The sequence below is a fragment of the Novosphingobium sp. FW305-C-30-35 genome (assembly GCF_058783135.1).
In genome coordinates this window covers 113,566-228,908 of sequence record NZ_JBYSYJ010000002.1, presented here as the reverse complement: position 1 = coordinate 228,908, position 115,343 = coordinate 113,566, and the positions used below count along the sequence as shown (strand labels likewise).

The window sequence follows — 115,343 nt, the reverse complement described above, 5'->3', positions numbered from 1 at the left end:
TTGCCGGAACGTGGGACCCGGCAACGAAGCGGGGTTTTGCGCTGCTCCTGACCGAAGGCGGGCAGGTTGCTCTCAGGCTTGGCGATGAAGCCGGAACGGCCGAGATCGTCTGCCCCAAGCCGGTTGCAGCGCACGCCTGGCATTTCGTCGCCGGTGGCTGGGACGAGACAGGCAAGCTGGTGATCTGGCAGAAGGGCCTGATCTCGCGCTGGAACAGCCTCGTCGGACCGGCACCCGGCTATGATCTCGATGCTGCTGCCACGGAACAGCTGGAGCGGCCAGTGCTGCCATGTGGCGGGCAGTTCACGCTGGCTGCGGCGCTGACTGGCGATGACTGCGCCGTGGCGCACTACAATGGCAAGATCGACCGCCACGGCATCCTCAACGCGATGGCCGGGCGTGATGAACTTGCGAGCCTTGCCGCAGGCGAACTGCCCGCCGCCGAGCGATTGCTGGCGTACTGGGACACGACCGCGGGATACACAGACAAAGGCATCGGCGACGTGATCCGGGACGTCGGACCCCATGGCCTCCATGCCCACGGCATCAACCGACCGATCCGGGCCATGACCGGCTGGAACTGGGACGGCCGCAACGACAGCTTCCGGCTCGCGCCGCATCAGTACGGCGGGATCGCATTCCACGACGATGCGCTTGTCGATTGCGGCTGGCAGGCAAGTGTTTCGATCGAAATCCCGCCCGATCTGCCGAGCGGCATCTATGCCCTGCGCGTATCCAAGGACGGCAGCGAAGACCACGTGCCGTTCTTCGTGAGGCCGGACAAGGCGCGCGCGGACATGGCCGTGCTTATGCCGACCTTCACGTATCTGGCCTACGCCAACGAACATCTCAGTTTCGAGGCGCCGATTGCCCAGGCCATCTGCGCCAATACGCCGGTGGTGAGTGAAGCGGATCTCACCTGGAAGCAGCAGGAAGCCTTCGGTCTGTCCACTTACGATGTCCATTCGGACTACGCGGGCGTGTGCTACTCCTCGTGGCGCAGGCCGATACAGAACATGCGCCCGAAGTACCGGATGCCGGCAATCGGTGCGCCGTGGGCTTTCCCGGCAGACCTTTCGCTGATCTGGTGGCTGGACGCGGCGGGCTATGAAGTCGACGTGGTGACCGACCATGATCTCGCCGCCGAGGGCCTGGCGCTGATCGCACCCTACCGCGCGATGCTGACCGGGACTCACCCCGAGTACTACTCGCTGGGCATGCTCGATGCGCTCGAGGACTACGTGGCCGGTGGCGGTCGCGTCGGATACCTCGGCGGCAACGGCTTGTACTGGGTCACCGAAGTGCGTGACGAGGAGCCGTGGTGCATCGAGGTCCGCAAGCTCGATACCGGCTCCCGTGCGTGGCAGGCCGCGCCGGGCGAAGGCTATCTCGCGACGACGGGGGACCGGTCGGGTCTGTGGCGGGCGCGGGGAAGGCCGCCGCAGAAGCTCGTCGCGCTGGGCTTTACCACCGAAGGTATGGACGAAAGCCAGCCGTTCGAGCGCATGCCCGACTCCTTCGAACCCGAGGCGGCATGGCTGTTCGAAGGTGTGGGCCACGATGAACTGATCGGCAACTTCGGGCTGGGTCTCGGCGGCGCCTCCGGGCTCGAGATGGACCGCTACGACCTCACGCTGGGAACGCCACCGCACACCCTGTTGGTCGCGTCCTCGTTCAATCACTCGGACAACTACCCGCTGGTGTCCGAAGACATCACCTATGCCTTCCCCGGCAGGGGCGGCACGCAGGACCCGCAAGTGCGTGGCGATATTGCATTTTATGCCAACGCCAAGGGCGGCGCAGTGTTTGCCGCCGGGTCGATCGCGTGGAGCCAGGCATTGCCATGCAACGGCGGCCGGAACAACGTCGCGCGCATCATGACGAACGTGCTCGATGCGTTCCGCTCGTCGGACCCGCCATTTCTGCCGCGCACATGACGCGAAGGTCCGGCCCTCCCTTACACGTCGCCCAGTTGACCCTGCCCGACAGGATGGGCGGCTACGCCAAGGGAGACCGGACGCGCCGCGTAATCCTGCAGGCGGCGCATGATCTTTTGCTTGAGCATGGCTACGCCGCCCTTACGCTGCGCGGCGTAGCCACGGCCTGCAACTTGCGCATGGGTAACCTGACCTATCACTTCCCCTCGCGCGAAAGCCTCGTCTCTGCCTTGTTCGACGCGATCATCCGTGGATACGAGGACGCCTTCGCCGAGATCATGGCCGACCAGAAGCTCCCTCCTGTTGCGCGCCTGATGGACGTGTGCCGGCTCATCATGGACGATATCGGCACGCGGCGCACCACGCGGCTGTTTCCGGAGCTCTGGGCGCTGTCCAACCACGATCCGTTCGTGGCAGACCGCATGTACGAGATGTACGACAGGGCCCGCGCCGCCATCGTATCCGCCGTCCGCTGCGCTTACCCTGCCGCCCACGAACGAAGCGTGGACCTGACCAGCATCTTCATCACTTCGGCGATGGAAGGCATGAGCATCTTTGCCGGGTATGGGAAACCCTATCAGGACGATCGCGCCGAGATTGCCGAGATCGCGCTCGATGCCTTCCTGCACGCAAGCCAGGCCCATGCAGACGAATCGCCGGCCGGCTGACGCCGAAGGGGGCGACCGTGCATCCTATTTGGAATGTTTCCCCGGGGAAACATTCCAAAATGGCGCGCCGTCGATGAGCGGTGAATTGGCAACTGTGGGCGGATAAAAGGCCGCTGAGATAGCCCGACCGCGCCCATCCGTGCGGTAGACAGTGGAACGACCGGGCAAGGGCCACCGTTCTCCCAGCCAGGAGAACATATGAAACTCGATCTTCTTTCGCGATATACCTCTGCAATCGACAGCGTGCCGACCATTCTCGACTGGCGCATCAGTGGCGAGACCGACCTGCTTACCGACGTCGTCCTGTGCCCGCCGGACTATCTGGCGCCGGTACCTTGCTGCACCGTTACACGCGACAATCTCGAGCAGGGCTTTGCGGTCGATGTGCCGGCGGCCAAGCGGCAGCATGAGGCACTGTGTGCAGCCCTGCGCCGCAACGGCGTAACCTGCCACTTAGTGACGCCAGAACCGGACCTTCCGGATATGTGCTTCACCCGGGACATCGCCGTAGCGACCCCTTTCGGACCGATGCTGACGGCCCCCGCCATGCCGCATCGTCGTGGCGAAACCGAGGCTTTGGCGCGCCACGTCAGAGCCTGGGGGCTTAACTGGCCGCGCGTCACCACGGGCACGATCGAGGGTGGAGACATCTGCATTGCCCGTGAGGGCCTCCTCCTGATCGGGAGTTCGGGCGAGCGGACTTCGCGCGAAGGGCTTGAGGAGTTCGCCGCGCCGTTCCACGATGCCGGCTGGGAAGTGCTGGTCTGCCCGTTCCATGCAGACCACCTCCATCTCGACACCCTGTTCTGCATGGTCAGCCCGGACGAAGCCTTGGCCTGTGTCGAACTGCTCGATGCAAGCTTTGTTGCGCGGCTTCGCGAGCTTGGCATTGCGCTTATCGACATGCCAGCCGCCAGCGTGCCGCAGCTCGGCTGCAACATCCTTGCACTGGGTGGCAAGAAGATCATCGCCAGTGAGGACGACGAGGCCGTTTCACGACTCCGCGCCCGCGACTATCACGTTGAAACAGTTGACGTTTCGCAGTTCACCCGCTGCGGCGGCGGCATACACTGCCTGACTCTTCCAGTCCGGCGCGTGCCAGGCGCGCGAGGAGGATAGACAGGGTCAGCAGGTGCGTGGTTGGAGCTACCTTCATCCCATTTGCAGTTTTGCCATCGCCGTTGACAGATCTCGACGTCAAACGGCTTGGCAAGGACTTACCTTGGGCTGCACCGATGACCCAGAGGAGCCAGTCCCTGCATTGGTCCCTGGCGTCACTCGGATGATGGTCGAAGCAACGGGTAGGGAGTGCCCCTTTCAATGACGCTCTCGTGCAGCGCCTCGCTTGCCAACGCGCCTCAAACGGCTGCTGGAGCGAGCCGCGGGCTGAGTATATGCACGACAGCCAGGGCAAGCAGGTAGCTGCTGGCGCAGATGGCGAAAAGAACCTCGTACGAGCCGCCGGTCTTGTCGAGGATGTACCCGGTGAACAGGGCCATGCCCATCCCGCCGAGAGCCCCGACCGTGCCGCCAATGCCGACCACAGAGCCTACCGCCCCACGGGGGAACACGTCTGAAGGCAGCGTGTAGAGGTTCGCCGAGAAGGCCTGATGCGCCGCAGTGGCAAGCCCGATGATGAATACGGCAGCCCACACGCTGTCGAGGCTCTGCGCGAACCAGATCGGCAGTACCGCCACGGCGCACAGAAACATCGTGGCCTTGCGCGCGAAGTTCGGAGTGCGGCCAGCCTTGATCAGGCGGGAGGACATCCATCCGCCGAAGATCGAACCACCATCGGAAATCAGGTAGATCGCCGCGAGCGGCAGACCGAATGTCTTGAGGTCCATGTCATAGCGCTCGAACAGGTAGCCGGGCAGCCAGAACAGGAAGAACCACCAGACCGGGTCGATCAGGAACTTGCCAAGCGCATAGGCCCAGGTCTCGCGCACGGTCAGAAGCTTTGCCCAGCCGATCTGCTCCACCGGGTCTGCCGGGTCCTGCTGTATCCAGGCAAGTTCAGCCGGCGAGACGCGCGGGTGTTCGGCAGGATGGCGATAGATCAGCCACCATGCGACGAGCCATGCCACACCGAAGATGCCGGTGATGAAGAATGCGGCGCGCCAATCGAACCACAGCACAAGCGCCGGGACCAGCAGTGGCGTGATGATCGCGCCCACATTGGCACCGGCGTTGAACAGGCCGATCGCATAGGCGCGCTCGCGCTGGGGGAACCAGTCGGTGACGGCGCGAATGCCAGCCGGGAAGTTCCCGCTTTCCCCGACGCCGAGACCGAAGCGCGCGGCGGCAAAGCTGACAAGACCGGTTGCGAAGCCGTGCGCCACGTGCCCGGCAGTCCAGATCACGATTGCGATGGTATAGCCAAGCTTCGCGCCGACCACATCAACGATGCGGCCAAAGCCAATGTAGCCGATGGCATATGCGACCTGGAACCAGAACACGATCTGGGCGAAATCGGTCTCGCTCCAGCCGAACTCGGCCACTAGCGTCGGCTTGAGCACGCCGATCATCTGGCGGTCGATGTAGTTGACTGCCGTGGCCGCAAACAGCAGGGCAACGATGACCCAGCGGTAGCGCCCGGCCTTGGCAGAGGCGGCTGCAGCCGGGTTGAAGTTCTGGTCCATTGCTTCTCTCCCGAAGCGGCCAACCCGTTACGGGCTGTGCCGCCAAGTGCAATTCAGCGGGGGCCCGCCGCGATGATCGAGCAGGTCAATTCGCCGTGGCCCTCGAAGATCGCACGAAATTCCTGGCCGACGGCGATCTCGTGCACGCCGGTCACGGCACCGGTGGAGACCCATAGGCCCTGCGACACATCGAAGCCTCGAGCCAGCAGATTGCCAAGCAAGAAGCGCACCGCACCGTAGGGCCCGTCGAGCATCGCGGCAGCGGTTGCCGACCCGACTTCGACGCCGTCAATCTCGCTCCTGACCCTGATTGAGCAGAGGTCGGTCGACTGCCAGTTGGGCAGAGCGGCGCCACGCACCAGGCCAGTGTTGTTACCGAAGTCGGACACGGTAACCGCCGGACCATCGGCATTGATGCCCGGGTAGGGCGAACTTGCAATCTCGATCCCGATGCGGACATCATCAACTATCGCGATCGTGCCGGCGTCGTCAGCAGGAACCGGACCCTTGAAGCCCGGCGCGACGTGGACAAGGAACTCGGCCTCGCCGGCGGCGAAGCCTCCTGCATAGACCGGCATCGTTGGAGTATCGCCGACATTGGCGTCGACGACGCTGTCCGCAAAGATCGGGCCCGCAAGGCGGTTGGCGCCAAGCGACGCGTCGAGAGGGGGATTGATGCGCCCGACTTTCCAGCCGACGACCTCACGCCCGTCGATCGAAATGGCGCGACCCTGTATGCCATAGGCATCGTCGAGACCCTGCGGCGCGGTGCCGGGGTAGGTTTCGAGGACGCGGGCCTCGCGGCGGGCGCTGACGAAGGCCGCTGCAACCTGATCCGCATTCTCGTTCAATTCGGTCCCCATCCCTTGGTCCTTCATTCGTCCGGCTGCCTATAGGAAACCGGTGTCAATCACAAGTCTCAGCCATCCGGTCGCGTTATACAATTAGAGCGTTACGCCCTTCTTCCAGATTGCCATTTCGCGCTGGTCGCTGCGTTCTGCGGCCGTTCGGCGACCGCTGGCGATAGCGACCAGCGTCTCGAGAAAAGCCGCATCTGCCGCCTGCTCGCCTTCATCGAGCACGCGCGAGGCGTCGAAATCGATCCAGTGGGGCTTGGCCAGCGCCAGGGCCCGGTTCGAGGCGACCTTGACCGTAGGCACCGGAAATCCTAACGGCGTGCCGCGCCCGGTGGTGAACAGCAAGAGCGTTGCACCTGCTGCGGCAAGGGCCGTGGAAGAAACCGCATCGTTTCCGGGCGCTTCGAGCAAGGCGAGGCCGGGTTCGACCGCCTGACCCCCGTAATCCAGCACCGAAGCGAGCGGCGCGGTCCCGGCCTTCTGCACGGCGCCGGCAGACTTTTCCTCGAGCGTGGTAATCCCGCCGGCGATGTTGCCGGGCGACGGATTTTCCGACACCGGCAGGCCCTGATCGAGGTAGTAACGCTTGAAGCGGTTCACCAGCGCAGCGGCAGACGCGAACGTCCGAGCATCGACGGCGCGATCCAGCAGCGCCTGCTCCGCGCCGAAGATTTCCGGAATCTCGGTGAGGATCGGCGTGCCCCCGGATGCGGCCAGGCGTTCGCTGAAGCGGCCGAGCATCGGATTGGCGGTAAGACCTGACAAGCCATCGGACCCACCGCACTTCAGCCCCACGATCAGCGCGGAGAGCGGCAGGTCCTCGCGCTGCGCGGAGACTGCGAGTTCGACCAGTTCGTCTACCAGCGTTGCCGCTTCCACCAATTCGTCGCCAGCGGATTGCGAGGACAGCGTCCGTACCTTGGACCGCTCCGTTTGCGGCAGCGCGGCCAGCAAAGCGCTCAACTGGTTGGATTCACACCCCAGACCGAGCAGCAAGACGCCAGCCGCATTGGGATTGGCGGCCAGCCCAGCCAGCAACGCGCGGGTCGCGTCGAGATCGTCTCCCAATTGCGAACAACCGTGAGGATGATTGAACGCGTGAACACCGTCGATTCGGCCCTCCGCAATCAAGGCGGCATGGCGTGCTTGTGCAGCACGGGCGACCTGCTCCGCAGTGCGACCGACGCAGCCCACTGTTGGCAGGATCCAGATTTCATTGCGCGTCGCGGCACGACCATCGGGGCGTCGGTAGCCCTGCCAGGTCCGTGAAGCGCTGGTCGCCGTGGCCAATCCGCCGCGTGCGACTTCGGCAGAGTAGACCTGTTCGCCGTCAAGCGCGGTCTTCACGTTGTGGACGTGGACGTGTTCGCCAACCTGGATGTCCTGGGTGGCAACGCCGATCGGCAATCCGTACTTCACGACCCGATCACCGACGGCGTGGGCGCGCGTGGCGAACTTGTGCCCCTGCGGAATGTCTTCCATGATCGCAAGGGCGACGCCGCCGACTGTGACCGCCGCCTCGCGGGAAAGCGGACGCAGCGCCACCGCAACGCTGTCCATCGCGTGAACGCGCAGCACGTCCGGCATGGCAACGGCGACCGACAATCCGCGACTCTCCCAAAAAACGCCCGGCAGGGCACCGTCTTTGGATAGCTTCTAGGTAACCGGTGTCAATGGCCAAGACACGCGGCCCATTGCAAAGTCTGACAAGAACCGGCTAGGAACGCTGCAACGCCTTGACACCGGTGTAAGTCACCGTGAACTAGGCTCGGATCGACGGGACGACGTGTGAAGAAGTCGAAGGACGGCAAGCCGACAATCAACGACGTGGCGCGCCTTTCGGGCGTCTCGAAGAAAACCGTCAGCCGGGTAATCAACCGCTCGCCGCTGCTCAACGATGCAACGCGCGAGAAGGTCGAGGCGGTGATCGCGGAGCTGGGCTATGTCCCCAACCCTCAAGCCCGGGCCCTTGCCCTGCGCCGCAATTTCCTCATCGGCCTGATCCACGATAACCCCAACGCGCAAATGGTGCTGGGCGTGCAGGAAGGGATCCTTTCCGCAATCCGCGATACCGAGTTTGCGCTTGTCGTTCGTCCTGTCAATCGCCGCTCGCCTGACATGCTCGACGACGTGCGGGCCTTTCTCGAACAGCAAAGGCTGTTCGGCGTCATGCTTCTGCCGCCAATTTCCGAGAATGATGCGCTTGCCGAACTGTGCGACGAACTTGGCGTCACCTACGTGCGCATGGGATCGGTCAAGCTTGACGAAGTCGAGCACATGGTGGCGTCAAACGACCGCGAGGCGGTTTCGCAAGCGATAGACTACCTGATCCGGCGGGGCCACCGCCGCATCGGCTTCGTCGCCGGTCCCGAAGGTTTCCGCTCCGCTGCCGAGCGGTCGCTGGGCTATCGCGATGCGCTGGAGATGGCGGGGATCCCCTTGGACGATGCCATCATGGCCGAGGGCAACTACACGTTCGAGACGGGAATTGCCGCAGGCAGGAAGCTGCTCGCCGCAACGCCCCGCCCCGGCGCAATCTTTGCGAGCAACGACGAGATGGCCGCAGGCGTTCTGCACGCGGCGCGGACGCTCGGCCTTTCAGTACCGGAGGACCTTTCGATCGTCGGCTTTGACGACACTGCGATCGCCGCTCATATCTGGCCCCCTCTCACCACCGTGCGCTGGCCGATCCAGGCCATGGCCAGAGCCGCGGCGCTCAAGCTGATTGACCCGGCAGAGGCGCGCAAGCAGCCCTCGCACTTCCTTTCCGACCTGATCGAGCGGGCGTCGGTCGCCACCTGCTGATACCTGCAAAAATGGCGCACGAATGGGCTTGCTTCGACCAATGACACCGGTTACCTAAGGGTCAAATTCGCGTCAAACTGCTCGGTCAAGCAAGCCGAAGCGAGAGGAATTCCCATGAAAATCGCATTGATCATCGAGAACAGCCAGGCCGCAAAGGCCAGCCTCGTCCGCGAATCGCTGGCCGCCGTGGCAGAGCCGCTTGGCCACGAGGTTCATCATTACGGCATGTACACGCCCGAGGACAAAGCCTCGCTGACCTACGTGATGAACGGCCTGCTTACCGGCATCCTGCTCAACTCCGGCGCTGCCGACTTCGTGGTTACTGGCTGTGGCACCGGGATGGGTTCGATGCTTGCCGCAAACAGCATGCCGAGCGTGTTCTGCGGACTGGTGATCGACCCGACAGACGCGTTCCTGTTCGGCCAGATCAACGATGGCAACGCGATCTCGATGCCCTACTCCAAGGGCTTCGGCTGGGCAGCCGAACTGAACCTGCAGGACGTGTACCGCAAACTGTTCGATGGCGAACGCGGCCTTGGCTATCCCAAGGAACGCGCGGCGATCATGAAGACCAATCGTGGCATCCTCAAGAGCCTCAAGGAAGCTTCCTGCCGTGATATGCTGACCGTCCTCAAGACCGTTGACCAGGACCTGCTCAAGGCCGCCATCGCTGGCGAGAAGTTTGCCGACCTGTTCTATGCCAACTGCAAGGACGAAGCTATCTCCGACTACCTGCGCGGCCTTTCGGCCTGACCCCTGATCCAGGGGAGAGGATAACGATGAACCTGTTCGACCTATCGGGCCGCGTTGCGGTCGTCACTGGTGCCAACACCGGTATTGGCCAAGGCATTGCCGTGGCGCTGGCACAGGCGGGGGCAGACATTGCCGCAGTCGGCCGCACGCCTGCCGAGGAAACCGCAGCCAAAGTTCGCGCACTGGGGCGCAATTGCGAAGTGGTTGGTGCCGATCTTTCGACGATCGAACCGGTGCAGTCTGTGGTCGAACAGGTGATCTCTTCGCTCGGCGGGCTCGACGTGCTGGTCAACAACGCGGGCATCATCCGCCGGGCCGATGCGGTGGACTTCACAGAGGAGGACTGGGACGCGGTGGTCGATACCAACCTCAAGTCCGTGTTCTTCCTCTCGCAGGCGGCGGGCCGCCACATGATCGCCAACCGCGAGGCCACCGGGCGGCGCGGCAAGATCATCAACATTGCGTCGATGCTGAGCTTCCAGGGCGGCATCCGGGTGCCGAGCTACACCGCAAGCAAGAGCGGCGTCGCCGGCCTCACCAAACTGCTTGCCTGCGAGTGGGCGGCCAAGGGTGTGAACGTCAACGCGATTGCACCGGGCTATATCGCCACGAACAATACCGCCGCTTTGCAAGCGGACGAGACGCGCAATCGCCAGATCATGGAGCGTATACCGGAAGGACGCTGGGGTGATCCGGCGGACATCGGCGGTGCAGCGGTGTTCCTTGCCAGCGGCGCGGCAGATTACGTGCAGGGACACGTGCTGGCCGTCGACGGCGGCTGGCTGGCCCGGTGACCCCTGGCGCCCTGATGGCCGGTCACCTCGTATGCTTTGGCGAATTGCTCTTGCGGCTCTCGCCACCCGGCGCGCGTCTGATGGTCCAGGCGCAGAGCCTCGAGATGGTTGTCGGCGGGGCGGAAGCCAATGTGGCCGTCGCGCTCGCCTCGCTGGGCCACGCCACCCGCATGGTGACGCTGCTGCCCGACAATCCCCTTGGCGACAAGGCGCGGGCCGAACTCGGCGCGGGCGGAGTCGATACCCGCTTCGTCGCCCGTGGTGCCGGGCGCATGGGGCTCTATTTCATGGAGCCCGGCGCTGGGCTCAGGCCCTCATCGATCACATACGATCGCGCCGGGTCCGCATTTGCGCATGCTGACGCTTCGGCGTTCGACTTTGCAGGAGCGCTTGAAGGGGCGAGCCTGCTGCACTTGTCGGGCATAACCCCTGCGCTCGGGCCCAATGGCGTCGCGCTTGCCCGAGCCGCCGTGGCTGCAGCGCAGAGCGCGGGCGTACCTATCTGCCTCGACGGAAACTACCGGGCTCAGCTCTGGGAAAGCTGGAACAGCGATCCGCGCGCCGTGCTGACCGAACTGGTGGGTGCAGCGACCGTGCTCATCGGCAACCACCGCGACATATCACTGCTGCTCGGCAAGACGTTCTCGGGCGATGGCGCCGAACGGCGGCGCGAGGCGGTGGAAGCGGCCTTCGCCGCGTTCCCCAACCTGCAACTGATCGCCTCGACTGCACGCCAGGTGGTCAGCAGCGACCACCATCGCATCGCGGCGCGCGTCGACGCGCGCGAGTCAAAGCATCAGACATCCGAGATCGACGTTACCGGCATCATCGATCGGATCGGGACCGGGGACGCCTTCGCGGCCGGAGTGCTGCACCGTTACCTGCAAGGCGGCGATGCACAGGCCATGGCCGAATGCGGCCTTGCGCTTGCTGCGCTCAAACACTCTGTCCCCGGCGACTTCTGTTTAATAAGGCAGAGCGAACTCGCTGCGTTCAGCGCCGAAGGCGGCGATGTCAGGCGGTGAACTGACCCGGCGCGCGTTGCTTGGCGCCAGTGCGGCACTCGCGGCATCGCCGGTTCTGGGCAGAGCCGGAGACCCGCAAGCGGGACGCTTTACCGGACTGCGCGAGGATGGCGTGCTGGCCTTCAAGGGCATTCGCTATGGCCGTGCAGAGCGGTTCGCACGGGCCGTGCCGGAGCCGTGGCAAGGCCCGCCGCGAAGGGCGCAGAGCTTCGCCCCGATCGCTCCTCAACGCGGCAATCCCGACTTGGCGCAGAGCGAGGACTGCCTGTTCCTCAACGTATGGACGCCGGATGCCAATCCGCGAGCGCGGCGTGCGGTCATGGTCTATTTCCATGGCGGGGCCTATTCCAACGGCACGGTCACCGATCCGCTGACGCGCGGCGGGACGCTGGCGGCGCAGGGCGACGTCGTCGTCGTCACAGTCAACCACCGGCTGAATGCACTCGGCTATGCTTGGCTCAAGCCTTTCGGGCCGCAGTTTGCGGACAGCGGTAATCTTGGGCAGCTGGACCTGATCCTTGCCCTTCAATGGGTGCGCGACCACATAGCCGCGTTCGGTGGAGATCCGGCGCGGGTCATGGTCTTCGGCCAATCGGGAGGCGGCGCCAAGATTGCGACACTGATGGCGATGCCGGCGGCTGACGGCCTGTTCCATGCGGCGGCAACGATGAGCGGCCAGCAAGTCGTGGCGAGCGGACCCGGGAACGCATGGAAGCGGACGCTTGCCCTGCTAGCAGCGCTGAAGCTGCGCCCCGATGACGTGGAAACACTTCAGACGATGCCTGTGCAGCGACTCGTCGAAGGCCTTGCCGCACCCGACCCGATCATGGGTGGCAACCTTTACATGGGCCCGGTGCTGGACATGACCAATCTGCCCCGCCACCCGTTCTGGCCGGATGCGGCGCCCCAGTCACTGGGAATACCGATGATCCTGGGCAATGTGCGCGAAGAGACCCGGGCCTTCATCGATCCGCGTGGGCCAAAGCTACAGGGGCTGGCCTGGGACAACCTCGCGGCCCGCATAGCGCCAGAGATCAAGATCGATCTCGACGTCGATTGGGTCGTCGCGCAGTACCGCGCGCAATACCCGCAATGGACGCCAGATCAGGTGTTTTACTCCGCGACCACGGCGGGCCGCTCGTGGCCCGGGCAAGTGATCGAGGCAGACGAGCGGGCGAAGGCTGGTGCCAAAGCCACCTGGGTCTATCAGCTGGACCGCGCTTCTCCCAGCGATCCCTTGCGCGGTGCCGCACATACCGATGACATCCCTTACGTCTTCGGGACGCTGGATGCGCCCGGCAGCATGAGCGGGACGGATGCAGGCGCTCGGACCACCAGCAGCCTGCTGATGCAAGCATTCGCCGGCCTTGCCAAGACCGGCCAGCCCGGGCTGGCGGAATGGATGCCGTACACCCTTCCAGACCGGGAGACGCTGGTGGTTTCGGACGGCCGGGTCCAGACCGTCAACGATCCACGCCGGTGGGAGCGCGAACTCTGGGCTACGGCACCTTACATTCAACCGGGTAGCTGATGATCAGTGCCAGAGGCGCGTCCCCGCGCTGCGTGATGCCGACGACCGCGCCTTCGTAGAGGTAGGCGGTCATGCCCTTCCTCAGCACGGCACGCTGCCCGTCAGACACGACTTCGCCTTCGCCTTCGAGCACGTAGTAGACCTCATCGTGCGCGATGGGATGTTCGCCGATTGCCGCGCCGACATCCAGAGTGCGGCGGCGGAACTCCATGCGGCGCGGCTGAGGCACCGCGTCACTGATCCGCCATGCAGTGCTCATGCCGATGCCGCCATGCGGCGGGGGTTCACGCCGCATGGTGTCCACCTCATCGATGACCGCCATGGGCGGCGCTGCGGCAAGCAACAGGGCGAAGACCGCGTTCATGGCTGGCGCATCGTCACGTCGCGGGAGGAGAGTTTCTCCTGCGGTCCCGCCTTCTGGCCCGGATACCGGCCCGACTTCGGCGTCATCGTATCGAGGTTCCAGTCGGCCTCGACGAAGGGAGCGAATGTGGCCACGGTGTGCGGATAGCCGCCGACTTCTTTCTCGTCGTCGATGATGTCGCCACGTCCTTCGGCGACGAAGAACAGCACCCGGATATCATCGGGCGCACGATCCCACGGACGCGCGCCGACTGTCTGCAGCACGGACGTCTCTACCTCACCCGAAGGCAGGGTGTTGTAGCGAGAGATGTCGGTCAGGGGCGCTTTCGCGGTGATCAACCTGGCCCGCGTCTCGCCATAGCGGCCGAACTGCGGAAGGGGGTTGCCGTGGCGGTCGACCGCGCGGTTGTCCTTGCCGAAGTACTTGAGATCGCCATCGCCGCCCAGCATCAGGAACGGCAGGCCCGGATCGGTATCGTTGCCGCCACGCATGACGTTGCCAACTGCAGTGATCTCGCCAGTCACATAGTCGTGGCCGCCCCATTCGAGGTTCATCAGGTTGTAATGCACCGCGCGGTGGCCGGGATTGTAGATCACATTGTTGATCATGGTGACCTGCGCGCCGCCCTTCACCAGTGGCGAACGCTCGACATTATGCGCCCAGACGTTGCGGTAGAAGGTGATGTTCGTCGCATTGTCATGGATGAGCGAACCCTTGGAATGCTCACCCTTGGGGTGGCTGGCATTGGCAAGTCCTTCCGCAGCGATGTTCTCGCGGAAGACGATGTCGTGGCTGGTACCAGCGCGCCATTCGGCCACGGAATTGCCGGTGAAGCGCGGTCCCGACGCGGACATGTTCTCATCGAGCGCCCACAGGAAGCTACAATGTTCGACCACGACATTGCGCGCCGCCACAGTCGAGAAGGCGTCAGCCTCCCAGCCTGAAAGCTTGGCCTGACCATCAGCACCGGTCATCACGCGCAAGTGGGAAAGGATGACGTCGTGCGTCTTCAGATCGATGCCACCCTTGACGATCGTGATTCCCGGCGACGGCGCAGTCTGTCCCGCTACCGTAACGAACGGCTCGGTGATCTCCAGCGTGTCGCGGCCCATGTCGATCGTGCCGCCGACCTCGAACACGACGGTGCGCGGACCCTTTGCGGCAAGCGCCTCGGCAAGTGATCCAGGGCCAGCTTTTGCCAGCGTGGTAACGCGGATGATTCGCCCGTTGGCCCCGCCCTTGGTCGGATCGGCGGGGTGCGGCCCGGCCCAGGCGGTCGTTGCCAGCAGAATGGCGAAAATGGCGGAAATCGTGAACTTTTGCAGTCTCTGATGCATCGCAGACTCTCCCATTGGCATGGTTATTGACAGAGGCGCGATGCAAGGGCAATAAATAATGACACCGGTTACCTAAATGACATGCCAAGCCTTTGCGGGCATGATCGCTGCGGGATCGGATCGATAGCCGGTACCATGTTGGTAGCAGGGCCGGCTTGCGGGAGCAGTGGTGCACAGAAAGGTTGTCGCTTCGCGTCATCCCTCTTTGACACCGGTATCAATGGCCTCGACAAGGGCAATGAGGGGATTCATCATGCTTACTTCAGTTTCGCGCATATCGCTGTTCAGGATGGCGTTGCTGGCGGGCGGCGGGCTCGCGGCAAGCGGTCTTGCCCAGGCGCAGGAAGCGGTCGCAGCTCCCGAAGCACAAGTCGGCGCAGACGATGCGGCTATTGATGATGCGATCGTCGTGACCGGATTCCGCCAGTCACTCCAAGCGGCCATCAACGTCAAGAAGAACGCCGTCGGCGCAGTGGATGCCATCGTCGCCGAGGACATCGCCAAGTTCCCAGACCAGAACCTTGCCGAATCGCTGCAGCGCATCCCCGGCATCTCGATCTCCCGCGATGCCGGTGAAGGCCGCGCCATTACCGTGCGCGGTCTGTCGAGCCAGTTCACCCGCGTCCGCGTCAACGGTCTTGAAACCGTGGCGACGTCGACCGACGGCGCATCGGCGAACCGCGACCGCGCATTCGACTTCAACGTCTTCGCTTCCGAGCTCTTCAGTTCGATCGTCGTCCACAAGACCGCAGAAGCAAGCCTCGATGAAGGTTCGCTGGGCGCCGTGGTCGATCTCAACACCGGCAACCCTCTGGCCGGCAAGGCCGGCTTCACCGGCGTCGCCTCGGTCGTCGGCACCTACAACGACCTGTCGGATTATGTCGGCCCGCGTCTCGCCGGCCTGCTCAGCTGGCGCAACGATTCCGGCACCTTCGGTGTGTCTCTTTCTGCCGCGTACCAGAAAACCAAGGTCCTTGAGCTTGGCAACAATACGGTGCGCTGGTCACAGGCCCGCTTTGACTCCGTCAATGGCGCGCCATGCTTCACGCAGAGCGCCACCGACCTGACCGGCCGCCAGAACTCCGGCGGGACCTACACCGTCGGTCGCAACGCCGCGTGCGACAAGGCCGCGCTTGCCTTCCACCCCCGCATTCCGCGCTACGGCGAGGTCAAGCATGACCGCGAACGCCTGGGCCTGACCGGCTCGGTCCAGTTCGCGCCGACCGATGCCACCAAGTTCTCGATCGATGGGCTCTTTTCCCGCTTCAACGCCGATCGCGAAGAGCAGTGGGGCGAAGTCCTGCTGCGCAGCAACGAGCGTTCGATCGACGTCGTGAACCCGGTCTACGACAGCAACAACAACATGATCTCGGCGACGCTCAACGATGCATGGGTCCGCACGGAGCATTACCTTCGCAAGAGCAAGACCGAGTTCTATCAGGTCGGCGGCACCTGGGACCAGGACCTGTCGGATACCTTGCGCTTTACGGTGCTCGGCGGTTTCTCGAAATCGGATGCCGACATCCCGGTCGAAACCACGATGATCTTCGATGATCGTGACGCGCAGGGGTACAGCTTCGACTACACCGACATGAAGAGCCCGAAGCTGACCTTCGGCACCAGCGTGACCGACCCGGCCAACTTCCAGCTCGCCGAAATCCGCGACCGCCCATCGACCGTGGTGAACAAGTTCAAGACCGTGCAGTTCCGCACGGAATGGGACGTTGCGGAGGGCTTCACCGTGAAGGCCGGTGCGATGTGGCGCCGCTTCAATTTCGACACCGAATCCTACACCCGCGACACCGCTGTGTGCGGCAATGGTGGGCTTGACCGCGTGCTTGGCACGATCACGTGTTCGGCCTCTTCAGTCTTTGGCCCGACGGCCGTTTACGGCATCCCGGTGACGGCGCAATTGGCGCAGATGTTCAACCTCGGCAATGCCGGGCAGCCAGCAGGCAACACCAACGCCTGGCTGGTTCCGAATCTCGAAACCACCACGGCGCTGACGAAGCTCTACGACCGCGCGCTCGTTCCCGATGCTGGCAACATTCGCGGTGTCCAGGAAACCACCAAGGGCGGTTACCTGCAGTTCGACGGCAAGGGCGAACTACTGGGCCTGCGCTATGCGCTCAACGCAGGCATCCGCTATGTGAAGACCGAACAGTCCTCCTATGGTCTTGTCAGTGGGACCCAGGCCACGGTCGAACGGTCGTACGACGATTGGCTGCCAGCAGCCAATCTAGCACTATATCCTTCCGAAAACGTGATCATTCGTGGGGCGATAGCGGAAGTCATTACGCGCCCTTCGCTTGGCTCGCTCACGCCGGGCGGCTCGGCTGATGGCTTCAACTTCCGCGTGAACAGTGGCAACCCGTTTCTGAAGCCGTTCCGTGCCACGAATTATGACCTTGCCGTGGAGTGGTATTTTGCTCCCCAAGCTCTGCTCTCGGTGGCAGGCTTCATCAAGGACATCGCCACCTTTACGCAATCGTCGGTTATCCCCGAAGCGACCTTCGCGCAGACCGGGCTTCCCGTGTCAGTACTGAATCCGTCTTCCCCCGCAGCCCTCAATCCGGACTTGCTGAACCAGCGGATCTGGCAACTGACAACCATCGTCAACGGCGAAGGGGCTACGTTGAAGGGCGTGGAAGTGGCGGCGCAGATTCCGTTCAAGATCTTCACTGAAGGTTTTGTCGGCAATTTCGGCATACTGGCCAACGCGACGTATATCGACAGCAGCGCCACCTTCAGCCTTGCAGGCCCGGCAACGACACCAGGGGGCGCTTTGGTTGCGCCGATTTTGGTGAACAGCGCGCTCGCCAACGTCTCGAAGTGGGCCTTCAACGGCACGCTGTATTATGACGACGGCCGCTTCTCGGCCCGCGTGATGGGCACCTATCGCGGCCGCTATCACGAGGGTGCCAGCGGCACCGGCAATCTGCTCGAAGGCTATGGGTCGATGTTCAACCTCGACGCCTCGATGCGGTTCAAGCTGACCGATTGGGTCGAACTCTCGGTCGAGGGCAACAACCTGCTCGATACCTACCGCTATCGCTACACCGACATCGACGCGAACCGGAACTACGAGAACAATCATTATGGGCGCAACATCCTGGTGGGCGCCCGCTTCAAGTACTGACGACCAACCCTGCCGGGCGCATCCCTCCCGCGCCCGGTACCTCAGAAGGAGCTGCCATGACTGTCGTAGGATCACTGGATCGTCGATTTTTCATGGCAGCTTCTCTTTTTTCACTCGGCCTCGGTGCAGCAGCGAGTGGCCAGACGACGCCGCCCGCCGTGTCCGGAGGCCCCCTGCCCCCTGGCCTGCCACAGCCATCCGAAACGATCGATCTTTGGCCAAGCGGCGCGCCCGGCCAACCGGCCAAAGCACTTGTCGAAACCGTGCAGGAGCGCTCGACTGACCGCCTCGTCACCGATCGTGCCGTCTTCGGGATATCCCGCCCGCGCCTTGCCGTCTTCCGGCCAGACCGCCCGAACGGCGCTGCGGTCCTGATCACGCCGGGCGGCGGCTATCGCTGGGTTGTGGTCGACAAGGAAGGGTACGAGATGGGCCGCTGGCTCGCTGCCCGTGGCTTCACCGCCTTCGTCCTGTTCTATCGCCTGCCCGGGGAGGGCTGGGCAGCGGGTCCGGATGTCGCACTATCCGATGCGCAGCGCGCCATGCGCCTCATTCGCCAGCGCGCCAGGGATTTCGCAATTGATCCGGAACGCGTGTCTGCAATGGGTTTCTCCGCCGGCGGTCATCTCTGCGCCGATCTTGCCACGCGCTTTGCGGTGAAGACTTATGCCCCGGTCGATGCGGCAGACGCGCTGTCGGCCAAACCGCACAGCGCCGCGCCGATCTATCCGGTGGTCTCGATGTCCGCACCCGATGCCCATCCCGGTTCGCGCGAACTCCTGGTCGGCAAGGCCGCTGCGCCGGAGATGGAAGCTGCGCATTCCCCTCACCGCAACATGCCGCGCGATGCCCCGCCACTGTTCCTGCTTCATGCCGAGGACGATGACGCGGTACCGGTGAACAATACACTGCTGCTTCGTGCCGCCGCCAAGGCACTAGGCGTGCGCGTCGAGACCCACCTGTTCGAGTTCGGCGGCCATGGCTTTGGCCTGCGCAAGGCAATCGGCAAGCCGGCCGAGGTCTGGCCGGATCTTTGGCGCGCGTGGGCGCGAACCACGGGACTGGCGCTATGACTGTGAATCGCCGTGATGCGCTGAAATCTGCCGCCCTCGTCTCTTTCGGTCTTGCCGCGCCTCTCGGAGCAAACGCAGCACCTGCGCCGCGCGAGGTCCCCTCGCGGCACCGGGGCTTCGACAACCAGCGCGTTGCCGATCTGGGCAACGGCATGTTTCTAAACCCGATCCTTTCGGGCGACCGTCCGGATCCGGCGATCCTCAAGGACGGCAAGGACTATTACCTCACCTTCTCCAGCTTCGAGAGCTATCCCGGGCTGCTGATCTGGCACTCACGCGATCTGGTGAACTGGCAGCCGCGCAAGCCTGCGCTACACAGGAACATCGGATCGGTCTGGGCAGTCAGCCTTGAGAAACACGCCGGACGCTACTTCCTTTACATCCCGGTGAAGGCTCTCCCACGCAACGAGATCTACGTGATCCATGCCGATCATATCGACGGGCCGTGGAGCGATCCGGTCCCACTTGGACTGCACGACCATATCGATCCGTGCCATGCGGTCGGCGAAGATGGTTCGCGTTGGCTGTTCCTGTCGGGCGGCGATCGCGTACGTCTTTCGGACGATGGCCTGAAGATCGCAGGCCCGGTCGAACATGTCTACGACCCATGGCGATATCCCGATGAATGGGACGTCGAAGGCTTCTCGCCCGAAGGTCCCAAGATCCATCGCATCGGCAAATGGTTCTACATGCTCACCGCCGTCGGTGGCACTGCCGGCCCGCCCACAGGCCACATGGTCATTGCCGCACGGTCGAAGTCGATCCACGGACCCTGGGAGCAGCATCCCGGCAATCCACTCGTCCGAACCAAGGACGTGCGCGAGGCATGGTGGTCACGTGGCCACGCCAGCTTGGTCGAAGCTCCTGACGGATCGTGGTGGAGCCTTTATCATGGTTTCGAGAACAGCTTCTGGACGCTTGGACGCCAGTGCTTGCTTGATCCAGTCGCCTCGACTGCAGATGGCTGGTTTCACATGCAAGGCGGCGATCTCTCCAAGCCCCTGGCCAAACCGAGAGGGGGCGAGGCGCTTCCCCACGGAATGCCGCTAAGCGACAATTTCAGCACGCTGCAACTCGGAACAAAATGGTCGTTCTTCCGCCCGGCACCCGATGAAGCGGACCGCGTGCGCGTTTCCGACAGGACCCTGTTCTTCAAGGGCAAGGGTCTGGCACCATCGTCCGGTTCGCCCTTGCTGCAGATCGCGGGAGATACGTCCTATCAGTTCGAGTGCGACATCGAGCTGGCCGAGGGCGCCACTGCTGGACTTGTGCTGTTCTACGACGACAAGCTTTATGCCGGTCTAGGCTTCGACAGGGAGCGTTTCGTCACGCATCAGTACGGGATGGAGCGCGGCCGGCCAGCGAACCCGCACGGTTTGGCCATGCGGATCCGCGTGACCAATCGTCGCCACATCGTCAGCTATCACACCTCGGGTGATGGCGGACGCACCTGGCGCAAGTTCGACCGCGGAATGGAAGTCTCAGGCTATCACCACAACGTCCGTGGCGGTTTCCTGATGCTGCGTCCCGGCCTTTATGCCGCAGGACCGGGCGAAACGAAATTCCGCAACTTCATTTTCACCGCACTGGACGACTGATGCCCCGCATACTTGAGCTTCATCCGGACCGGCTTTTGCCGGCCGATCCATCGGTGCGCGCGATTGCGCGCGAGCTTCATGCAAGCGTTGCGGGTTTGCCGATCGTCAGCCCGCATGGTCATACCGATCCGCGCTGGTTTGCGGGCAACGAGACCTTCGGCAATGCCACCGACCTGTTGCTGGTGCCCGACCACTACGTCTTCCGCATGCTCTATTCGCAAGGGGTGGCGCTGGAAGACCTCGGCGTGCGCAACAAGGCGGTCGATCCGCGCGCGGCATGGCGGCTGTTCGCCGAACGCTACTGGCTGTTTCGCGGCACGCCTTCGCGGATGTGGCTCGACTGGGTCTTCGCCGAGGCCTTCGGCATGGGCGTGCAGCTGGGCGCGGAGACTGCCGACCTCTATTTCGACACGATCACCGAGATGCTGGCCAGCGACAGCTTCCGCCCGCGCGCGCTGTTCGATCGCTACAACATCGAGGTCATCGCCACGACCGAGAGCCCGCTCGACACTCTGGAGCACCACGCCGCGATCCGCGCCGAGAACGCGCGCGCCGGCGGATGGCAGGGCCGCGTCATCACCGCCTATCGTCCCGATCCGGTGATCGACCCGGAGTTCGAGGGTTTTTCAGCGAACCTCGACCTGTTCTCGGGGCTGACCGGCGAGGACTGCCGCACGTGGGCCGGCTACCTTGCCGCCCACCGCCAGCGCCGCGCCTTCTTCAAGGACATGGGCGCGACCAGCACCGACCATGGCCATCCCACGGCAGCAACCGCCAACCTTTCCGCATCCGAAGCGGCTGCGCTGTTCGAGCGGGTGGTTTCGGGCGAGTTCCATTCCTCGGACGCCGAGCTGTTCCGCGCCCAGATGCTGACCGAGATGGCGGCGATGAGCCTGGACGATGGCCTTGTCATGCAGATCCACCCCGGGTCCTTCCGCAACCACAATGCCGCGCTGTTCGAACGCTTCGGGCGCGACAAGGGCGCCGACATCCCGACCCGCACCGACTTCGTCCATGCCCTGAAGCCCCTCCTCGACCGGTTCGGCAACGAGAAGGACCTCTCGATCATCCTCTTCACGCTGGACGAGAGCGCCTATGCCCGCGAACTCGCGCCGCTGGCCGGGCACTACCCCTGCCTCAAGCTCGGCCCGGCCTGGTGGTTCCACGACAGCCCGGAAGGCATGAAGCGCTTCCGCCAGATGACGACCGAGACGGCGGGCTTCTACAACACCGTCGGCTTCAACGACGATACCCGCGCCTTCCTTTCGATCCCGGCACGGCACGACGTTGCCCGGCGCATCGATTGCGGCTTCCTGGCGCAGCTGGTGGCCGAGCACCGCATCGAGGACTGGGAAGCGGCAGAGCTTGCGCAGGACCTGTCGTACAATCTGGCGAAGAAGGCCTATAACCTGTGAAGCGCCTGTCCCCGGACACGCTGGCAGCCCTGCCCGCAGAGGTTGCTCGCCCGCTCTACGATCGCGAAAGCCAAGAGGTTGGCATCGTCCACTTCGGCATCGGCGCATTCCACCGCGCGCATCAGGCCTGGTACACCGATGCGGCGATGAATGCTGGTGACCGTGACTGGATGATCACCGGTGTCTCGCTGCGCTCGGCAGGCGTTGCGCGGCAGATGAACCCGCAAGGCGGGCTCTATACGGTGGCCGAGCAATCGGACGACGGGATGCGCGCGAGGATCGTGGGATCGGTCCGCAACGTGCTGGTGGCGAGCGAGGAACCCGATGCGGTGATTGCCGCCGTGGCTGCGCCTGCCACCCGCATCGTCAGCCTGACGGTGACCGAGAAGGGCTACTGCCGCAATCCTGTTGGCAGCCTCGACTTCGACCTCGCGCATTCCTTGAGCTTCTACTACTTCGTCACGCAAGGCCTGCTGGCGCGGGCCAAGGCGGGACTGCCCGGCGTGACGCTGCTGTCGTGCGACAACCTGGCCGAGAACGGCGCGATACTCGAGCGCCTGATGCGCCAGTACCTTGCCCGGCACGAGCCTGATCTGGTGGACTGGTTCGATCGGAACTGCACCTGCCCCGCGACGATGATCGACCGCATCGTGCCCGCCACGACCGACGAGGACCGCGCGGCGGTGGCAGCAGCGCTGGGCGGTCCTGAAGACGAGGCCTGCCAGGATGAAGCCTGCCAGGATGAAGCTTGTGTCGTCACCGAACCGTTCAGCCAGTGGGTGATCGAGGACCGCTTTGCGTCCCCGCGTCCGCGCTGGGAAGCTGTCGGCGCGCAGATCGTCTCCGAGGTTGCCCCTTACGAGACGGCCAAGCTGCGCATGCTCAACGGCGCGCACTCGCTGCTGGCATACTGCGGGCTCAGGGCGGGCCATGAATATGTCCACGAAGCCATTGCCGATCCTGCCTTGCGCAGCCTTGCCGAGCAGTTGATGCGCAACGAAGCCGCACCGACGATCGCGACCGCACCGGGGCAGGACCTTGCCGCCTATGCCGATGCGCTGATCGCCCGCTTCGCCAATCCCAGCCTCAACCACCGCCTGATCCAGATCGCCATGGACGGCTCGCAGAAGATCCCGCAGCGCTGGCTCGAGACGCTGGCGCACAACGAGAAACACGGCCGCACCTGCCCCGCCATACGCGAAGGCCTGACCGCCTGGATCCACCACCTGCAAGGCCACAACGGACCCGTCGACGACCCCCTCGCCGACAAACTCTCCCGCACCGCCAAAAGCGCCGATCCCATGACCGCGCTGTTCGGTGAAGGCGGGCTGCTTACCAGCAGTTGGCGGCCGCAATAGCCTGATTGGCCCCATCCTGTAGCCGTCGGCTCGCAAGTTTGGGGCAGGTCTGGTGAGATCCGCTACCGGCCGAGCGGGATACTGGCGAATTCCTGCCTGATCTCCTGCAGGGAACGTGCGTCGCGCCAAGTCATCCCGATTGGCTTCGATGCCGCGCCGGGGCCGGTCGATCCCCTTTCGGCAAAGCGCGCGTCTTGCGGGTGGAAGACGGTACCCATGGTGCCGTCCCTCGACGTTCCATTCATGGGCGCCCAATGGTCGGGATGGATATGCGCGTCCATGTGGCATTCGATGAAAAGCGCATGTCCGACAGCTTCAGGATCGGCGTAGCGGCCATCGGCAAAGCGCTTTGTCGGATGCCATGGTCGGGCGAGCGCGACCGAAGCGTCCGGCACGCCCGGCTCGCGCGTCAGGCGGCTGCGATAGATCACGAGGCCTGTAGACTGGGATAGAGGGGTGGAGGGCGCCGCAATGAAGGAATGAAACTCGCCCGGTGCGATTTCCGCGGCCCTCTTCCTCGTCCGGATTTCGCTGTCTTCGATCAGCAGCTGTCCGTTACCGAAGATGAAGTCGATATTGCCGGAAATCAGCGAGCGCGCGATCCAGGCCCGGCCGCCATTCGTGAAAAGGGTATCCTGATAGCCGAGTATCGCTGCATCGCTGATCGCCACGCTGTCGCTGGCCACATCGAGGAGAAGCGCAACGGCTTGCGGGTTGGCAATCTTGCCTTCATCGCTGCCTGCGAGCGCATCGTTGGCCAGATAGTCAAAGGTGTTCTCGATCGTGATGTCCGAAATGCGCACCTCGGCTGCATTGATCGTGAGCGTGGCGGATCCCGGCGTTCCCCAGTTGGCGCGGTGATAACGGCCCGATGTCTGTGCCACGGCGCCGAAGTGGAGGCGGCTGACGTTCCGCCCCGCCCCAACGATCTTGATGCGGTTGCGCCGGATCACGGGCTTCTCTTCGTAATCGCCCGGCATGACGCGGATCTCGATCCATCGTTCCGACTGATCCCGCTCGGCCGCATTCAAGGCGAGCTGCACCGAGGTGTAGCAAGGCAAGGCAGACCGAGTGCAGTCCCGTGCAACAGCGTATGTATCGGCGGCAGGACTGGCCACAGCGGACGCTCCGCCGAGCAGTGCTGCGGCGAGGACTCCCAAGCAGAACTTCATCGCCCATCCCCAGTCTGGCTGGAACTCAGAAGGGCACGCAGAAACCGGTCGATCCTGCGCGCGGTAGGTGTCAGCCACGGCTCAAAAAGCCAGAAATCGTGTGGGGCATCGACCAGATCATATACTTCCGTCCGCGTTCCATGGCTTTTCAGCGCCGCCAGCACAGCCACTCTCCCTGCGGTAAAACGCGGGATGCCGCTCCCGAGGATCAGGGTTGGCGGAGACCTCGGCGAAACATGATGCGCGGCACTTGCGTCGATCCAGGTCTGCGGGGCGCTTTCGAAAGATCCACCGACCCATTGCGCAAACGGCGACTTGTCGCCCGCCGCATTCTCGAACTGCAACGCCACCGGATCGGTCATGTCGAGCACCCCGTCGAGATCGATCAGGGCTGCGACTGGTACCATGCGGCCCGCCTCATCGGTGCGTAACCTTGCGTCATATGCGAGCAAAGCCGCCATCTGCCCGCCGGATGACGCTCCGCCTACAGCTATCCAACCGGGCTTGATGCCAAAGTGAGCCGCATTGTCGTGCACCCAGCGCAGGGCGTCTGCCGCATCGGTCATTCCCGAAGGATACCCGGCTTCGGGCGCCAGACGATACTCGGGAAGAATTACGGTATGGCCCAGTCCGGCGAGGCGGCTGGCCAGTGCGTAAAAGTGGCTCTTATCGCCCGATCGCCAGGCACCTCCGTGAACCAGCACCAGTGCAGTGCCCAGCCGTCGTTTCTGCGACGGCAGGAATACATCAAGGCCAAGGCTGCGATCAGACAGGCGCTTGTAGGAACGGTCGAACAGGATCTCCTGTCCCTCGGCAAGGGTCACTGCCGGCCAGGTGATCCCGCTGTACTGATCTTTGTACCGCTCGAAGCGCTGGGCGACGGTATAGCTGTCGTCCACCTCTCTTGCGGTTGCCGGCAACGAACCGGTCAGCCCGCAGGCAGCTGCAGCCGCAAGTGCCATCCTCAACAGCGTCATCAACCGGCCGCTTTCATGCAAGGGGGCCGCCCGCGAGGGGATTTGCGGACGGCCCAGTCATCGTCAGAACTGGTAGCGCGCTCCGACGAACCACTGCGCCCCCGTCCGCGAGAACTCGCGGCCCAGATACTGGCTGCCGTCGCCGGTGCCGTATATCCGCTCCTTCTCGTTCGTGATGTTGATGCCCTGTACCGTCAGGGTCAACTTTGGCGTGATGTTGTAATAAGCCGACAGGTCGACATGGGTCGGACCGTACTTGCGCTCCTGAACGTGGCCGTTTCCGCCCGGTTCACTCAACAGATAGTCATCGCGCTTGTTCACCGAAACGCGAATGCCCATGCTACCGGTGTCAAAATAGCCGGTGAAATTGTACGAATTGGGCGAAAGGCCCGTTGAGTCACGCGCCGATACATGGGTGTAGTTCGATGCCACGCCAAAGTAGGACAGGACGCCCGGCAGGAACGTGAACGGCGCGTTGAGCGTGACTTCGACACCCTTCACGCTGTTGCCGCCAGGGGTATTGACCGCCTGGAAGAAGGTGTAGGGCACCTTGGCCGGATCGGCATTGTAGGATGCGTCATAGCGGGGATCGGCGTAGATCGCCTGCCAGTATTCCTGCGGCACCGGCTTGGTCACCACAGCAGTGCTGAGCGAGCTGATGATATCCTTCTTGAACAGACCGACAGCGATCAGTCCGCCCTTGCTGAAGTACCACTCCAGCCCGACGTCGTAATCGTTGGAAAGGTACGGCTTGAGGTCCGGATTGCCGAGATTGCCGACGGTCCTTGTGGTGTATTCGAAGGTCGGGGCGGCGATGTTGAGCGAGCCCAGCCCCGGCCGCGTCATCGATCGGGCATATGCGGCTCGCGCCACGATGTCGGGAGTGATGTTCAGCGCCAGATTGAGCGAAGGCAGGAAATTGTCATAGCTGCGCTTCACCGAAACCGCAGAACCGGCAATGGTTGCCCGAGAATCGATGTTGGTCTTCACGTAGCGGACGCCACCGTTGGCGCGCAGAACCATCCCGCCGAGGTCGAACTCCCCGGTAACTTCGCCGTAGCCGCCCAGTGTCTTCTCGATCACTTCCCAGCCCGCAGCCGTATTGGGCGTGTAAGTATCGGAGATCAGGTTGGACGCGCCAACCTTGTCGAAATCGAAGACGGCGAATGTCGGCAGGCCACCCGAGACGACGCCCTTGCCGAAGTTGGAGATGGGGAACGGTTGCAGGTAAGTCTGCGGCGCAAAGCTGGGCAAGTTGCCCTGCGCTTCGGAATAGGCCACCGACCTGCGGCTGTAGGCCACGCCGGTGCGAGCGGTTATGTTGCCAGCCTCGAGAACCAGGTTGCCCTTGGTGGTAAAGTTGTCCTTGATCACCTTGTTCAGGCGGTTGGCCGCTGTCAGCGCATTGATGAAGTTTGCAGCGTTGTTCGGATCGTAGTTGCCATAGTTCAGGACCGGCACGTCCTGGTTCTTGGTGAAGTCATACGAGTAGAAGTGCGGGACTGATCGTGCATAGAAGCGCAGCTCCTCGCGGTCGGCCGCGTCGCGCGCCTTGCCAGCCATGACATCAAGCTTGAGGTTGTCCGACGCCTGCCACTTGGCCGAAGCCACATACTGCTGGAACTTCGAAACCGAAGTCTGGTGACGACTTTCGTACCACGAAGTGACATCGTCAAACGACGCGGCAATCAATTGCTTGCCGTCTGGCGCGATCGTGAACGAACGGGGCGTCTGTCCGACGAAATTGCCGGCCGGACCATGTGTCAGCAGCCACTCCATCGAGTTGTAGCTGAGACGGTCGTTTTCTAGGCGCGAGAAGAGCCCGTCGAAGCTGACTTCCAAGGTGTCCGTCGGACGGAACTGCAGCGAGCCGGTCAGGCCGAGACGCTTCTGATTGTTGCCGAAGAAATCGGCGCGAGGCAGTCGCGGCGCCCACAGGCAGCCCAGATTGTCGGCAGCCGGGCAGTCCACCGGCGTCCCGGACACGACGGGATTGGTGTCAGCCCAGCTGTCGCCATTGACGAACGGCGATGTCCAGCGGACCGAGCCAAAGCCTTCCTGATAAACGGTGCGTTCCGAGTAGGCGGCAGACACCAGCACGCCGACCCTGCCATCGGCAAACTGATCGGAAAGCATGGCGGTGACGCGGGGATCGACCTTGCGGGTAATCGAATTGTACCCGCCCTGCGCCGAGATCACGGCTTGCGGCTTGTTGAAATCGAACGGCTTTGCCGAATAGAGATCGACTGTACCGGCGATGCCGCCCTCTTCGATCGATGCTCGCTGCGTCTTCTGGACATCGACCCGGTTGAACAGCTCCGATGCAAAGATATGGAAGTCGAACGCACGGCCGGCATTGATGGTGAAACCGCCCGAGTCCAGACCGTCGCTGCTGGCAGGAACCTCCATTCCGTTGAGTGTCGTGCGCGTGAAATCCGGGGCAAAGCCACGCAGGGTGATGTTGCGACCTTCGCCACCTTCGCGGGAGATCGCGACGCCCGGCAGGCGCTGAATGGACTCCGAAAGGTTGAGGTCCGGCATCTTGGCCATGTCTTCGGCCAGAATGCTCTCGGTCAGGTTGATTGACTTGCGCTTGATGTCCTGCGCGCGAACCAGGCTGCCGCGAAAGCCGCTCACGACGATTTCCGGCTGCTGCGCAGGAGCGTCCTGCATGGCTTCCTGGGGCGCAGCAGCAGGAGCGGTGGCGGCCGCCACCGGTGTCATTTCGCTAACTGGGGTCAACGCGGACGCGCGTGTCAGGGCCACTGGCCGAGACGTCACCGTGGTCGACGGACTTCTCGTGACGATGGCATAAGATCCGTTGCCGAGCTGGCGCGCGGCAAGACCCGTCCCTGAAAGCAGTCGGTCAAGCGCCTCGCCAACGCTCATTTCGCCCCGAACGGCGTTGGTGCGGATCGAACGCGTTACCTTTCTGGCGGCAATGACCTGAACATCGCCCTGTCGGCCAAGGATGCTGATCGCCGTTTCGGCGGGTTGCGCATCGATGGAGAACTGCCGGGTCTGCGCAGCGGCTTCGGCTTGTGAGGAGACCGCACAAACAATAGCTGACGAAGCTAGCAGTATATTTCTCGAAACCGACATCAATCCCTCCCATATTCAGGCTTGCCAGGCTTTTGATTGTGCCTGTGCAAACAAGAGCTCCTAGAAACAAAAATCCTTCCAAAAAAGATTTGCTTCCGATCTGTTTTCAGGTCGCCTACTCTATTCTGATAATTCCCGGCTCGGCAGTATTTATGCGGACCCCAAGGCTTGCTTTGACCGCTTCTGCGAAACCATCCGGATCGTTTACACGAAACAGACCGTCGAATTGTTCGGCTGCGATCGCCGGATCGGCGATGACGATCTGGCGCCGGTTATAGCGGTTGAACTCCTCGGCAGCGCTGGAGAGAGGCGTGCCGTTCAGATCGATCATTCCGCTGCGCCACGCCAGCGCGCGGTCGACGTTGGTAGACTGACCGGTTTCGAAATCGACCAGCGCACTGGCGCCGACGATCGCCCGGTCCCCGCCCTTCAAGGTCAGCTTCAGGTTGCTGTCGTGCCTTGCGGAAGTCTCGACCACGCCTTCTGTCACGAGCACTTCCACCGCCGTTCCCCGGGTCCTGACCGAGAACGCCGTGCCGACCGCGCGAACCTGGACGTCGCCGACCTGGACAATGAACGGCCGCTTGGCATCCTTGGCGACCTCAAACCAAGCCTCGCCCTGCAGCAGGGCGATCTGGCGAACGTCCTGTGCAAGGTTCACCTTGATCTGGCTGGCAGAGTTCATCGTCATCACCGAACCGTCGGCCAGTGGTAACCGCCGGATCTCGCCCACCCGCGTCTCGAAATCAGTGGCACCGTCTCCCAGCCAGAAAGCAAGGTAACCACCAACCACCGAAGCGGCAGCAGCGCCCATCAACCCACGGCGAGTCCAGCGACCGGCGGATGAAATCGCAAGCGGTGCTGATGGCTCTTCATTCTTGGAGTCTGTCGCGGCCGAAGCTGGGTCGAGTGCAACCCATTCGGCTTCCATGCGCAGCAACAGGCCACGACGGGCGGGGACCTCATCGAGCCAGGTCTGCAGCGTTGCCTCGTCCGTTGCCGTCCAGGCGCCGGAGTCCATTCGCGCTATCTGCCCCGCGATGAAGTCCTCGTCCGAGGATCGGGTGCTGTTGACGGGCGAAGTCATGTCCGACCTCCACGCCGTGCGGTGGGCCGTGCCGTTCCGCTTATCAGCGCATCGACTTCCGCCTCGGTCTGCTGCCATGCCTGACGGACTGCCCGAACCCCAGTCCAGATCTGTTTCTCTACGGCTTTTTCCGTTATGCCGAGATGCGCGGCGATTTCCTTCTGCGACCAGCCCTGCAGCTTGCGCAGTTCGACCACTTGCCGGCAACGTTCAGGGAGGCCCGCGATAATGGCGAGGACGCGTTGGTAATCTAGGCGGCTCTCGGTCTGACGTTCCGGAGACTGCAGGGAATCGTCGCTGACGCATTCGATGTCTGCGACGACGTCCAGCGCGACGATCTGCTGTCGCTTGATGCGGCGCAGCACCAGGTTTCTGGCTACGGAGTAAAGGTACGCTACCGGATGCTCGATGTGATCGACCGCCGGGAGCATTGCAATTCTGCAGTAGGCTTCTTGCATGACCTCGTCGATCTCCTCGCCGGGCAAGCGGGACCGCGCAAGCCACCCCCGAACCTGCCGCTCATGCGGCAGCAGGTGTTGCGCAACCCACGTTGCCCTCTGGCGACGTTTCGCCAGCTCCGTGTTCGCCTCGCCTCTCGTAGCATCCTCCTGTGCGGCCGATTTTCGACCTTGCACCATATAAGAGTCACCGGATCGCCTAATCCTTCCGCCAAGAAAAATTTTTTAGCAGCAGAAAGAGTCGACGTAACGATTACGGGTGCGGCGGACCCGAAAGCCGTACTCTTGGGTCATAGAAGGGGAGATCATCGAAGCACTGACCGACGAACAGGTCTTCTGCACATGCACTGGTACCCTGCACGACTGGAGCATCCTATCGTTACAAGCCAGCAATGCGCTCGGAGCAATTGTGGGAAAGGTACAAAGCTGAGCGCAGCCTACCGCGAATGTGGTGAGATTCCGCCTGCACCCAGAACAGACAGATCGATCTTATCAATGCTCGACGCGCCGGTAATTGCCATAATCTCGGCGAGTTCGGCCTGCAGCAACTTCAGCACACGCTCCACCCCCTGAGAGCCCCCCTTGGTCAAGCCCCAAAGCACAGGCCGGCCGACAAGAACGGCACGTGCGCCAAGTGCCAAAGCCCGCAGAACGTCGGCGCCTGTACGAATGCCGCTGTCTGCATAGACTTCAATGTCCCGCCCAACGGCGTCAACGATTGCCGGTAGCGCGTGGGCCACCGGTTGTGAATGGCGCAGGCCCTGGCCAGCGTGATTGGAAACGATCAGCGCGCTTGCACCATGATCACGAGCGCGCAAGGCATCGTCGGGCCGGATCACGCCCTTGAGGACCAGCGGCAGGTCTGAAAGTCCGCGCATCCATTCCACATCTGCCCACGTTGCAGCAGCATCGGGAAAAGTTGCCCCCATCGGCCGATCTGCGTAGTCGCGAACGGCGTACATCTTGTGCTCCGGTTCCTGCCATCGCTGGAACAGCGCTTGCGCGGCAAGGCGCATGGGCCTGGGGAATGCCGGCATCACCGGAAGATCTACCGTGAAGCACAAAGCCGAAGCCCCTGCGGCTACGGCCCGATCAATCACGTCCTTTACCACGCCGCGATCGCGCATGAAGTAAACCTGCTGCCAGTATCGCCCGCTTGCTACCGCCCCCACGGCCTCTGGTGGACGCGTGCCCATCATGCTGAGCGTGGTGATCGTACCGGCCGCCACTGCCCCCCGCGCGGTTGCCACCTCCCCTTCAGGATCCACGAGCGTCGAGCCGACGAACGGCGCGGTCATGATCGGCATCGCGATCTTCTGTCCCAGCACCGTGGCAGTGGTATCGATGTGCGAGACGTCGACCAGCGCCCGCGGCCGCAGGTGCAGCGCCTGCCATGCTGCCATGTCGTCGTGCAGCGTGCGCTCCATGCCGACGTTATTGACGAAGTCGCGGTAGGCCTCGGGCATCAGCGGCTCTGCCGCCGCGCGAAACTCGGCAACGTCGAGAAGGTCCTCCTGCTGCGTCACCTGCTCGAAGACAGTCTTTGCCATGATGCCCGCTCCTTTTCTGTCAGCCCGGCTTGCGCTCGGCGATGGTCGGCAGGCGGCGGATCGGCTCGATCGTGATCGCGCGGAAGTACGTCTCTGCCCCCTCCGACTGCAGCTGGATCTTGCCTGCCGTCAGCGGGATCGTCCGGCCCTTGGCGTCCTTGGTGGTAAGGTTGGTCGCCGCCATCACCGGTACGCCGTTGACGACGTGGATCGACCTGTCACCGAAGACATAGAGGTCGAGCGAGTTCCACTCGCCGAGCGGCTTTTCGGCATCCACTCCGGCATCGACGTTCCACGTCGGGAACACCAGCTGCGCGGGCAGGCCACCATGGAAGTAGCGGCGGCTCGGATAGGGGATCGACGGATCATTGGCGACTTGCACCGTCGCCCCCACGCGCCAGTCCACTGTCTCGAACGAGGGCTTGCCCTTCGAATCGCCGACCGTCAGCAGCATGCCGACCGAGTGCGGCACCACCTCGAACTCGATCGCGCTCATCCAAGTGCCGAAGAACGCGCCATAGGCCCCATGCGAGTGATAGAGCACGCCGTTATTGCGCGGCATCGGCATCCAGGTGTTCGCGCCCCACTTGTATTCGACGTGGAGGTGGTAGTTGCGGTGGGCCTCCTTTGTGATCAGCCCGCCGAACAGTTTGCCGCTGGAATAGATCGCCGCCGCACCGTCTTCCTGGACGACCTTGAACACGCCGTAGGTATCGTGATTGAGCCCGATCGGCGCGCTGCTGGGCGTCCCGTAAGTCGTGGCTGGCACGGTGTAACCAAGCCAGCTATCCCACCCGGTCAGATCGCGACCATTGAAAAGCATTCTCGGCGCGGCCCTGTTGCGCGGCAGGTTCGTGAGGATGAGATCCTGCTTGCGGTAGGCCGGATCCTTGGCGATTGCCGCCTTCTGTTCGGGCGTCGAACCATCAGGCGGGCCATCGGCAGCAATCGCGCCGGCAGGAGCAATCAGGGCAAGGCTGCAGGCAAATTTGGCAGCCAGAATGCGGTGAGGTGCGGACATTTGGGGAAGCTCCATCAAAAGCGAGAAATCAGTGGGCCCAGGCACTCGCGGCCAGATCGAAAGGCGATGCCGTCAGCGCAATCAGCGCGGCATCGGATTGGAGGTCGATGGTCGCGGGACGCTCGCAGGTGGATTCAAGGTCAATCACCGAATTCGTCGTGGCTGACCTGACGATGGCCTCCATCACTTCAACCGAGTGGACGATGAACTCGGCCCCGGTGCGGTGTCTGCTGCCGGTGCGGATCGCGAGTGCGAGATCGACGAGCCCTGCGCCGCGATAATCGGCCACCGCTCGCCCTGTGTGGTCATGCCGGTTGGGCGTAGCAAAGCCCTGATCGGCGGTAACGAGGCCCATGCGCGGCTCAGGCGGCGCAATCACCGCAGGCTCTCCCCCGAAGAACATCGGGTCGGCCATGGCCAAAATGCCGTCTGACCCGAATAGTTCGCCTGGCCGCAGCGTAGGCACCACAACGTCGAGCGAGATGATGAAGCTGACCGAGGCTTCGGCAAATTCAAGCACAGTGTTGAACGTTGTGTCGACAGTCACCGGAAAAGGCGTGCCCTGACGAGGGCCACGCAGGATGGTACGCTCTGACTTGCCTGCGCCCGAAACGGAGAAAACGCGCTTCACGGGGCCGAGCAGGTTGATCCACATCGTGGTGTAATAGGGGCCGGCATCATACGGCGGCTCACCCCCCGGACGGTAGAATGCCTCCGGGCTCGGGTGGAACAACTCAAGGCCTGGCAGCCCGAGGAACGAGGTGCCGAACACCGGCTTCCCAATCGCGCACGCATCGAGCGCCTTGCGCGCTGCCTGATGTGCGCTGCCATAGAAGGTGTCCGGTGCCGAACCGATCAGCAGGCCCCGGCGCTCGGCAAGGTCCGCGAGCCGCCGCGCCGCGCCGAGCGACAGGGCGAAGGGCTTTTCTGAATAGACATGCTTGCCTGCCTCATGCGCAGCGCCGTTGATCTCCTCGTGCGCCACGCCCGGGGTGAGATTGACGACAAGCTCGATCGCTTCGTCGGCCAGCAGCTGCGCCACCGAAACGGCCCGTGCTCCGAAAGCGGTGGCCTTCTCGGCAATTGCCTGAGGATCACGCGTGGCTATTGCACGCAGATCCAGCGCAGGCGAACGCGTAATCGCGTTGAGATAGACCGGGCTGATATCGCCCGCGCCGACGACACCGATCCTGACAGGCTCCATCCAATCCTCCCGGGCAGCCATCAGGCATGCTTCGCCTATGCCACAATTTAATCGTTGATTAGATTATCTTGCGACGAAGTCAATCGTCCTGCGTCCGGATGCGGCTGGCGCGGATGAGCAGACTTGCCTTAAGCGTTTCGCCCTCCGCCAGCATCGCCATCTTTTCGGGCGCGCGGTTGATGGCATCAGTCGGATGGCTGAGCGGTTCGACGCAGAAAAAATCTGCATCCCGCCCGACATAGACACCGGTACAGGGCAGTCCATCGGACGGTTCCATCTCGATCAGCAGGCCATCAGCAGGTCTCTGGATTGTCAGCTTCCCCTTGCGGCCTTCCTGAATCGTGTCGACCACGCGGCTCGTCATCGGAGCACCTTGCCACCAGTCCACCGCCCTGCCCGCATCGACCAGCGACTGCGGTAGCCCATCAGGCGAAGTTTCCCACTCACCGCGATGCAGGCCATGGTACACGGCGCTGTCATCGCCTGGAAAATACGGATGAAAGCCCAGTCCCGCCGGCATGGGGCTGCTGCTGAGGTTGGTCACGCTCATGCGAATCCGCACGCCGTCGGCCGCCACCGTCACTTGCTGCTCAGCCCGATAGCGCCACGGCCACAGCCCTTCGTCGTAATCGTGGACCAGCCGGATTGACGCGCCATCAAGCGCCATCACCTGCCACGGCCGCACCCAGCCATAGCCGTGCAACGCGTGCGGATGCCAAGTATCCGGAAAGTTGGACGGCAGTCTATGCTCGACCCCATCTACCGCGAAGCGCCCCAGCGCGATGCGATTGCAGAACGGAACGATGGGAAAGCACGCCGCGTCCAGAATGTGCCCGGTCCGCGCTTTGCGGAAGACTGGCAGCCCCCTCCAGTTCAGACTGCGCAGCGAACCGCCGACCTGCGGCGCAATCGTCACTTCGTAATTCGACGCCGCAAGCGTCAGCAGACCGTATTCATCCATGACAACATTTTGATCATTGATCAGATTGGCTCGCAAGCCGGTCGACACAATCTGTTGAAAGGCCTGCGGTCCACCAACCCTATTGCGCGATGCCGGTCGGTTTCGGTCTGGCAAGAAGGTGGTTTGCTGTTAGGGAAGCAATGCGATAATCCACCATTTTCCCGGTGGCCCGAGAGATTGATGCCCGCCAAGAAGCCCTATCACCGCGAAAACCTGCGCCGCGATCTGCTCGATGCCGGCCGCGAATACGTGCGGCAGCATGGGCACCACGGGTTATCGATCCGCACCTTGGCGCAGCAGGTCGGTGTCTCGCCGGGCGCACCCTATCACCATTTCCCTGACCGCCGCTCACTTCTGCTGGCATTGGCCATTGAAGGCTTTGAGGAAATGCTTGACGGCGCGGAGCAAGTCCGCCGCAGCACCGTCACCCCTGCGGAAAAGCTCAGCCGCATGGGCCTGCTGTTCATCCGCTTTGCCGAAACCAACCCCTTTCTGCTCGACCTCATGTACGAGAGCGAGCTGACCTCGCCAGTACTCGACCCGGCGCTGCTCGATTACCAGCTCAAGGGGCATTTCAACCTGCGTGATCACCTGCGGGCAGCACTCCCCGGCGTGACCGACGACGAGGCCGATTTGCGCGTGATCGCCTTCTGGTCGGCGATTTACGGGTTCTCCTCGATGCGCAAGAAGGGCGTGATCCGGCCGAGCGAAAGCGCCGTGCCGACTGTCGACATCGCCGAGGCCATTGTCGCCCGCGCAACTTTGGCCGCTCTGGCAAACTGAACTCTCCGACATGCTGAACCACGGCGCATCGCCGCGTCTGCGCCATCGCGCCATCCTGCAATCAGAGCGGTGATTAGATTTACGCTTGACGCACAGGTGCCACCTATCTAATCGGCGATCAGATGGACCGACCGTCAAGGTGTCGACCGTTATTTTTCGGGAGGGGAAAGCCATGAAGATCACTGCCATCCTGCTTGCTTCGTCCGCCTTGGCGCTGGGCACGCCAGCCTTCGCGCAAAGCGCACAGCAATCGCAGAACGCCGGACAGTCCGATGACGCCGATCGCGGCGTGGGCGATATCATCGTCACCGCCAACCGCATCGAGACGACCGCGCAGGACACGCCGATTGCGCTCAACGTCTATACCGGCGCTGATCTTGCCGACAGCGGCATCAATTCGGTCCGGGACCTTTCGTCGATCGACCCCAGCCTCAATGTCTCCAGCTCAAACAGTTCCGCCTATATCGCCGTGCGCGGCATCGCCTCGACCGATGTCACCGAGCTGGGCGACCCCTCGGTTCCCGTTGCCCGCGACGGCTTCTTCACCAACCGCGCCTATTCGATCAACACCTCGATGTATGACGTTGCTCGTGTCGAAGTCCTGAAAGGTCCGCAAGGCACTCTGCAGGGCCGGAACTCGACCGGCGGCCTCGTCAGCATTGTCACCAACCGGCCCAAGTTCAAGAACGAGGTCTCCGCCTCGTTCGAATACGGCAACTACGACACGACCAACGCCGACGCCGCCGTCAACTTCGCCCTGTCGGACAACTTCGCGCTGCGCGCTTCGGGCGTGTTCCTCAAGCACGACGGCTACCGCCGCCAGGTCGGCGTGATGAAGTCGGCCGACAACGAGGACTTCAAGTCCGGCCGCATCCAGGCCCGCTTCGCCAAGGACGGGTTTGACCTGTGGGTGTCCTACCAGCGCGATGATCGCGACACTGACGGCGAGGCCGTGCTCAAGAACACCCTCGGCGCGCCCCAGCCCAGCTTCGATCCGCTCCCGGCATTCCGCAGCGATTCCCCCACCCGCACCGTACTCAAGGGTCAACGCATCCGCTGGGAAGCCAGCTATAGCGGTCTTGGCAACCTCAACCTGATCTATTCGGGCGGATGGGACAAGCAGCGGTTCGACCTCACGCTCGACGCCACCGGCCCCAACTATCCGGCCAATCGCCAGTACCTCAACACCCAGGCGCCTACGACGTGGAACCACGAAGTCCGCATCAGCAACGAGAAGACCGGCAAGCTCTTCATCCAGGCGGGCTACTTCCGCTTCACCGAAGACAACGCGCTCGTAGCTGGCCTGTACAATCGCGAAATGACCGGCGCTTTCGCACCCGGTCAGCCGCTCTCCTTCGCGCCCAACGCCGACCAATCGTTCCGCTATGGCATTGCCTTCGACTTTGCGGTGAAAACCAAGTCCGACGCCATCTTTGCCCAGGCAGACTATGACCTGAGCGAACAACTCCAGCTTTCTGCCGGCGCGCGTTACACCTGGGACAACAAGTCGCGTACCGGCAACTCCCGCCTTGTCCTGCCCGCACTGGCGTTTCCGCTATGCGGCAACGGCTTCCCGGCGCCCGGCACCTGCCCGCCGTTCCCGATCGTCAATTCAGGCAATGGCGAAACGAAGGAAAGCAAGCCGACCTGGCACCTCGGCCTCAACTGGCGTCCGGAGTCGGGCCGCCTGATCTATGCCAAGTACGATCGCGGCTACAAGTCGGGCGGCTTCAACTCCAACGGCTCGGTCGCCGCCACGCCCTATGGCGCGGAACAGGTCGATGCCTTCGAGATCGGCACGAAGAACACGCTGATGGGCAATGCCCTGCAGCTCAACTTTGCGGCCTTCTACTTCAACTACAAGGGCTACCAGGCGCAGCAGAGCACCTGCCCGACCTGCTCGACCGGCGTGTTCAACGTCGGCAGCGCCCGCGTTCTTGGCCTGGAAGGCCAGCTCAATGCCCGCGTAGCCGAGAACACGAAGCTCTATGTCAACAGCACGCTTCTCGACACCAAGTTCGGTGATAACATCATCGTCCGCAACGGCAACAACCAGAACGTCGACATCAGCAAGAACCAGCTGCCCAACGCCCCGAACTTCACCGCCTCCATGGGCTTCGAACAGGGCGTACCACTGGGCGATCACCTGCTCTCGTTCCGTGCCGACGGCAAGTACTCCTCGAGCTTCTACTTCTCGGCCTTCAACTTGTCGCAGATCCGCTCGCCGTCGTATTTCCTCGGCAACCTCTCGGCATCGATCGAGCCCCACGCCGGCGGTTGGAAGCTGCAGGCCTACGTCCGCAACGTCTTCAACAAGAACGTTCTGTCCTTCGCCGAGCAGAACTTCAACGGCTTCAGCGACAATTACCAGTTCCAGCCGCCTCGCACTTATGGCGTGCGGGCGAGCGTGAACTTCTGATCTGACACGCATACCGGCTGGAGAGGAAGCCTGGCTCCTTCTCCCGCCATCCAGGAGTAAGACATGCCCGGTTCGTTCAAATACGGTGTTTCAACCTACAGCTACGTCGACGACTACGGATCGGTCATGACGCTGAAAGACGCTTTCGATCACATCGCCGATACCGGTGCCACTGGCATCGAGATCCTCGGCGAAGGTCAGATCGAAGGCTACCCCAACCCCTCCAACCAGTTTATCGACCGCTGGTTCGGCCTGCTCGACAAGTACAAGCTGGAACCCACCAACATGTGCTCGTGGGTCGACATGCGCATTACGCTGGGGCGCAATCTCACCGTCGAGGAAGGTGCCGCGGAGCTGGAGCGCGACCTGCGCCTTGCCCACCAGCTGGGCTTCAAGTTCCTGCGTCCGAAGTTCGGTGTGCTTTCGCACGACCTGATCCCCGAACCGCAGTGGGAGGCCTATACCGAGCGCAACCTCGATCTTGCCCACAACCTCGGCGTGGTCATCTGCCCGGAAATCCACGCGCCCACGCCGATCAAGCATGAAGTCGTCGATGGTTACATCAACTTCATCGAGCGCACCGGCACGAAGAACTTCGGCTTGATGATCGACACTGGCATCTTTCAGGACCGCCCGCTGACGCACTGGGGCTCGCACCAGATCAACGACGAGGCGCGCAAGCACATGGAATTCCTCAACGGCATTGCCGTCAATCCGGAGGAGTTCCTCGACATCGCCAAGTACGTCGTATTCATCCAGGCCAAGTTCCACGATATCGACGAGAACCTCGAGGACCAGAACATCCCGTGGAAGCCGGTGATCTCGGCGATCAAGCGCTCGGGCTATTCGGGCTACCTGTCTAGCGAGTACGAAGGCTGGCGCGCGCCTTGGCGCTCGATCGATCAGGTCCGTCGCCAGCACGTGCTGCTGCGCAAGCTGGAGCGCGAGTTCGACGAAGGCAAGTTCGCCTGAGGCCTTCCGCCCCCCCAAGATTTCCCGGAGAACACCATGCTCGAACACCAACTCATCCAGAGCACCGGCTTTCGCAATTTCGGCCCTGTCGGTGCGCGCGAAGGCTTTGCCATCCGCATCCGTATTCCCAACTACCACGGCACCCGCCTGTCGCAACTCGACGGCTTCGACGTCACCGTCGACGGCGTGTTCTACGATCACGAGATCAACCGCTTCGGCATCCGCGACGAAGTGTATACCATGGCCGAAATGCGCGAGGAGACCACCGCGCGCTGGGGACTGACCGAATGGGGCGAAATCCTCGTCGACAAGCCGGGCGGCCTCGAACCGGGCGTCCACAAGATCGAAGTCCTCGCCCGCATCCGCTATTCCTACTTCCCGCCAGACGTGCATATCTTCCCGATGCACGCCGAACGATACGGCACCATCTGCACCGCCTGACAGGATAGGCATCCGGCGATTCTAACATGGGGCTTTGGAAGCTCATCAAGAAAACGAAGGTTTGAGCACAAATGACGCAGCAGTTCGGTAGACAGGGGGACGATTATATCCTCACGCCAGAGGAGATCGCCCAGTTCCATCGCGATGGCTACATCACTTTGCGCGGCGTGATGACCGAGGAGGAACTTGCGCCGCTCGAGACCGAATTCGAGCGCTTCATTCGCGGCGAAGTCAGCGGCATGGGCAAGGATTTCTGTGACATGTCCGGGCCATATGACCGTGCATTCGAGAACTTCAGCCTGGTAAATGCCGTATTGCCGCGTCACTACGAACCAAGCTTGCGCGACAACCTCTACGAACGGCGCGCAGCCTCGATCTCCCGACAGCTGATCGGAGAGACTGCAACTCTGGATTATGACCAGTTCCTCGCGAAACGCCCTGCGAAGCCCGATGCTGTTTTTACCATGCATCAGGACCTTGGTTACTGGCCCACCGGAACCCCTGAGCCATTGACCGCGACCTGCAGCCTTGCGCTCGACGATGCCGATCCGGAAAATGGTTGTCTCAAGGTTGTGCCGGGTTCGCAGAAGCAAGGCCTGCGTCCGCACCGCCCTCTGATGGGTGAAGATCGCAGCAAATCTCACATCCTCAGCGTCGAACTGAACGATGCCGATATGGTCGTGGACCTGCCGCTGAAGCGGGGCGACATTACCGTGCATGACGAACTGATCGTCCACGGCTCAGGTGGGAATACCTCGCCGGACCGCTGGCGGCGTACTTACATCGTTGCCTTCCGTTCGAAAGCCTGCGTGGACTTCGAACGTTCGATCGGCTTTACGCATTCGCACAACGACACAATCGCTTGGGAGACACATCTCGCCGCGCTAACCGCTTGAAGGAGGCGTTCCGACCGACCTCCAATGTGCCTCGAATTTATTGTTCATGGCTTTGCCGGCGGCTACCCAAATTGCCTGTGATCTCTCCGCGCCGGTAAATGCTCCTCTTGGCCGTCCACGGCACGAAAAACAGTGCATAAGCTGTAACAGAAAACAACTTAGCTACCGATTGGGCTTGAGCGGTTCGCGTATTTCGCTTCCAGACGAACGGTCGAAGGTTTCAGGATCAGGCGTTCAGAAAGGGACATCTGACCAACCGGGCCCACTCGCGTCACTCATTCGTCGACAAGCCGAGCAGACTGGCGGGTGCTGGGGTGACCAACCCGGCTTGGACAGAAATAATCGTCCACAATTGCTACCCCCGCGGTTCGAGCCACACCAGCAGTCTGGCCCGGGCATCGGGAAGAAGATCAAATTGAACAGGCCGCTCTGTTTTCAGCTGCATGACGATTACCCGCCATCTGCCGGCCGCTTTATTCTCTCGACCAGACTTCGGCAAAACCCCACTTCCAGTTCCAGGCCGACAGGCCTCACACATCGACGGGAACAGCGCAGCTGGTACCCAGGCATAGCGCAAGAAATGTCAAATTGGCGCGCAATCGGCCCTAAAGCCCTACCGCACCCAGTAGCCTAATCATCGCAGCATGTGAGCCACAAGAGCTCAAGTCTTTTACGGGAGAGAAGCATGGCTGGTATGGGGTACGTGCGCGCGGCGCTGTCGCTGATTGCTGCATCGACATCGAGCGTTGCCTTGGCGCAGGCTGAAGCACCCAAAGGTGATGACGAAATCGTAGTGACAGCGCAGCGCCGCGAGCAGTCGTTGCTTGACGTGCCGCTGGCCGTGACCGCGCTGGGCGGGGATTCGCTGGCAGAGCGCGGCATCACCAATTCGGCGCAGCTCGGCGAGGCGGTGCCGAACCTCCAGATCAACAGCCCCTATGGCAACACGCAGCCCAACTTCACCTTGCGCGGCATTGGCGTGGCCAACGAATACAATTCCAATCAGGCTTCGCCGGTCGGGGTCTACCTCGATGATGTCTATCTCGCGCCACGCACCAGTCACGGGATGGGCTTGTTCGATCTGGACCGGGTGGAGGTGCTGCGCGGGCCGCAGGGCACGTTATTCGGCCGTAACACCACCGGCGGCGCGATCAACTTCATCACCAAGCGGCCGGATCTTTCGGGCAGCGAGGGCTACGTCCAGCTTGGCTACGTCAACTTCGGCACGTTCACCGCTCAAGGGGCGCTCGAAACCACGCTGTCAGAGGGCGTCGCTGGCATCCGCGCGGCGGTGAACTACGCCAAGGGTGACGGGCAGATCCGCAACACCTTCGCAGGAGGCCGTGATCCCAATTCGACCGATACGCTGCAAGGTCGCCTCTCGCTTCGCCTCAAGCCGAGCGAGACCGTCAACGTTGTCCTGCGCGCCTACGGCGGGCGCGATCGTGGCACGCAGGCTGCGGTGCATGGCCTCGGTGCCTTCCGCGCTGGGCTCGACTTCTTCGAGACCAATGAAAACCGCGTAGGTGACAATAACACCGACGCCTGGGGCTTCAGCGCCAATATCGGCGTCGACCTGACGGACAAGCTGACGCTGACCTCGATCACTTCGTACGACGGCGGATCGCAGAACCTGCAACAGGCGGCGGACGGCTCGCCACTCGATATCCTCGATATCACCTGGCAGTCGCAGTATCGCCAATTCAGCCAGGAATTGCGCGCCAACTATACTGGCAGCGGCGTGACCTTCGTCGGTGGCTTGTTCTACGGCTACGACCGCAACGTAACAGACAACCGCTTCAACCTCCCGCTGCCACCAGCCGGCGGCTTCTTCCAGCACTACCGGCAGCAGCGCCGTTCCTACGCGGTTTTCGGGCAGGCTGACCTCGCACTGACGAGCGCGCTTAGCCTGACGCTCGGCGCCCGCTATACCCGCGACACATCAAAGTACGACGACGCCTTCGCCTATCTCTTCGTGGGTGCAGTGGGTGCACCTGATTTTCCGATCGCCTCCACTGTGCCGTGCGTCGGCGTGCCCGGCACCTGCGCTTACGATCCCGCGGCCCGCTATGCGCTGAAGGACAACAACAACGCACTGACCGGTCGGGTGGCGTTAAGCTACACCTTTGGCAGCGGAGCGCTGCTCTACGCGAGCTACAATCGCGGTTACCGCGCTGGCGCGGTCAACGGCGGCGGCTACACTTCCTCGAGCGGGATCAGCTATATCAAGCCCGAGTATGTCAATGCCTTCGAGCTTGGCGTCAAGGGCCGCACGGCTGACCGCGTGCTGACCTATGCCATCTCGGCGTTTTATTACGACTACACCAACCAGCAGCTGCAGGACACGCGCCCCGGGCCGGTCTCATTCCTTGTCAATGCACCCAAGTCCGAGGTGTACGGCCTGGAAGCGGAAACGACGTTGCGACCGATCAATGGCCTGAGGGTCAATGCCTCGTTCGGCCTGCTTCAGTCGAAGTTCAAGGAGCTGACCCTTCAGGGTACCGACCTCGCCGGCAACCGCCTGCCGTTTGCGCCCAGGTTAACCGGGCAGCTTGGAGCCGACTGGGATGTGGTCGATGTGGCCGGCGGTCTAGTGACCTTCTCGCCGAACGTGGTCTATGCCAGCAGCCAGTTCTTCTCGCCCTTCAACGCGGTGAACGTGGCAGGCTCGGCACAGGTCAATTCGGAACTCGCGCAAGGGGCCAACGCCAGGGTCAACGGCGCGCTCAGCTGGAGCAACGACACAATCACCGTTCGCGCCTTCGCCAACAACCTCTTCAACCGCAAAACCTATGGCTACGGCCTTGATCTGCGCGGGGCTGGTTTCCCTTACAACTTCCTTGTTCCGAATGCGCCACGCACCTTCGGTATCTCCGTTCGCGCGGGCTTCTGAGCATGGACACCGACCTCGGCGATCCTTCGCTCTATGCGGCGGGCATGCCTTATGACCTGTTCGCACAACTCAGGCGCAAAGGGCCTGTCCATTGGAATCCGCCCGCGCAGGATCGAGGCGGGTTCTGGGCGGTGCTCGGTTTCGAGGAGATCCTAGCGGTCTCGAAGCAGTCCGATCTGTTCTCCTCGGCCCGCGAGAATGGCGGCCACCGCATTTTCGACGAGAATGAGGCAGGGCTCGCCGGTGCGGGTGACAGCGGCATCGGGGTGCCGTTCATCTCGCGCGATCCGCCGATCCACACGCAATACCGCAAGTTCGTGGTGCCTGCGCTCTCACCGGGGCGGCTCGAGGGGATAGAGACGCGGATTGCGGCCCGGGTGGAGGCCTTGCTGGCCGGGGTCCCGCTGAACGAGGTCATCGATATTCTGCCCTGTTTCACTGTACCGCTGCCGCTTCTCACGCTTGCCGAGCTGCTCGGCGTGCCGAGTGACATGTGGCGCGATCTGCATCGCTGGACCGATGCTTTCATCGGTGAGGACGATCCCGATTTCCGCCAGTCACCCGAAGCGATGCAGCAGGTGGTGGGCGAATTCTTCGGCTTCTGTCAGGCACTCTTCGAAAGCCGCCGGGCCGAACCAACCCGTGATCTTGCCTCGCTGCTCGCCAACAGCGAAATAGGAGGTGAACCCGTACCGTTTGCCGATTTCGTCGGCAATCTCGTGCTCGCGCTGGTCGGCGGTAACGAGACGACCCGCAACACACTGAATCATTCGATGGTCGCCTTCGCGCGCGAACCGGCCCAGTGGCAGATGATCCGCGACAACCCCGACCTGTTGCCGGGCGCAGTCAAGGAAATGGTGCGCCATGCGAGCGCGGTGATCCACATGCGCCGCACCGCGATGCGCGATACTGAACTGGGTGGGCAGGCAATCCGCAAGGGCGACCGGGTGGTGATGTTCTACCCCGCCGGCAATCGTGATGCCGCTGCCTTCTCCGATCCCGACCGGTTCGATATCACCCGGCAGGTGCGCCAGCATGTCGCCTTCGGGGCGGGTGCTCATGTCTGCGTCGGCTCGCGGCTTGCGGAAATGCAGCTGAGGGTGGCATTTGGTCACCTTGCGCGCCATGTTTCTCGCTTCGAGATTGTGAGCCAGCCGCAGCGCGTGCGATCCGCGTTCATCAACGGGTTCAAGAAACTCGAGGTGCGGCTGGTTGGGTGACGAGGGACGAGTGATGCCGAAACAGCTCGAAAGGGAGAAGGACGCGTCCGCACCCGCCCAGAAGGTGTGGGACAACAAGGCAATCATCTGCGACGTGCTCGGCAGACCGCCCGAGATGGAGCTCGGGTCGCTGGGCGATGGCTGGTCGCTGTGCCGCTGGCGGCAGTTCGTAGGGAGCTATGCCCTGCCGCCAGTGCCCGATCCGATCTTCATCGTGCACATCGCGGGCAAGCCCCGCGTCAAGACCTGGGAGCGCGGCAGTTGGACCGAGACGCATTCGATTCCCGGTTGCGCTACGATCGTGCCCGCCGGAATGCCCACCGGCTGGCTTGTCGATGGCGAGCTCGACGTGGTCACGCTGAGCGTTTCTTCGGAGGTGCTCAAGACCGCCTCACTAAGTGACCAGTTCAGCAAGATGCGATTTGCCTTCACCGATCCGCTGGGCGTGGCGCTGACGCGGCAGATCCTCGCAGAGCTTTATGCCCCCCATGCAGACGAGCGCGAGGCCTATGTCTCGGCCATGGTGGGTGCGCTCAAGGCGCACATCCTCTCGGGCGTGCCGGCACAGGGCAAGCCGCTCGAAATTCCGACCTCTGACTTTTCAGCTTACCGGCTTCACAAGGTAATGAACGCCATCCTCGATCACCCGGAACACGAACACAGCCTGGAGCAGATGGCGGCGACCGCCGGCGTCACCCCCTCGCACTTCTGCCGCGTGTTCAAGAAGGCCACCGGAATCTCGCCGCACCAGTATGTGATGAAGGCTCGGCTCGACCGTGCACAGCATTTGCTGGCGCAGACCGACATGACGCTTGCCGCGCTTTCAGAATCGCTGGGCTTCACCAGCCAGAGCCATTTTAGCCGCGCCTTCCGGGCCTATGCCGGGCGCACGCCAAGCGACCTTCGTCAGCACGAGCAGACCATCCAGTAGCAGGAAAGACCCCGCATGACGCAATGCACCGCCGCCGTCGCCCGCACCCCGCATCAGGACTTCAGCGTCGAGACGCTGGAGGTCGATGCGCCGCGCGCTGGCGAGGTTCTGGTGAAGATCGCCGGAGTCGGCTTGTGCCACACCGATCTCGTGTTCCGTGACCAGTTCGCGCCATATGCGCTTCCGGCCGTGCTGGGTCATGAGGGTGCAGGCACGATCGAGGCGATCGGGGAAGGCGTAGAAGGGCTGGCTGTTGGCGACAGTGTCGTCCTTGGCTTTTCGAGCTGCGGGGCCTGCCCGCGCTGCGATGAGGGGCTGCCGAGCTATTGCCGCACTTTTGTGCCGTTGAACTACGCCGGAATGCGGCTGGAAGATGGATCTCAGGCCTATCGTGCCGCAGATCAGGCAGTCGCCTCGCACTTTTTTGGACAGTCCTCCTTCGCCAGCCATGCAATCACCCGCGCGCGTAATGTGGTGAAGATTTCGGAGCATGCCGCACCTCTCGCCCTGCTTGGTCCGCTCGGCTGCGGCTTCCAGACTGGTGCCGGCGGGGTCATGCGCTCGCTGGCCGCACGCGCCGGTTCCAGCATCGCGATCTTCGGCGGAGGCCCGGTCGGCCTTGCGGCGGTCATGGGCGCGGTGATTCAAGGCTGCACCACGATCATCCTCGTCGAACCGATCGCTGCGCGGCGCGATGTAGGCCTTGAACTCGGTGCCACCCATGTAATCGATCCCGCCGCGACAGACGATCTTTCTGCCGCGATCCGCGCGATCGTCCCCGATGGCGTCGATTTCGGATTCGACAGCTCCGGTCGACCCGAGGTGATCGAGGCGGGGCTCGGCGCACTCGGCTCGCACGGTGCGATCGGACTGGTCGGGGTGCCCGCCCGGCCCGAGGCTGCGATCAGCGTGAACATTGCTGCGCTCATGACCCCGGGCCACCGTATCATCGGCATCATCGAGGGCGACAGCGACCCGCAGAACTTCATCCCCGAACTGATCGCCCATCACGCCGCAGGCCGCTTTCCGTTCGACCGCCTGATCAAGACATATCCGCTCTCCGAGATCAACGCGGCCATCGCGGCGCAGGCGAAGGGCGAATGCATCAAGGCCGTACTTTTGCCGTAATGTCTTCGGGGTCTGAACCAGCGTCCAAGTGTCCTGTTTGGGAGTCAGATGCGGTTCATGCCCAAAACAGCCAATCAAGCTCTCGCTGCTAAATGTGGCAGTATGGTGGACCGTTGCCGTCCGCGGCGATCCCGACGAACGGTGGGTTTGAACCAAAGCTACCGTTTGCTCACGCCTCGAACAGGATCGAGAAGTGGGAAGGGTTAGAAGCGGATCGTCCCATCCCGCGCCGCGCCCTCATCGCACGGTTGGAGTGGTACAATCGAGCCTCATAGTGAAACCCAAGAGGTGTGTTCCATACCGCTGACAAGTACTTCGCCCACCTGTGCAAGCCAAAGCAACTGGCCCTCGGGGGGAGTCGTGTGGTGGATCAGCCCATCGCAGGGTGTTCACTTCCACGCGATCGATGACACGCTGGCCCTCAAACTGATTGCAACCAGCGGCCTGGCGCTCTCGCAAAGGCCGAAAACAATACTCAGCCTGTAGCCTTGCCCAGAAAAATCATGAAGGGTGGAATCAGTGCCTTGTACCTGACGTCTCGCAATCAGGATTCTTGTCTGAACAGGTCGCCGATCGACCGGGCGAAATGGGATTCCATCGCCACGCGCGCCAGTTCCGGATCCCGGGCGGCAATTGCTTCAGCAACCTCCCGATGCAGCACAAGAGATTCTTCGCGGTCCTCAGAGGTCACTCGTCCTGCCCAAGCCTTCGGTATCGCCACGAGCATCATCTGCTCGAACGACCGGACAATCTGGAAGAACAGCTGGTTACCGCTGGCAAGAGCGATCAATTGGTGGAAGCGGGTGTCGGCCCGGGTTCTTTCGTTCTCGTCACGAAAATGCTCAAGTTCACGTGCCGCCCTCAGGATCTGCGATGCCTGTTCGTCTGAACGGTTGGCAGCGGCAAGTTCGGCCGTGCGAAGTTCCAGCGTGCGCCGTACGTCCCAAACGTCGACCAGAGAGACCTGAGCCGTGGAAACCGCGTGACCGATGGAGGCGGCCATGACCGAACCGTCGATCGCCGCGACGCGCGCGCGGCGGCCATTCCCCACGTCGATCATCTTCAAGGCTGCTAGAGCGTGAAATGCCTCACGCATCACCGGGCGACTGACGCCCAGTTCTGCTGCAAACGCGCCTTCCGCGGGGAGCGCATCGCCGACCTTCAGGCCGTGCGCCCGGATGTATTCGCGCACAGCTTCGGCCGCGCTGTCAACCAATGTGCCGGCCTTCATGCTGCAATCCCCTGGCGGCGCAGTTCAGACGGGGCAATGCCATAGCGGCGGTTGAACGCGCGGGTGAACGACGCGTTGTTGAGATAGGAACACCGGTACGCGATTGTGGAAACCGGCAGCTGCGAAGACAACAACATTTGCCGTGCCTCCGCCAATCTGCGCTCCGTCAAGGCCTGAGCAATCGTCGTGCCGTAAATTTCATGGAAGCCGCGCACGAGCTTGTCGCGGTTGATGCCGGCGATCCGCGCAAGCTGAGCAATTGTCAGTTTCTCGTGCCAGCTTTGATCGAGAGACCGCCGTGCTATCGCGATCCGCGCGACGTCCAGTTCGCTGAATCCGCTGTCGCGCTCCACCGGGACCAGCGTCGCCCCGTCTTCGAAAGCCACATGGATCTGACACAGGAGTTCGATACTGCGGGCAAGGCGCAGCGTGGTTGCCGCCTCGCCAGTAGCCTCACAGTGGATGATCGAATTTGCCAAGGCCAGAAGCCTGCTGGGCAAATGCCATGTTGCTGCCTTTTGCGGCCTTGCCTCAAAAAGTCGCTCACAGGCCGAGGCTGCGACGAAGAACACGAGAACCGAATCCTCGATCTCCCCCTCTGCCAGCGCTTCGCGGTAATGCAGCAGGTCCGACTTGCCCTCGCCACCGCACCGGAACAGGTAGGCGATCCATCCGTCGGGTAGCCGGGCATCAGGGCAGACCCCCTGCCCCACCAGCGTGATCATTTCGTGCGAGACGTGGACCTGCTCTTTCATGGCGAACTCCTCGGAGTCGACATAACCTATATGATAGGTTTTGCAACAGCTATCTTACAGGTGGCGGCGCCCGGTGTCGCGCGATGATGAACCCCGCACATCCCGTAGCGCTTGCCCCGCAGCCGACTATCGCCAGCCCTAGGCCGATCCGCCCTTCCCCGCCCAGCGCAGTGCTCACGACGGTCACCAGCGTCGGCGCCATGCCGAAGGCGACCAGACCGCCCAGTGCCATGAACACCCCGATCGCCAGCCCGCGCAGGTCGTTGGGCAGGAGGACTGCAAGCGTGGTGGCGGTCACCAGGCCGGTAATCGTGCCGCCAAGCAGCAACAAGAAGATCAATGCGGCAAACACGCCGGTATCTGGTGCGATCGGGAAAAATGCTGCAGGCAGGGCAAGCAGGGAACCGAACACGGCACCAGTAAGGATGCCCCCGCGTCGACCGCTGCGCAGTCCCGCGTCGGCAGCGAAACCGCCTGCGAGGGAGCCGAGAATACCGGCCCCGAAGATCACGGCGCCCAACCAGCTGCCAAACTCCTGGGGCGATGCTGCGTAAGTGCGGGACAGGACAGGTGCTGCCCAGACCGCCGCTGCCGCATCGGCCATCATCACGCCGATCTGGCCAAGGAACAAGGGGGCGAGAAAACGTCGATACGCCGCCAGCTCGCGCAGAGTCTCGCTCACCGAGCGGCCTGCAGCGGCCGCCATTTCCTGTCGCAAAGGTTCACGCATTCGCGCCAGTGGCAACAGCAGAAGGAGGCTCAGTACGCCAACCGCCAGGTGAGCGCTGCGCCAGGCCGAAAGGCCAGCCCATCCCCCGTGAGCGAGAAAGTGTCCGAGCAGCCACCCTCCCAGTGAAAAGGCGAGCGCCGTTCCAGCGTACTTGCCAACGGTCAGCAGCAGCAGCGAACGGCCACGGTTGGCAGGCAGGCTGAAATCCGATGCGAGGGAAATGGCAATGGTCGTCGAAACGCTCGCGCCCACGCCGCCCAGCATTCTTGCGGTGAAGAGGACCGGCATGCTCTCGGCAACCGCTGTCAACAGCGTGCCGGTGGTCCAGGCCACCGCCGTCCACAACAGGAGCCTAACTCGGTTTCCACGATCAACTATCAGGCCAACCGGCACCGCGAGAATGGCCAAGGGAATGGACACCGCCAGCCCGCTCAGCAGGCTGAGCTGGAAATCGCTCAGCGCCAGTTCCGCCTTTGCCTGCTCCTGCACCGCACTGAACAGGCCCATGGCTATGTTGCCGGTGGCCATGGCCACTGCAAGCGCGAGCAGCGCGATCCGGTGTCGTGGCCGGGCCGGATGGAAGGAACGTTCGGCTGGCCCAGACAATGCCTCGGTCACAGGGTAAAGATCTTCCCGGGGTTCAGCAGGTTCTGCGGATCGAACGCACGCTTTATCAGGCGCATCTGCTCCACTGCATTGCCGAGTTCGGCGACTAGCCAGTCCTGTTTACCGAGGCCTATGCCATGTTCGCCTGTGCAGGTGCCGTCCATGGCAAGCGCGCGCTCGACAAGCCTTCGATTGATGGCTTCAACCTCGACAAGCTCATCCGGAGCATCCGGATCCAGCGAGAACACCACGTGGAAGTTCCCGTCGCCAACGTGTCCCAGGATCGTTGCCGGCACACTGGCCTGCGATAGGTCCTTTTGCGTCTCGAGTATGCACTCGGCGAGGCGGCTCATCGGCACGCAGACGTCCGTTGCCCAGCCCACCGCTCCCTGCCGCAGGTTTATCGCCGCATAATAGGCTTCATGGCGCGCCCGCCACAGGCGCGAACGCTCCTCCGGCTTGTCGGACCATGCAAAGTCGCCGCCGCCGTTGGCACTTGCAAGTGCCTCGACGGTCGCGACCTGTTCGGCGACATGCGCCCGTGTGCCGTGGAACTCGAAGAAGAGCGTTGGTGCTTCGGGATAGTCAAGCTTCGACCAGCGGTTCACGGCCCGCATCTGCAGAGCGTCGAGAATTTCGACGCGTGCCAGCGGGACGCTGCAATAGATCGATTGGACGACCGTCTCGACCGCACCTTCCAGCGTCGCAAAGCTGCACACCGCAGAGGAAATGGCCTCGGGGATGGCGTGGAGACGCAGGTTGATCTCGGTAATGATACCGAGCGTGCCCTCTGAACCCACATACAGGCGAGTGAGATCGTAGCCCGCTGCGGATTTGCGAGCCCGTCTTGCGGTACGGATCACCTCGCCCTGCGGGGTGACAACCTCAAGACCCAGTACCGCGTCCTTCATCGTTCCATAGCGCACGGCATTCGTGCCCGATGCCCGGGTCGAGGCCATGCCGCCGATCGTGGCGTTGGCGCCCGGATCGATGGGAAAGAACAGGCCCTGGTCGCGCAAGTGCTGGTTGAGCTCTTCGCGCCGCACGCCTGGCTGGACGACGCAATCGAAATCGGCAGCGTTGACCGCGATGATCCGGTTCATCCGCGCCATGTCGAGCGAGACGCCCCCGAAGGGTGCCGCGGCGTTGCCTTCGATGGACGTCCCTGCGCCGAACGGCACTATGGGAACATTTGCCGCTGCACAGAACCGCACCAGATCGATGACGTCCTGCTTGTCCTGCGCAAATACCACTGCGTCGGGCACCATCTTTACGAAATGGGATTCGCTCGATCCATGCTGCTCGCGGATCGCCTGTCCGGTCTGGAGTTGATCGCCAAAGCGTTCTTCCAGTCCGGACAGGAACCCGTCAGGCGGTGGGCGTCGCCCTTCGAATGAAGTGACCTCGGTCATCTTCAGAACTTCATGCCAATACGGATACCGTAGCGTCGTGCATCGCCCATGATCCCGAGGTCCGATGCCGGGAGCCCTGCGAGCTGCAAAGTGGTGCGTTCGATGTAGCTTTCCCAATAGCCCTTGTTGAACAGGTTGCTGGCGAATGCAGAAACCTCGATCGGACCGGCGCGGTAGGTGGCCGATGCTCCGACCAGCCAATACCCGTCGAGCGTCGTCGGGGTGGTCTGGTTCAGGGTCGCGGCGAGGCGCTTGCCCTTGCCCGTCAGATTGGCGCCGAGAACGAACTGGTCCTTGCCGAGATCGATGGTGTAATCCGTCGCCAGATTGGCGGACCAGTCAGGTTGGAAGGTCAGGCGGTCCGAGGCGAGGCGCCGTCCGGTCGTCTGCCTGTAGGCCGAGGTGTCGGTAAGCCGCGCGTGCATCAGGGTAAGCCCGCCACGGATCGACCAAGCCGGCACCGGACGCACGAAACCTTCCAGTTCAAGGCCGTAGCTTTCGACGTTGCCAGTATTGAGATCCACCGTGACAAGCCCGCCACCGGTCGCCGGCGCAATCGAATTGAGGCCGATGTAATCCTTGTAATCGTTGTAGAATACCGCCCCGGACATACCGCTGCTGCCATCGGCCGCAGCATATTTGGCACCAAGTTCGTAAGTCCAGGCGCTGTCGCCGCGATACGTGCGGGTGGGAGCCGTGGGCGCATTGAAGCCGCCGCCGCGATAGCCGCGCGCGACCGATGCATAAGTCATCAGCGAAGACGACCAGTTGCGCTTGACCGTCAGCTTGGGCTGCCATTCGTCGGACTTGATGCGCGCTGCGGGCAACGCGCCGCCTGTCGAACCAAGCGGGCCGAGCACTGTGATTATCGACCCATTGGCGACACGATTTTCATGATCATAGCGCAGGCCCAGTGCGACTTCCCAGTCGCTGTTCGGCTTCCAGAACACCGTGCCGAAAGCCGCGTACGTGTCCGCTCGCGTCGAGTTGATCGTGTTCCGGACCACCGCAAACGGGAGGCGCGTGATGGCCGGGAACAGCGTCGTCGCGTCAACACCGTCAGCTTCTTCGCGGCTGTAAAACACGCCAACCAATGTCGAAAGGGTCGAGGAGATGTCGCTGTCGAGGCGCATTTCCACCGTCTTGGTGCGCAGTTCGTCGCCGCCCTTCGCCCGCGCGAAGTCGCCCGGGCCGAAGTCCACATCACTTTCGACGTTGGTTGCCGAACGCGCATCCCACGCGCCGATCAGGGTCAGTCTGCTCGACAACGCATCGATTGGCACCGCAAGCCTGGCGTTCACGCCGCGGTACTTGTACTTGACCTGGTTGAGTGTGTTGAAGGTCAGATCGCGCGAGTAGGCCTGCGGTCCGCTGACGCGCGAGTAGGGAATGTTGACGGAGTCAATCCAGTCGTAATAGCCGTTCACGGTCAATTCGGCGACGCCCGGTGTAAACCGCAGCGTTGCGTTGACGGAGTCACTGTTGAGCGGGTTGCCATCCTTCTTGAGCAGCGTGTTGCGGGCAAACCCGTCCTGCTGCTGGTGCGATGCGGCAATGCGGACCGAGAGCAGATCTCGGAGCAGGGGTGACGATACCGAACCGGCCGCGATGAACTGGTTGTCGGGCCCGGCATAGCTGGCGCTCGCCCGCACCGAGAGGTCGTTGCCCGGCTGTCGGGTGATCACGTTGATCGCGCCGCCCAAGGTGTTCTTGCCGTAGAGCGTTCCCTGCGGTCCGCGCAGTACTTCGATACGCTCGACGTCGACCAGGGGATTGTTGAGGTACGCGGTGTTGGGCCGATAGATGCCGTCGACGAACAGACCGACACCGGGCTGGACCGACTGGACAAGGGTGACACCAACGCCACGAATGGCCACGAACGCACGCCCCGCGCCGTCGCTGTTGATATTGAGACCGGGCGAAAGAACCGCTGCTTCGCGAACCGAGTTAAGCCCGCGCTCAGCCAGAACATCGCCCGTGATTGCCGTGACGGCAGCCGGGACGTCCTTGATCGTCTCTGCCCGCTTGCGGGCCGTGACCACAATCGAGGCATCGGCTGCGATTTCAGCCGAACCTTCGCCAGCGGCAGTCCCTGCAACTTGCGTCTGCCCATGTGCCTGCACCGGGCCAAGTGCCGAAACGGCTGCGGTACCTGCAAGAATGGCGTAGCGAAGTGAAAGCATGTCGAGGTCCTCTGCCTGTCCTGTCTCTTTTCTCTGCGACCTGTATGACAGCCTTCAGACCTATATGAAAGGTTTTCGGACTGTGCCGATCGTCAGACAGGCTTTGCACGACGACGCCATGGCGCTCACCAGCAGGTATAGCCCCCATCGGCGATGACGATGCTTCCAGTCAGCAAAGAGGCCATGTCGGAAGCGAGAAACAGCACGACTGCCGCTACCTCCGCAGGTTCGCCCAAGCGCCCTTGGGGAGTGCCGTCGATCCAGCGGCGGTACATTTCCCCGGACTTGTCGGCAAAAGCGTTGAGCGGCGTTGCTATGTAGGTCGGAGCAACGGCGTTCACGCGCACGCCCCGGTTCGCCCATTCTGCCGCCAGGCTGCGCGTGAGCTGGTGCACGGCAGCCTTCGATGCATTGTAATAGCTTTGCGGCTGCGGGCGATTGACGATGAACCCGCTCATCGACCCGACGTTGACGATGCTGCCGCAACCTGCATCGAGCATGTGCCGGCCGAAAGCCCGGGCGCACCAGAAGCTTCCGTTGAGATTCACATCGAGCACGTTCAACCAGTGCTCGTCGGCAACATCCTCGGCAGGCGTGTCGCTCCGCGCGATACCGGCATTGTTCACAAGAACGTCGATGCGCCCTTCGCGCGCAAGCATGACATCTGCTGCCTGCTGCACGGCAAGCGAGTTGGTCACGTCCAACTCGCAACCTGTCGCTTCGATACCCACCTCGCGCAGTGCATCAAGACCTTGCTGCAGCCTCTGGCGGTCCAGATCCGCAATCGTCACACGAGCCCCGGCTTCACCCAGCGCATGCGCGCTGGCAAGGCCAATGCCCTGTGCACCGCCCGTAACAAAGGCGGTTCGGCCATCCAGCCGCAGCTTTTCAAGGTACATGCGATCTCTCTCAATCTCGAAGGAAATGCGCTGCCGCCATCGGTGGTTCGACGTTCGTGTCTCCCGCTGCCAACTGATAGACCAACCGGTCCCCGTTCCAGTGGCGCCAAGGCACAGTCCCATCAGTCGCAAAGTTCACCCAGATCGAATGAATCCTGTCGGCAAGTTCGCTCGGTGGCGCTTCGCCAACCAGGCCTGCAGGTCCTGTCGCGATATCGAGGGTCTTGAACACGAAGGGAAGTTCGATCCCATGACAGGCGCCAAGTTCGCCGCTGCAAGCGGGCGAGCGCCATTCCATCTCGTACATGTGGGTTCGACCACGATGGGCGGACGCATACTGACGCGCAGGCCAACGAAAGACGAGGTCCGACATCGCGCGAGTCATCGCGACACCGGGCCGCACTCCTTTCTGCCCCCATCCGTAGGCCTTGAGCGCCCGGCGGGCATTCGGCAGCGACCGCGAGAGCAACCACCACGCCAGCGGGCCGGGGATCTTGTCGCGCACCGCGGTTGGCACAAAATAGAGGTTCATCTCCTCGGCGTTCGTGCCGATCATGATCTCGATTTCTGCGCCGGCTCCCTGCCGCAAAGCTTCGATCGGCTTCAGCGGGAGCACATCGTCGCCCCAGACCGGAATGAAGCGACTGATGCCGAAGACCGGCTCGAAGCCGTCACCGTCACGCAGGTCGATGGATGCCGGCTTGGCGACCTTTTCCAGCGCAGCCATTGCGGAAACGTGCGAAACACTGCGAAAGCCATCTGCATCGGGTGAGACCCCCAGCAATCGAGCGAGCTTGCGCACGAGTCGTTGTGCAACCGGGATATCCCGGACCATCGCGCCATGCCCGCTCTGAATGATCGCGCGCCTGAACAGGCCTTTTGCCAGAGGCGACGTTACCAGGTTCGCAATTGCCATTGCCCCGGCACTTTCGCCAAATGCGGTCACGTTCGAAGGGTCGCCACCAAAGGCAGCAATGTTGTTCTTCACCCAACGCAACGCGAACAGCATGTCGCGCAGCCCAAGATTGGTCGGTGCGCCGGGGACTGGAAGGAACCCGTCAATGCCCATGCGGTAGTTTATCGCGACGCAAATGACACCCGATTGAGCGAATGCGGTGCCGTCACTGATCGGAGCATCCTTGCTGCCGACGACAAAGCCGCCGCCATGGACCCAGAACATCACCGGTGCATCCTTGGCGTTTTCAGGTGCCCAGAGGTTCAGACGCAGGTAATCGCCGTCACTGCCGTCGCTGCCGGTCCCTACCAGCGGCACGACATCAAGGTTCGGGAACGGACGCACCGTGTGAGGGGCTGTCGGTCCGCGCTCGCTGGCATCGCGCACCTGGGTCCAGCCTGCCGGACATGTCGGTAATTCGAAACGGGTTGGCGGAGCAGCATATGGCAGACCCAGATAAGTCGCTACGCCATCATTAATGCGTCCCCGAACCGGTCCGGACTTGGTCATGACGACAGGTGTGTAAGAACCTGATCCGAAAGTTGTTGAGCAATACCAGCATGTTGTGATTCACGCCTCTTTGCGAAGAGATGGAGTGAATGGTGACATGGACTGGTATTGCCCGGCGCGAGCATAGCCGGGAGGGATTGCGATATCCATCGGATATGACGGATGCGGAGTGGGCGCTGGCAGAGCCATTCGTGCCTCCGGCAAGGCGTGGAGGCCGACCTCGAACGGCAGACATGCGCGAAGTCCTCAACGCTTTGCTTTATGTAGCCGCGAGTGGGTGCGCGTGGCGACTCTTGCCCAAATGCTTCCCTCCGGTGTCGACGGTGCGGCGCTACTTTTACGCCTGGCGCAATGCCGGTTTGTTCGAGGCCATCAACACCGTGCTGGTTATGAACCTGCGGGAAATCGAAGGACGCGAAGCCTCGCCCAGTGCTGGAGTGATCGACAGCCAATCGGTGAAGACCACGGAAAGTGGCGGAGTTTCCGGGTTTGACGCAGGCAAGAAGGTCAAAGGCCGCAAACGACACATCCTGACCGACACATGCGGCTTTCTGATCTTCATTCTCGTCCACGCCGCCGACATTCAGGATCGCGATGGTGCTGTCGATGTGCTGGCTGCCGTCCGGACGCGGTTTCCATGGTTACGCCATGTCTTCGCTGACGGCGGCTATGCAGGTGATAAACTGCGATCCGCGCTTGTCGGCATGGGCAAGTGGACTATCGACATCATCAAGCGTTCCGACAAAGCCAAGGGCTTCGAGGTGCTACCGCGCCGATGGGTTGTCGAGCGAACCTTCGCTTGGCTTGGGCGCTGTCGAAGGCTGGCAAAGGATTGGGAAAGGTCCATCGCGTCATCCACCGCATGGGCCCTCATCGCCTCAATCCGCATGCTCACGCGCAGAACCGCAAGATACTGTCAAATTTGATCAACTTCTGAATCGGGCTCTAAGTCTTGCTGGTCATCGCGGCATTGTGCGTCTTGCTGGCGACGGACTCCACCGGTTTCGGTGTGCCGATCGACAGAAGGGTTATGCCATTACTGAAGCGAGACTGCCGGACAAATAGGGCCTACTTTCGCACCCGCAGGTCCATAAAGGTCAACCGCATGAAGCAGTGAGCCAGCTGGACGGCGGCATGAACGCCCGGCACACGACGAATGATGGCGCGCAGACAGAACACGATCGTCGCCACGACCACCGGCTACTTCGAACCCAGGCGAACCGATATCCCCCCACCAGAATTCCGGAATATTCGCCGGTACCGTCGACCTTTGCAATCTTCCGGTGCCGAAGCATCGGGGACCAGCACCAGTAGGAACTGCGATCCTGCCGCCTGCACCGAGTCGATGTAATGGGCATCGGCCGGAACTCATAAGCAGTCCCGAAGCAAAGGCGTTGGATCGATATGATGGCATCGAAAGAATGCGATGGTGTGGGTCTGGCGGGTCCTGCAGTTGGTGCGCGTTGGAAGCACTTGAGGGGAGATTCATGGCCATATGGCTGAAGCGCGGCGCTGCTGCGGAGAGCAAGGCGGAGGCGGATCGCAAGGTTCGTGACGTTGTCGAGGCGGCGCTGGCGGACATCGAGAAGCGTGGTGATGCTGCGGTTCGCGAGATGAGCGTGAAGTTCGATGGCTGGGACCGTGCCGACTATCGCCTGAGCCAGGCGGAGATCGATGCGGCGGTGGACAGCCTGTCGCCGCAGGAGCGCAAGGACATCGAGTTTGCGCAGGCCCAAGTGCGCAATTTCGCGCAGATCCAGCGCGAGAGCATGAAGGACGTCGAGGTCGAGACGATGCCTGGCGTCGTGCTTGGCCACAGAAACGTCCCGATCCAGGCGGCCGGTTGCTATGTGCCGGGCGGCAAGTATCCGCTGCTGGCCTCGGCGCACATGTCGGTGATCACGGCCAAGGTGGCCGGCGTCCCGCGCGTCGTGACCTGCGCGCCTCCGTTCCAGGGCAAGCCCGCGCGCGCCATCGTTGCAGCGCAGGCCCTGGCCGGGGCGGACACCATCTATGCGCTGGGCGGCATCCAGGCGATCGGGGCCATGGCCATCGGCACCGAGACGATCGACCCGGTCGACATCCTTGTCGGGCCCGGCAACGCTTTCGTCGCCGAAGCCAAGCGCCAGCTGTTCGGCCGCGTCGGCATCGACCTCTTCGCCGGCCCGACCGAGACCCTGATCATTGCCGACGAGATCGGCTGCGATCCGGAGATGGCCGCGACCGACATTCTCGGCCAGATCGAGCACGGACCGGACAGCCCCGGCGTGCTGCTGACCAATTCGGAGAGCTTTGCGCGGGCCACGATGGCCGAGATCGACCGTCTGCTCGAGATCCTGCCGACCGCCGATCACGCGCGCAAGGCGTGGGAAGCGTTCGGTGAAGTCATCGTCGCCGACAGTTACGAGATGATGGTGCGCATTGCCGACGACATCGCCAGCGAGCACGTGCAGGTGATGACCGCCGACCCTGACTACTTCCTGCAGAACATGACCAACTACGGCGCGCTGTTCCTGGGCAATCGCACCAACGTCTCGTTCGGCGACAAGGTCATCGGCACCAACCACACCCTGCCCACGAAGAAGGCCGCGCGCTATACCGGTGGCCTGTGGGTGGGCAAGTTCCTCAAGACCTGCACCTACCAGAAGGTCCTGACCGACGAGGCTTCGGCGCTGGTGGGCGAATACTGCAGCCGCCTCTGCGCGCTGGAAGGCTTTGCCGGCCACGGCGAGCAGGCCAACATCCGCGTGCGCCGCTTCGGCGGGCGCGATGTGCCTTACGCCGGGCAGGCCGCGCCGAGTGAACTGACCAAAGCATGAGGGGCGTGGCATGACTCCCCTGCCCCGCACCCCCTCGCTGCGTCTTGATGGCAAGCGGGCGGTCGTGACAGGCGCAGGGCGAGGCATCGGTCTGGCCGCCGCCGCTGCCCTTGCCCAGGCGGGCGCGGCGGTCACTCTCGTCGCCCGCTCGTCCGGCGAGATCGCGCAAGCGGCAGCCGCGATCGGCAACGGCGCGCAAGGCGCCACGCTCGACGTCGCCGACCTCGACGCCGTGGCTGCGTTCTTTGCCGAGCGCGAGCCGTTTCACGTGCTGGTCAACAACGCCGGCACCAACCGGCCCATGCCGATGTGGGACGTCGGCCCGGCGGACTACGATGCCGTCCTGGGCCTCAACCTGCGCGCGGCCTTCTTTGTCGCGCAGGCCTGCGCCCGCCGGATGATCGAGACCGGCACGCCAGGCTCCCTCATCCACATGGGCTCGCAGATGGGCCATGTCGGCGGACCCAACCGCTCGCTCTATTGCGCAAGCAAATGGGCGATCGAAGGCATGAACAAGTCCTTTGCGCTCGACCTGGCGCAGCATGGCATCCGATCGAACACGATCGCGCCGACCTTCATCGAAACCCCGCTGACCGAGCCGATGTTCGCCGACCCGGCCTTCCGGGCCAGCGTGCTGGCCAGGATCAAGCTGGGACGGATCGGCAAGGTCGAGGACCTGATGGGCGCCGTGCTGTTCCTTGCAACCGACGCCTCCGCGCTGATGACCGGAACCAGCCTCGTCGTCGATGGCGGCTGGACCGCAGAATAGGATTGCACGATGTTCGAACCCTTTCCCGGTAACTATGTCTGGAACCTGGGCATCAACCTTGCCCTGATCGCAGGCGGCAACCACGGCGAACTGGACGAGGTCTGCCGGCCCGTCCGGGAGGCGGCAAAGGCCGGCGCCGATGCCGGGTCCGCACAACTGTTCGACAGCTGGATTGCCGTGGCCGATCAGGTGACCCGCAATGCCGAACGCGACGAGGCCGATGGCTATCTCCTCTCGGCCGGCGCCAAGTACCTGCGCGCTTCGGGATACTACCTCGGGGCCGAGCGCCTGCAGAGCCGCGACTACGCGCCGCGCTGGGCGGCCTATGACAAGGGCCTCGAACTCTACCACAAGGGCAGCGCGCTTAGCGGCCTCCATGTCGAGAAGGTGGAGATCCCCTACGAGGGAGCGAGCTATCCGGCGATCTTCGTCCACGATGGCAGCGGCACGCCGCGGCCCACGCTGGTCTCGGTCAATGGCCTCGATTCCATGAAGGAGCAGGTGTGCATGGCAGGCCATGGCGCGGTGAACCTGGCCCGCGGCATGAACACGCTCTTCCTCGACCAGCCCGGCACCGGCGAAGCGATCCGCAAGCGCAATCTCCCCGCCGTCCACGACGCCGAACGCTGGGGCAGCCCGGCCTTCGACTATCTCCTGACGCGCAGCGATGTGATTCACTCGAAGATCGGCATCTTCGGCCTGTCCTTCGGTGGCTACCACGCCCCGCGCATCGCCGCGAACGATCCCCGTTACGCACTGTGTGCCGTCATGGGCGCAAACCACGTCTGGGGCCAGCGCCAGCGCGAACGCGTCGCCAACGAGGGCGAGAACCCCGTCCCGCACTACTGGGACCACGTCATGTGGGTCTTCGGCATCGACGATCGCGAGGCATTCCTCGCCTACGCCGACCAGATCACCCTCGACGGACAGGTGGACAAGATCCGCGTGCCATTCCTCGTCACCCACGGCGAAAACGACCGCCAGATCCCCGTCTACAACGCCCGCATGAGCTACGATCAGGCCACCAACAGCCCAAAACGCTCCCTGCGCATCTTCACAAAAGCCGACTTCGAAGTCGAACACTGCGGCGCCGACAACGGCACCGCCATGCGCGACTACATCGCAGACTGGTGCGCCCAAACATTCAACGAAATGGTGTAGACTGGATCTGACGAACGCCCCGGTTGCAAAGGAGAATGCGCATGATCTTCGCCGATCCCCGCGTGGCTCGCGTGTTCGACCGCTACCGCGACCGCGCAAGAGACGATGGGGATCGCATGAAGACGCTCGGCCTCGCCGGGTTTGCCGTCCGTGACGAATTCCTGCTACCAGTAGGCGAGGATGCCGGACGTTTCATGCATTCGCTAATCCTCGCACGCCGCCCGGCACGCATACTCGAACTCGGCACCAGCTACGGATATTCGACGCTGTTCCTTGCAGATGCCGCAGCGCAGATCGGTGCGCTTGTCGTGACCTGCGAATTGGCCGACTACAAACAGACTTACGCCCGCGAACAACTGGCAGAGGCAGGACTGGATCACTTCGTCGAATTTCGGTGCGGTGACGCTCTGGATTGTCTTCAAGACGATGAAGGGCTTTGGGACTTTGTGCTTCTCGACATCTGGAAAGAGCTCTATTTGCCTTGCTTCGAGGCATTCTATCCTAAACTGAGCGACGAAGGCGTTATTGTTTCCGACAACATGATCGAACCCGAATTCGATCGTCCTAGTGTTCGCCAGTATCGTAACGCAGTCCGCTGCAAGCCCGATCTGCAATCCGTGCTGCTGCCCATCGGCAGCGGAATCGATCTGACCGTGCGCTGGAGCGCCGACAATCCGAAGCTTTGAAAGACCATCGATGATTCACGAAATCGCTGCGCTCACCATTGATCCCGCCCGCATGGACGAATTCGAAGCCGCGGTGGCACAGGCCCGTCCACATTTCGAACAGGCGAGGGGATTTGTATCGTTCGCGTTGCAGAGGGTGATCGAGGAACCGGGAACCTATCGCCTGGTCGTGGGCTGGACCAGCGTGGAAGCCCACATGGTCGACTTCCGGGAAAGCCAGGGCTTCCAGGAATGGCGAGCCTTGGCTGGTCCATTTTTCACGGCCCCGCCTTGCGTCGTGCATGTCGAGAACGTGATCTGACGCCGCTCGGCCGCATGATCATCTTCCTCGGTTGTTTGTTCCCGAGTTGCAGTCAGTTCCGCCCTGACCGACCACTTCCCGCTTATTGATCTTCTCGAACTGCGGCATAAGGTGCGGAAGATCAGGGCGGGGGGCGGCACTCCTTTGTGCCGAAGATAAGCATGGCGCACGACATTAGCGGGACATTCGAACGGCCTGCGCTTGCCTCTCTGGCTGACGAAATGGAGCGCCACGGGACAAGTCGCGATGCCCCCGTGCGCGAAATAATGGCGCTCCTCGGTGACCGGTGGTCGACTCTGATACTTCTGGTGCTTGCTACCGGAGAGCTTCGCCACGCCGAACTGCGGCGCCTGCTTGCCAGGCTCTCAGCCGAACGCGCCATTTCCCAGCGCATCCTCACCATGAAGCTCCGCACATTGGAACGGGATGGCTTTGTCACGCGCAGGATCAGCGGCGATGTGCCACCGAAGGTAAGCTACAACCTCACCCATCTGGGGGAGTCCTTGCACGTTCAGACGCGCGGCTTGATCAACTGGATCAACGCCCACCAGGACCTCATCCGCGCTTCCCGCGCGGCGTTTGACAGTGAGGAAGAGTAGCCCCCTCCATCAACGCAAGGAATTGTTCATCCGCCACGGGGACTTTGCGGTCCCGACGAAGTCCGGGTCGACGCGCTCTCTTGCCTGGCCGCTCCGAAAAGTTAGGCTGCAGCAAGCAGTGCGCGGCTTTCGGGAAGGCATCCGTGATGTTTGATTTTATTCGCAAGCAGTTTGTCGATGTCATCGAGTGGCTGGAGCAGCCCGGCGAACTGGCTTGGCGCGTGCCCTTTGCCGATCGCGAAATCCAGCACGGCGCCCAGTTGACGGTGCGCGAAGGACAGATCGCGGCATTTGTCAATGAAGGCCGCATCGCAGATTTCTTCGGACCGGGCCTGCATACGCTCGAAACCGCCAACCTGCCCCTGTTGTCCAACCTGATGAACTGGGACAAGGCTTTCAAATCGCCATTCAAGTCGGACGTGGTGTTCCTCTCGCTGAAGGAGCAGCATGGCCTGAAGTGGGGAACTGCCCAGCCAGTTACAGTGCGCGATGCTGAATTCGGCGCGCTGCGCCTGCGTGCATTCGGCTCATATTCCTTTCGCGTAAGCGAAGTCGCACCATTCGTCTCGCGCGTGATGGGGACGCTGGCCGGCATCTCGGTGCCCTCGCTCGAACCGCAATTGCGTGCCGCGATCCAGACCGCGATAGCCACTGCCCTTGGCGGCAGTGGCATTGCCTTCCTCGATCTGGCGGCAAACCAGCAGGCGCTTTCTGACCGGATCAAGCTCGAGGTCGACAAGGCCTTTGCGCAGTGGGGACTGACCTGCCTTTCGTTCTACGTCGAAAGCGTGTCGCTGCCCGATGAAGTCCAGGCCCATCTGGATAAGGCCAGTTCGATGCGAGTGCTTGGCGATCTCGGAAATTACACTCGTTTCCAGGCGGCAGAAGCAATCGAGGATGCTGCAAACCAGGATGGCGGCGGGGTGGCCGGTATCGGCGCCGGGGTTGCTGCTGCAACGGCATTGGGCGGCGCGATGGCCCAGGGACTTGGCCAGGCAACGATCCCCGCAACTGCTCCCGCTGTCACCCAAGAAGATCCCCTCGCGATGATCGAGAAACTCCACAGGCTGGTAACGCTGGGCGCATTGAGCCAGCAGGAGTTCGATGCCAAGAAGGCCGAGCTGCTCGCGCGAATCCGCTGATTGCGCGTTCGCATTGGGGGGAAGCGGGACGTGATGAATTGCCCTTCGTGCGGAGCGCAGGTGCCGGTGCGAGGCCCGTCCCTTCCCTATGCGACGTGCCCCTACTGCCAGACACTGATCCTGCGCCACGGGCTCGATATCGAGGATGTGGGCAAGGTTGCAGTCCTACCATTCGATGTTTCACCGATCCAGCTTGGCACCACGCTGGTGGCCGAGGGACGCAGCTTGGTCGTGGTCGGCCGGGTGCGCTGGGCCTGGGCCGGGGGCTCGTGGAACGAATGGCTGGCCATGGCCGAAAGTGGCGCGCAGTTCTGGCTGGCCGAGGCAGCTGGCATGTTCATGCTGACAGCCGAGTGGCCACAACTGCTCGACCGCGCGGACGTCCGCGCCTTTGCGGAAGGCGGCACAATAACGCCGGGAGACGTGATCGAGGTTGATGGACGCCAGTTGTTTGCAAGTGACATCAAGCAGGTCGAATGCCTTGGCAGCGAGGGTGATCTGCCTATCCCCACGCAGATCGGCACGAAGATGACCAGCGTGGACTTCCGCTCCGCCAGCGGCGAAGTCCTTTCCCTTCAGCGCGATGAGCGCGCGACAACGGCGTGGTTTGGCGATAGCTGGGACCTGATCAGCCTCAAGCCCGGAAACCTGCGTCAGATCGAGGGCTGGACTGTGCCCGGAGAATTGCGGTGACTGCTGGCTCTGCAGGCGCCAAAGCGGTCACCTGCCCGGCCTGCGGCGGGACGATCGAAGTGCGGGCGGCGGGATTTACGGTCAACCTTGCCTGCCAGCATTGCGGATCGCTGCTCGATGTATCGCGGCCGGAAGTGGCGCTGATCCGCAAGTACAAGCGCGCCAATGAGAATTTTGCCTTGGAACTGGGCAAGCGCGACACGCTGTTCGGGCAGGAATGGGAGGTCGTCGGCGCGCTGCGCCGCAAGGACCAGATCACCATCTGGCAGGAGTTCCTGCTGTTCAACCCGTACCTCGGCTATCGCTGGCTGGTGGCCTGCGATGGCGAATGGCAATTCGGCACGATGCTGGCGGATCGGCCTCAAGGCCCCCGTGACAGGGTCTACTGGCGGAGTACGCCATTCACGCGCATGGGCCGGGACCAGACGACCTCGACTACCGCGGTGGCGGGGGAATTCTACTGGCGCGTGAAGGCAGGCGATACGGCAACCGCCACGCTGTTCCAGTCGGGCCAGACCATGCTCTCGCGTGAGGTTTCGGAAGGTGAGGAGAACTGGACACAGCTTGTGCCGGTGCCTGAAGCCGATGTCGAAGCCGCCTTCGGCCTCAGGCGTCGCAGTCTGCCGAGGCGCAAGGCAGCGAGAGGGCCGATGCTGTTCCGGCCCGCGATCGGCATGGAGCAGGACGACCTTGGCAACATGTTCAAGCTCGCACTGGCTGTCTCGATCATCGCCGCGATCGCCATGGCTGTACTCGCCGGGCCGAGCACCAGGACAAGTGCGATGGTTCAGGTTCCGGTCGGCGGGCAGATCGCCCCGGTCAAGGTCGGCACGATCATCGTGCGCAGGCCATGGCAGTTCGTTACCATCGAAGCGGACACCAACCAGTTCGAAAACCGCTGGGTCGATCTCGAATACAACCTGGTCGATCGTTCAAGCGAGCAGTCGATCGATGCGTTCGGTCTGGTCGAGCACTATGCGGGCACCGATTCCGATGGGGCGTGGAGCGAAGGCAGCCATCATGGCGACACCATGTTTGGCCACGTGCCGCGCGGCACCTACGATGTCTACGTCAGCGGTTCTGCGCATGGCTGGCCGGTCGACCCTGGAATCAACGACGCCTGGGGCTCGGTCGAGACGATCAATGTCTGGGTGGAAGCAGAGACCGGCGCAATGTCGTGGGGAATGTGGTGGACATTGGTCATTGTCCTGTTCGCCTGGCCAGTCACCATCCTGTGGTGGAGGTTCCGCGACAAATGACCAGACGCCTGATCCTGTTCGCGCTGTGGAGCCTTGCGCTGCTGGCAGCGGCGCTGTTCGCCGCCTTCAACGCCTATTCGTTCTACAGCGACGAGGAAGACCGCCCCGTCACATCGGGCCACACCGGCCCATCGCACAAATGATCACCGGATCCTGAAAGGAGCCTGCCATGCTCACCGCAAACGTCTTCCTTGCCACGATGCTCTATGCCGGACTGGGGATCGTCATCTTCATCGTCAGTTTCGTATTGGTCGACAAGCTGACCCCGGGCGAGTTGTGGCGCGAGATCATCGAGCGCAAGAACCTGGCCGTGGCGCTGCTCGCCGGAGCCGTTGCCATCGGCATATCCAATATCATCGCCGCCGCCGTGCATGGATGAAGCACCGCTTGCCGTCAGCAACGCCGGGCGGGATGCAGCGCCGGCTTCGCTTGCGGTCATCCTGCTGGTTTCGGTCCTAGTCGTTGCCACCTGCGGCCTGATCTATGAACTGCTGGCGGGCACGCTGGCAAGCTATCTGCTCGGCGACAGCGTTACCCAGTTCTCCACCGTCATCGGGACGTACCTGTTTGCCATGGGCGTCGGCAGCTGGCTGTCGCGCCATGTGCGTTCGGGCGAGATGGCGGTGTTCGTCCGGGTGGAAATCCTCATTGCAGCGCTGGGGGGATGGTCTGCGGCCGGTCTGTTCCTGCTTTTCCCGCTGGTGGGAGACTTTCGGGTCGCGCTCTACGCCCTGGTGATGACCATCGGCGTGTTAGTCGGGCTGGAAATCCCGCTGCTGATCCGCATCCTGCGCCACCGGTTCGCCTTCCGCGAACTTGTCTCAAACGTGCTGACGTATGATTATGTCGGTGCGCTGATCGCCTCGTTATTGTTCCCTCTGGTGCTGGTGCCCAAACTGGGCATGATCCGCACCGGCTTCGTTTTCGGCCTTGCCAACGTGGCGGTGGCCATCGCCTTGCTGATCGCTCTGCGTCGCCAGGAACGCATCTGGCGCGACATGATCGCGGCGGTGCTGGTCGCCGCCTCGCTGCTTGGTGGTCTTGCCTTTGCCGACCGGCTGCAGCGCTGGAGCGAAGTTGCGTTCTACAACGAGCCCGTGGTCTATGCCCGCTCCACGCCCTACCAACGCATCGTGCTTACGCGGCAGGACGGTGATCTGCGGCTCTATCTCAACGGCAATCTGCAATTCTCCACGAGCGACGAATATCGCTATCACGAAGCATTGGTGTGGCCGGTGCTGGGCCGGGTCGCTGCGCCTCGGCAGGTGCTGATACTCGGCGGCGGCGATGGCCTTGCCGCCCGCGAGGTGCTTCGTGACGGCCGCGTTGGGCATGTTACGCTGGTCGATCTCGATCCCGAGATGACCCGCCTCTTCCGCGATACGCCGCAACTGGCGCAGCTAAATGCCGGAGCGCTTGCCTCCCCTCGGCTCACGATGGTGAATGCCGATGCCTTTCGCTGGGTGCGCGAACAACGGCGCCAGTTCGACGCGATCATCGTCGATTTTCCCGATCCCACCGAATTTTCGCTGGGCAAGCTCTATACCGAGACATTCTACCGCCAAGTCGCCCGCCTCCTCGCCCCGGGTGGCGTGATGACGGTGCAGAGCACCTCCCCGCTCATTGCGCCGCGCTCCTATTGGACCGTCGCCAGCACGCTGGAGGCCGCCGGGCTCGCCGTGCGCGGTTATCATGCCTATGTGCCGAGCTTTGGCGAATGGGGCTTCACCATGGCTGCCCACGTCTTCCCGTCCAATGCGGTGCAACTGCCGAAAGACCTCCGATTCCTTACCCCCGCCAGCGAGCGCGCAATGTTCGATTTTCCGCCCGATATGGCCCGTCGCCCAGCGCCCGTGAACAGGCTCGACAACCAGGCCCTGGTGCGCAGCTTCGCCGCGGAGTGGGGCCGCTATGAAAGCTGAGCCAACCCGGCGGCAGGTGCTTGCTGGCGCAGCGGTCGGAGCGGGGGTGACGGCGCTGCTCGGAGGATGCAGCCAGCCAGCGCTGCCCGGCACCCTGTCCGGCACCGATTGGCAGCGGGGCCACCTGATCCGGGAAGGCCGGTTTCCGGCACCATCAGGCCCGGTAGAGGAAATCGACATCCTGATTGCGGGCGGCGGTGTCGCAGGCCTTGCCGCCGGCTGGCGCCTGGCCGAAGCCGGCTTTACCCGCTTTGCCCTGTTTGAACTTGAAGACGCGCCCGGCGGCAACGGGCGATCGGATCGCAACGCCATCAGCGCCTATCCGCTTGGCGCGCATTACCTGCCGGTGCCAAACCGTGAAGCCCGCGCCCTGCGGCACATGCTGAGAGGCTTCGGCATGATAACGGGCGAAGCGAACGGCGCGCCGGTCTATGATCCGCTGCAGCTTTGCGCCGACCTTGAGGAGCGATTGCTATGGCGCGGCAAATGGCAGGAAGGTCTTGTCCCTCAGACCGCGCTTTCGAATGACGATTACGCCCAGCAGGCAAGGTTCACGTCTGCGATGTCCGGGTTTCGTGAAGCCATCGGGCGGGACGGCAGGCCCGCATTCGCATCACCCATGGCGCTTTCTAGTACGGATGAGCGATACCGCTCGCTCGACCGGCAAAGCTTCGCGCGATGGCTTGACGAACAGGGCTATACTTCCGCCCCATTGCGCGCCCACCTGCGTTATTGCTGCAGGGATGACTATGGCTCGGAGCCCGAAAACGTCTCGGCCTGGGCGGGCATCCACTATTTCGCCGGGCGCCGTGGCTGGGCAGCGGGCAACGACGGTGACCGCGAACTGACCTGGCCCGAAGGCAATGGCCGACTGGTCCGGGCGATGGCTGACAGGATCGCGCCACATCTGCGCCTGGCGCGGTCATTGATCCGGATCGAAACGGACAGATCAGGGGTACTCGCCCATGTCTTCGATCATCGCGCCAGCGCCACACGCATCGTTCGCGCCCGCGCCGCCGTCCTCGCGATGCCCCACTTCGTCGCCCAAAGAATAGCGCCGCAACACACGGCCAGCGGTCACTTCACCTATGCGCCGTGGGTCGTGGCGAATGTCACGGTCAGCCGCCCGCCGCGTGGCAAGGGCGCACCATTGGCGTGGGACAATGTCTCGGCAGCGAGCGAAAGCCTCGGGTATGTCGTCGCCACGCACCAGACCTCTTCGGCGGACGGCGGCCCCACCGTACTGACCTGGTATCTCCCGCTCAGCCGTGAAACGCCGCGCCAGGCCCGCAAGATACTCATGACCCGCACGTTGCAAGCCTGGCAGCGCATCGTGCAGGATGATCTTCTGGCGATGAACCCCGATCTTTCGGGCGCGATTGAGCGGATTGATGTGTGGCGCTGGGGCCATGCCATGGTGCGGCCCGAGCCGGGCTTTCTGTCGGATCCAGCCAGGATGGCGGCGCAGCGCGGGGCACCGCCGCTGTGGTTTGCCCACTCCGACCTTTCGGGCCTTTCCCTGTTCGAGGAAGCGCACTATCGCGGCGTGATTGCCGCCGAAAGCGCCCTTGCCCATCTTGCGCATCCGTTCGAAAGTCTCGCCTGATGGTTCATCTTCCCGGCACGAGTGTCCATCTCATCGCCGATCTTGATGGATGCTGCAGGCTTGATGATGCCGTGCATGTGGAACAGGTCCTGCGCATGGCTGCTAGCGCGGCCAAGGCGCACGTCGTCGGCGTGCATCTGCACCATTTCGGTGAAGCCATGGGATTGACCGCGGTGGCCATGCTGGCGGAATCGCACATATCGATCCATACCTGGCCGGAGACCGGAGTAGCGGCGGTAGACCTGTTTGTCTGTGGCAAGAACGCCGATGCTGCGGCTGGCTTGGCGGTAATTGCCTCCATGCTCGGTGGCAGGATTGCGCGGCAGCATTCGCTGCAGCGTCTCGGGACTGACAAACCCTGCCACTTGCCCTAAGGGCGCGGCATGGAATCTTCGGTCACCGTCGCAGCGCTTTACCGTTTCACGCCAATCGCGGACCCTGCCGCCTTGCGCGATGCGCTGGAAAGCACCTGCAAGGCGCAAGGCATCAAGGGTACGCTGCTGGTTGCCCACGAAGGGCTGAACGGCACTATCGCCGGTAGCGCCGAGGGCATTGCCCATGTGGTGGATTTCATCCGTGCCCAGCCCGATTGCGCCGATACCGACGTCAAGTACTCCCACGCATCCGCCATGCCGTTCTACCGCATGAAAGTGCGGATCAAGCGCGAGATCGTGACGATGGGCGTCGAGGGCATCGACCCGCGCGCAAGCGTTGGCACCTACGTTTCGCCGCAGGACTGGAACGCGCTGATCGCCGATCCCGAAACCATCGTGATCGACACCCGAAACGACTACGAAGTGGCCGCTGGTACCTTCGAACGCGCCATTGATCCGAAGACGACAACTTTCCGCGAGTTCCCCGGCTGGTTCCGCCGTGAACGCGAGCGGCTGCTGGGTAAGGGAAAGACCCCCAAGGTTGCCATGTTCTGCACCGGCGGCATCCGTTGCGAGAAATCCACCGCCTTCCTCAAGGCTGAAGGCATCGAGGAGGTTTACCACCTGAAAGGTGGCATCCTGAAATACCTCGAGGAAGTGCCTGAAGATGAAAGCCTGTGGCGCGGCGAATGTTTCGTCTTCGACGAGCGCGTGACTGTGGGCCATGGCCTTGCGCTCGGCAGCCACGTCCTTTGCCGTGCCTGTCGCCGACCCGTGGATGAGGAAGGGCGTGCTTCACCTCTCTATGAAGATGGGGTCTCCTGCGCAGGTTGCTACGATGAGCGGACAGACGAACAACGCGCTTCGGCCCGCGAACGTGACCGTCAGGAGAAGCTCGCGCGCGCCCGCGGCACGAGTCACATCGGTGCTACACGCCCCTGATAAACGCGACCATCTCATCCGTAAGACGACGATCGGCGGTGCCGATGTGCATGGCCATGGAATAGTGGTTATGTCCGGACAGGATCATGCCGTTCGGTAAAGCGCCGTGCCGTTCGAGACGCTCTGCCATCAGGCCAAGGAATTCGGCCTGGAAGCGTGGAGGATCGTACTGCGCACAGCAGATGAACAAGGGGATGCTGGTCGAGGCAATGGCCTGACGCGGCATTCTGGCCGCGTAGTCCTCGTTCAGGCCGTAGTACGGCTCGTCCTTGGCATCCAGCGGGGTGTAACCATACAACCCCGAAAGCAGCACCGCCCCGGCCACCGGCAGATCCGGCTGCAGCTTCAGCGCCGTGGCGATATGCACCGCCCCCGCCGAGGTGCCAACCACCACGATCCGCGCCGGGTCACCACCATGTTCCGCGGCGTTGTCGCGAAGCCATTCCACCGCCGCCGCCACGTCCTCGCCACCCTGCGGCCAGCGCGCATCGGGCAGGAGCCGGTAGTTCATCGCCGCGCCGAGGAACCCGGCCTCCGCCATCGTCCGAGCCACCGCGGCATTTTGCCAGGAACCTTCATCACCCTTGTCGCCAAGCCGGAAACCGCCCCCGTGCACGAACAGGACGACCGGCACGTCGCGATCGGCGGCAGTACAATAAAGGTCGAGCCGATGGCGCTCATGCGGGCCATAGACGCAATCGACGGCCAACGCCGGCACGCGTGCGGCGAGCCCGCGCTGCTCGTCATCGAACAGCGCGCGACAAGCCTCGACCACCTGCGGGCCGAGCGCACTGCCCATCGCGGCAATCGCATCGGCAGCAGACATCACGCCTCGTCGATGACGGGGTTGGTCAGGGTTCCGACCTTGCCGATCGAGATTTCGGCCACGTCTCCGGCCTTCATGTAGAGTGGGGGGGTACGCTTGTCGCCCACGCCGCCGGGGGTGCCGGTGGCGATGACGTCGCCGGGTTCCAGCGTGGTGAAGGTCGAGCAGTATTCGATCACGAAAGCCACGTCCCAGATCATGTCCGACACAGGCTGGTCCTGCACGAGCTGGCCGTTGATCCGGGTCTGCACGCGCTGTTCGGCCAGTTCGGGCAGTTCGTCAGGCGTGACGAGCGCAGGGCCGAAGCCGCCGGTGCCGGGGAAGTTCTTGCCGGGCGTGAACTGGATGTTGTGGCGCTGCCAGTCGCGCACCGAACCATCGTTGAACACCGAATACCCGGCGACGTGCTCAAGTGCCTTTTCGCGCGGGATGCGACGGCCGCCCTTGCCGATCAACACGGCGAGCTCGCCCTCGTAATCAAAGCGGGTGGTTTCGGGCGGGCGCACCAGCGGTTCGCCATCGGCGATCAGGCTGTCGGCCCAGCGCGTGAAAATCGCCGGGTATTCCTTCTGATCCCGCCCGGTTTCAGCGACATGCGTGGCATAGTTGAGGCCGACGCAGAGGATCTTGTTCGGGTTGGGGATAACCGGGAGCAGGCGCACGTCGGCGCGGGCATAGCTCGCGGTGGCAGCCAGCACGGAAAGGTCACCTGCCACGGCGTCCTTCAACCATGCCGCAGCGCCTTGGGCGCCGAGGTCATGTACGGTCTCGCCATCGAGGCGGCCGAAGCTGGGGGTCCCGTCGGGACGGCGGAAACTGATGTAACGGGCCATGGTCTTGTCTCCCCTGAGGACGCCTTTTGCCTGCACCGCCGATCCGGTCAGTGCAAGGGCGGCTGCGCCGCCGACGAAACCTCGTCTGTCGATGTTCAAAGTGGTGCCGGTTCCCAGTCACGGCGGCAGCGGAAGCGCTCCTCGGCCACACGCAGGCCGGCAAAGTCCTTGTCCGAGATGCCCCACTGGTCGATGCGCTGCTCGGGCCAGGTCCAGTCGTCCGGCTCACCGGTGCGATAGTCTGCCGGAACCTTCTCGACTGCGGTCGAATACTCGATCACCGGGCCGAACGGGGCGATGTAATAGGCATAGACATTGTCGCCGGGGCCGTGGCGGCCGGGGCCCCATGCCGGTGCAAAGCCGTTGTCGCGCATCCAGCCAATGCCGCGCATCACCGCATCGAGATCGTCCATCTCGAACGCTACGTGATTGAGGCTGGCAAAGCCGGCGCGGGCAAAGGCGGTGGAATGATGGCTGTCGTTGCAACGCACGAAGACCATGCCCTTCGTCCGGTCAGAGACGCGGAAGCCCAGCACCTCCTCCACGGCGTGACCAAGGAGTTCGGCATCGGCAGAGTTGAACACCACGTGCGTCAGCTTGACCGGCGACACGCGCTTGCTGGCCTTGGCAAAGCCGTCGATGGCCTCGACCTCGCTCGATCCGGCCAGGAAGCGAAGGATCGTGCCCTCGGGCAGTTCGACAAGCAGGCCCGCACCCTCGCCGGGATCGGCAGAGGTTACCGGCTTTGCTGCCCAGCCCTTGTCGGTCACGCGCGCCTTGATGGCGGCAAGTTCCTCGCCGGAACACACGAAAGTGGTCGACCGGACGTATTCCTCATCCGATTGCTCGAACGCGACGAGGTAGGGCATCGTGCCGGTGCCGCGCAGGTAATGCGTGCTGCCGCGCACATCGGCGGGATAGAGGCCCCAGACGTCAACCATCCACGCGGCGGCGCCGGCGGGATCGGGCAGGGCAATTTCGATGCTGCGCAACTTCACGCCGGTATCTCCTGATTGAAACCTGCGGCCCTGAGCCCCGCGAGCGCGCAGTCCTCGTCGCAGTCGCCGGTATCGCCGCTGATGCCCACGGCACCGATGATCGTGCCAGCCTCACGGATCAGCACTCCACCTGGCGAGAAGGCAATGTTGCCGCCCACCGCCACGCTCACGCTCTGGAAAAAGACCGGGTTGCCTTTGGCCCGCTCGGCCAGGACGCGGGTATCATCGCCCATGCCGAGCGCGCCCATCGCCTTGGCGCGAGCAATGTCATGACGGAACAGGCTCGCCCCGTCCTCACGCGCAAAGGCAACCGGATGCCCACCGGCATCAAGCACCACCACGGCGAGCGGCTTGGCACTGCGCGACCGCGCATGGGCCAGTGCAGTGCTAATGATCGTCTGGGCTGCGGCGAGTGTCAGGCTCACGCTGCAATCTCCTGCCTCTGACGAAGCATCGCATCTCGCAACGCGAGCAGTTCGGCTGCAGAGCCTGTGCCGAACACATAATGGTCGGGACGAACCAGCACGGCCTCGACTGCGCGCGCGTCGAGCCACTGCTCGACCGCGCCGTTGTCGGGCAGCTCGCTGGCAATGATTGCGCCCTCACCACCGCCGTCTCGTACGAACAGCCGCCAGCCTTGACCGACCAGATCGTCGAGCTTGCGCCCATCGGCGAGGACCGGCTGGATGAAGCGCTGGCCCGCTGCGGGCGTGCCTTGCGCAACAAGGCCGGTAGAAATCGCCGGAATCAGGTCTGCAGCCGTTTCGCCCTGCTTCTGGGCTGATTGCGCACGGATGCTGGCATCGCGCTCCGCCGCCTTGGCCGGATCGAGTTCGCAGATATAGCGCCCTGCCGCCACCGCCGCGCCGATGACGCCGCGCACGTGCGGGTCACGCTCGGACTGGTAAGTCGTCAGGATGGCCTCGTCCGCGCCCTCATTGACGATCGCCGCCATCTTCCAGGCAAGGTTCGCCACATCGCGAAGGCCATGGCACATGCCTTGGCCGAAGAACGGCGGGGTCTGGTGCGCGGCATCGCCTGCGAGGAAGACACGGCCGACCTGCCACTGCTCCGCCACCAGCCCGTGGAAGCGATAGGTCGCGGCGCGCACGATCTTGTGCGGCACTTGCCTCATCCATGCCCCGACCAGTGCCGCGACGTTCTCCTCGCGCATCATTTCGGCGTCGTCTTCGTGCGGCAGGAGCATGAACTCCCAGCGGCGATGGTTGCGACGGCCGGGAACGACCGTGGCCGGGCGAGCCGGATCGCACATCATCACCGACAGGCGCTGCAAGTCGGCCCCCTCGGGCACGCCGGTCAGGTCCGGGAAAGTCACCGGCCCCTCGACCTCGGCATCGACCACCAGCCACGGCTCTTCGAAGTCAAGGTCGTCGAGCTTCACGCGCAATGCCTTGCGCACCGGGCTGCGCGAGCCATCGGCGGCGATCACCCAGCGTGCCGTCAGGCTGCGCTGTGCGCCATCCTGCGCGAACGTCACAGTCACGCCGCCCTCATCCTGGACAAGCGCGGTGAACTCGGCGCCCGGCAGCAGGCCGATCCTGCCATTGTCGGCAAAGGCCGCGCGCAGATGGGCCTCGAACTCGGGCTGGTAGAAGAAGTAGTCGTTGGCCCACCCGAACGGGCGCGGCTTGCCGACCGTGCCCATGTAGCGGATCACGCCGTGGTCGGCGCCGACATGCAGGTGCCCATCGGTCGCCACCATGTCCGGCTCCACCCGGTCGATCACCCCGGCGCTCTGGAACAGCCGCATCATCTCGTGATCGAGATGGACCGCACGCGGCAGCGGATAGTGCTCGGTCTCCTTCTCGAGCACGACCACCGAAAGACCCTGCCTGCCCAGCAGGTTGGCCGCCATGGCGCCCACGGGACCGCAGCCGATCACGGCAACATCGAACATCGTCGTCATCAGGCGGCAACCTCCACGGGTGCCTTGTACAGGGCACCGCCCTTCATGATCATGGCGATGCGGTTCTTGTCCTGCAGGATCGACACGTCCTGCGTCGGATCGCCTTCGACCAGCAGCAGATCGGCCAGCCAGCCCTGCTTCACGCGGCCAACCTCAAGGTCCATCAGTTCACCGCCCAGGGCCGTTGCTGCCTTCAGCGCCTCGGCCGGCGTGTAGCCGAAGTGATCGACGAAGATCTGCAGGTCGCGAGCATTGCGGCCATTGGGATTGAAGGGAAAGCCATAGTCGCCGCCGATCAGGATGCGCATGCCCCGGGCCTTGAGGGCAGGCACCAGCCTGGCTTCCAGTTCCATCCGCTCGGCCGCGCTTTTCTTCATGTGGCTCATGTCGATGTGCGGGGGTGGCGTCGCTTCCAGCGCGGCGATCGAGACACCGGGCGAAGGAGCATAGAACGTCGTGTCCTTGGCCGCGATCATTGCATCGGCGGCGGCCCCGTCGGCATAGGAGGCGTGGTAGATGATCCGTGCGCCTGCTTTCAGCGCAAGCTCGATCGCCTTGGGGTAATAGGCATGGGTCGCGATCCACAAGCCGGCCTCACGCGCCGCTTCGCCAGCCGCCTCCATCTCCTCGTCGGTATAGAGCACGTCGCTGGCCGAGCCGGGCTTCAGGGCGTCTTCGCCCGAAACCACCAGCTTGAGCGAGCCGATGCCCTGCTCCTTGCAATAGGCCACGAACTTGCGGATCGCTTCGGCCCCGCGCCCGTTGAACACGTCACCGGTGTCGACGCCCTCGGCCCCTTCCGGGCTGCGTTCCAGTGTCGAAGGCACCAGACGAGGCCCCGGCGTCTCGCCCGCTTCGATGGCGCGCGCCAGTTCAACCTCGATGCCATCACCCAGCGCGCCTGCCGAATAGGCGCTGGTAAAGCCATGGTCGAGCAACACTCGCGCATTGCGCCAAGCCGCGACCTTCAGTTCGTCTTCAGGCAGGATGAACTGGTGGTAGATCTTCTCGACCGACGAGCCCCAGGTCAAATGCGCATGCGCCTCGACCATGCCCGGCATCAACGTGCGGCCAGCACCTTCAATGAGCGTTGCCGCCCCCTCCACCGCTGGCTCTTGACCCGCATCAGTCACGATGGCGATTCTACCCTCGCGCACGATCACCGACTTTGCGCCTTCGAGCAGCTCCTCGCCGTCAAACACCCGGACGTTTCGGATCACCACGGTCTTCGGGGTTGGCATCGCATTTCTCCTGTTCTCCAGGATGACCTAGCTCCCGCATCAGGGCTGGAAAAGTATCGATAAGCAATGTTTGGATAGACAGAGCCTATGGAATGCCGTTGTCTCGGCCAATCACAACTCAAGCAGGCTGTCCTGTCGGACAAGGCTGACGAGTTTCAGCCCATGACTCGCCGCCTGCTCGCAGGCCAACGTGGACGCTGCCGATATTGTCGCCAGCACCGGGACCCCCGCAATCACGGCCTTCTGCACCAGCTCGAAACTGCAGCGCGCGGTGAGCAAGACGAAATGATCCGCCATTGCCAGACCCTCTCGCGCTGCTGCACCAATCAGTTTGTCGAAGGCATTATGCCGACCGACATCCTCGCGCACGAGGCGGATCTTGCCAGTCGGATCGCATAGCGCGGCCGCATGTGCTGCGCCCGTTGCGCGGCCCATCACCTGTTGGTCGCGCATCTGGGCGGCCGCGCTGAAGATTGCATCTGCCCCGATCCGGACTCGGGCGGTCACCGGCTGCAGCGGCCGCATGACCTGCTCGAGGCTCTCGATCCCGCAGAGTCCGCAGCTCCCTTCGGCAAGGCGCAAACGCGCCCTTTCGAGCAGTGGAGCCGCTCCTTCGGCACCAAGCTGCACGCGCAGCATCCACCCGCCTGCGCCCCCGCCTGCATCGACCGGCGCGGCCTGTGCCGAGACAAATTCGTGCGGTGAGGCGATCAACTGTTCCGACAGGCAGAAGCCGAGGGCATAGTCTTCGAGATCGACCGGTGTTGCCATCATCACGGCATAACCCACGCCGTTGATTTCCAGGGCAACCGGCGCCTCTTCGATCAGCGGCCTGTCCAGGGCGCGTGACACCCGGCCATCAGCGAACTCTTCGCGAAATGGGAAGGCCCTTGTGCCGTCAACCGGCATCGGAGCCATGGACCTGCGGATCGGTTGCGCGGGTCTGCGGGGCCGGAATGCGCCCGTCAGCCACCCGCGCCATGGCCTCTGCCGCCACCGGATCAAGCCCGGCAGAGCCTTGCGCGATCAGCGTATCGATCATGCGCGGCGTCCAGAACGAAACGATATGGTCCGCCACCGCGGCCACCGGCTTGTCGTCATGCACCAGGTTGCGCGCAATCTGGTTGGCCATGTACGCCAGCTTTTCGGCCGTATGCGCGCTCATTCGGCAGGCTCCATCGCGCTGTCATGGCCTACTATCCGGCGCGAGCGCGAGGCTTGCGCCTCGTAGTCTTCCTGCCAGTCGGTCGGGCCGTTGGATGGCGTGATCTGCACCGCGGTCACCTTGTATTCCGGGCAGTTCGTCGCCCAGTCGGAATAGTCGGTAGTGACCACGTTTGCTTGCGTCGCCGGGTGGTGGAAGGTGGTGTAGACCACGCCCGGTGCCACGCGATCCGTCACCAATGCGCGCAGGGTCGTCTCCCCTGACCGGCTTGCCAGCTTTACCCAGTCGCCAGACTTGAGGCCCCGGTTGTCGGCGTCAGTCGGATGAATTTCGAGAACGTCTTCCGGATGCCAGACCGTATTCGCCGTGCGCCGGGTCTGCGCGCCGACGTTGTACTGGCTAAGGATGCGCCCCGTGGTCAGCAGCAGCGGGAAGCGCGGGCCGGTGCGCTCGTCAGTCGGCACATAGTCGGTCACCACGAACTTGCCCTTGCCCCGGACGAAGCCGTCGATATGCATGATCGGCGAACCATCGGGCGCCGTGTCGTTCACCGGCCACTGCAGCGAACCTTCGGCATCGAGCCGCTTGTAGTTCACGCCCGAGAACGTCGGCGTCAGCCGCGCGATCTCGTCCATGATCTCGGACGGGTGGGTGTAGTTCCAGTCCAGGCCGATCGCCCGCGCCAGTTCCTGCGTGACCTGCCAGTCCTCGTATCCGTTGAGGGGCTCCATCACCTTGCGTACCGGCTGGATGCGCCGTTCGGCGTTGGTGAAGGTGCCGTTCTTTTCGAGGAAGGTCGATCCGGGCAGGAAGACGTGCGCGTAGTTCGCAGTTTCGTTGAGAAACAGGTCGTGGACGATCACGCATTCCATCGCGGCAAGGCCGGCGGCCACGTGCTTGGTGTCGGGATCGGACTGCAGGATGTCCTCGCCCTGGATGTAGATCGCCTTGAACTGCCCATCGGTGGCGGCGTCAAGCATATTGGGGATGCGCAGGCCGGGCTCGGGATCGATCTTCACGCCCCATTCGGCCTCGAACAGGTCGCGCGTCGCCTTGTCGGAAACGTGGCGATAGCCTGAAAGCTCGTGCGGGAATGACCCCATGTCGCACGCGCCCTGTACGTTGTTCTGCCCGCGCAAGGGGTTCACGCCAACGCCGCGACGGCCAATGTTGCCGGTGGCCATGGCCAGGTTGGCGATGGCCATGACGGTGGACGAGCCCTGGCTGTGTTCTGTAACGCCCAGGCCGTAGTAGATCGCGCCGTTCCCGCCCGTGGCGAACAGGCGCGCCGCGCCGCGGATGGCTTCGGGATCGACGCCGATCACCGGCGAGAGGAACTCGGGACTGTTGCGCTCTGCCGAAACGAATTCGGCCCAGTGCTGGTACTCGTCCCAGTCGCAGCGCTCGCGGATGAACGCCTCGTCGGCGAGGCCCTCGGTCACGATTACATGGGCAATGGCCGTCAGGATCGCGACGTTGGTGCCCGGACGCAGCGGCAGGTGGAAGTCCGCCTCGATATGCGGCGAGCGAACCAGATCGGTGCGGCGCGGATCGATCACGATCAGCTTGGCACCTTCACGCAACCGGCGCTTCATGCGGCTGGCGAAAACGGGGTGCCCGTCGGTCGGGTTGGCACCGATCACGAGGATGACGTCGCTGTCCTCGACGCTGTCGAAGTCCTGCGTGCCGGCAGACGTCCCGAACGTCGTCTTCAGGCCATAGCCGGTTGGCGAATGGCAGACTCGGGCGCAGGTATCGACGTTGTTGGTGCCGAAGCCGGCGCGGATCAGCTTCTGGACGAGGAACGTCTCCTCGTTGGTGCAGCGGCTCGAGGTGATCCCGCCCAAGGCGTTGCGGCCATAAGTCTCACGGATGCGGTTGATCTGGCCCGCCGCATAGGTCAGCGCCTCCTCCCACGGAACCTCGCGCCAGGGCTGGTCGATGGACTCGCGGATCATCGGCGAGAGGATGCGCTCCTGATGCTGGGCATAGCCCCAGGCAAAGCGCCCCTTGACGCAGGAGTGCCCGCGATTGGCCTTGCCGTCCTTCCACGGCACCATCCGCACCAATTGCTCGCCCCGCATTTCGGCGCGGAAGGTGCAGCCAACGCCGCAATAGGCGCACGTGGTGACGACTGCGCGCTCCGGCTTGCCGATTTCCTTGACCGCCTTCTCCTGCAAGGTAGCGGTCGGGCAGGCCTGCACGCAGGCACCGCACGAAACGCACTCCGAAGCCAGGAAGCTGTCGGAGGTCAGGCCAGCAGAGACCTTGCTGTCGAACCCGCGCCCGTCGATGGTCAGCGCCAGCGTGCCCTGCACTTCGTCGCAAGCGCGCACGCAGCGCGAACAGACGATGCACTTCGAAGGGTCGAAATCGAAATACGGGTTCGAGATGTCGGGCATCGCGCCGAGATGGTTCTCGCCCTCATAGCCGTAGCGCACATCGCGCAGGCCCACGGCGGCGGCCTGATCCTGCAACTCGCAATCGTTATTGGCGCTGCAGGTCAGGCAGTCGAGCGGGTGGTCCGAGATGTAGAGTTCCATTACCCCCTTGCGCAGCTTCTGCAGGCGCGGCGTCTGGGTGTGGACTTTCATGCCCTCGGCAACGGGCGTGGTGCAGGAAGCAGGCGTCCCGCGCATGCCGTCAATCTCGACCAGACACAGGCGGCAGGAACCGAACTGCTTGAGGTTGTCGGTGGCGCAAAGCTTGGGGATGGAACCGCCCGTCAGAGCTGCCGCGCGCATGACCGTCGTGCCAGAGGGCACGGTTACTTCGCGCCCGTCGATAAAGCAGGTCACTTCCGTCTCGCTGCGGACTTCCGGGGTGCCGAAATCGGCCTGGCGTTCATAACCCATGGGATCGCTCCTCGGCGGCCATCAGATCCGCCGGTGTATTGATATTAGCAGGATTTTCGAAGAATCGCACGGCCCGCGCTCCGATGGCCTCGGCAAAGGCGCGCATCGAATGTCGTGCGTCGCTGGTCAGCAGCGCATCGAGCGTGGCCGAGGCACTGACGGGCCATAGTCCGATCACCGGCTGGCTTTCGCAATAGGCGGGCGCGGGATGCAACTGGGCGGCCAGATCGTCGGCAATGCCGATGCTGTCGACAGAGCAGGTCAGCACTTCGTCATAGCCTGCGTCTCTCGCATGGTGGAGCGCAGCGGCGATGCCACCCAATGGCCCCATGTCCGCGCGCGGCCAATCGGGCAGCGTCGGCGCCGGAGCCTCCACCCGCCCCACGACCACCATCGCATCGCACTGCGCCGACAGGGCATCCACCGCCCGCGCCAGCAGCGTGCGCCCACCCAGTTCGGCCAGCGCCTTGTCGCTGCCAAAACGGGTGGACCGGCCACCGGCAAGGACCGCGCCGAGGATCATGGTTGCACCGCTGCGCCTGCATGCTTCGACAAGCTCAGCATGAGCGGGTCGAGAGAGATACCTCCGACCAAACTCCGCTCATCCTGAGCCTGTCGAAGGATGTTCACGCAACCCATCACTCGGCCGCTTCCTTCGCCACGTCAGCCCCGAAATCCTCGGGGAAATTGCGCAGCGCCGAAAGGACCGGATAGGGCGTGAAGCCGCCGAGCGCGCAGAGGGAACCGAACTTCATCGTCTCGCACAGGTCTTCGAGCAGAACGATCTCGTCCGCCAGCGTCCGCTCGACCTTGCGGGCGTTGTGCATCTGCGGCAGCGCCTCGACCTTGTCCGGCACGCGACCGGACCTGGCACGGATGCGGTCGATCAGCTCCACTCCGCGGGTCGAGCCAATGCGGCAAGGCGTGCACTTGCCGCAGGATTCGGCCGCGCAGAATTCCATGGCGAAGCGCGCTTGTCTGCTCATGTCCGCCGTATCGTCGAACACGGTGATCCCGGCATGGCCGATCAGGCCATCGGCTGCGGCGAAAGCTTCGTAATCGAACGGCAGGTGGAAATCGGCGGGCGAGTGATAGGCTCCCAATGGCCCGCCCACCTGCACTGCGCGCACCGGTCGGCCCGATGCGGTGCCGCCGCCGATGTCGCCCACCAGTTCGCCCAGCGTGATCCCGAAGCCCACTTCGAACAGTCCGCCGTGCTTCACGTTGCCCGCGATCTGGATCGGCATCGTGCCCTTGGACCGGCCGAAACCGACCGCCGCATAGGCCGCGGCGCCATTGGCCATGATCCATGGCACCGCAGCGAGCGTCAGCACGTTGTTGACCACCGTCGGCTTGCCGAACAGCCCCTCGAGCGCTGGCAGCGGCGGCTTGGCGCGCACTTCGCCGCGCTTGCCTTCCAGGCTGTTGAGCAGCGAGGTCTCCTCGCCGCAGACATAGGCGCCCGCGCCCACGCGCACTTCCAGTTCGAACGGCGCGATGAGGTGCGCCGACGCGCGCACTGCCGCTTCCATCTTGGCAATCGCGTGCGGATACTCGCTGCGGATGTAAATGTAGCCCTTCTGCGCGCCGACGGCATGGGCGGCAATGGCCATGCCTTCGACCAGCATGAAGGGATCACCCTCCATCACCATGCGGTCGGCGAAAGTGGCGCTGTCGCCCTCGTCGGCGTTGCAGACGATGTATTTGCGGTCGGCCTGGGCCTTGGCGACAGTCGTCCATTTGATCCCCGCCGGGAAGCCTGCCCCGCCCCGCCCGCGCAGGCCGGATTCCGTGACTTGCGCAATCGTCGCCTCAGGCCCGACCTTCCGCGCCTTGGCAAGACCCTGCCAACCGCCGTACTCGGCGTAGTCTTCCAGGCTCAAGGGACGGGTCTTGCCCGCGCGGGCAAAGGTAAAGCGCTGCTGCCGGGCGATGAAGGGATGCGCTTCGATGGCGCCGATCGCCTTGGCCGAGGTCCCCGCGAGCACTGCGGACACGTCGCCCGGCTCAAGCGAACCAAAGCCCTGGCCATCGATCTCTGCCAAAGGTTCGAGCCAGTGCATCCCCCATGAAGACACGCGCTCCACAGTGCAGCCCGCCGCCACGAAAGCCTCTGCCACTTCGTCCGCGCCGCAGGCCAGCGCCAGCGCATCGTCGCTGATCCGCACCACAGTCGTGCCCCCAGTCACGTTGCCAGTCACGCCAACGCCTCCACCAGCGCGCCCAGCCTTGTCGCATCGAGACGTGCGTGGACCTTGCTGCCGATCATCGCATTCGGGCCCACCGAGCACAGCCCGAGGCAATAGACCGTCTCCACCTTCACCCGCCCGTTCTCGGGCAATCCCGCCGCCAGCACATCGACGCCCCGCGCCTGGCAGGCCTCAGCCCGGCACAGCTTCAGGACCGGGCGCGCGTCAGGCTCGGCGTGGAAGTCATGGTAGAAGCTGACGACACCCTGCACCTCGGCGCGGCTCAGGTTCAGTGCCTGCGCGATCGTGCGGATGGCCTCTTCCGAAACATGGCCATATTCGGCCTGAGCATCGTGCAGGATCGGAAGCAGCGGGCCTTCCCGGCCAGCGTGGGCGGCGATGATGTGGGGCAATCGTTCCATGGCAGTCCGATCTTGTCCGAAAGACACGTCCGGTCAAATCGAAAAAGTCGAAGCCTGATAGGATTATCCTATCAAACTCCGGCAAGACTGCGTGCCACGGCCAGCGCCGTGCTGGCCATCGGGCTCAACGGCACGCGATTGACCACCACCAGCCCGATCCGGCGCGGTTCGTCACCATCATCGAGCACGGCGCAGCGTGCCCACTGCAGGCCCGCCAGCAGGGTGGCATAAGTATCTGGCACGATAGTGCAGAACCCGCCCGAGCGGACCAGATCAAACAGCGTGACATAACTGTCGGCTACTGCGCGCGGCGTGATTGCCAAGCCGCGATCCAGCATTCGCGCATCGAGAATCCGCCGGAACTGCATGCCCTGATGCAGCAGGCAGAGCGGTTGCGCAGAAGCCTCCTCCCACCCGATCTCGGTCAAATTCCCGAGCGGACCATCAGCCCGCGTCACGAACAGGTAGCGCTCAGCGTGCAGTGGAACGGACAGGACATTGGCCGGAGTTTCGTGATCGAGATAGGTCAGGCCTGCGTCGCATTCAAAATTGTTCAGCGCCCGCTCGATCTCGCGCGATGTGGCTGAACGCACCGCAAGGCTCAGGCCTGAATGCCGCTTCAGCAGGGTCTCGCCGAACTGTCCGGCCAGCGGCAGCGCGGCGGGGATGGCCGCGAGCGCGAACTGGCCGGTAATCGCCGCAGAACTCGCGGCGACCGAGCTCGTCATGCCTGCAACGGCGCCAAGGATCTGTTCGGCCCAGGGCAGCATGGCCTCGCCGTGCGCGGTCAGCCCCACGAATCTCCGGTCACGTTCGATCAGCCGATGACCAACCTCGCACTCCAGGGCGGAAAGCCCGGCAGACAGCGTTGGCTGCGAAACACCGCATTCCTGCGCCGCATTGGCGAAATGCCGCAGCCGGGCAATGGTCACGAAATAGCGGAGCTGGCGGGGGTGCATCATCGCAGCCTAGGTTGATAGGATGCACCTATCAAGAGTGCCCCTTCCCCAAATGGCAGGTCTCGCAACCGCCGGACGAGGCCCATATGCAGCCAATGGAACGTGCGCAGCCCCCGGAACCGAACCTGATGGTGTGGTATGATGGCGCCTGCCCGATCTGCTCGCGCGAGATCGCGGCAATGCGGCGGCTTGATCGCAAGGGCGCGATCGCTTTTGTCGACATCGCCGATCCTGCCCAGCCGTGTCCGGTCGATCGCACCGAAGCGCTGGCGCGGTTTCATGTGGCCGAGGGCGAGCGGATCCTGTCGGGCGCGGCGGCGTTTGCGGCGATGTGGCGGGCCATTCCGGCGTTGCGCTGGCTTGGCCTGCTGGCCCGCTTGCGCCCGGTGGAGCATGTCCTGGAGCGCTGCTATCGCGCGTTCCTGCTGATCCGCCCCCGATTGCAAAGGCTGTTGAAATGAGCGGATCGCGTTATCGCAAGGTGCCTTCGGCGCGGCTATCGCGCCTGGCTGCGTTTGGCCAGCTGGCAGGCGGCGTGGCGGGGGGCGTGCTGGCGGAAGGCGCGCGCAGGCTGGCGCGCGGCGAAGCGCCGAAACTGTCGGACCTTTTGTTGACTCCTGGCAATGCCATGAGAGTTGCCGACCAGCTCTCGCGCCTGCGCGGCGCGGCGATGAAGCTGGGGCAGATGATCTCGCTCGACGCAGGAGATGTTCTGCCGCGTGAACTCACCGAAATCCTGTCCCGATTGCGGGATTCTGCGCATTACATGCCGCCTGCCCAGTTGGAACGCGTGCTGAGCGCTGAGTGGGGTGCGGGGTGGCGCTCTAAGTTTCGGCACTTCGGGGCGCAGCCGATTGCCGCCGCCTCGATCGGGCAGGTGCACAAGGCAGTCCTGCCCGATGGCCGTGTGCTGGCCATCAAGGTGCAATACCCTGGAATTGCTGCCAGTATCGATGCCGACGTGGACAATGTCGCCACGCTTCTGCGCGTCTCCGGGCTGCTGCCTCAGGGCCTCGACATCAATCTCCAACTCTCCGAGGCAAAGCGGCAACTCCACGAGGAGTCTGACTATCTCCGCGAGGCAGAGATGATGCAACGCTATGGCACGATGCTTGCCGGCGACGATGCATTTCTGGTCCCCCAGGCATACGCCCCTCTTTCGGGCCGCAACGTCCTGGCGATGGATTTTATCGAAGCGCGTCCGGTCGAAAGCCTACTCACCGCGCCTCTGGAAGTGCGCAACAAGGCCATGGGGGCGCTGCTCGGCCTGACCTTGCGTGAACTGTTCGCGTTCGGGTTCATGCAGACTGATCCGAACTTCGCCAATTTCCGCTGGCAGGCTGAAACCGGCAAGCTCGTGCTGCTCGATTTCGGTGCCGCGCGTGAGGTTCCGGTGGCCACGAGCGAGGCCTACCGGCGGATGATGCTGGCGGGGCTGGCCGAGGATCGCGATGCGCTGCGCGTGGCCCTGACCGAAGTCGGTTTCGTTTCCGGTCAACAACTTGCTCGTCACGGCGCGGCGTTTGACCGGATGCTGGACATATTGATCGGCCATCTTGGAAAGCCCGGCCTGTTCGATTTCTCCGACCGCTCCTTTGTCGAGCGCGTGCGCGCCGAGGCCGAAAAGGTCGCGGCAGACCGCGCATCGTGGCACGTCCCGCCAGTCGATACGCTGTTCGTCCAGCGCAAGGTCAGCGGCACCGCGCTGCTGGCCATCCGCATGAAGGCGCAGCTCCCCTTGCGCGAAATGGTGGCAGAGGCAATCGGAGGGGACTGTCCTCCACAGCAAACGCTTCGTCGCGCATTGGGTTAGCAACGGAACAGGCGAGTGGAAATTCCGTTTGCCTTTCATGCAGATAGATCTTGACCAGCGAAGCACCACTGGCCCCCGGTTCCAAAGCGACACGATCCAGCAGACACTGGCCCGCTGGAACCGCGAGCGGCTGAGTCCGCAGTTTCCGTCCGACGACTGGAACCAACATTTCGAGCATGAAGCGCAGATGCGCTATCTCGAAACCTCGTTTCTCGAGGAACTGCGCGCCGAGGTCCGCGAGCGCGCAGGCGAAGCGCCAACCGATGTCGACGGCTTTGTCGAATGGTTCGAAGACCTCAAGCAAACCGGTCCCGGTCAGGGCGATCCGCTGTTCCCTTGGCTCGCGGAAAACGCCGATGAAGCTCAACTGCGCTGGTTCTTCGAACAGGAAGCGGCAGGCGAAGCCGGGTTCGACGATCTTGTCGCCTATACGCAGGTCAAGCTCCCGGTCAGCGCCAAGCTCGAACTTGCTCGCAACTACTGGGACGAGATGGGCCGTGGCAACGTGCGCGGCATGCACGGACCGATGCTCAACGATTTGGCCATGACCATGGGCGTGGAACCGACCATCGAGAACACCGTGTGGGAGAGCCTTGCTCTAGCCAACGCGATGACGGGCATGGCTACCAATCGCGGTTTCGCGTGGCATTCGGTCGGCGCGCTTGGGGTGATCGAACTGACCGCTCCGGGCCGTTCGGCCATGGTGGCCAAGGGTCTGCGCCGCATCGGCCTGTCCGACCGTGAACGCCGCTACTTCGATCTTCATGCCGTGCTCGACGTGAAGCACAGCGAGGACTGGAACCGCGAGGCGTTGCGCCCGCTCGTCGAGGAAGACCCGCGCCGTGCGACGGCCATGGCCGAAGGCGCGCTGATGCGTCTGATGTGCGGTGAGCGCTGCTTCGCACGTTATCGTGCGACACTCTGGGGATAGCCTCACATCACGATGTGATTTCTGTTGACCTGTGCCATCGCGATGTGACAAACGCGACTCATGGCACAGGACATTGTGGCGCGTGCGCGCAAGCTCATCGAGGATCGGGTCATTTCGCGGGCAGCGCTTGCCCGCGCGGCAGGTCTGCACCCCAACACCTTGCGCGACGCCCTGTCGCCTGACTGGAATCCCACGGCAGATACGCTGACCAAGCTCGAACGGGCGATGGACGACAGTGACGATGAGGACTTCGCGCTGGCGACGGTCGAGGAAATCATTGCCGACGTCCGCAATGGCCGCATGGTCATCCTCGTCGATGACGAAGACCGCGAGAACGAAGGCGATCTGGTCATCCCGGCACAGATGGCAACCCCCGAATCCATCAACTTCATGGCCACCCACGGCCGCGGGTTGATCTGCCTGTGCCTCACGTCCGAACGCGCCGACAAGCTCGGCCTCGAACTGATGAGCCGCAACAACGGCACGCGCCATGGCACGGCCTTCACCGTCTCGATCGAGGCGCGCGAGGGCGTCGACACCGGCATTTCCGCAGCGGACCGCGCCCGCACCGTTGCCGTGGCGGTCGATGCCACCAAGGGCCGTGACGATATCGTGACGCCGGGCCACGTCTTCCCGCTGATCGCCCGCGACGGCGGCGTCCTCGTCCGCGCCGGCCACACCGAAGCCGCGGTCGACCTGCCGCGCCTCGCCGGCCTCAACCCCTCGGGCGTGATCTGCGAGATCATGAACGACGATGGCACGATGGCGCGCCTCAACGACCTCATCCCGTTCGCCCGCAAGCATGGCCTCAAGATCGGCACGATCCGCGACCTGATCGCCTATCGCCGCCGTCACGACCATCTTGTCGAATGCCTCGACCAAGCACCGTTCCACACCGATTACGGCGGCGAGTTCACGATAAAGACCTATCGCAACAAGGTCGACGGCTCGGTCCATCTCGTGCTGCAGAAGGGCCACATCCTGCCCGACACACCGACGCTGGTGCGCATGCACTCGATCTCGGTCCTGTCCGATGTGCTCGGCCAGCCGGGACCGCGCAAGCGCATCCTGCAGCGCGCCATGAGCGAGATTGGCGAGGCAGGCTCAGGCGTCATCGTGCTGCTGATGCCCACCGATCCCGAACAGCTGATCCGCGAGGTCGGTGGCACCGCGGGGCACGACATGGAACTGCGCAGCTACGGCATCGGCGCGCAGATCCTTGCCGACCTCGGCATTCACGACATGATCCTGCTGACCAACTCACACCACAACCTCGTCGCGCTCGAAGGCTATGGCCTGAACATCGTTGGCGAGCGGGCGATTCCCGCAGCCTGAAGCTTCGGCACGAACGACGAACGGTTCAGGTCTTGGCGCTTGCCGCCATGACCTGACGTCCATCGGCGGCAAAGGCGGCGAGTTCGACCGCGCCCCCATCCTCGCGCATTACCAGATGCAGCGCCTCGCCGCAGATCGCTGGCGAAAGCCCCCGAAAGGCAAAGCTTTTCAGCGCGTTGTCGCCCAGCTCTGCCTGCGCCAGATCGAGCAGGAGCGTCGCCGTCAATGGCCCGTGCACGACCAGCCCGCGATAGCCTTCGACTTCCACGGCATATGTCAGGTCATAGTGGATGCGGTGGCTGTTGAAGGTCAGCGCCGAATAGCGGAACAGCAGCGGCTCGTCCGGAGTGAGCGCGCGGTGCGCGGTACATGACCCCGGATGGAAGGTGCTCTTCCCCATCGGCGGCGGGACCAAGGGCAAGCCAGCGACGGCAGCATCGCGATAGACCACGCTCTGCACTTCGCGCACGGCCAATTCGCCATCGCACAGCGTCTCATGAGCAACATCCACGAAGACCAGCGCTCCACTGGCACCCCGTTTTTCAGTGATCGCCGCAACCGAAGACCGCCGCTCGACCGCCGCGCCAAGCACGAGCGGCGCAAGAAACTCCACCTTGCTCGACGCCCACATCCGGCGCGGCAGTGGCACCGGCGGCAGGAAGCTGTCTGGGCTGTCATCGCGCAGCGGATGACCGTCAGCCCCCAGCGCCGAGGTTGGCGCATCGGGCGTGCACAGGCACCAGTGGAAGCCTTGCGGCATGGTCCCGTCGGGGGGCGCCGCGCGATCGAGCGTTGCCAGCCAGCGCGCGGCAAGTCCGGCGTCGGCGCGGTCAACCCGCCGCTCGGTCCGGCCAATCCACGCGTCCCACCGATCCCCGTCCACGTCACCCATCAGTTGCGCCCTTCCAGCAGCCCGCGCGCGATGACCTGCGCCTGTATTTCCGCCGCGCCTTCGAAGATGTTGAGGATGCGTGCATCGCACAGCACGCGGCTGATCTCGTACTCCAGCGCATAACCGTTGCCGCCATGGATCTGAAGCGAGGCATCGGCGTTGGACCATGCCGCGCGCGCCGCCAGCAGCTTGGCCATGCCGGCCTCTATATCGCAGCGCTTGCCTGAATCCTTGGCGCGGGCGGCGGCGTAGGTCAGCTCGCGCGCAAGCACCATGTCGACCAGGCTCATCGCCAGCTTGTCGGCCACGCGCGGAAACTGGACGATGGCCTTGCCGAACTGCTTGCGGTTCAGCGCGTAGTCCAGCCCCAGTTCCAGCGCGCGTCTTGCCACGCCGACTGCGCGCGCGGCGGTCTGGATGCGCGCACCCTCGAAAGTCCGCATTAGCTGCTTGAAGCCCTGCCCCTCCTCGCCGCCGAGCAAGGCATCGCCCGGCGCGCGCAGGCCATCGAACTGCAGCGCATATTCGCGCATCCCGCGATAGCCGAGAACCTCGATCTCGCTGCCGCTCATGCCTGCCGCCGGGAAAGGTTCGTCCTCCGTCCCGCGGGGCTTGGGCACCAGCAGCATCGACAGCCCGCCATAGCCCTTGGCATCTGGGAGCGTGCGGGCCAGCAAGGTCATCAGGTCCGACCGGGCGGCATGGGTTATCCATGTCTTCGCGCCATCGATCACCCAGCCCTCGCCCTCCCGCCGTGCGCGGGTTTGCAGCGAACCGAGATCGGACCCGGTATCGGGTTCGGTGAACACCGCCGTCGGCAGGACCTCCCCGCTGGCGATGGCTGGAAGCCACCGTGCCTTCTGCGCCTGTGTCCCGCCCAGCACGATCAGCTCGCCCGCAATCTCGGAGCGCGTGCCGAGCGACCCGGCGCCGATCCAGCCGCGCGAAAGTTCTTCGGTGACGAGGCACATCACCAGCTTGCCAAGACCAAGGCCGCCGAACGCCTCGGGGATGCACACCCCGAACGTGCCGAGATCGGCCATTGCCCGTACCGTTTCGTCCGGAATCAGCGCATTGGCGAGGTGCCACTTGTGGGCGTGGGGCACGATCTCGGCATCGGTGAAACGGCGGAACTGGTCGCGGATCGTATCGAGATCGGCATCGCCGAGGCCTTCAGACGACCACTGCCCCGCGGCAAGATTGCTTGCCACTTCGGCGCGCGCTTCGGCATGGTCAACTTCGAGCAGGCCGGCGCAATCCTGCGCCAGTTCGCGCGCCTCGGCGCTCAGCCCCAGATCGGCCGGGCGCAGAATCTCGTTCTGGCCCATGGGCAGGCCGCCCACCATCTGGCCCAGCGTCTCGGCGAAGGCCAGGCGGGCCACCGCTTGGTCGAGCGCAGAGCCAGACCGTTCGGCCCATTCCGCCACTGCCTCAAGCGCGGCAACGCTTGTCGCGATCCAGGCAAGGCCGTGGGCGGCACGCTGATGCTCATCGATCCGCGCGCCTTCCAGCCGCCTGGCCAAGGCCCCCTGCGCCGCTGCCTGATAGCGGCGCGCCGCGCCCAATTCCTCCTCAAGCATCCTGTTCTTTTTCCGGATTGTAGAATGTAAGCATTGCTATTATCGCCACGGCATGAAAGTCAACGTGGCCTTCTTGTCATCTGACGTCGGGCGCCTGTTCCGCAAGCGCTTTGCCGCCAGTGCCCAGCACTTCGGCGTGACCGGACCGCAGTGGCGCATGCTGGCCGCGATCCAGCGCGATCCGGGCACCAACCAGGGCGCCCTGGCAGGCTGGCTTGAAGTGGAGCCGATCACGGCCGGACGCATGATCGACCGGCTCGAGAAGATGGGGCTGGTCGAACGGCGCGATAACCCCGCCGACCGGCGCTGCTGGTGCCTCTATCTTACTGCGAAGGGCGAGGAGCTGATCCGGTCGATGACGCCGCTGGCGCAGCAGGCCATCGGCGAGGCGGTTTCCGGCCTGACGGATGAAGAACACGCTCAACTCCTTTCGCTGCTCGAACGTGTGCGCAGCAACCTTTCCGATGACCCCACTCCCGAAGCGAACCTGATCCATGGCCGAGGCTGATCCCTTTCCCCCCCAGAACGCACCTGCCGCGCAAGCCGCGAAGGAGCACGTTGGCGAGACCCGTTCGAGGCGCTCCCGCACGATCCTCATGGTGCTCGGGCCCGTCGTCGTCGTGGCCGGCGCGCTGTGGTACTGGTTCGGCAACCAGGGCACCGTCTCCACCGACAACGCCTATATCAAGCAGGATATCGTCGCCGTCGCCGGCGAGGTCAGCGGCCTGATCACCAAGGTCAACGTGCGCGAGAACCAGCACGTCAAGGCGGGCGACGTCCTGTTCACGATCGACCCTGCCACTTTCGACGCCACGATCCGCCAGGCCGATGCGCAGATCGCCACGGCGCAGGCCAAGGTTACCGCCTTGAACGCCGACGTCGCCGCCAAGGCCGCGGCACTTGCCGCCGCCAACGACGACCTTGCCCTCGCCCAAGCCAACTTCTCGCGCGAGAAGGCGCTGATGGACAAGGGCTTCAACACCCGCGCTCGCATGGACGCGGCAGAGCATGCCGTGGCCGTGGCTCGCGACCGCATCGTCTCGATCCGCGCCGAAGTGGCGCAGGCCCGCTCGGAACTGGCCACCGGTGCGCAGGTGCCGGGCGTCAATCCCGCCATCGCCGCCGCACAGGCCAATCGCGCCAAGGCCACTCTCGACATGGAGCGCACGGTCGTGCGCGCGCCCGCCGATGGCGTGGTCACGCAAGTCACGCGCCTGCAGGTCGGCCAGATGGTCTTTCCCGGCGTGCCGATGGTCTCGATCGTGCGCGACGGCAGCGCCCGGGTGGACGCGAACTTCAAGGAAACCGACCTGAACCACATGCGTCCCGGCCAGCTGGCCGAGATCGAGATAGACGCCTATCCCGGACTGAAGCTGAAGGGACACGTCGAATCCATCGGAGCCGGCACGGGATCGGAATTCTCTGTACTCCCGGCGCAGAACGCCACCGGCAACTGGGTCAAGGTGATCCAGCGCGTGCCGGTCCGCATTGCCATCGACAGCAAGTCGGAGCGACCGCTGATCGCCGGCCTCAGTTCCGACGTCACCGTCCATGTCGGCAAGTAGCGCCGAGCAACCACCGCTGGTCTCGCGCAACCGGCCGCTGATGCTGGTCGGTTCGATGGCGGCGATGGTGATGTACACGCTCGACACCACGATCGCCAACGTCGCCCTGCCACACATGACGGCTTCGCTAAGCGCGACGCAGGATACCATCACCTGGGTCCTGACCAGCTATGTGCTGGCCTCGGCCGTGGCGCTGCCGCTGGCAGGCTGGCTGGTGGACAAGTTCGGCATCCGCAACATGATGCTGATGTCGGTGTTGCTGTTCACCGTGGCCTCGATGCTTTGCGGTGTGGCGCAGAATCTTGAACAGATGGTGTTTTTCCGGATCCTGCAGGGACTCGGCGGCGCGTTCCTCTCTCCCTTGGCCCAGACAGTCACGCTCGATTCCAGCACAGCGGCGGAACGGCCCCGGATGATGGGGCTTTATACCCAGGGCGTCATGCTGGGACCGATCACCGGGCCGATCATCGGCGGCTTCCTGACCGACAACTACAACTGGCGGTGGGTTTTCTACGTCAACCTGCCGGTGGGCCTGATCTGCTTCCTCCTGCTGTGGCTCTATCTTCCCAAGACCCCGACGCGGCAGCGGCGCGTGGACTTCACTGGCTGGCTGCTGGTGGCGCTGACAGTCTCGGCGCTTCAGCTGATCCTAGACCGGGGCCTGACGCTCGACTGGTTCGCCTCGGCCGAGATCGTGACTTACGCGGTCGTGGCCCTGGCCGGAGCCTGGCTTGCCGTGTTCCATCTTTCCGGCACGGCGCAGCCGCTGTTCCCGACGGCGCTATTCCACGATCGCAACTTCACCGTCGGCCTGGCCTTCATGTTCCTGATCGGCCTGGTGATGATGTCGGTCATGGCGCTGCTGCCGGGTTTGCTTCAGCAAATCTACGGCTACACTCCGCTGCAATCAGGCATGCTGCTGGCCCCGCGCGGCATCGGCATGCTGGCCTCGATCACCCTGTTCGGGCGGTTCATGACCAAGGTCGATGCGCGCGCCTTGCTGGCGCTGGGCCTGCTGCTGATGGGCGGCTCGATGTGGCTGATGACCGGCTGGTCGCTGGAGATGCCGCGCGGCCCGATTATCTTCGCCGGGCTGCTGCAGGGGCTGGGCCTGTCGTTCACGTTCATGCCGATGAACCTGATCTCCTTCGCCACGCTGCCGCCGCACTTGCGCACCGATGCCTCGAGCCTTGGCAACCTGATGCGCAACCTTGGTTCTTCCATCGGCATTTCGGCCGCTTCGGTGGAGCTTGCCCGCAACATCCAAGTCAATCACGCCGAGATCGGCGCGCATGTCACGCGCACCCTGGTGCCGTTCGATCTGGACCGGGTGACGGCCTATGGCGGCATGGGCGAGACAATGTTGCGGGTGATGGACGGGATGGTAAACCAGCAGGCCGCGATGATTGCCTACATCAACGACTTTTACGCAATGGCGATCGCCTGTGTTGTGGCCATTCCCCTGCTCATGCTGGTGCGTCCGGCAAAGCCAGCTCCGCCTCGCTGATCCTGTCACCGCTGGACAAAAAAATGGGGCCGACTTGCGCCAGCCCCTTTTGAAGTTTGGGAGAGGATGCCTGAAAGGCCTGTTCGCTATGCGAGTTCCTCCGGATTCAAGCAAACGAGAATAACGCCTCTAAATTTGCGTTTTATGCAACTGCAGCCCGCTTGGCAGCGAGGACCGTATTGCTGAGCAGGCAAGCGATGGTCATCGGACCGACCCCGCCCGGCACCGGAGTGACCGCCTTGGCGTGATCGAGTTCATGCGTCGCACAATCGCCGACGATTTTCGTGTTGCCATCGTGATCAACGACGCGGGTGATGCCGACGTCGATCACCACCGCGCCGGGCTTCACCCAATAGCCGCGCACCAGATGCGGCGCACCGGCCGCGGCGACGATGATATCGGCCTTGCGCGCCACGTCGGGCAGGTCCTTCGTCTCGATGTGCGTTACCGCGACTGTTGCTTCGCGTTCGAGAAGGAGCATGGAGACAGGTTTGCCTACGATATTGGACTTGCCGATTACCACGACGTTCAGGCCGCGATAGTCGTCGATCACGCTATCCAGCAGGAGCATGACCCCCAGCGGAGTGCAAGGAACGAGGCCGCCCGTACCGGTGGAAAGGCGGCCGACGTTGACGGGGTGAAAGCCGTCGACGTCCTTGCCGGGATCGATGCGATCAAGCACCAGGGCTGCGTCGATGTGCTTGGGCAGAGGCAACTGGACAAGGATGCCATGGACCTTGGCGTCAGCATTCAGCTCGTCGATCAGGGCCAACACCACGTCCTGCGCGGTGTCCGCAGGCAGGCGATGCTCGATCGAGCGGATGCCGGCCTTGCGGCACTGGGCAATCTTGCGACCGACATAGACTTCGCTCGCCGGATCGTTGCCGACAAGGATCACGGCAAGGCCGGGCGCATCGCCGCCCGCTGCGACGATTTCCGCCACTTCTGCGGCGGTGCGCGCCAGCACCTGCGCGGCCAGCGCCTTGCCATCGATAATCTGGGCCATTGCCTGTTCCTCAACCGATAATTTGTATGTGTTGCATACAATATTAGCGATGGGATGCGCCGAATGCAACCGCTTCGGGCACGACGTCTGCCAGCACGTGGGCCAGTGCCCGGGCATTCAGGTCGCGCGCCTTCTCGTCGCTCTCCGCCTCGCTGTAGCAGCGCAATTCCGGCGCATTGCCGGAAGGACGGAAATGGATGATCGCACCATCAGCAAAACTCATGCGATAGCCATCGGTCGTGTCGATGCCGGTGGGGAAGCCGGCAATCTCGCCGAACAGGCGGGCGATGCGGGCAAGCTGCTCGTCTTCTTCGCCGTGGCTGAGGAAGGCAATCAGCGCGGCGCTGTTTTCCTGCGGGAAATCGGCGACGCGATCGGAGAAGGTGAAGCGCGGCGGCAGTTCGGCGACGACTTCGGCCAGAGGGCGTTCCCTGGCATTCATCACCACCGCGATGATCGGTAGCAGGGCATCGCGCGTTGGCAGCGGCGCCAGATCGTCGACCGCGCTGCCGAGCAGGAACCCGCCATTGGCCTCGTAACCGCAAACCCGCGCGCTCGTGTCCGCGTCGGCCGCGTCCATCATCGCGCGGATCACGTAGGGCGAGCCGATGCGCGTGCGCACCACCTTTGGCGCCGCGCCGCTCAATTCCAGCACGGTGTTTGAGCTGACCGGCGTCACCACCACGTCCGCTGCCACCGCCCGCGCGCACAGCAGGCCGACGATGTCACCTCGCAACCACGTACCGCGGGCATCGGCCACCAGCGGACGGTCGGAATCGCCATCGGTGGAAATGATCGCATCGACCTTGTTCTCGGCCGCCCAGCTGGCAGCCAGTGCAATGTCTTCCTCGCGGATCGCTTCCGTATCGACCGGCACGAACACCGTCTCGCGCCCGAACGGCATGGCAGTGGCGCCCAGCGCCTCGACCGCCCGGACCAGCACATCGCGCCCCACTGCAGTGTGCTGATAGACGCCGATGGTCAGTCCGGTAAGCGCATCTGCCCCGAAATGACGGACATAGCGCGCGATGTATTCGTCCTCGACCGGCGTCACCTCGGGCAGGGGCACCGGCGCCAACAGGCTGTCATCGTTGCCGAAGCGCGAGGGATCGATCTTGACCCGCTGCCCGACGATGCCGGCCTCGTCGCTCTTCAGCACTTCACCGTGCGGACGATAGAACTTGATGCCATTGCGGTCGGCCGGAATGTGACTGCCCGTGACCATGATCGAAGGCATGCCCACGCCAGCGTTGTTCCCCATCGCATGGAACGCCAGCGCCGGCGTCGGCGTCAGCCCGCAGAACACCACCTCCCCGCCGCAATCACGCACCGCGGTGGCACAGGCGGCCAGGATGCGCGGCGTGCTGGTCCGGAGGTCACCGGCCAAGGCAACGCGATCTCCAGTGGAGAACTCTCCGATCTGGCGCAGATACTGGAGAAAGGCAGTGGCATAGGCATGGCACAGCTTGTCGGTCATGCTGGAGGCCAGCCCGCGCACGCCGCTGGTACCGAACGGGACCCCGCTCGACGCCATCAGTTCGGCCACGGTCACGCCTGCTTCAACGCCCAAGTCGTTCATTCGCCATCACTTTCCAGTTTCACCGCTTCGCACGAGACAGCCGCGCCAACGGTGCATGAGCGCGTGCGGCACGCCCTCGCTAGGTCGCGCCACACCCACCGAGGCGAACCGGAAGCCGTGGGTTCCGTTCCCGATTCACCGTTCGCACCGGCGCTTTATCCGCTCGAACGCTCCTCGTCTGCCCCCGAGCACACCTTGCAGGACAGCAAAAAAAGTTCACACAACGTTGGCACAAAGACACCGAACCATCCCCATTTGTGCTGCAACTGCGAAGAACGGATTCTCGAGACACGATGGCAGCCCCCCAGACCGACGCGTCCGCACACGCGGAGCACCACCCTGTTCCCACCTTCCGCGACTTCTTCCGCTGGGCAGGACCGGTGCTGGGGCCGGATACGGCGTTCTTCCGTCTCGCATTGCTGTTCGGCGCGGCGATCTCGCTGCTCTCGCTGGCGACGCCGATCTCGGTGCAGTTGCTGATCAACTCGGTCGCCAACACCGCCATGCCGGCACCACTGCTCACGCTGGCCGCGATCCTGTTCGTCCTGCTGCTGATCTGGGGCGTACTCAGCGCATTCCGCGTCCATCTCCTTGCCAAGTTCGAGCGCCGCTTCTTCGCCCGCCTTGTCGCCGAGATCACGCTGCGCGCGGTTCATGCGCAGAACCCGTTCTTCGTCGATTCCCGCCGCGGGGACCTGTTCAACCGCTTCTTCGACATGGGCATCGTCCAGAAATCCCTGACCAGCCTGCTGATCGGCGGCTTCACCATCGTTCTGCAAAGCTTCGTCGGACTTGTGGTGACGAGCTTCTACCACCCGTTCTTCCTTGCCTTCAACGTGGTGCTGGTGCTGATCGTGCTGGTGATCTGGCGGATCTGGGCCAATTCCTCGATCGCCAGTGCCGTCGCGAAGAGCCATGCCAAGCACGCCACTGCGCACTGGCTTGGCACGGTCGGCGGGTCGAACGGCGTCTACAAGTCCAGCCGGCACATGGCCTATGCCATCCGGCGCTCGGAAGAGATGACGGCGGGTTATGTCGCGGCGCATCGCCACCATTTCCGCTACACCTTCGGCCAGACGATTGCCTTGCTCCTGCTCTATGCCCTGTCCAGCGCCGGCCTGCTGGCGATGGGCGGATGGCTGATCCTGCAGGGTGAGCTGTCGATCGGCCAGCTGGTCGCGGCAGAGCTGATTCTCTCCGGCGTGTTCTACGGCATCGCCCAGCTCGGCACTTACCTTGAAGTGCTCTACGAGCTTTCGGCGAGCCTGGAGGAACTGCACCTGTTCTGGGAAGTGCCGCAGGAAGCATCACCCAAGGACAACGCCGCCTGCCCGCCCGATGGCGCGATCCGCCTGCGCCAGGTCCACCACGGCGATCACTTGCTCGATTTCTCGGTGCCGAGCGGCGCGCAAGTCGGCGTGCTGGCCGCGCCCGGAGTGGAGCGAACGCTCGCCACCTTGCTCAAGCGGCTGGAAGTGCCGCGTTCGGGCATCGTCGCGGTCGGCGGGGCTGACCTCGCCACGCTCGACATGTATCGCCTGCGCTCGGACGTGATCGTGCTTGACCGGCCGACCATCGTCGAGATGTCGGTGCGCGAATACCTCGGCCTGGGAGACCCGACCCGTCCCGAGGCGCAGATCGATGCGCTCGAGATTGTCGGGCTTGCTAGGCGTGTCGGCTCGCTGCCGGGCGGTCTCGACGCTTTGCTTTCCAGCTCGGGCTATCCGCTGACGGTGGGCGAGACGATGGCGCTCAAGCTGGCAGGCGCTCTCGTCGCGCGGCCGCGCGTGCTGATGCTCTCGCCACTCTACGACATGCTCCCGCCAGCCCGCCTGGAACGCGCGCTTGCCGCGCTGCGGCCCCACGGCACCACGATCCTGCAGTTCACCAATCGTCCCGAGGGCCTCAAGCGTGATTCCTGGCTGTGGCTTGGCCCTGACAGGCAGGCCGAGGGCCTGACCGTGGACGACGTGATGCATTTTGCGCACACGGCCCTTGGCGCAGGAGGGGAGGGCTGAGCCATGGCCGCCAAGACCTCTACCCACGGGCACGACCTTTCCGGCTTCGCCACGCTGTCGAGCCTGAAGGTGCCGCGCACCACCCGCACGCTCGGCCGCATGATCGCCATCGCTATCCCGCTGCTGCTGGTGCTGCTGTTCGCGGTCAAATGGGTGCAGACAGCTCCCGGCCGCGGCGATGTCATCGCGCTCAACCCCGAAGACCGCGTGCAGCAGGTAACCGCGCTCGTGCCCGGCCGCGTCGAGAAGTGGTTCGTCGTCGATGGCCAGCTGGTCAAGCAGGGCGATCCGATCGCCCGGATCATCGACAATGATCCCGACCTGCTCACCCGCCTCGCGGCAGAGCGCGAGCAGGTGGTGGCGCAGATTGAAGCCGCCCAGCAGGCGATGGCCACTGCCCGGCTCGACGTGAACCGCTCCTCGCAACTCTACGCCGAAGGGCTTGCCGCCCGGCGCGACTACGAGGCCACGCAAATCAAGGTGGCCGAACTCAACGCCAAGCTGGCCGAGGCCCGTGCCAAGCTGAGCAAGGTCGACATCGCGCTCAACCGCCAGTCGGCGCAGCTGGTCCGCGCCCCCCGCGACGGTCGCATCCTCTCGCTCAACACCGCCGCCGGGGCCACGCTGATCAGCGCCGGCGATCTCCTCGCCACGATCGCGCCAGAGCGGCAGCAGCGCGTTGTCGAGCTGCTGGTCGATGGCCGCGATGCCGCGCTGGTGCGCAAGGGGCAGGCGGTGCGGCTGAACTTCGAAGGCTGGCCAGCCATCCAGTTCAGCGGCTGGCCCTCGGTGGCGCAGGGCATGTTCGATGGCCGCGTGCTGACGATCGACCCTTCGGCCCAGCCCAACGGCCTGTTCCGCGTGCTGGTGGAACCGATGCCCGGCAAGCCCGCCTGGCCGAACGACAACTACGTCCGCCTCGGCTCCAAGGTGCGCGGCTGGATCCAGATGGAAACGGTGACGATCGCCTACGAACTGTGGCGCCAGCTCAATGACTTCCCTCTGGAATTCCCCACCCCGGTCGATGCCGGGCCGCGCAAGGGCAATGGGCTCAAGGCCCTGTCCGACAAGGAGGAGACCAAGGGCAAGAATGACGCCAAGGGCGGAGCCTACGGCAGCGGCAGTTACGGCGAGGAAGAGGACGCGAAGTGATCGCCCGTTTCCTCGTCGCCCTGCTCGCCCTGCTCGCCTTGGGCGGCGCGGCGCGAGCGCAGGAGCTGACCCTGCGCGAGGTGCTGCAATCCTCGGCCACCCACGCGCCGCAAATCCTCGAGGCGATGGCCCGCCAGCGCCAAGCCGATGCCCGCCTGCTAACTGCCGAGGGCCAGTTCGACCTCGTCTTCAATGCCGAGGCGACGGCCCGCCCCCTGGGCTACTACAACGGATCCACCGCCGAGGTTTCGGCATACCGACCGCTGCAGAACAACGGCGGCCAGGTCTATGGCGGCTATCGCAAGTCGATCGGCGATTTCGCCTCGTACGAAGGCAAGTCCATCACCAACGAACTCGGCGAGATCAAGGCCGGCGTGCTGTTCTCGCTGCTGCGCGACCGGGTGATCGACGAACGGCGCGGCCGGCGCGAACTGGCCGGCTTCGATATCGAACTGGCCGAACTCGATCGCGATCTTGTCGCCATCGGCGTGCAGCGCCGCGCAATCGAGGCATACCAGCTGTGGGTCGCGGCGGGCCTGCGGGTGAAGATCTACCGCGAGATCTTCGAGCTCGCGCGCGAACGGCAGAGCTCGATCGAGCGCCAGATCGTCCTCGGCGCGCGGCCTTCGATCCTCGGCACCGAGAACCAGCAAAACATCGTGCGCCGCCAGGCCCTGCTCGTCCGCGCCGAACAGGACCTGCAACTGCAGGCCAACGCGCTCTCGCTGTTCCTGCGCGATGGCCTTGGCCAGCCGGTGGTCCCCTCGCCGGATCGCCTGCCCCCGCGCCAGGTTGACAACGTCACTCCCCGCCTTGTCGACCAGAGCAGCGCCATCGCCGCCCGGCCCGATCTCCAGGCGCTGCTCACCCGGATCGAGCAGACCGGCATCCGCGCCCGCCTCGCCGAGAACGAACTCAAGCCTCGGCTCGACGTCCGCGTGGAAGCATCGAAGGACTTCGGGGACGGATCGCCGGTGCGCCGTCCGACCGAGGGCATTCTTGGCCTGCGCTTCTCGGTCCCGCTCGAACAGCGCGCCGCCAAGGGACGCATTGCCGAAGTGGCGGCAGAGCAAGATGCACTGTCGCTGCGCCTGCGCCTGCTTGAAGACCAGATCGGCGTCGAGATCGCCAACTTGCGCACGCAGGTGACCGGCGCCGAAAAGCTGGCCGGGCTCGCCACCGCCGAAGCTGCCCTCGCCCGCAAGATGGCCGAGGCCGAGCGTCGCCGCTTCTCGCTGGGCGCCAGCGACTTCCTCGTCGTCAACCTTCGCGAGGAAGCGCTGGCCGATGCCACGATCCGCGAGATCGACGCCAATTACCGCCACGCCGCCTCGCAGGCGGAACTCGTCGCCGCGCTGGCCGACCGCGAGCAACTTGGACTCTAAGCAGAATTGCTGATGGCGTTCCTCCAAAGGTATAAACCACACGCGGTCTAGTTCGGGGCACCCTTCCCCGGAGCTTCCGAATGTCCGTCCTCGCCGCTGGCGTTTCTGCCGGCCTTGCTATCCTCCCCGCGCCAGCCGCCGATGTGCCCGCCGAAGCCGAATCGCAGGACGAGATCGTCGTCACCGCGCAGAAGCGATCGGAAAAGGCGAGCGACGTGCCGCTATCGCTCTCCGTGCTCGGCGGCGAGAACCTGGAAGCCGCGCGCTTCGCCCAGGTTGACGACCTCGCCGCCCGCATCCCCAACCTGCGCTTCAGCGCGACGGTAGGCGAGAACACCCCGATCTTTGCGCTGCGGGGCGTATCGATGTCAGACTTCAGCCTCAACCAGGCCGGACCCGTCGCCGCCTATTATGACGAGGTCTACAAAGGCAACTTCGCGTTCCTCGGTCTGGCCCTCTACGATCTCTCACGCGTCGAGGTGCTGCGCGGGCCGCAGGGCACGCTCTATGGCAAGAACACCACCGGCGGCGCGATCAACTACGTTTCGGCCCGCCCGGTCTTCGCCAGCGAAGGCTACCTCAGGCTGGGCGCGGGCAACTACAATCGCCTCGAGGCGCAGGGCGCGCTGAACATGGCTCTTGGCCCGACCCTTGCTGCTCGCGTGGCCTTTACCGCCGCCAGTGCCGATGGCTGGTTCCGCAACCGGCTTGCCGGACAGCCGGACCTGTCCTCCACCCGCGAATACGGCATTCGCGGTTCGCTGCTGTGGCAACCGTCCGACAGCGCCGAGCTGATACTGCGCCTCTCGACCAGCCTGCAGCGCCCACAGAACTACGGCAACTATTCCAGGCCGCGCCCCGATGGCGTCGGCAACGGCGCTTACGAGGCCTACGGCCAGGGCAGCAGCTACTTCCGCGAAGGACTGGGAATTCGCGAACTTGAGGCGAACTTCACCGCCCGCCGGCTCGCCCGCACCTGGTCGGCCGCGCTCACCGGCACCTTCAAGCTCAGCGATTCCCTCACCCTGATCTCCGTCACCGGCTGGGACAAGGGCAGCCTCTATGTCCCCGAGGACACCGACGGCAGCCCGCGCCAAGTGCTCGAAATCCCCTACACTGATCGCGGCACCCAGTTCGGACAGGAACTGCGCCTCGCATGGGAGGGCGATGGCCCGCTGAGCGTCATCGTTGGCGCCCATCACCACCGCGAGGATCTGTTCAACGCGACCGACCTCAACTTCTGGACCGATCTTGACGTCGACGGCAACGGCCGCGTCGATGTGGACGACTGCACCGCCAATGCCAGCCTGTTCGCTTGCGTCATCTCCAATCGCTTCGATCAGGACAAGCGCAGCTGGGCCCTGTTCGGCGACGCCCGGTTGAAGCTCGGCGGCGGCACCACCCTACGCGGGGGCCTGCGCTTCACACATGACACAGGCCTGCAGGCCGGGCTGACCTCGGAAATCCGGGGCGTTGACGGTGTCCTCGTCGCCACGCCGATCGCACCGCTCGACCGCCGCTTTTCCGGCAACAACCTCTCCGGCAAGCTCGCGCTCGATCACAAGCTCGACGATGGCACGCTGCTCTTCGCCAGCTACAGCCGCGGCTACCGCGCCAGCGGGTTCAACGCCCAGCCTTCTTCGATCCGTCCGAAGCGGGCGTCGCCAAGCCCGAAATTCTCGACGCCTTCGAAGCGGGAGCCAAGGCGCGGCTGGGCGGCATGGTCTCGGTATCGCTCACCGGCTTCTGGTACGATTACCGCAACCAGCAGTTCCTTTCGGTCAACCCGGTCGACGCGACGCAGACGCTGGTCAACCTCGATCGCTCGCGCATCTATGGCGCGGAACTTGAACTCGACGCGCGGCCCCTGCCCACCCTGTCGCTCAACGCCGGGCTCGGCCTGCTCCATGCACGGGCGACGCGCGGGGTGATCAGCGGCCTCGACGTGCGCGGCCACCGCCTGTCCAACGCCCCTGCCCTCACCGCCAATGCCGCGATCGACTGGACCGCTTGGGAAGTCGGCAACGCCCGCCTCACCCTCCGCGCGGATGCGTCTTATGTGTCCTCGCAATACTTCGAGATCGTCAACATCCCCCGCCTGCGCCAAGGCGGCTACGCCCTGCTCGGCGCCGGGATCGACTACGTTCGTGGCGACTGGACCGTGTCACTGTGGGGCCGCAACCTCACCGACAAGATCTACTTCACTTCGCGCATAGACCTCTCAGGCTTCGGCTTCGACTACAACCACGTCGGTACACCGAGGACGTGGGGCGCGAGCGTGAAGCGAGCGTTCTGATCGTGTTGGGGGACTAGCGCGGGGCCGACAGAAGAAGTGGCGGTGCGGCTACTGCCTAACCTTTGGCCGGCACCGGAAACGCCAGCGTGAACGTCGAGCCCTTGCCTTCGGTAGTCTTTACCGAGATTCGGCCGCCGTGGAGTTCCATGTAGAACCGCGCCGCGTGCAGACCAACGCCGCTGCCCTTGAAGCGGCGCGCGTTGCTCGAGCGGAAGAAGCGGTTGAAGAGCTTTGATAGCTCATCGGAGGGAATTCCGATCCCCTCGTCCGTCACCGAAACCATCACCTCGCCGTTGCGGGCAAAGCAGCGCACGCGGACCGGCTGTTCCTCGGGCGAATACTTGATGGCGTTGCCGATCAGGTTGTCGAGCACGCGCAGCACCAGAACCTGGTCGAGCATCAAATCGGGCACATCGTCCAGTTCGGCTACGAACGGACGATGTGGATGTACCGAGCGCTGGGCGAGGAGCGCGCGTTCCACCATCGGTCTGATGTTCGCCCGCTCAGGCTGGAAATCGACGCGGCCGTCCTCGATCGAGGCCCAGCCCAAGGTACGATCCACCGCCTCGGTCATGCGGCGCGCGGTGTCGCGGATCGTCTCGGCGCGTTCGGCAATCACGCTGCCGGGTTCCGCCAGACGGGCGATGCGACGGGCCGAACCGTCGATCACGCTCAGCGGCGTGCGGAAATCGTGGCTGGTCACCGACAGGAACTGGCGCTGCGTCTCGGCAATCGTGCGTTCGCGCGCCAGCGCCTTGTGCAGGCGGCGCTCGGCCCGGTAGGCCCGGGTCACGTCGGCCTGGCTGACCATGAGCGAAAGCCTGCCCGTCACCGGATCGGTCAGGCGGCGGAGCGTGACCTCGTGCATGCGGAAGGCCGATCCGGCCGTGCGCAGGGTCGCTTCCGCACTGCCGCTTTCGAGCGCCCGCGCACGCAGGGCAATCGCCTCGTCGGGATGGGCGAACAGTGTCGCGAAGTTGTCCAGTCCCGGCAGGTTGGTGCCGTGCAGCCGGTTGATCAGCGCTTCGGCCGCAGGGTTGTGCATCAGCCATTGCCCGCCCTCGCTCAGCAGCGAGATCATCAGCGCCGATTGCCGCACCGCCTCGATCGCACGCGTCTCGAACGAGCTGTCCGCCACCTGCATCGGCGCATCGGCAGCATCGACCAGCAGCGCCATGCGCCCGTCCTCGAGCGCCACGCCATGCAGGCGACAGTCACGCTGGAAGGGCTGGCCCTGTGGATAGAAGGTCCACCGCTCGCTGCGCACTTCGCCCCTCGCCAGCGCATGGCGCAGGTTCTCCAGCCGCTCGGCCGTGCCCAAGGCAGTGGGGTTCAGGTCCCGTGCACAAAGCGCCTCGAGGCTTTCAGCCCGCCAGAAGCGCAAGCCGGCGGGATTGGCCCAGATCATGCGCACATGATCGAAATCGTAGATCCACACCGCACGGTCAACCAGCGCGAGCAGGCGCAGCGCATCGCCATGGCCAAGTGGCAAGTCCGCCGCCTGCGCAGAATTCTGCCCTTCCGGCCTGTGTCTGTGCGCGCGCATATGGGATTCTGCTTAGAGCCGACAATCTAAATTTAGTATTTCCAGGGGTATACGGCAGGTCAGCAAGGAACAACGGGTGTTCGCAGGACTCGCACGAAAAGGTCAAGGCAGGCAAACCACGCTAGCCCGCTGGCTCGGCGCGTCCTATCTGCGTACCGCCGTCATACCGCTTTGCCTGATCGAACTGGGCTTTCTGTTGAGCTACTGGGCGACGGGGAACTTCACGTATCAGCAGAATGTCGCGACGGTAACGGCGGTCTCGGAGAAGTACCTGACGGACATTGCCGCGCGTGAATCGGCAAACATCACCGCCACTCTCGGTGGTGTCGAAGGCATGACGCGCCTTCTTAGCGCGGAAGCTGGCGAAGCGCTGGCTACGCCCTACGATCCGCCCCCAGAGGAAAAGGCACGGTATCACATCGGTTCGGACAGGGTATTTCACACAACACGAGGGCGCCCCGACGATGCTGCCGCATTCTACAGCGGCTATCATCCCGTCGGCGCGGATGAGATCGAAAAGGTCTGGCGCTCCACGCGGCTCGATCACACCATGCGCCACATCAAGGCTGCATCGCCGCTGGTGCGGCAGGTCTATCTCAATACCTGGGACAGCTACAATCGCATCTACCCCTACTTCGACGTGCTGAGCCAGTACGCGCCGAAAATGAACATCCCCACGTACAACTTCTACTACGAAGCGGATGCGCAGCATAACCCGCAACGCAAGGTGGTCTGGACCGATGCTTATGTCGATCCGGCAGGTTCGGGCTGGATGGTCTCGTCGATTGCGCCGGTATACAGCGAGAAGCGGCTAGAGGGCGTCGTGGGGATCGACATGACGCTGGATACCGTGGTCAGCCGCATCCTCTCGCTCAACCTGCCCTGGCAGGGCTACGCGATGCTGGTGGGGCGAGACGGAACCATCCTCGCCCTGCCGCCGGCAGGCGAAAAGGATCTTGGGCTGACCGAACTCAAGGACCACAAGTACGCCGATGCGATACGGTCCGATACGTTCAAGCCGGACCAGTTCAACATCACCCGCCGCCCCGAACTGAAGGCACTTGCGCAGGCGGTCGGCAGTGGCTCCTCCAGGATAAGCCACGTCATGCTGGGCGGCCGCGACATGCTGGCCACGAATGCCAGGGTTGCTGGTCCTGGCTGGACGCTGGTGGTGCTGGCACCCGCTTCGCAGATCCTGGCTGACGCCAATTCGCTGCACGATCAACTGGTCACTGTCGGCGTGATCATGCTGCTGATCCTGCTTGCCTTCTACGTGGTGTTCTTCGCCTTCCTCGTCTGGCGCGCGCGGGTGATGAGCCGACGCCTTGCCCGGCCCTTGCGCGAAGTGGAGCAGCTCATGGACCGGATCGGTGCAGGCGAATACAACCAGACCGCGCCAAAGTTCGGCGTGAGCGAAGTCGACAACCTTTCAGGCCGTTTGGTGGAAATGGGCCAGAAGCTTGGCGAAGCGCATCAACGGATCGTGGCCCAGGAAGCCGAAGTGCGTCGTTCGTATGATACCGAACGCCGCATCACCACGGGCCAGAGGCGGTTCATCAACATCCTCAGCCACGAATTCCGCACGCCGCTCACCGTGATCGATAGCAGCGGCCAGATCCTGAAGCGGCGGGCGTCACGGCTTACGGAAGACACCGTCGTGGAACGGTCCGACATGATCCGCCGCGCCGTTTCGCGCATCCGTGACGTGATGGAAAGCGCGCTGCAACTGGTACGCATGGAAGAAGGGCAGACGACGTGCCGCCCTGCAGCGGTTGCTCTGGGCGGTGTTCTGCGCGAAGCGGTTGCCTCGGCAGGCAGTGAGCGCGCCATTGAAATTCGCATTAACGACGACGTCGAGCGCACGGCCCTGTTTGTCGATCGCCAGCTGATCCACTCCGCGCTCGTCGCTATCCTCGAAAACGCCTGCCGATTCTCGCGGAGAGACGGCAAGGTGTGGATCGAAACGCAGATCGAAGAAGGGCGTTGCATCATATCGGTGCATGACCAGGGCCCCGGCATCCCGGCTGAGGAGCTCCCCCTGGTGCGCGAGCGCTTTTATCGCGGGTCGAACAGCACGGCCGTTCCCGGCGCCGGCACGGGCCTCTATCTTGCCAACAGCCTGATTGACGCCAACGGCGGGCTGCTCGACATCCAGTCGACGCCTGGACAAGGGACAGTGGTGAGTTCCAGTCTGCCACTGGCGACGGTCACGACGACCGAATTCTGGGAGGCGGCGTGATGAGTGCATTCTCACCCAAGGACTTCCGTGTTCTCTGTGTCGAGGACGAGCCAGAGATCCTGCGCGACATTGCAGAGGAACTGGCCGACCACGGATTCCAGATCGACAAGGCGGAGAACGCCGAGGCCGCGCTTGCCCGGATGGACGAAGCATTGCCCGATCTCGTGCTCTGCGACGTGCAGATGCCTGGGATGAACGGCATCGAGCTTCTTGAAACCCTGAGGGCGCGCCGCAATGCGCAGTCGCTTGTTCCGTTCGTGTTTCTGACCGCGTTCAATGATCGCACGACAATGATTTCGGGTCGGCGTGCAGGGGCAGATGACTATCTGGTCAAGCCAGTCGATTATGACCTGTTGATCGCCACGGTCGAAAGCCACCTGCAGAATGCCGCCCAGCGCCACGCCGCAGCCCGGGAGGAACCGGACCCTGACGGACGTGCGACTTTCCTGGCCCGACTTTCCCGCGCCAGACCGGGCGAAGCGGTGGCAGTGGTGAAGATCGACAGCCAGCCCGAGTTGGCGAGCAGGTTCGAAGGGCAAGGCGAAGGCCGGATCCAGACCTTGATCGACAGGATGGCGAGGCGGGCCGGTCTTGAAGTGTTCAAAGTGCACGGCCATGCCTGGGCGGTGATCGGCAACAGCCTCGCTGTTCTGGAGCAAGCCTTGCAGCCGCTGGTCGAACTTAAGGTTCGCGACAGCAAGCCTTTGACCTGGGTGCGGTCGCGTCTTTCCCTTTCGGCGGTGACGGCCGAGATCGGCATGGCAAAGTGCGGGGAACCCCTGCTTGAACGTCTGATGGAAGCCGCGCGGCTTCTGCGGCGCGAGGGTGGTGGGCGACTGCTCCAGCTCGAAGGGGCGGCCATGTCCGACATGCGTCTGGCCAGTTCGATCCGTGCCGAGCTGATAACGGCGTTGCAACAGGGCCAGCTGCACGTCTGCTATCAGCCCAAGGTCTGCGCGGAGAGCGGACGTCCCTTGTCGGCCGAAGTGCTGGTCCGCTGGGAAAGCCCGTTGCTCGGGCATCTCTCTCCGGCAACATTCATACCCGTGGTCGAACGCGCGGGTCTGCTTTCGCATCTGACCGACTGGGTCCTGCGCGAAGCAGCGGTCGCGCAATTGGCTCTGGTGAAGAAGGGCCTCCCCCCTCGCCTGGCGGTCAATATTGGTGCATCCGAATTCACCCCCGATCTGCCCGCCAGGATTTCGCGGATCTTTGCCGATTATGGTGCGAGTGAGCATTTTCTCGAGGTCGAAGTGACCGAAACGTCGGTCATTACCGATACGCGACAGGCCGATTCCATCGTGAAGGCTCTGCATGCCCGCGGCATCGCCGTTGCTCTGGACGATTTCGGCACTGGTTACTCCTCGCTCGCCCACTTGCAGGCCTGCACCGTGGACACCATCAAGATCGACCGCAGCTTCGTGCAGCGCGTGGCGGAGTCTGGCCCCGACCAGAAGATCGTGCTGGGCATCATCGGTCTGGCCAAGATGCTGGGGTTGGAAACGGTGGCCGAAGGTGTCGAATTGGAGTCACAGCGGCGCTGGCTGGCAGAGAACGACTGCAACACGCTGCAGGGTTTCGTCATCTCGAAACCCCCCCGTTTCGACGAGTATTGCCAGCTGTTGCAAGCGTGGCCATCCTCCTGATGCGACGGATGCTGGCTGAAGCCGGTTGATCCGGGAAACCGCCGCCCATCTCATGCAGTTCTCTTGCGAGCGTCCGGCATTCTGTCGGAGCTGCTGACGCGGAGAATTTCATGTCTGGCCAAATTGCCCTCGATCTCGACGATGCGCACACCGAGCAACCGAGCCTTGATGGCAAGCGGGTGGTCGTTACCGGAGGTACAACGGGAATTGGCCGCGCGATCGCCGTGCTTCTGGCCAGCGAAGGAGCATCCGTATTTATCTGCGGCCGCGACGAGCAGCATCTTGCCGATGCGCTCGAGCGGATCAACAACGTCGGAAAGGGCGATGGCGTTGCGGTCGATCTGGCACGGCCTGAGGACATGCGCCGGTTCTGGAGTGCTGCCGACGCAGCATTGGGCGGTGCGATCGATGTTGCAATCATCAACGCTGCAGTTCCCGCGCAGACCCCGATGGACGTCAACGAAGGGGAACTGCGCTATCAGTTGGAAACCGATCTGGTCGCCTATGTGGTTGCATCGCGGGAAGCGGCGCGGCGGATGGGCAACGGTGGCGACATCGTGTTGATCGGGTCGATGTCGGCAGTCTCTCGCGGCAAGGGCAGCTCGGTCTATGTCGCGGCAAAGTCCGGCGTCCAGGGCTTTGCCGCCGCATTCCGGGAAGAAATGGCACCCAAAGACATCAAGGTCGGCCTGATCGAACCGGGGCTGACCGGTGCCGACTTCCAGTATCCGGAGTACTCTGACGAAGATCAGCGCAAGGCCATCAATGCCCAGAAGATGCTTCGTGCAGAAGACATTGCGGTTGCCACGCACTTCATGCTGACCCAGCCTCGCCGCACAGCTGTCTCGCTGATTCAGGTGGAACCCCGCGTGGAAAGCTGAGCCGAAGATCCACAGGGAACCATGAGGCGGGGGCTTCCGGAAACTTATCGTTCCGAGATTCTGGAATGCGAACGGGCGAGGCCAGATAGCCCCGCCCGCCCGTTTGCCGACTTGCCCTCATGCCAGTCGGCGAGGGAGTTTCTCCCGTCAGAACTTGACGCCGGCACGGACACCATAGGTGCGCGGATCGGCGAAAGTGACAGCACCGAACAGCCCGGTGCTTGCTCCGGTTACCACGAGGTTGTTCTCGAGGTTTTCGGCAAATGCGGCGAAGTAGAAGCGATCCTCCGGCGCTCTGTAAGTCACCGAGACGTCGGTCTTCGTCGCTGCCGGCTGGTAGAAGTAGGCAAAGTTGGCGAGGTCGGTCACTTCGTAACGGCTGCGGGCCGCAGTCTGTGCGTCGAATACGATGCGCCCTTCGCCCACCGGCAGGACATAGTTCGCCCCGGCAACCCAGCTCCACTTCGGGCTGCGATTGAGCGCACGACCGGCGAAATTCACCGAGCGGCGTACATTCGGCGTGACCGAAGTATCGTTGTATGCAGGAGCATATTCGTCATATCGGGCATCGAGCCAGTTCAGTGCCAGCCTGACCGTCAAGCGATCCGAAGGCTGGATCTGGGCATCAAGCTCCACGCCATCAACCTTCGCCTTCGCAGCGTTGGTCGTAACCTGGCAAGGCCCACCGCAAATGTCGGACAGCTGCGAAAGCTGCAGGCCTGCATAGTCATAATGGAAGATCGTGCCGTTGAGGCGGAATGCCGGGCTGAAGCGGAACTTGAAGCCTGCTTCATAGGCGGTGAGGGTTTCGGGATCATAGTAAAGCGCTTCTGCGGGCAATGCGCAGTTGGCACCCTTGCCGATCTCGCAGCCATCGTTGAAGCCACCTGCCTTGTAACCGGTGGAGACCGACGCGAAGATCAGGCCGAGCGACGTGTCGTAATCGACCCCCGCCCGCCAGGTCACACGGCTGAAGGTGCGCTAAGCATCGTTGTTCTGGTTGATCTGGCGGCGGATGAAGTTGCCGATGCTATAGGATGTGCCGATGCTGTCGTAGTAATCGACCACCGTGTTGCCGACGCGCGACTTGAGGTCGTGCGAGTAGCGGACGCCGCCCGTGATCTTCAGGTCAGGGACAATTTCATAGGTTGCCTGCCCGAAGACTGACTTGTTCTCGGCAATTGTCGGGTCCTGCGGGAAGCCGAAGCGCGTGTTGGCACCCAGCAGATTGTTCAGGAAGAAGGCAATGCCTGACTTTTCCTTGAAGTAGTATCCGCCGATCTGCGCCTGCAGCGGGCCATCACCACCATAAGCGAGACGGACTTCCTGCGAGGTTTGCCAGTACTTGCCCGCAAAGTCCGCCGAGAACGCTCCATTGGCGGCGTTGCTGAATTCCTTGCGTTCCGATTCACGGTATGACCCGAGATAGGTCAGCGTGACATTGCCCAACGTATAGTTGAGCTCGCCCATCACGCCCTTTTCCTCGTTGTTGCGGAAGGCCTGCTGCGCCTGCGTGCGGCTCAACGTGCGGGCGACATCGGGATCGGCGCCCAGATAGGTTGGCGCGCTGAAGTTCTGGCGACCGCCGCTCGTGATGTTGCTATAGAACTGCGTGGTGGGAACACCGTTGGTGGGGTTGCCCTTCACCTTGCTGTAATCACCGACAAGCAGAAGGCTGAGGTCCGGGGTCGGCTTGAACAGTGCTGACAGGCGGACAGACTTGTTATCCTTGAACTTGTTGAGCGTCACGCCATCGTTCGGTGCGCCATCGATCAGATAGCTGTCACGCTGGTCGATGTTCGCGGCAACGCGGAAGGCAATCGTTTCGCCAGCCGGGACGTTGATGACGGCAGTACCATTCAGCGCGTTGAAATTGCCGTAGGAAACATCGGCGCGTGCGCCAAATTCGAACTTGGGCTGAACCGTGAGGATGTTGACCACGCCGGCCGTCGAGTTGCGGCCATAGAGCGTGCCCTGCGGGCCGCGCAGCACTTCTACGCGCTCGATGTCGAAAAACGAGACTTCCTGAGCCTGCGGACGCGCCAGATAGACGCCGTTGACCATGAAGGCCGCCGAAGGATCGCCCTTTTCGGTACCGTCGGTGCTGGTCACGCCGCGAATGGTGATCTGCAGGCCGTTGCCGCGCACGATAGACAGGTTGGGAACGCTTTCCTCAAGCTGCGTCGGGTTGGTGATGCCCGAGGCGATCAGATCGTCACCGCCGACAGCCGTCATTGCAATCGGGGTCTTGGACAGCAGCGACGAAGTGCGGTTTGCCGTGACGACGATGTCGCCATCTGTCGGCGCCTCGCTGGCATCCTGCGCGTAGGCGGACGTAGCCGCCAGAGACAGTGCCGATGCCAGGCACGCGAACTGCAGTTTTCTCATCGTAATCCTCCCTTTTGAAACCTGCACCCTTATCGACAGCGCTGTCAGCAGAGGGGGCGCCAGGGCTCACATATCGCCCCTGTGGCTTGGTTCTGGCATCCCTCTCAGCCGCTGCAATGTATGCGCGCGGTCGTTATGCCTCTTGCCTTGCATACTTGTTTTGACAGCGCAAGCCAAAATTGTTGCCAGTTCCCACTGGCCTTGTTGAGGGTATCGTCAGCCTTGCACGTCGGGACTGGTGAACAGGCGAGCGTATCCTTCGAGCGCGTTCGAAGCGTTGAACATGTGCGCACGCATCAGTTTGGCCGCTTCTTCCCCATCGCCACGCATTACGGCCTCGACCAGTTCGCCGTGTTCGTTGCGCGACCGCGCGGGTCGTCCCCCCTGTCGCAACTGCGCTCTGCGAAAGGCGGCCATGCGCTCACGAAGGAGCTTTGCCTGTTCCACGATGAAGGTGTTGTGGGTTCCTTCATAAATCGCATCGTGGAACCGCCAGTTCAGTCGGTCGTACTCCTCCACATCGCCATTCTCCACCAAAATGGCCGATTCTTCGTGGATTTTCCTCAGCGCGCTACGTTCGAGAGGGGTCATCCGCCACGCCGCCAGGCGCACGCACAGCGCTTCGATTTCCGCTGAGAGTTCGAACATCTCGAACACCCGCTCTGCCGTCATCGCGGCCACGACCGCACCGCGCCGCGGTCGCATCTCGACCAGTCCCTCCGCGGCCAATTGCCGCAAGGCTTCGCGAACCGGCGTGCGCGAGGCGCCGAACCGGTCGCCCAGTTGCTGCTCGTCCAGCTGGGTGCCGGGCGCCAGAATGCCGCTGGTAATTTCGTCCGCAAGCGCGAGGCGGATGCGCTCCGAACGCAGCATCCCGCCGGCGTGGTCATTTTCCGAAATCATGTTGATGCATGCCCGATAGTGTGATTATGGAATTCTTGCATATACACACTCCGGAAACAACCTGTTCCCGAGTCCTGCTCAAGGACCTGCCAATTGCCTTACGGTGCGCCGCACGACATCCTCAGCCTGTTTCTGGGCCATTGCGAATCTCAACCAGATGCACCCTTCCTGATCGGTCCGGATGGAGCAGAGCTGAGTTACCGTAGCGCCGCAGTTCGCGCTGCCCAGATCGCCCATGCATTTCGCGCCAATGGCGTGATGCCGGGCGACCGTGTGGCGGTCCAGGTCGAGAAATCGCAGACAGCGTTGCTCACCTGGCTGGCCGCGCTGCTGTCGGGCGCTGTCTACCTCCCGCTCAACACTGCGTATACGATAGGCGAATTGCGCTACTTCCTTGGTGATGCGCGCCCCGCCCTCGTTCTGTGCCGCACCACTGATGAGGCGGCCATGTCGGACTTGTGCTGCGAGCTTGGCCTGCCTGCGCTGCTGACGCTCGACGCAGAAGGCACCGGCGGAACGCTCGTCGCGGCCGCGGCAGGCCAGCCCGAAGCGTTCCCGCGCCACATTCCGCAGCCGGACGACCTCGCTGCGATCCTTTACACCTCCGGCACAACCGGGCGCAGCAAGGGAGCAATGCTGAGCCATGCGAACCTGGCCTCGAATGCGCTGACCCTGCTCGATTATTGGCGCTTCACCAGCGCCGACAGGTTGCTTCATGCCCTGCCGATCTTTCACACGCACGGCTTGTTCGTGGCAACCAACGTCACGATCGCGGCGGGCTCGGCGATGATCTTCCTGCCGCGGTTCGATGCTGATGAACTTGTCAGGCTGATGCCGCAGGCAAGCGTGTTGATGGGGGTGCCGACCTTCTATTCGCGGTTATTGGGCCATGCCGGTTTCACTCGCGAGCTTGTCAGCCATATGCGCCTCTTCATTTCAGGTTCGGCGCCCCTCTCGGCGGAGGTCCACAAGGATTTTGCCGCTCTCACCGGGCAAGCGATCCTCGAACGCTATGGCATGACCGAAACCAACATGAACACTTCCAATCCCTATGATGGCAAGCGCAAGCCGGGCAGCGTAGGATTCCCGCTCCCGGGCGTAATCTTGCGCATTGCCCAGCCCGAAAGCGGAGTCGAAATGCCCCAGGGCGAGATTGGCGTGATCGAGGTCAAAGGACCCAACGTGTTTCGCGGTTACTGGCAGATGCCTGAGAAGACTGCCGAGGAATTCCGCGACGATGGCTTCTTCATCACCGGCGACCTGGGCTACATCGACCCGCAAGGCTATGTGCATATCGTCGGCCGTGCCAAGGATCTGATTATCGCCGGGGGCTTCAACATCTATCCGGCCGAAGCCGAAGCCGTGCTCGACGAGATCCCCGGCATTGCCGAAAGCGCGGTGATCGGCGTGCCCCACGCCGACATGGGCGAGGCCGTCGTTGCCGTGGTGAAGGCGACCGACCCGACACTCGATGCCGATAGGGTCATTGCCGCTCTGGCTGACAGGTTGGCCCGCTTCAAGCAGCCGCGCGCGGTCGTTTTCGTTGATGAATTGCCGCGCAACACCATGGGCAAGGTGCAGAAGGCACTGCTAAGACAGGAATATGCCGCACTCTTCGCCAGCTAGGGCAACGTGCGGGAGGGGAATGAGAGATGTTGATCCTGTCGATCGCGATTCTGGTCGCGATCTTCGTGGCGGCAGTGTGGTTGCCGGTAAACATGGGGCTGATCGGCTTCGCAGCAGCTTTGGCGCTTGGCGTATTCGGCGCAGGACTGCCGGTAAAGGAGGTTCTGGCAGGCTTTCCTGCCGACCTGTTCCTGACCCTGCTCGGCATCACCTATCTGTTCGGGATTGCCAGCAGGAATGGCGCGATAGACTGGCTGGTGGCGCGCGCGGCGGGGCTGCTGGGCAGTCATACGGCGCTTTTGCCGCTGCTTGTATTCATCGTCGCCGGCGTGCTGACGGCGCTTGGCGCTGTCGGACCTGCTGCGGTCGCCATCGTCGCCCCGATTGCCATGCGCTTTTCGCGCAGCCACGGCTTTTCGCCATTGATGATGGGCCTGCTCGTCGTCCACGGCGCCCAGGCGGGAAGCTTCTCGCCCATCTCGATCTACGGCGGCATCACCGCCAAGGTCCTCACCGGCAGCGGCATCGAGCCTGATGCGCAATACCTGTTCATCGCCAGCGCGGCCTTCAATGCCGCAATCGCCCTCATGGTCTGGCTGTTCTATGCCCGGCGCGAGGCGGTGGCAGGCACGAACCACGAAGGCCATGTTGAAGTGCCGGTGCTCGACCGCGATGGGGCGTGGACGCTTGCCGGCCTGCTGGCCCTCGCCGCCGGCGCGCTGCTGTTCAAGGTCGAGATCGGGTTCATGGCACTCATAGTGATCCTCGCGCTCGCCATGGTTGCGCCGCGTACGCAGCAGGGTGCGCTCAAGCAGGTTGACTGGTCCACCATCCTGCTCATCTCAGGCATCGTCATCTACGTGACCCTGCTCGACAGAATCGGCACGCTCGATGCAATCAGCGCACTGATCGGGCAGGTCGGATCGGCCAGTCTCGCAGTTCTTCTGCTATGCTATCTTGCCGGCGTCGTCTCGGCCTTCGCTTCGTCGACGGCGCTGCTAGGGGTCATCATCCCGTTAAGCCTGCCCGTTCTCGCTGGCGGTCACATCGCCGTCATGCCGGTCGTCGCGGCGATCTGCATTGCCAACACCATCGTCGATACCTCACCGTTTTCCACCAACGGCGCGCTGATCGTCGGCAATGCGCCCGAAGACGAACGCCCTGCCATGCTGCGCAAGCTGCTGCTTTATGCCGCAATCATCGTTGGCATCGGGCCGATGCTGGCATGGGCCGCCTTTGTCGGATTGCCCGGCCTTTGATCGTCTAGCCGAACCGGAAGCTGGTCACGGCAAGGCCGCCGAAGAAATCGTCCTGGTGAAACTGGACGCTGCATGGATCTGCTCCGGCAGCTCCGGCGATGACATGCAAGGGCAGCAGGTGCTCGGGCCGCGGATGCGCCTGCATGGCCGCAGGCCCATCCATCCACCGCTCGAGCGCGATCGCACGCTGATCGCCATCGACCCCGGAAAGTCTGTCGCGCAACCAGCGGTCGAAGGCATGCGACGCCGCCTGTCCCTTCACCCCGAAATTGCGCAGATTGTGATACGACAGTCCCGAGCCCAATACGAGCACGCC

The 115,343-nt window shown here is 63.5% G+C and carries 95 protein-coding genes and 2 pseudogenes (2 of these 97 only partly in view); 55 read left to right on the top strand and 42 right to left on the bottom strand.

What is annotated here, in order from left to right:
• The 3 genes from AC3WLM_RS17830 to AC3WLM_RS17820 form a co-directional block, all read left to right on the top strand.
• Window positions 1–1,937 carry the 3' portion of a N,N-dimethylformamidase beta subunit family domain-containing protein gene (locus AC3WLM_RS17830; RefSeq protein WP_492478279.1) on the top strand. The gene continues 340 nt to the left of window position 1, outside the view, so the window shows 1,937 of its 2,277 coding nt (coding positions 341–2,277); its start codon lies beyond the left edge, outside the window; it ends in the stop codon at window positions 1,935–1,937.
• Window positions 1,934–2,605 carry a TetR/AcrR family transcriptional regulator gene (locus AC3WLM_RS17825; protein WP_197423716.1) on the top strand — a complete coding sequence of 224 codons (672 nt, stop codon included), beginning with the start codon at window positions 1,934–1,936 and terminating at the stop codon, window positions 2,603–2,605. Before AC3WLM_RS17830 ends, AC3WLM_RS17825 begins: the two co-directional genes overlap by 4 nt.
• A gap of 198 nt (window positions 2,606–2,803) precedes the next feature.
• Window positions 2,804–3,724 (top strand): dimethylarginine dimethylaminohydrolase family protein, encoded by a 921-nt coding sequence (locus AC3WLM_RS17820; protein ID WP_492478278.1) that lies wholly within the window; start codon window positions 2,804–2,806, stop codon window positions 3,722–3,724.
• 239 nt (window positions 3,725–3,963) lie between these two features.
• On the opposite strand, the gene AC3WLM_RS17815 is transcribed toward AC3WLM_RS17820, so the two are convergent.
• The 3 genes from AC3WLM_RS17815 to AC3WLM_RS17805 all read right to left on the bottom strand — a co-directional run bounded on the left by AC3WLM_RS17815 (window position 3,964) and on the right by AC3WLM_RS17805 (window position 7,691).
• Window positions 3,964–5,247 carry an MFS transporter gene (locus tag AC3WLM_RS17815; protein WP_193828752.1) on the bottom strand — a complete coding sequence of 428 codons (1,284 nt, stop codon included), beginning with the start codon at window positions 5,245–5,247 and terminating at the stop codon, window positions 3,964–3,966.
• A 53-nt stretch (window positions 5,248–5,300) separates the two neighbouring features.
• Window positions 5,301–6,110, bottom strand: coding sequence for a 2-keto-4-pentenoate hydratase (locus AC3WLM_RS17810; protein ID WP_039336007.1), 810 nt, complete (start codon window positions 6,108–6,110; stop codon window positions 5,301–5,303).
• Window positions 6,111–6,191: 81 nt separating this feature from the next.
• Complete coding sequence (locus tag AC3WLM_RS17805; protein WP_492478510.1) at window positions 6,192–7,691, bottom strand: UxaA family hydrolase; 1,500 nt, start codon at window positions 7,689–7,691, stop codon at window positions 6,192–6,194.
• Window positions 7,692–7,892: 201 nt separating this feature from the next.
• On the opposite strand from AC3WLM_RS17805, the gene AC3WLM_RS17800 reads away from it, so the two are divergent.
• The 5 genes from AC3WLM_RS17800 to AC3WLM_RS17780 all read left to right on the top strand — a co-directional run bounded on the left by AC3WLM_RS17800 (window position 7,893) and on the right by AC3WLM_RS17780 (window position 13,012).
• The gene (locus tag AC3WLM_RS17800) at window positions 7,893–8,909 is read left to right on the top strand and encodes a LacI family DNA-binding transcriptional regulator (protein ID WP_492478277.1); all 1,017 of its coding nucleotides are present in this window, start codon (window positions 7,893–7,895) and stop codon (window positions 8,907–8,909) included.
• A 114-nt stretch (window positions 8,910–9,023) separates the two neighbouring features.
• Window positions 9,024–9,662 (top strand): RpiB/LacA/LacB family sugar-phosphate isomerase, encoded by a 639-nt coding sequence (locus AC3WLM_RS17795; protein WP_492478276.1) that lies wholly within the window; start codon window positions 9,024–9,026, stop codon window positions 9,660–9,662.
• A 26-nt stretch (window positions 9,663–9,688) separates the two neighbouring features.
• Window positions 9,689–10,456 carry a 2-dehydro-3-deoxy-D-gluconate 5-dehydrogenase KduD gene (kduD, locus tag AC3WLM_RS17790; protein WP_193828750.1) on the top strand — a complete coding sequence of 256 codons (768 nt, stop codon included), beginning with the start codon at window positions 9,689–9,691 and terminating at the stop codon, window positions 10,454–10,456.
• Window positions 10,457–10,470: 14 nt separating this feature from the next.
• Window positions 10,471–11,481: a sugar kinase gene (locus AC3WLM_RS17785; RefSeq protein ID WP_492478275.1), complete on the top strand. Its 1,011-nt coding sequence runs from the start codon at window positions 10,471–10,473 to the stop codon at window positions 11,479–11,481.
• Window positions 11,468–13,012 carry a carboxylesterase/lipase family protein gene (locus AC3WLM_RS17780; protein WP_492478274.1) on the top strand — a complete coding sequence of 515 codons (1,545 nt, stop codon included), beginning with the start codon at window positions 11,468–11,470 and terminating at the stop codon, window positions 13,010–13,012. The genes AC3WLM_RS17785 and AC3WLM_RS17780 overlap by 14 nt, the downstream gene beginning before the upstream one ends.
• Here AC3WLM_RS17780 and AC3WLM_RS17775 read toward each other — a convergent pair.
• Together AC3WLM_RS17775 and AC3WLM_RS17770 are read right to left on the bottom strand one after the other, a co-directional pair.
• Entirely contained in the window at window positions 12,981–13,376 is a 396-nt protein-coding gene (locus AC3WLM_RS17775; RefSeq protein ID WP_492478273.1) for a cupin domain-containing protein, read from the bottom strand. The genes AC3WLM_RS17780 and AC3WLM_RS17775 overlap by 32 nt on opposite strands.
• Window positions 13,373–14,713, bottom strand: coding sequence for a pectate lyase family protein (locus AC3WLM_RS17770; protein ID WP_492478272.1), 1,341 nt, complete (start codon window positions 14,711–14,713; stop codon window positions 13,373–13,375). The genes AC3WLM_RS17775 and AC3WLM_RS17770 overlap by 4 nt, the downstream gene beginning before the upstream one ends.
• A gap of 253 nt (window positions 14,714–14,966) precedes the next feature.
• Here AC3WLM_RS17770 and AC3WLM_RS17765 point away from each other — a divergent pair, with 253 nt between their 5' ends.
• The 5 genes from AC3WLM_RS17765 to AC3WLM_RS17745 all read left to right on the top strand — a co-directional run bounded on the left by AC3WLM_RS17765 (window position 14,967) and on the right by AC3WLM_RS17745 (window position 23,296).
• Entirely contained in the window at window positions 14,967–17,852 is a 2,886-nt protein-coding gene (locus AC3WLM_RS17765) for a TonB-dependent receptor (RefSeq protein WP_492478271.1), read from the top strand.
• 92 nt (window positions 17,853–17,944) lie between these two features.
• A complete protein-coding gene (locus AC3WLM_RS17760; protein WP_492478270.1) occupies window positions 17,945–18,925 on the top strand; it encodes an alpha/beta hydrolase in 981 nt (326 codons plus the stop codon).
• Window positions 18,922–20,523, top strand: a complete 1,602-nt coding sequence (locus AC3WLM_RS17755; protein WP_492478269.1) for a family 43 glycosylhydrolase — start codon at window positions 18,922–18,924, stop codon at window positions 20,521–20,523. Before AC3WLM_RS17760 ends, AC3WLM_RS17755 begins: the two co-directional genes overlap by 4 nt.
• The gene (uxaC, locus tag AC3WLM_RS17750; RefSeq protein ID WP_039335592.1) at window positions 20,523–21,938 is read left to right on the top strand and encodes a glucuronate isomerase; all 1,416 of its coding nucleotides are present in this window, start codon (window positions 20,523–20,525) and stop codon (window positions 21,936–21,938) included. The genes AC3WLM_RS17755 and uxaC overlap by 1 nt, the downstream gene beginning before the upstream one ends.
• Window positions 21,935–23,296: a mannitol dehydrogenase family protein gene (locus AC3WLM_RS17745; protein WP_492478268.1), complete on the top strand. Its 1,362-nt coding sequence runs from the start codon at window positions 21,935–21,937 to the stop codon at window positions 23,294–23,296. Before uxaC ends, AC3WLM_RS17745 begins: the two co-directional genes overlap by 4 nt.
• A 62-nt stretch (window positions 23,297–23,358) precedes the next feature.
• Here AC3WLM_RS17745 and AC3WLM_RS17740 read toward each other — a convergent pair whose 3' ends face one another.
• The 9 genes from AC3WLM_RS17740 to AC3WLM_RS17700 form a co-directional block, all read right to left on the bottom strand.
• Window positions 23,359–24,468 (bottom strand): pectinesterase family protein, encoded by a 1,110-nt coding sequence (locus tag AC3WLM_RS17740; RefSeq protein WP_492478267.1) that lies wholly within the window; start codon window positions 24,466–24,468, stop codon window positions 23,359–23,361.
• A complete protein-coding gene (locus AC3WLM_RS17735; RefSeq protein WP_492478266.1) occupies window positions 24,465–25,445 on the bottom strand; it encodes an alpha/beta hydrolase in 981 nt (326 codons plus the stop codon). Before AC3WLM_RS17735 ends, AC3WLM_RS17740 begins: the two co-directional genes overlap by 4 nt.
• 63 nt (window positions 25,446–25,508) lie before the next feature.
• On the bottom strand, window positions 25,509–28,547 hold the full coding sequence (locus AC3WLM_RS17730; RefSeq protein ID WP_492478265.1) for a TonB-dependent receptor: 3,039 nt from the start codon (window positions 28,545–28,547) through the stop codon (window positions 25,509–25,511).
• Between the two features lie 115 nt (window positions 28,548–28,662).
• Entirely contained in the window at window positions 28,663–29,634 is a 972-nt protein-coding gene (locus AC3WLM_RS17725) for a FecR family protein (protein WP_039335586.1), read from the bottom strand.
• Complete coding sequence (locus tag AC3WLM_RS17720) at window positions 29,631–30,164, bottom strand: RNA polymerase sigma factor (protein ID WP_039335773.1); 534 nt, start codon at window positions 30,162–30,164, stop codon at window positions 29,631–29,633. The genes AC3WLM_RS17725 and AC3WLM_RS17720 overlap by 4 nt, the downstream gene beginning before the upstream one ends.
• A gap of 365 nt (window positions 30,165–30,529) precedes the next feature.
• A complete protein-coding gene (locus AC3WLM_RS17715; RefSeq protein WP_492478264.1) occupies window positions 30,530–31,642 on the bottom strand; it encodes an alpha-hydroxy-acid oxidizing protein in 1,113 nt (370 codons plus the stop codon).
• A gap of 19 nt (window positions 31,643–31,661) precedes the next feature.
• Window positions 31,662–32,663 carry a 3-keto-disaccharide hydrolase gene (locus AC3WLM_RS17710; RefSeq protein WP_492478263.1) on the bottom strand — a complete coding sequence of 334 codons (1,002 nt, stop codon included), beginning with the start codon at window positions 32,661–32,663 and terminating at the stop codon, window positions 31,662–31,664.
• 28 nt (window positions 32,664–32,691) lie between these two features.
• The gene (locus AC3WLM_RS17705; protein WP_492478262.1) at window positions 32,692–33,867 is read right to left on the bottom strand and encodes a Gfo/Idh/MocA family protein; all 1,176 of its coding nucleotides are present in this window, start codon (window positions 33,865–33,867) and stop codon (window positions 32,692–32,694) included.
• A 79-nt stretch (window positions 33,868–33,946) separates the two neighbouring features.
• Window positions 33,947–34,864, bottom strand: coding sequence for an aldose 1-epimerase (locus tag AC3WLM_RS17700; protein WP_492478261.1), 918 nt, complete (start codon window positions 34,862–34,864; stop codon window positions 33,947–33,949).
• A 144-nt stretch (window positions 34,865–35,008) separates the two neighbouring features.
• Here AC3WLM_RS17700 and AC3WLM_RS17695 point away from each other — a divergent pair, with 144 nt between their 5' ends.
• The 9 genes from AC3WLM_RS17695 (at window position 35,009) to AC3WLM_RS17655 (ending at window position 46,511) form a co-directional block, all read left to right on the top strand.
• Window positions 35,009–35,611 carry a TetR/AcrR family transcriptional regulator gene (locus AC3WLM_RS17695; RefSeq protein ID WP_039335583.1) on the top strand — a complete coding sequence of 201 codons (603 nt, stop codon included), beginning with the start codon at window positions 35,009–35,011 and terminating at the stop codon, window positions 35,609–35,611.
• 172 nt (window positions 35,612–35,783) lie between these two features.
• Window positions 35,784–38,030 carry a TonB-dependent receptor gene (locus AC3WLM_RS17690; protein ID WP_492478260.1) on the top strand — a complete coding sequence of 749 codons (2,247 nt, stop codon included), beginning with the start codon at window positions 35,784–35,786 and terminating at the stop codon, window positions 38,028–38,030.
• Window positions 38,031–38,093: 63 nt separating this feature from the next.
• The gene (locus AC3WLM_RS17685; RefSeq protein ID WP_492478259.1) at window positions 38,094–39,002 is read left to right on the top strand and encodes a sugar phosphate isomerase/epimerase family protein; all 909 of its coding nucleotides are present in this window, start codon (window positions 38,094–38,096) and stop codon (window positions 39,000–39,002) included.
• Between the two features lie 36 nt (window positions 39,003–39,038).
• Window positions 39,039–39,443 carry a C-glycoside deglycosidase beta subunit domain-containing protein gene (locus AC3WLM_RS17680; RefSeq protein ID WP_492478258.1) on the top strand — a complete coding sequence of 135 codons (405 nt, stop codon included), beginning with the start codon at window positions 39,039–39,041 and terminating at the stop codon, window positions 39,441–39,443.
• A gap of 71 nt (window positions 39,444–39,514) precedes the next feature.
• Window positions 39,515–40,339, top strand: coding sequence for a phytanoyl-CoA dioxygenase family protein (locus AC3WLM_RS17675; RefSeq protein WP_193828736.1), 825 nt, complete (start codon window positions 39,515–39,517; stop codon window positions 40,337–40,339).
• A 685-nt stretch (window positions 40,340–41,024) separates the two neighbouring features.
• A complete protein-coding gene (locus AC3WLM_RS17670; RefSeq protein WP_492478257.1) occupies window positions 41,025–43,232 on the top strand; it encodes a TonB-dependent receptor in 2,208 nt (735 codons plus the stop codon).
• A gap of 2 nt (window positions 43,233–43,234) precedes the next feature.
• Entirely contained in the window at window positions 43,235–44,452 is a 1,218-nt protein-coding gene (locus tag AC3WLM_RS17665; protein WP_193828735.1) for a cytochrome P450, read from the top strand.
• Between the two features lie 13 nt (window positions 44,453–44,465).
• A complete protein-coding gene (locus AC3WLM_RS17660) occupies window positions 44,466–45,383 on the top strand; it encodes a helix-turn-helix domain-containing protein (RefSeq protein ID WP_492478256.1) in 918 nt (305 codons plus the stop codon).
• Between the two features lie 15 nt (window positions 45,384–45,398).
• Window positions 45,399–46,511, top strand: coding sequence for an NAD(P)-dependent alcohol dehydrogenase (locus tag AC3WLM_RS17655; protein ID WP_492478255.1), 1,113 nt, complete (start codon window positions 45,399–45,401; stop codon window positions 46,509–46,511).
• 544 nt (window positions 46,512–47,055) lie between these two features.
• Here the strand turns inward: AC3WLM_RS17655 and AC3WLM_RS17650 are convergent.
• From AC3WLM_RS17650 to AC3WLM_RS17620, 7 genes are all read right to left on the bottom strand, one after another.
• Window positions 47,056–47,742: a FadR/GntR family transcriptional regulator gene (locus AC3WLM_RS17650; RefSeq protein ID WP_039335572.1), complete on the bottom strand. Its 687-nt coding sequence runs from the start codon at window positions 47,740–47,742 to the stop codon at window positions 47,056–47,058.
• Window positions 47,739–48,497 (bottom strand): helix-turn-helix transcriptional regulator, encoded by a 759-nt coding sequence (locus AC3WLM_RS17645; protein ID WP_492478254.1) that lies wholly within the window; start codon window positions 48,495–48,497, stop codon window positions 47,739–47,741. Before AC3WLM_RS17645 ends, AC3WLM_RS17650 begins: the two co-directional genes overlap by 4 nt.
• Before the next feature lie 49 nt (window positions 48,498–48,546).
• The gene (locus AC3WLM_RS17640; RefSeq protein WP_492478253.1) at window positions 48,547–49,755 is read right to left on the bottom strand and encodes an MFS transporter; all 1,209 of its coding nucleotides are present in this window, start codon (window positions 49,753–49,755) and stop codon (window positions 48,547–48,549) included.
• An 86-nt stretch (window positions 49,756–49,841) separates the two neighbouring features.
• The gene (locus tag AC3WLM_RS17635; RefSeq protein WP_492478252.1) at window positions 49,842–51,245 is read right to left on the bottom strand and encodes an FAD-binding oxidoreductase; all 1,404 of its coding nucleotides are present in this window, start codon (window positions 51,243–51,245) and stop codon (window positions 49,842–49,844) included.
• A gap of 2 nt (window positions 51,246–51,247) precedes the next feature.
• Window positions 51,248–53,428 (bottom strand): TonB-dependent receptor, encoded by a 2,181-nt coding sequence (locus AC3WLM_RS17630; protein WP_492478251.1) that lies wholly within the window; start codon window positions 53,426–53,428, stop codon window positions 51,248–51,250.
• Between the two features lie 125 nt (window positions 53,429–53,553).
• On the bottom strand, window positions 53,554–54,327 hold the full coding sequence (locus AC3WLM_RS17625) for an SDR family NAD(P)-dependent oxidoreductase (RefSeq protein WP_492478250.1): 774 nt from the start codon (window positions 54,325–54,327) through the stop codon (window positions 53,554–53,556).
• A 10-nt stretch (window positions 54,328–54,337) separates the two neighbouring features.
• Window positions 54,338–55,792: a carboxylesterase/lipase family protein gene (locus tag AC3WLM_RS17620; RefSeq protein WP_492478249.1), complete on the bottom strand. Its 1,455-nt coding sequence runs from the start codon at window positions 55,790–55,792 to the stop codon at window positions 54,338–54,340.
• 89 nt (window positions 55,793–55,881) lie between these two features.
• Between AC3WLM_RS17620 and AC3WLM_RS17615 the strand changes: the two genes are divergently transcribed.
• The 16 genes from AC3WLM_RS17615 (at window position 55,882) to trhO (ending at window position 70,065) form a co-directional block, all read left to right on the top strand.
• Window positions 55,882–56,718, top strand: a complete 837-nt coding sequence (locus tag AC3WLM_RS17615) for an IS5 family transposase (protein ID WP_226019834.1) — start codon at window positions 55,882–55,884, stop codon at window positions 56,716–56,718.
• A 561-nt stretch (window positions 56,719–57,279) separates the two neighbouring features.
• Window positions 57,280–58,611 carry a histidinol dehydrogenase gene (gene hisD, locus AC3WLM_RS17610; protein ID WP_492478248.1) on the top strand — a complete coding sequence of 444 codons (1,332 nt, stop codon included), beginning with the start codon at window positions 57,280–57,282 and terminating at the stop codon, window positions 58,609–58,611.
• Window positions 58,612–58,621: 10 nt separating this feature from the next.
• On the top strand, window positions 58,622–59,380 hold the full coding sequence (locus AC3WLM_RS17605; protein WP_193828729.1) for an SDR family NAD(P)-dependent oxidoreductase: 759 nt from the start codon (window positions 58,622–58,624) through the stop codon (window positions 59,378–59,380).
• Window positions 59,381–59,389: 9 nt separating this feature from the next.
• Complete coding sequence (locus AC3WLM_RS17600) at window positions 59,390–60,541, top strand: alpha/beta hydrolase family protein (RefSeq protein WP_039336701.1); 1,152 nt, start codon at window positions 59,390–59,392, stop codon at window positions 60,539–60,541.
• A 41-nt stretch (window positions 60,542–60,582) separates the two neighbouring features.
• The gene (locus AC3WLM_RS17595) at window positions 60,583–61,227 is read left to right on the top strand and encodes an O-methyltransferase (protein WP_039334639.1); all 645 of its coding nucleotides are present in this window, start codon (window positions 60,583–60,585) and stop codon (window positions 61,225–61,227) included.
• A gap of 10 nt (window positions 61,228–61,237) precedes the next feature.
• The gene (locus tag AC3WLM_RS17590) at window positions 61,238–61,528 is read left to right on the top strand and encodes an antibiotic biosynthesis monooxygenase family protein (RefSeq protein WP_039334636.1); all 291 of its coding nucleotides are present in this window, start codon (window positions 61,238–61,240) and stop codon (window positions 61,526–61,528) included.
• A gap of 161 nt (window positions 61,529–61,689) precedes the next feature.
• Window positions 61,690–62,127: a winged helix-turn-helix transcriptional regulator gene (locus tag AC3WLM_RS17585; RefSeq protein ID WP_039334635.1), complete on the top strand. Its 438-nt coding sequence runs from the start codon at window positions 61,690–61,692 to the stop codon at window positions 62,125–62,127.
• 146 nt (window positions 62,128–62,273) lie between these two features.
• Window positions 62,274–63,269 carry an SPFH domain-containing protein gene (locus AC3WLM_RS17580; protein ID WP_492478247.1) on the top strand — a complete coding sequence of 332 codons (996 nt, stop codon included), beginning with the start codon at window positions 62,274–62,276 and terminating at the stop codon, window positions 63,267–63,269.
• Window positions 63,270–63,302: 33 nt separating this feature from the next.
• Window positions 63,303–63,962 carry a DUF4178 domain-containing protein gene (locus AC3WLM_RS17575; protein ID WP_492478246.1) on the top strand — a complete coding sequence of 220 codons (660 nt, stop codon included), beginning with the start codon at window positions 63,303–63,305 and terminating at the stop codon, window positions 63,960–63,962.
• Window positions 63,959–65,221 carry a DUF4178 domain-containing protein gene (locus AC3WLM_RS17570; RefSeq protein WP_492478245.1) on the top strand — a complete coding sequence of 421 codons (1,263 nt, stop codon included), beginning with the start codon at window positions 63,959–63,961 and terminating at the stop codon, window positions 65,219–65,221. The genes AC3WLM_RS17575 and AC3WLM_RS17570 overlap by 4 nt, the downstream gene beginning before the upstream one ends.
• The gene (locus AC3WLM_RS17565; protein ID WP_492478244.1) at window positions 65,218–65,364 is read left to right on the top strand and encodes a hypothetical protein; all 147 of its coding nucleotides are present in this window, start codon (window positions 65,218–65,220) and stop codon (window positions 65,362–65,364) included. Before AC3WLM_RS17570 ends, AC3WLM_RS17565 begins: the two co-directional genes overlap by 4 nt.
• A gap of 26 nt (window positions 65,365–65,390) precedes the next feature.
• Window positions 65,391–65,600: a DUF350 domain-containing protein gene (locus AC3WLM_RS17560; protein ID WP_039334627.1), complete on the top strand. Its 210-nt coding sequence runs from the start codon at window positions 65,391–65,393 to the stop codon at window positions 65,598–65,600.
• The gene (locus tag AC3WLM_RS17555; RefSeq protein ID WP_492478243.1) at window positions 65,593–67,143 is read left to right on the top strand and encodes a polyamine aminopropyltransferase; all 1,551 of its coding nucleotides are present in this window, start codon (window positions 65,593–65,595) and stop codon (window positions 67,141–67,143) included. Before AC3WLM_RS17560 ends, AC3WLM_RS17555 begins: the two co-directional genes overlap by 8 nt.
• A complete protein-coding gene (locus tag AC3WLM_RS17550) occupies window positions 67,133–68,749 on the top strand; it encodes an FAD-dependent oxidoreductase (protein ID WP_492478242.1) in 1,617 nt (538 codons plus the stop codon). Before AC3WLM_RS17555 ends, AC3WLM_RS17550 begins: the two co-directional genes overlap by 11 nt.
• Window positions 68,749–69,123 (top strand): adenosylmethionine decarboxylase, encoded by a 375-nt coding sequence (gene speD, locus AC3WLM_RS17545; protein WP_492478241.1) that lies wholly within the window; start codon window positions 68,749–68,751, stop codon window positions 69,121–69,123. Before AC3WLM_RS17550 ends, speD begins: the two co-directional genes overlap by 1 nt.
• A 9-nt stretch (window positions 69,124–69,132) precedes the next feature.
• Window positions 69,133–70,065, top strand: a complete 933-nt coding sequence (gene trhO / locus AC3WLM_RS17540; RefSeq protein ID WP_039334620.1) for an oxygen-dependent tRNA uridine(34) hydroxylase TrhO — start codon at window positions 69,133–69,135, stop codon at window positions 70,063–70,065.
• On the opposite strand, the gene AC3WLM_RS17535 is transcribed toward trhO, so the two are convergent.
• The 13 genes from AC3WLM_RS17535 to AC3WLM_RS17475 all read right to left on the bottom strand — a co-directional run bounded on the left by AC3WLM_RS17535 (window position 70,052) and on the right by AC3WLM_RS17475 (window position 83,483).
• Window positions 70,052–70,891, bottom strand: coding sequence for an alpha/beta hydrolase (locus AC3WLM_RS17535; RefSeq protein WP_492478240.1), 840 nt, complete (start codon window positions 70,889–70,891; stop codon window positions 70,052–70,054). The two genes, trhO and AC3WLM_RS17535, sit on opposite strands and share 14 nt — an antisense overlap.
• Entirely contained in the window at window positions 70,891–71,724 is an 834-nt protein-coding gene (locus AC3WLM_RS17530; RefSeq protein WP_492478509.1) for a fumarylacetoacetate hydrolase family protein, read from the bottom strand. Before AC3WLM_RS17530 ends, AC3WLM_RS17535 begins: the two co-directional genes overlap by 1 nt.
• A 95-nt stretch (window positions 71,725–71,819) precedes the next feature.
• Entirely contained in the window at window positions 71,820–72,722 is a 903-nt protein-coding gene (locus tag AC3WLM_RS17525; RefSeq protein WP_492478239.1) for a VOC family protein, read from the bottom strand.
• Entirely contained in the window at window positions 72,719–73,147 is a 429-nt protein-coding gene (locus AC3WLM_RS17520; RefSeq protein ID WP_039334615.1) for a GlcG/HbpS family heme-binding protein, read from the bottom strand. Before AC3WLM_RS17520 ends, AC3WLM_RS17525 begins: the two co-directional genes overlap by 4 nt.
• The gene (locus AC3WLM_RS17515; protein ID WP_492478508.1) at window positions 73,144–74,640 is read right to left on the bottom strand and encodes a bifunctional 3-(3-hydroxy-phenyl)propionate/3-hydroxycinnamic acid hydroxylase; all 1,497 of its coding nucleotides are present in this window, start codon (window positions 74,638–74,640) and stop codon (window positions 73,144–73,146) included. Before AC3WLM_RS17515 ends, AC3WLM_RS17520 begins: the two co-directional genes overlap by 4 nt.
• Window positions 74,641–74,648: 8 nt before the next feature.
• Window positions 74,649–75,890 (bottom strand): amidohydrolase family protein, encoded by a 1,242-nt coding sequence (locus AC3WLM_RS17510; protein ID WP_492478238.1) that lies wholly within the window; start codon window positions 75,888–75,890, stop codon window positions 74,649–74,651.
• Window positions 75,891–76,001: 111 nt separating this feature from the next.
• Window positions 76,002–76,808: a formate dehydrogenase accessory sulfurtransferase FdhD gene (gene fdhD / locus AC3WLM_RS17505; RefSeq protein ID WP_492478237.1), complete on the bottom strand. Its 807-nt coding sequence runs from the start codon at window positions 76,806–76,808 to the stop codon at window positions 76,002–76,004.
• Window positions 76,789–77,055, bottom strand: a complete 267-nt coding sequence (locus AC3WLM_RS17500; RefSeq protein WP_082734476.1) for a formate dehydrogenase subunit delta — start codon at window positions 77,053–77,055, stop codon at window positions 76,789–76,791. The genes fdhD and AC3WLM_RS17500 overlap by 20 nt, the downstream gene beginning before the upstream one ends.
• Window positions 77,052–79,910, bottom strand: coding sequence for a formate dehydrogenase subunit alpha (fdhF, locus tag AC3WLM_RS17495; RefSeq protein WP_492478236.1), 2,859 nt, complete (start codon window positions 79,908–79,910; stop codon window positions 77,052–77,054). The genes AC3WLM_RS17500 and fdhF overlap by 4 nt, the downstream gene beginning before the upstream one ends.
• Entirely contained in the window at window positions 79,900–80,433 is a 534-nt protein-coding gene (gene mobA, locus AC3WLM_RS17490) for a molybdenum cofactor guanylyltransferase (protein WP_193828712.1), read from the bottom strand. The genes fdhF and mobA overlap by 11 nt, the downstream gene beginning before the upstream one ends.
• Before the next feature lie 115 nt (window positions 80,434–80,548).
• Complete coding sequence (locus tag AC3WLM_RS17485) at window positions 80,549–82,111, bottom strand: NADH-ubiquinone oxidoreductase-F iron-sulfur binding region domain-containing protein (protein WP_492478235.1); 1,563 nt, start codon at window positions 82,109–82,111, stop codon at window positions 80,549–80,551.
• Complete coding sequence (locus AC3WLM_RS17480) at window positions 82,108–82,521, bottom strand: NAD(P)H-dependent oxidoreductase subunit E (protein ID WP_492478234.1); 414 nt, start codon at window positions 82,519–82,521, stop codon at window positions 82,108–82,110. Before AC3WLM_RS17480 ends, AC3WLM_RS17485 begins: the two co-directional genes overlap by 4 nt.
• A 71-nt stretch (window positions 82,522–82,592) precedes the next feature.
• Window positions 82,593–83,483, bottom strand: coding sequence for a LysR family transcriptional regulator (locus AC3WLM_RS17475; RefSeq protein ID WP_492478233.1), 891 nt, complete (start codon window positions 83,481–83,483; stop codon window positions 82,593–82,595).
• Between the two features lie 92 nt (window positions 83,484–83,575).
• Here AC3WLM_RS17475 and AC3WLM_RS17470 point away from each other — a divergent pair, with 92 nt between their 5' ends.
• The 4 genes from AC3WLM_RS17470 to ribB are packed head-to-tail and all read left to right on the top strand — an operon-like array spanning window position 83,576 to window position 87,559.
• Entirely contained in the window at window positions 83,576–83,941 is a 366-nt protein-coding gene (locus tag AC3WLM_RS17470) for a thiol-disulfide oxidoreductase DCC family protein (protein WP_039334603.1), read from the top strand.
• A complete protein-coding gene (locus AC3WLM_RS17465; RefSeq protein ID WP_492478232.1) occupies window positions 83,938–85,293 on the top strand; it encodes an ABC1 kinase family protein in 1,356 nt (451 codons plus the stop codon). The genes AC3WLM_RS17470 and AC3WLM_RS17465 overlap by 4 nt, the downstream gene beginning before the upstream one ends.
• Before the next feature lie 37 nt (window positions 85,294–85,330).
• Entirely contained in the window at window positions 85,331–86,224 is an 894-nt protein-coding gene (locus AC3WLM_RS17460; protein ID WP_052242390.1) for an iron-containing redox enzyme family protein, read from the top strand.
• A gap of 60 nt (window positions 86,225–86,284) precedes the next feature.
• Window positions 86,285–87,559, top strand: a complete 1,275-nt coding sequence (gene ribB, locus AC3WLM_RS17455) for a 3,4-dihydroxy-2-butanone-4-phosphate synthase (protein WP_492478231.1) — start codon at window positions 86,285–86,287, stop codon at window positions 87,557–87,559.
• A gap of 25 nt (window positions 87,560–87,584) precedes the next feature.
• Here the strand turns inward: ribB and AC3WLM_RS17450 are convergent, their stop codons facing one another.
• A complete protein-coding gene (locus tag AC3WLM_RS17450; RefSeq protein WP_492478230.1) occupies window positions 87,585–88,451 on the bottom strand; it encodes an HTD2 family dehydratase in 867 nt (288 codons plus the stop codon).
• Window positions 88,451–90,031 (bottom strand): acyl-CoA dehydrogenase family protein, encoded by a 1,581-nt coding sequence (locus AC3WLM_RS17445; RefSeq protein WP_492478229.1) that lies wholly within the window; start codon window positions 90,029–90,031, stop codon window positions 88,451–88,453. The genes AC3WLM_RS17450 and AC3WLM_RS17445 overlap by 1 nt, the downstream gene beginning before the upstream one ends.
• 52 nt (window positions 90,032–90,083) lie before the next feature.
• On the opposite strand from AC3WLM_RS17445, the gene AC3WLM_RS17440 reads away from it, so the two are divergent.
• From AC3WLM_RS17440 to AC3WLM_RS17430, 3 genes are read left to right on the top strand one after another with little or no spacing between them, the layout of a single operon-like run.
• A complete protein-coding gene (locus AC3WLM_RS17440) occupies window positions 90,084–90,539 on the top strand; it encodes a MarR family winged helix-turn-helix transcriptional regulator (protein ID WP_039334595.1) in 456 nt (151 codons plus the stop codon).
• Window positions 90,526–91,596: an HlyD family secretion protein gene (locus AC3WLM_RS17435; protein ID WP_492478228.1), complete on the top strand. Its 1,071-nt coding sequence runs from the start codon at window positions 90,526–90,528 to the stop codon at window positions 91,594–91,596. The genes AC3WLM_RS17440 and AC3WLM_RS17435 overlap by 14 nt, the downstream gene beginning before the upstream one ends.
• Window positions 91,583–93,103: a DHA2 family efflux MFS transporter permease subunit gene (locus AC3WLM_RS17430; RefSeq protein ID WP_039334590.1), complete on the top strand. Its 1,521-nt coding sequence runs from the start codon at window positions 91,583–91,585 to the stop codon at window positions 93,101–93,103. Before AC3WLM_RS17435 ends, AC3WLM_RS17430 begins: the two co-directional genes overlap by 14 nt.
• Before the next feature lie 142 nt (window positions 93,104–93,245).
• On the opposite strand, the gene AC3WLM_RS17425 is transcribed toward AC3WLM_RS17430, so the two are convergent.
• Window positions 93,246–94,109, bottom strand: a complete 864-nt coding sequence (locus AC3WLM_RS17425) for a bifunctional 5,10-methylenetetrahydrofolate dehydrogenase/5,10-methenyltetrahydrofolate cyclohydrolase (RefSeq protein ID WP_492478227.1) — start codon at window positions 94,107–94,109, stop codon at window positions 93,246–93,248.
• Window positions 94,110–94,152: 43 nt separating this feature from the next.
• On the bottom strand, window positions 94,153–95,688 hold the full coding sequence (locus AC3WLM_RS17420) for a phosphomannomutase (RefSeq protein ID WP_492478226.1): 1,536 nt from the start codon (window positions 95,686–95,688) through the stop codon (window positions 94,153–94,155).
• A 293-nt stretch (window positions 95,689–95,981) separates the two neighbouring features.
• Between AC3WLM_RS17420 and AC3WLM_RS17415 the strand changes: the two genes are divergently transcribed.
• The 5 genes and pseudogenes from AC3WLM_RS17415 (at window position 95,982) to AC3WLM_RS17395 (ending at window position 102,539) form a co-directional block, all read left to right on the top strand.
• The gene (locus AC3WLM_RS17415; protein WP_193828701.1) at window positions 95,982–97,706 is read left to right on the top strand and encodes an ABC transporter ATP-binding protein; all 1,725 of its coding nucleotides are present in this window, start codon (window positions 95,982–95,984) and stop codon (window positions 97,704–97,706) included.
• Window positions 97,707–97,709: 3 nt separating this feature from the next.
• On the top strand, window positions 97,710–98,858 hold the full coding sequence (locus tag AC3WLM_RS17410) for an efflux RND transporter periplasmic adaptor subunit (protein WP_039334585.1): 1,149 nt from the start codon (window positions 97,710–97,712) through the stop codon (window positions 98,856–98,858).
• A complete protein-coding gene (locus tag AC3WLM_RS17405) occupies window positions 98,855–100,243 on the top strand; it encodes a TolC family protein (protein ID WP_039334582.1) in 1,389 nt (462 codons plus the stop codon). The genes AC3WLM_RS17410 and AC3WLM_RS17405 overlap by 4 nt, the downstream gene beginning before the upstream one ends.
• Before the next feature lie 80 nt (window positions 100,244–100,323).
• Window positions 100,324–101,823 (top strand): annotated as a pseudogene (locus tag AC3WLM_RS17400) (TonB-dependent receptor); the annotation flags it as partial.
• Window positions 101,824–101,963: 140 nt separating this feature from the next.
• The gene (locus AC3WLM_RS17395; RefSeq protein ID WP_492478225.1) at window positions 101,964–102,539 is read left to right on the top strand and encodes a TonB-dependent receptor domain-containing protein; all 576 of its coding nucleotides are present in this window, start codon (window positions 101,964–101,966) and stop codon (window positions 102,537–102,539) included.
• Window positions 102,540–102,594: 55 nt separating this feature from the next.
• Here the strand turns inward: AC3WLM_RS17395 and AC3WLM_RS17390 are convergent, their stop codons facing one another.
• On the bottom strand, window positions 102,595–104,085 hold the full coding sequence (locus AC3WLM_RS17390) for a sensor histidine kinase (RefSeq protein ID WP_492478224.1): 1,491 nt from the start codon (window positions 104,083–104,085) through the stop codon (window positions 102,595–102,597).
• A gap of 76 nt (window positions 104,086–104,161) precedes the next feature.
• On the opposite strand from AC3WLM_RS17390, the gene AC3WLM_RS17385 reads away from it, so the two are divergent.
• The 3 genes from AC3WLM_RS17385 (at window position 104,162) to AC3WLM_RS17375 (ending at window position 108,851) form a co-directional block, all read left to right on the top strand.
• A complete protein-coding gene (locus AC3WLM_RS17385) occupies window positions 104,162–106,324 on the top strand; it encodes a sensor histidine kinase (RefSeq protein ID WP_492478223.1) in 2,163 nt (720 codons plus the stop codon).
• Window positions 106,324–107,970, top strand: coding sequence for an EAL domain-containing protein (locus tag AC3WLM_RS17380; protein ID WP_492478222.1), 1,647 nt, complete (start codon window positions 106,324–106,326; stop codon window positions 107,968–107,970). Before AC3WLM_RS17385 ends, AC3WLM_RS17380 begins: the two co-directional genes overlap by 1 nt.
• 110 nt (window positions 107,971–108,080) lie before the next feature.
• Window positions 108,081–108,851 carry an SDR family oxidoreductase gene (locus AC3WLM_RS17375; RefSeq protein ID WP_062343498.1) on the top strand — a complete coding sequence of 257 codons (771 nt, stop codon included), beginning with the start codon at window positions 108,081–108,083 and terminating at the stop codon, window positions 108,849–108,851.
• Window positions 108,852–108,998: 147 nt separating this feature from the next.
• On the opposite strand, the pseudogene AC3WLM_RS17370 reads toward AC3WLM_RS17375, so the two are convergent.
• Window positions 108,999–111,239, bottom strand: a pseudogene (locus AC3WLM_RS17370) (TonB-dependent receptor).
• A 216-nt stretch (window positions 111,240–111,455) separates the two neighbouring features.
• Window positions 111,456–112,142 carry a GntR family transcriptional regulator gene (locus AC3WLM_RS17365; protein WP_062343285.1) on the bottom strand — a complete coding sequence of 229 codons (687 nt, stop codon included), beginning with the start codon at window positions 112,140–112,142 and terminating at the stop codon, window positions 111,456–111,458.
• 93 nt (window positions 112,143–112,235) lie between these two features.
• On the opposite strand from AC3WLM_RS17365, the gene AC3WLM_RS17360 reads away from it, so the two are divergent.
• Both AC3WLM_RS17360 and AC3WLM_RS17355 read left to right on the top strand, forming a co-directional pair.
• Window positions 112,236–113,768 carry a malonate--CoA ligase gene (locus tag AC3WLM_RS17360; RefSeq protein ID WP_492478221.1) on the top strand — a complete coding sequence of 511 codons (1,533 nt, stop codon included), beginning with the start codon at window positions 112,236–112,238 and terminating at the stop codon, window positions 113,766–113,768.
• 26 nt (window positions 113,769–113,794) lie between these two features.
• Window positions 113,795–115,027: an SLC13 family permease gene (locus AC3WLM_RS17355; protein ID WP_492478220.1), complete on the top strand. Its 1,233-nt coding sequence runs from the start codon at window positions 113,795–113,797 to the stop codon at window positions 115,025–115,027.
• Window positions 115,028–115,031: 4 nt separating this feature from the next.
• On the opposite strand, the gene AC3WLM_RS17350 is transcribed toward AC3WLM_RS17355, so the two are convergent.
• On the bottom strand, window positions 115,032–115,343 hold the final stretch of the coding sequence (locus AC3WLM_RS17350) for a DODA-type extradiol aromatic ring-opening family dioxygenase (protein ID WP_231735401.1). Its footprint extends 501 nt past the window's final position; only the last 312 of its 813 coding nucleotides appear in the window; its start codon lies beyond the right edge, outside the window; the stop codon is at window positions 115,032–115,034.

Bases quoted from the DNA above. Each gene is read 5' to 3' on its own strand.
- AC3WLM_RS17755 (WP_492478269.1), top strand. From the start codon at position 18,922: ATGACTGTGAATCGCCGTGATGCGCTGAAATCTGCCGCCCTCGTCTCT.
- AC3WLM_RS17555 (WP_492478243.1), top strand. From the start codon at position 65,593: ATGGATGAAGCACCGCTTGCCGTCAGCAACGCCGGGCGGGATGCAGCG.
- AC3WLM_RS17660 (WP_492478256.1), top strand. From the start codon at position 44,466: ATGCCGAAACAGCTCGAAAGGGAGAAGGACGCGTCCGCACCCGCCCAG.
- ribB (WP_492478231.1), top strand. From the start codon at position 86,285: ATGGCACAGGACATTGTGGCGCGTGCGCGCAAGCTCATCGAGGATCGG.
- AC3WLM_RS17380 (WP_492478222.1), top strand. From the start codon at position 106,324: ATGAGTGCATTCTCACCCAAGGACTTCCGTGTTCTCTGTGTCGAGGAC.
- AC3WLM_RS17615 (WP_226019834.1), top strand. From the start codon at position 55,882: ATGGTGACATGGACTGGTATTGCCCGGCGCGAGCATAGCCGGGAGGGA.
- AC3WLM_RS17795 (WP_492478276.1), top strand. From the start codon at position 9,024: ATGAAAATCGCATTGATCATCGAGAACAGCCAGGCCGCAAAGGCCAGC.
- AC3WLM_RS17675 (WP_193828736.1), top strand. From the start codon at position 39,515: ATGACGCAGCAGTTCGGTAGACAGGGGGACGATTATATCCTCACGCCA.
- AC3WLM_RS17760 (WP_492478270.1), top strand. From the start codon at position 17,945: ATGGCAGCTTCTCTTTTTTCACTCGGCCTCGGTGCAGCAGCGAGTGGC.
- AC3WLM_RS17585 (WP_039334635.1), top strand. From the start codon at position 61,690: ATGGCGCACGACATTAGCGGGACATTCGAACGGCCTGCGCTTGCCTCT.
- AC3WLM_RS17650 (WP_039335572.1), bottom strand. From the start codon at position 47,742: ATGAAGGCCGGCACATTGGTTGACAGCGCGGCCGAAGCTGTGCGCGAA.
- AC3WLM_RS17605 (WP_193828729.1), top strand. From the start codon at position 58,622: ATGACTCCCCTGCCCCGCACCCCCTCGCTGCGTCTTGATGGCAAGCGG.
- AC3WLM_RS17765 (WP_492478271.1), top strand. From the start codon at position 14,967: ATGCTTACTTCAGTTTCGCGCATATCGCTGTTCAGGATGGCGTTGCTG.
- AC3WLM_RS17695 (WP_039335583.1), top strand. From the start codon at position 35,009: ATGCCCGCCAAGAAGCCCTATCACCGCGAAAACCTGCGCCGCGATCTG.
- AC3WLM_RS17560 (WP_039334627.1), top strand. From the start codon at position 65,391: ATGCTCACCGCAAACGTCTTCCTTGCCACGATGCTCTATGCCGGACTG.
- kduD (WP_193828750.1), top strand. From the start codon at position 9,689: ATGAACCTGTTCGACCTATCGGGCCGCGTTGCGGTCGTCACTGGTGCC.
- AC3WLM_RS17355 (WP_492478220.1), top strand. From the start codon at position 113,795: ATGTTGATCCTGTCGATCGCGATTCTGGTCGCGATCTTCGTGGCGGCA.
- AC3WLM_RS17820 (WP_492478278.1), top strand. From the start codon at position 2,804: ATGAAACTCGATCTTCTTTCGCGATATACCTCTGCAATCGACAGCGTG.
- AC3WLM_RS17680 (WP_492478258.1), top strand. From the start codon at position 39,039: ATGCTCGAACACCAACTCATCCAGAGCACCGGCTTTCGCAATTTCGGC.
- AC3WLM_RS17810 (WP_039336007.1), bottom strand. From the start codon at position 6,110: ATGGGGACCGAATTGAACGAGAATGCGGATCAGGTTGCAGCGGCCTTC.
- AC3WLM_RS17515 (WP_492478508.1), bottom strand. From the start codon at position 74,640: ATGTTCGATGTTGCCGTGATCGGCTGCGGTCCCGTGGGCGCCATGGCG.
- AC3WLM_RS17395 (WP_492478225.1), top strand. From the start codon at position 101,964: ATGGTCTCGGTATCGCTCACCGGCTTCTGGTACGATTACCGCAACCAG.
- AC3WLM_RS17630 (WP_492478251.1), bottom strand. From the start codon at position 53,428: ATGCTTTCACTTCGCTACGCCATTCTTGCAGGTACCGCAGCCGTTTCG.
- AC3WLM_RS17805 (WP_492478510.1), bottom strand. From the start codon at position 7,691: ATGCCGGACGTGCTGCGCGTTCACGCGATGGACAGCGTTGCGGTGGCG.
- AC3WLM_RS17510 (WP_492478238.1), bottom strand. From the start codon at position 75,890: ATGCCAACCCCGAAGACCGTGGTGATCCGAAACGTCCGGGTGTTTGAC.
- AC3WLM_RS17665 (WP_193828735.1), top strand. From the start codon at position 43,235: ATGGACACCGACCTCGGCGATCCTTCGCTCTATGCGGCGGGCATGCCT.
- AC3WLM_RS17785 (WP_492478275.1), top strand. From the start codon at position 10,471: ATGGCCGGTCACCTCGTATGCTTTGGCGAATTGCTCTTGCGGCTCTCG.
- AC3WLM_RS17445 (WP_492478229.1), bottom strand. From the start codon at position 90,031: ATGCTTGAGGAGGAATTGGGCGCGGCGCGCCGCTATCAGGCAGCGGCG.
- AC3WLM_RS17690 (WP_492478260.1), top strand. From the start codon at position 35,784: ATGAAGATCACTGCCATCCTGCTTGCTTCGTCCGCCTTGGCGCTGGGC.
- AC3WLM_RS17535 (WP_492478240.1), bottom strand. From the start codon at position 70,891: ATGTCTGCTGCCGATGCGATTGCCGCGATGGGCAGTGCGCTCGGCCCG.
- mobA (WP_193828712.1), bottom strand. From the start codon at position 80,433: ATGATCCTCGGCGCGGTCCTTGCCGGTGGCCGGTCCACCCGTTTTGGC.
- AC3WLM_RS17550 (WP_492478242.1), top strand. From the start codon at position 67,133: ATGAAAGCTGAGCCAACCCGGCGGCAGGTGCTTGCTGGCGCAGCGGTC.
- AC3WLM_RS17530 (WP_492478509.1), bottom strand. From the start codon at position 71,724: ATGGCCCGTTACATCAGTTTCCGCCGTCCCGACGGGACCCCCAGCTTC.
- hisD (WP_492478248.1), top strand. From the start codon at position 57,280: ATGGCCATATGGCTGAAGCGCGGCGCTGCTGCGGAGAGCAAGGCGGAG.
- AC3WLM_RS17590 (WP_039334636.1), top strand. From the start codon at position 61,238: ATGATTCACGAAATCGCTGCGCTCACCATTGATCCCGCCCGCATGGAC.
- AC3WLM_RS17475 (WP_492478233.1), bottom strand. From the start codon at position 83,483: ATGATGCACCCCCGCCAGCTCCGCTATTTCGTGACCATTGCCCGGCTG.
- speD (WP_492478241.1), top strand. From the start codon at position 68,749: ATGGTTCATCTTCCCGGCACGAGTGTCCATCTCATCGCCGATCTTGAT.
- AC3WLM_RS17625 (WP_492478250.1), bottom strand. From the start codon at position 54,327: ATGTACCTTGAAAAGCTGCGGCTGGATGGCCGAACCGCCTTTGTTACG.
- AC3WLM_RS17440 (WP_039334595.1), top strand. From the start codon at position 90,084: ATGAAAGTCAACGTGGCCTTCTTGTCATCTGACGTCGGGCGCCTGTTC.
- AC3WLM_RS17685 (WP_492478259.1), top strand. From the start codon at position 38,094: ATGCCCGGTTCGTTCAAATACGGTGTTTCAACCTACAGCTACGTCGAC.
- AC3WLM_RS17470 (WP_039334603.1), top strand. From the start codon at position 83,576: ATGGAACGTGCGCAGCCCCCGGAACCGAACCTGATGGTGTGGTATGAT.
- AC3WLM_RS17670 (WP_492478257.1), top strand. From the start codon at position 41,025: ATGGCTGGTATGGGGTACGTGCGCGCGGCGCTGTCGCTGATTGCTGCA.
- AC3WLM_RS17390 (WP_492478224.1), bottom strand. From the start codon at position 104,085: ATGCGCGCGCACAGACACAGGCCGGAAGGGCAGAATTCTGCGCAGGCG.
- AC3WLM_RS17465 (WP_492478232.1), top strand. From the start codon at position 83,938: ATGAGCGGATCGCGTTATCGCAAGGTGCCTTCGGCGCGGCTATCGCGC.
- AC3WLM_RS17410 (WP_039334585.1), top strand. From the start codon at position 97,710: ATGGCCGCCAAGACCTCTACCCACGGGCACGACCTTTCCGGCTTCGCC.
- AC3WLM_RS17740 (WP_492478267.1), bottom strand. From the start codon at position 24,468: ATGAAGTTCTGCTTGGGAGTCCTCGCCGCAGCACTGCTCGGCGGAGCG.
- AC3WLM_RS17780 (WP_492478274.1), top strand. From the start codon at position 11,468: ATGTCAGGCGGTGAACTGACCCGGCGCGCGTTGCTTGGCGCCAGTGCG.
- AC3WLM_RS17635 (WP_492478252.1), bottom strand. From the start codon at position 51,245: ATGACCGAGGTCACTTCATTCGAAGGGCGACGCCCACCGCCTGACGGG.
- AC3WLM_RS17775 (WP_492478273.1), bottom strand. From the start codon at position 13,376: ATGAACGCGGTCTTCGCCCTGTTGCTTGCCGCAGCGCCGCCCATGGCG.
- AC3WLM_RS17620 (WP_492478249.1), bottom strand. From the start codon at position 55,792: ATGACCAAGTCCGGACCGGTTCGGGGACGCATTAATGATGGCGTAGCG.
- AC3WLM_RS17770 (WP_492478272.1), bottom strand. From the start codon at position 14,713: ATGCATCAGAGACTGCAAAAGTTCACGATTTCCGCCATTTTCGCCATT.
- AC3WLM_RS17580 (WP_492478247.1), top strand. From the start codon at position 62,274: ATGTTTGATTTTATTCGCAAGCAGTTTGTCGATGTCATCGAGTGGCTG.
- AC3WLM_RS17645 (WP_492478254.1), bottom strand. From the start codon at position 48,497: ATGAAAGAGCAGGTCCACGTCTCGCACGAAATGATCACGCTGGTGGGG.
- AC3WLM_RS17715 (WP_492478264.1), bottom strand. From the start codon at position 31,642: ATGGCAAAGACTGTCTTCGAGCAGGTGACGCAGCAGGAGGACCTTCTC.
- AC3WLM_RS17725 (WP_039335586.1), bottom strand. From the start codon at position 29,634: ATGACTTCGCCCGTCAACAGCACCCGATCCTCGGACGAGGACTTCATC.
- AC3WLM_RS17565 (WP_492478244.1), top strand. From the start codon at position 65,218: ATGACCAGACGCCTGATCCTGTTCGCGCTGTGGAGCCTTGCGCTGCTG.
- AC3WLM_RS17710 (WP_492478263.1), bottom strand. From the start codon at position 32,663: ATGTCCGCACCTCACCGCATTCTGGCTGCCAAATTTGCCTGCAGCCTT.
- AC3WLM_RS17420 (WP_492478226.1), bottom strand. From the start codon at position 95,688: ATGAACGACTTGGGCGTTGAAGCAGGCGTGACCGTGGCCGAACTGATG.
- fdhD (WP_492478237.1), bottom strand. From the start codon at position 76,808: ATGGCTCCGATGCCGGTTGACGGCACAAGGGCCTTCCCATTTCGCGAA.
- AC3WLM_RS17365 (WP_062343285.1), bottom strand. From the start codon at position 112,142: ATGATTTCGGAAAATGACCACGCCGGCGGGATGCTGCGTTCGGAGCGC.
- AC3WLM_RS17480 (WP_492478234.1), bottom strand. From the start codon at position 82,521: ATGGAACGATTGCCCCACATCATCGCCGCCCACGCTGGCCGGGAAGGC.
- AC3WLM_RS17415 (WP_193828701.1), top strand. From the start codon at position 95,982: ATGGCAGCCCCCCAGACCGACGCGTCCGCACACGCGGAGCACCACCCT.
- fdhF (WP_492478236.1), bottom strand. From the start codon at position 79,910: ATGGGTTATGAACGCCAGGCCGATTTCGGCACCCCGGAAGTCCGCAGC.
- AC3WLM_RS17500 (WP_082734476.1), bottom strand. From the start codon at position 77,055: ATGAGCGCGCATACGGCCGAAAAGCTGGCGTACATGGCCAACCAGATT.
- AC3WLM_RS17730 (WP_492478265.1), bottom strand. From the start codon at position 28,547: ATGTCGGTTTCGAGAAATATACTGCTAGCTTCGTCAGCTATTGTTTGT.
- AC3WLM_RS17425 (WP_492478227.1), bottom strand. From the start codon at position 94,109: ATGGCCCAGATTATCGATGGCAAGGCGCTGGCCGCGCAGGTGCTGGCG.
- AC3WLM_RS17825 (WP_197423716.1), top strand. From the start codon at position 1,934: ATGACGCGAAGGTCCGGCCCTCCCTTACACGTCGCCCAGTTGACCCTG.
- AC3WLM_RS17705 (WP_492478262.1), bottom strand. From the start codon at position 33,867: ATGGAGCCTGTCAGGATCGGTGTCGTCGGCGCGGGCGATATCAGCCCG.
- AC3WLM_RS17815 (WP_193828752.1), bottom strand. From the start codon at position 5,247: ATGGACCAGAACTTCAACCCGGCTGCAGCCGCCTCTGCCAAGGCCGGG.
- AC3WLM_RS17430 (WP_039334590.1), top strand. From the start codon at position 91,583: ATGTCGGCAAGTAGCGCCGAGCAACCACCGCTGGTCTCGCGCAACCGG.
- AC3WLM_RS17435 (WP_492478228.1), top strand. From the start codon at position 90,526: ATGGCCGAGGCTGATCCCTTTCCCCCCCAGAACGCACCTGCCGCGCAA.
- AC3WLM_RS17595 (WP_039334639.1), top strand. From the start codon at position 60,583: ATGATCTTCGCCGATCCCCGCGTGGCTCGCGTGTTCGACCGCTACCGC.
- AC3WLM_RS17375 (WP_062343498.1), top strand. From the start codon at position 108,081: ATGTCTGGCCAAATTGCCCTCGATCTCGACGATGCGCACACCGAGCAA.
- trhO (WP_039334620.1), top strand. From the start codon at position 69,133: ATGGAATCTTCGGTCACCGTCGCAGCGCTTTACCGTTTCACGCCAATC.
- AC3WLM_RS17640 (WP_492478253.1), bottom strand. From the start codon at position 49,755: ATGGCCACCGGCAACATAGCCATGGGCCTGTTCAGTGCGGTGCAGGAG.
- AC3WLM_RS17735 (WP_492478266.1), bottom strand. From the start codon at position 25,445: ATGACGCTGTTGAGGATGGCACTTGCGGCTGCAGCTGCCTGCGGGCTG.
- AC3WLM_RS17450 (WP_492478230.1), bottom strand. From the start codon at position 88,451: ATGGGTGACGTGGACGGGGATCGGTGGGACGCGTGGATTGGCCGGACC.
- AC3WLM_RS17575 (WP_492478246.1), top strand. From the start codon at position 63,303: ATGAATTGCCCTTCGTGCGGAGCGCAGGTGCCGGTGCGAGGCCCGTCC.
- AC3WLM_RS17460 (WP_052242390.1), top strand. From the start codon at position 85,331: ATGCAGATAGATCTTGACCAGCGAAGCACCACTGGCCCCCGGTTCCAA.
- uxaC (WP_039335592.1), top strand. From the start codon at position 20,523: ATGCCCCGCATACTTGAGCTTCATCCGGACCGGCTTTTGCCGGCCGAT.
- AC3WLM_RS17655 (WP_492478255.1), top strand. From the start codon at position 45,399: ATGACGCAATGCACCGCCGCCGTCGCCCGCACCCCGCATCAGGACTTC.
- AC3WLM_RS17600 (WP_039336701.1), top strand. From the start codon at position 59,390: ATGTTCGAACCCTTTCCCGGTAACTATGTCTGGAACCTGGGCATCAAC.